Genomic DNA, 112,116 nt, shown 5'->3' on the forward strand with positions numbered 1-112,116 from the left:
AGTCGACAACGTCATCGCCGCCGGCGCCGACTGGGTCCATTTCGACGTGATGGACAACCATTACGTGCCCAACCTGACCATCGGCCCGATGGTCTGCCAGGCGCTGCGCAAGCACGGCGTGACCGCGCCGATCGACGTGCACCTGATGGTCGAACCGGTGGACCGCATCGTGCCGGACTTCGCCGAAGCCGGCGCCAGCCTCATCAGCTTCCATCCGGAGGCCTCGAAGCACGTCCACCGCACCATCCAGCTGATCAAGTCGCACGGCTGCAAGGCCGGCCTGGTGCTGAACCCGGGCACGCCGGTGGAAGTGCTGGACTGGGTGCTGGAAGACCTGGACCTGGTGCTGCTGATGTCGGTCAACCCCGGCTTCGGCGGCCAGGCCTTCATTCCCTCCACGCTGGACAAGCTGCGCGCGGTGCGGGCGATGATCGACAAGCGCGGCAAGCCGGTGATCCTGGAAGTCGATGGCGGCGTGAAGGCCGACAACATCGGGCAGATCGCCGCGGCCGGCGCCGATGCCTTCGTCGCCGGCTCGGCCATCTTCAACGCCCCGGACTACGCACAGGTGATCGCGCAGATGCGCGGCAACGTCGCCGCGGCGCGGGGCTGAGGCAAGCAGGCCTCTCCCTCTGCGGCTGGGCATGACATGAGGCTTTGCCTCCAGGGCCGGCGCTTCGCAGCCTTCTGTCGGGGGACGATATTGGCGTGCCTCATCTGGAGCGGAAACTCGCAAGCCCAGCCAGACCCGGTATCGGTGGTCGAAACCCTCTGCGCCAAGCGTGTGGTCGCCTTGGGAGAACTCCCCAGCCATGGCGAGGCATCGGCATTCCGGTTCAAGGCCGAGGTGGTGCGGAGGCTGGTCGATCAGTGCGGGTTCGATGCTGTCCTGTTTGAAGCGCCGATCTACGATTTCCTGGGCTTTGAGCATGGCTTGGAAGAGGGAGCCGCCGGGCAGCGGCAACTGGACAATGCGATCGGCCGGTTCTGGTGGGTGCAGGAACTTGCCGACTGGCGTCGATGGTTGATGGTCTCCTCGATGCAGCGCCGGCTTTTGGTCGGCGGCCTGGACGATCAGGTCAGTGCGACAAGCGTTTATGCAATGACGGTGCTTCCGGCGCTGGTAGGGCGTCGATTGCCGGGTGACGAGGGCATGGCATGTAAAAATGCCGTGGAAAGAAATCTGCTCTGGAGCTATGACGACAGCGTCCCCTATGACGCTGCGGAACAGCGGTTGCTGGACGATTGCGCGCGGCACGCGCGGCACGCGCGGGATTCCGTGGTTCGGTCTTTGAGTGAAAACGAACCGCATATGCTTGGGAATCTAGCCACCTATCATCATCGGACCGCTGGAGGAGCATCCGTTGTCCCGCGCGACGATGTGATGTATCGGAATGTGCTCTGGTACCTGGAGCGGCTACCCGGGGATGCGCGGATCGTCATCTGGACCGCAAACGTGCATGCTGCCCGCAAGAGCGTTCCGGAGCGGGCGTCGTCGATGGGCGCGTTGCTGGCAGAGCGGTTCGGTGGCGATTTCGCCGCCATTGGTGGAACCGCACTGGATGGTTGGTCGCGGATGGCTGGAGGACCTGTGCGGCGGTTGGCACCAGTTCCCTTCATTGCATTGGAAAGAGAAGCGTCCGCAGCTGCCGGTCCGGTGGACTATCTGGACGGCACACGCTTGAGTGCGATGGGGCGGGTCGCGTCACGGTTGTTCGGGGAATTCCGCGTCGAGAACTGGGGTGACTATTTCGACGGCGTATTCATCGTCCGTGACGAGAAAGGTCCGACGCCAGGCTGGGAGTAACAGGGGACAGCCCGGTGCGGTGTTGGCAGAATGCGGCGTTCCCTGCTGAGCGAGGTTGAGATGCCAGAGTTGAACATCCGTCCAGCCGTCGCCGATGACGCCGGCCTGATCCTGCATTTCATCCGCGAACTGGCGATCTACGAAAGAGCCGAATCGTCGGTGCAGACCGACGAGGCCGGCATCCGCGCCAGCCTGTTCGGCGCCGGTGCCAAGGCGCAGGCGCTGGTCTGCGAGCGCGACGGCAAGGCCATCGGTTACGCGGTGTATTTCTACAACTACTCCACCTGGCTGGGCCGCAACGGCATCTACCTGGAAGACCTGTACGTCAGCCCGGAACATCGCGGATGCGGCGCGGGCAAGGCGCTGCTGCAGCACATCGCGCGGTTGGCGGTGGCGCAGGGCTGCGGCCGTTTCGAATGGTCGGTGCTGGACTGGAACACGCCGGCGATCGATTTCTACCGCGCCGCCGGCGCGCTGCCGCAGGACGAGTGGACCGTGTACCGGCTGCAGGGCGATGCCCTGCGGCGGTTCGCCGAAGGCTGAAACACGCGGACTCCGGGCGCTGCACGGAACACCACCGCCTCGTAGAGCGGGGCAAGGCCCCGCTGAAGCTTTCCCGGTGAAGCCCCGCCGGGCGCTGCCCGGCGCTACAGAACCTGCCGCCTCGTAGAGCGGGGCAACGCCCCGCTGAAGCTTTCCCGGTGAAGCCCCGCCGGGCGCTGTCCGGCGCTACAGAACCCGCCGCCTTGTAGAGCGGGGCAACGCCCCGCTGAGGCTTTCCCGGCGAAGCCCCGCGGGCGCTGCCGGCGCTACAGAACCCACCGCCTTGTAGAGCGGGGCAAGGCCCCGCTGAAGCTTTCCCGGTGAAGCCCCGCCGGGCGTTGCCCGGCGCTACAGAACCCGCCGCCTTGTAGAGCGGGGCGGCGCCCCGCTGAAGCTTTCCCGGCGAAGCCCCGCCGGGCGCTGCCCGGCGCTACAGAACCCGCTGTCTTGTAGAGCGGGGCAACGCCCCGCTGAAGCCTTCCCGGCGAAGCCCCGCCGCGCGCTGCCCGGCGCTACAGAACCCGCTGTCTTGTAGAGCGGGGCAACGCCCCGCTGAAGCTTTCCCGGTGAAGCCCCGCCGGGCGTTGCCTGGCGCTACAGAACCTGCCGTCTTGTAGAGCGGGGCAAGGCCCACCCTGCGGGGCCTCACAAGCTCCGCCGGACGCAGCTCGTCATGCGCCTCGCGTACTCCGCTTCCGGGAAGTGATGGGAATAAAAAAAAGGCCGTGGCGTCGCCGCCACGGCCGGGGGAATTCGTGGGAGGCTGATCCTGCCTCCATCCATCATCCCTGCTATGGCCTTCCATTCTCCGGACGGGCGATGACGCGACGATGACGGCAGCATTGCCGCTTCGTGGCAGTGGCGGACATTACAGAGCGTTCATGCGTGCGCCACGTTCCCGTTAGCCGGCGTGGCGCAACCTGTCCTCGATGGTTGGAAACACCATCCTCCTGAACCTCCACCCTGCAGCCAGCCCAAAGGATCACGCATATGAAGACCTCCGCCCTTCTCCTCGCCGTCGGCCTGACCCTGGGCGCCGGCACCGCGTTCGCCGCGCAGTCGACCGCCCCGGCCACGCCCGCCACCCCGGCGGCGCCGGCCACGCAGATGGCCCCCGCCGCCAAGATGGCCGCCGCGCCGGCCGCCAAGCACCACGGCAAGAAGCATCACCACCGCGCCGCCACCGCCAAGCCGGCGGTCGCCGCCCCGACCTCGGGTGCGGGCAGCAAGTAAGTTCCTGGCTCGGGATGGCCACGCCGGTCCATGGGCCGGCGTGGCCCGCCTGTGTCCGGTCCGGTCAGCGTGACGGAGGGCAGGGCAATGAACGCGAATATCCGCCGCCTGCATCGGGCGATGGCCTTGGTCCTGCTCGCCGTCCTTGGCGGCGCGATGGCGGGGGGCGCCGTTGCCGGGCCTGTCACGCCGCCGGTTCCCAGTTCCAGTTCTCCCTCTTCAAGGCCGCCGCCCGTGGTGGCGAAGGCGCCGCCACGCTGCCTCAAGCGCAGCGCCTTGGGCAAGTGCGAACGCCGCGCGCCAGCCACCGGCCGCCGCAATCCGCCCGCCGCCCCCGCCGCGACGCATTGAGCCGGACCGCGGGCCTGCCAGCGGCGCCGCCGCCGGCGCTATGCTTCCTCCACCCAGGCCACACCCACGCCTCCATGCGCATACTGGTCGTCGAGGACGATACGCAGATTTCGGCATTCATCGCCAAGGGGCTGCGCGAGGACGGGCACGTCGTCGACTGCGTGGACAACGGCCGCGACGGCCTGTTCATGGCCACGACCGAAGCCTATGCGGCGGTCGTGCTGGACCGCATGCTCCCCGGGCTGGACGGCCTCACCGTGCTGCGCACGCTGCGCGGTGCCGGCAATGCGGTGCCGGTGCTGCTGCTGACCGCGCTGGCCGACGTCGACCACCGCGTCGAAGGCCTGCGCGCCGGCGCCGACGACTATCTGGTCAAGCCCTTCGCCTTCGCCGAGCTCAGCGCCCGGCTTGACGGGTTGTCGCGCCGCAGTCCGGCCGCGTCGCAGGCCGCGCCGTCGACGCGGCTGCAGGTCGCCGACCTGGAACTGGACCTGCTGCGCCGCGCCGCCTCGCGCGGCGGCCGCGCCATCGAACTGCTGCCGCGCGAGTTCATGCTGCTCGAATACCTGATGCGCAACGCCGGCCGCGTGGTCACCCGCACGATGCTGCTGGAGTCGGTGTGGAACTACCACTTCGATCCGCAGACCAATGTGATCGACGTGCACATCAGCCGCCTGCGGCAGAAGATCGACCACGGCTTCGCCACGCCGCTGCTGCACACGGTGCGCGGCGCCGGCTACCGGCTCGGCGATTGATGCGCCTGCTGCGCTCCACCACCTCGCGGCTGGCGCTGGCGGTGTCCATCGCCTTCCTGCTGTCCTTCATCCTGCTCGGCACCGGCATCTACGCGGCGGTGTCGACCCTGCTCGAACGCGATGCGCACGAAGTAGTACGCACCGATGCGGCCGGGCTGCGCGATCTCTACCGTCACGCCGGTTACGCGCGGCTGCGCGAGGAACTGCTGGGGCGCATCCAAACTCCGGACGATCCGGACATGGTCTACCTGCTGCTGGACGCCGACGGCAGGGTCATCGCCGGCACGCTGGCGGCCCTGCCCGGCTGGAGCGCGAGCGCGCATTGGCTGGAGTTCATCGACGAGGAGTCCGACGACGACCCGCGGGTGATCGCGCACCAGCAGCTGCTGGACAACGGTCAATACCTGGTCGCCGGCCTGCGCATGCGCTCGGAAGACGGCTTCCTGCGCCTGATCCTGCACTCGGCACTGGCGGCGCTGCTGGCCGCGGCGGTGATGGGCGCGATGGTCGGGCGCTGGACTTCGCGCTGGGTGGCGCGGCGCCTGGGCAGCCTGGACCGCACCGCCGAGCGCGTGGCCGCCGGCGAAATGGACCTGCGCGTGCACAGCGACGGCAGCGGCGATGCGTTCGACCGCGTCGCGCTGCGCTTCAATGGCATGCTGGACCGGATCCAGGCGCTGCTCGACGCGGTCCGCCATGCCACCGACCACATCGCGCACGACCTGCGCACCCCGCTGAGCCGCCTGCGCACGCGGCTGGAATCGATGCGCGACGTACCGGCCATCGCCGGCTCGCCGGCGGCGCTGGCCGAACTGGAGGCGGGGCTGGCGGAAACCGATGGCCTGCTGCAGTCCTTCTCCGCGCTGCTGCGCCTGTCGCGGATCGAGGCGCAGCCGGCGACCGCCGGCGATGCCTCCGTCGTGGATCTGGACCGGTTGATCGACGATGTGGTCGAGCTCTACCAGCCGGTCGCCGCCCAGCGCGGCATGCGGCTGCGCGTCCTGGGCGAACCGCTGCAGGTGATGGGCGATCCGGACCAGTTGTTCCAGGTGCTGGTGAACCTGCTCGACAACGCGCTCAAGTACGGGCCGGCCGGTGGTACCGTCACCATCGCCATGGCCGCGGCGGGCGAGCAGGCCGAACTGAGCATCCGCGATGAAGGCCCCGGCATCCCCGAGGGCGACCGTCAGCGCGTGTTCGATCGGTTCCAGCGCCTGCAGGCCGACCGCGGCCAGCCCGGCACCGGGCTGGGCTTGAGTCTGGTGCGCGCCATCGTCGCCCGCCACCGCGGCACCATCGTCCTGTCCGACGGCGACGCCGGTCCCGATGGCAATCCGGGGCTGTGCGTGACCCTCCACCTGCCGCGGCGGCATCCACCTGCCATGGATTGAGGTGGGCGACAACCGCGGCATGGCCGCCCGAAAGCACCATGGGACGGGCGTGAACAGTTGCCCCTGCAAGTGTTCCGTGGCGGTGCCGCGGCACCCGCGGCCGCCCATTTGCGGTACAGTTGCGCGGTGTCCAATCTGACGACCAAGCGTTCCCTTTCTTCCGCTCGCCGCTGGTGGCGATGGTGGCCCGTTGCCGTCGTCCGTACCGCCACCACCGATTTCCGGAAGGAAGACCGTCTTGATCACGTTCGAGCAGTTCCAGCAGCAGGCCGCTGAAGGCCATACCCCCGGCTCCCGTAATTTCGTTCCCGTCGTCCGCGAAGTGCTGTCCGACCTGGACACGCCGCTCTCGGTCTACCTGAAGCTCGCCGACGGTCCGCATACCTACCTGTTCGAATCGGTCGAGGGCGGTGAACGCTTCGGCCGCTATTCGATCATCGGCCTGCCGGCGCGGCGCATCTACAGCTTCCGTGGGCATACGCTGGAAGTCAGCGAGCTGGGCGAAGTGGTCGAACGCCGCGAAGTGGCCGATCCGCTGGCCGAAGTGGAAGTGCTGCGCAACCAGTATTCGGTGCCGCAGCTGGAGGGCCTGCCGGGCTTCACCGGGGGCCTGGTCGGCTGGTTCGGCTTCGAGTGCATCCAGTACATCGAGCCGCACCTGGGCGCCGGCGACAAGCCCGACGAACTCGGCACGCCGGACATCTACCTGATGCTGTCCGAAGAACTGGCGGTGTTCGACAACCTCAAGGGCCGGCTGTACCTGATCGTGCATGCCGATCCGACCCAGCCGCAGGCCTGGGCGCGCGCCAACCGCCGCCTCGACGAACTGGCGCATCGGCTGCGCCAGGCCGGCGCCGGCTACCCGCAGGCGCAGGTGTCCGACGCCATCGACGAGCAGGATTTCCAGTCCTCCTTCACCCGCGAGCAGTACCACGACGTGGTGCGCAGGGCGCAGGACTACGTGCGCGCCGGCGACATCTTCCAGGTGGTGCCGAGCCAGCGCCTGCGCGTGCCGTTCCGTGCGCGGCCGATCGACGTGTACCGCGCGCTGCGCGCGCTGAATCCGTCGCCATACATGTATTTCATCGACGTCGGCGGCACCCAGGTGGTGGGCTCCTCGCCGGAGATCCTGGCGCGCCTGCGCGACGGCATCGTCACCGTGCGCCCCATCGCCGGCACCCGCCCGCGCGGCGCCACGCCGGAGCTGGACAAGGCGCTGGAAGTCGAGCTGCTGGCCGATCCCAAGGAGCGCGCCGAGCACGTGATGCTGATCGACCTGGGGCGCAACGACGTCGGTCGCGTCGCCGAGCCGGGCACGGTCAAGGTGGGCGAGCAGTTCGTGATCGAGCGCTACAGCCATGTCATGCACATCGTCAGCGAGGTCACCGGCACGCTGAAGGCCGGGCTGAGCTACAGCGACGTGCTGCGCGCCACCTTCCCGGCCGGCACCGTCAGCGGCGCGCCGAAGATCCGCGCGCTGGAGATCATCCGCGAGCTGGAGCCGGTCAAGCGAAACGTGTACTCCGGAGCGGTCGGCTACATCGGCTGGCACGGCGACGCCGACACCGCCATCGCCATCCGCACCGCGGTCATCCAGGACGGCTACCTGTACGTGCAGGCCGGCGGCGGCGTGGTCTACGACTCGGACCCGGATGCGGAGTGGCACGAGACCATGAACAAGGGCCGCGCGCTGTTCCGTGCGGTGGCGCAGGCGGCGAAGGGGCTTTGACCCTTGCCTCAGCGCCGCCGGTTTCCGACGTAAATGCCGTTCCTCTCGCCATGACAAGGAGTGCCGCATGAAGTTTTCCCGCATGTTGCTGTGGTCGGCGTTGCTGGCTGCCGTGGTTCCGCAGGCGTGGGCGCAGGCCAACTCGGTTCCCTCGCAACCGCATCTGCTGGTGAAGGGGGATGCAAGCCGCAAGGTGATGCCGGATCGCTTCGTGGTGAAGGTCGCGCTGGAATCGGTGGACATGCAGACCGATATCGCTCGCCGCAAGGTTCAAGCCAATGCCGAGCGGATCATGGGTTTGTTCGCCAGGCATCGTGCCATCGCGGAGACGGTGCGCATGGATAACCTGAGCATCGAGCCGTCCACACGCTACAAAGACGATGAGGAAGTGTTCGCGGGCACGGCTGTCAGCCGTGACCTGGAAGGCGCCTTCGAGAATCCAGAGCAGTTGCGGGACTTTCTTGCCGAGTTGAAGGCCAGCAAGGAGATTCAGGTGCGCACCGCCACCCCGAAGTACTCGGGTGAGCTACGCCTGCGTGCCGAACTCAAGGCCGAAGCGGCAGCGCAGACGCGCGCGTCGGCCAAGGGGCTGGCGGATGCCTATGGGGCGAAGATTATTGGCCTTTATACGATTTCCGACGTCGCCCCCAGTTTTGCCTATGGCGTGCAGGCCGGCAGCTGGCCAAACGTCAATAGCGGCGGCGATTTCTACGAGCGTGGCGGCTCGCTGGATCGGGTGCAGGTGTCCGGCAGCCGCAACCAGGTTGCGGCTGCATCTGCAGCTGGCGAGCTGCTCACGGCCGCACCCATCACCTACACCGAAAACGTCTACGCCATCTTCCTGATTAGCGACGGAAACTGAACCATGCTGTTGATGATCGACAACTACGACAGCTTCACCTTCAACCTCGTGCAGTACCTGCAGATACTGGGTGCCGAGGTGAAGGTGGTGCGCAACGACGCGCTGAGCGTCGAGCAGATCGCCGCGCTGCAGCCTTCGCACATCGTGGTGTCGCCGGGGCCGAAGACGCCCGACGACGCCGGCGTGTCGCTGGAGGTGATCCGCCGCCTCGGGCCGTCCATCCCGGTCCTCGGCGTATGCCTGGGCCACCAGGGCATCGGCCAGGTCTATGGCGGCCGCGTGATCCGCGCCGGCAACATCATGCACGGCAAGACCTCGCCGATCCGCCATGAAGGCAAGGGCGTGTTCGCCGGCCTGCCGGACCGCTACGAGGCCACCCGCTATCACTCGCTGGTGGTGGACAAGAACGCGCTGCCGGCCGAGCTGGAAATCACCGCCTGGACCGAGAATGCCGATGGTTCGATGGAGGAGATCATGGGCCTGCGCCATCGCGAATACCCGGTGGAAGGCGTGCAGTTCCATCCCGAGTCCATCCTGACCCAGCACGGCCACGCGCTGATGAAGAATTTCCTGGACCGCACGTGCTGATCGAACCGGCGCAACTGCTGCTGTTCATGCTGGCCGGGTGGGTGTTGAACCTGACGCCGGGTCCGGACGTGCTCTACATCGTCAGCCGCTCGCTGCGCGGCGGGCGCCGCACCGGCTTTGCCGCCATCGCCGGTATCAGTGCCGGTTGCCTGGTGCATGTGGCGCTGGCCTCGCTGGGGCTGGGCGTGCTGCTGGCAACCTCGGCCATCTTGTTCACGGTGATCAAGTGGGTCGGCGCGGCCTATCTGCTGTGGGTGGGCGTGCGCCTGCTGCGCAATACCGGCGAGTCGACCCTGCAGGCCGATATCGCCGCCAACAGCGGTAGCGTCGGCTCGTGGTGGCAGGTATTTGCCGGTGGCTTCCTGACCAATGTGCTGAACCCGAAGGTGGTGCTGTTCTTCCTCGCCTTCCTGCCGCAGTTCATCGCCCCGTCGGTGCAGAACAAGGCCTTGGCGTTCGCCTTGCTTGGGCTGGTGTTCACCGTCAACGCGCTGCCGATCAATGCCGCCTATGTGCTGGCCGCCGACCGCGTGCGCAGCAGCCGCTGGGCCGCGCGTGGCATGCAGTGGCTGGACAAGGTGGCCGGCGTGCTGTTCATCGGCTTCGGCCTGCGCCTGGCATTGACCGCAAGGCCGACACCGTGAGCCTGGAAGACTTGCGCCTGTTCGTGGTGATGCTCGGTGGCCGCCATGCGCGCGCCAATACCGAAGTGCATGACGTGGTGTTCGCGGTAGGGCCCGGCATCGAGCAGACCTACCCGCAGCTGCGCCAGCAATGGTTTGGTGAAGCGGCCGGCCTGCACCTGGATTCGTGGATGACGGTGGATGGCGTCGAGGACTGGCAGGTGCGCCTGTCGCCGGACGCGCCCGCCGCGGATGCACCGACGCTGTTCTTCGTCAACCTTGGCGGTTACGTCGATGGCCAGTTCGGCGAGGACCACCGATACCTGCTGGTGGTTGCCGCCAATGCGGTCGAGGCCAAGCGCAAGGCGCTGGCACAGGCCGCCGCGCAGTGGATCAAGCCGCACCGTGATGCCCTGCTGGAAGTAGACAGCTGCTTGCCGGTAGGCCCGATCGGCGGTCTGCACGTGCAGCTGCTGCGCGGGGCGCACGCGGGCATCCACAGCCAAAGCGACTACATCGTTATTTCCTGATTTCTGGAGTTGTCATGACCATCACCGCGCAGGAAGCCCTGCAACGCACCATCGAACACCGCGAGATCTTCTTCGACGAGATGGTCGACCTGATGCGGCAGATCATGCGCGGCGAGGTTTCCCCGACCATGACCGCGGCCATCCTCACCGGTCTGCGGGTGAAGAAGGAAACCGTCGGCGAGATCGCCGGCGCGGCCACGGTGATGCGCGAGTTCGCGTTGCCGGTGGCGGTGGCCGACAAGACCCATCTGGTCGACATCGTCGGCACCGGCGGCGACGGTTCGCACACCTTCAACATCTCCACCTGCTCGATGTTCGTGGTCGCCGCCGCCGGCGCCAAGGTGGCCAAGCACGGCAACCGCAGCGTGTCGTCCAAGTCCGGCAGCGCCGATGCGGTGGAGGCGCTGGGCGCGGTGATCGAGCTCAATCCCGGGCAGGTGGCGCGCGCCATCGAACAGACCGGCATCGGCTTCATGTTCGCGCCGATGCACCACCCGGCGATGAAGGTGGTGGCGCCGGTACGCCGCGAGATGGGCGTGCGCACCATCTTCAACATCCTCGGCCCGCTGACCAATCCGGTCGGCGCGACCAACATCCTGATGGGCGTGTTCCATCCCGACCTGGTCGGCATCCAGGCGCGCGTGCTGCGCGAACTCGGCGCCGAACGCGCGCTGGTGGTGTGGGGCCGCGACAACATGGACGAGATCTCGCTGGGCGCCGGCACCCTGGTCGGCGAGCTGCGCGACGGCAAGGTACGCGAGTACGAGATCCACCCGGAAGACTTCGGCATCGCCATGTCGGCCAGCCGCAATCTCAAGGTCGCCGATCCGGAAGAGTCCATCGCCATGCTGCGCGGCGTGCTCGACAACCAGCCCGGCCCGGCCAACGACATCGTCGCGCTCAACGCCGGCGCCGCGCTGTACGTGGCCGGCGTGGCCGACAGCATCGCCGACGGCCTGGCGCGCGCGCGCCAGGCCATCGCCGACGGCAGCGCCCGCGCGCGCATGGAACAGTACGTCGCCGCCAGCCGCGCGCTGGCCGGCTGACCCTTCCCCGACCATCCGATCCGTCTTACCGCTTCCAGGAAAGCAGAACCATGAGCGACATCCTCAACACCATCCTCGCCCGCAAGACGCAGGAGGTGGCCGAGCGCAGCGCCCGCATGCCGCTGGCCGAGCTGAAGGCGCGCGTGGCCGATGCGTCGCCGGTGCGCGGCTTCGCCAATGCGTTGCAGGCGGCCATCGCCAACGGCGACCCGGCGGTGATCGCCGAGGTCAAGAAGGCCAGCCCGTCCAAGGGCGTGATCCGCGCGGACTTCCGTCCCGCCGAGATTGCGGTGAGCTACGAGTTCGGCGGCGCCAGCTGCCTGTCGGTGCTGACCGACGTGGATTTCTTCCAGGGCGCCGACGCCTACCTGCAGGAGGCCCGCGAGGCCTGCACGTTGCCGGTGCTGCGCAAGGATTTCGTCGTCGACCCTTACCAGGTGGTCGAGGCGCGCGTGCTCGGTGCGGACTGCATCCTGCTGATCGTCTCGGCGCTGGACGACCGCCAGCTGGCCGGGTTGTCCGACCTGGCGATGACGCTGGGCATGGACGTGCTGGTGGAAGTGCACGACATCGACGAACTGGAGCGCGCCATCCAGGTGCCGGTGCCGCTGGTGGGCATCAACAACCGCAACCTGCGCACCTTCGATGTGTCGCTGGAGACCACGCTGTCGATGCGCGATGCGGTGCCGCGCGACCGCCTGCTGGTCACCGAGAGCGGCATCCTCGGCCCGGCCGACGTGAGGACCATGCGCGACGCCGGCATCAATGCCTTCCTTGTCGGCGAGGCCTTCATGCGCGTCGATGAGCCGGGCGAGGGCCTGCGTCAGCTATTCTTCAGCGCATGACCGAGTCCCATCCCGTTCCCCGCGACGACGCGCCGCTGGTCGTCTTCGATTTCGACCACACCCTGTACGACGGCGATTCCGGCAGCCACCTGTTCGCCTGGCTGATCCGGCGCAACCCGCTGCGCATGCTGGCGGCGCTGCTGATCACGCCGCTGTTCGGCCCGCTGGTGGCGCTGCTGCCGACGCGCCGCTTCGGCATTTCCGGTTACGTCTGGATCGCGACTTTCGGCCTGCACCGGGCGAGGGAGTTCAACGGCATCATCGACCAGTATGTGCGCGTGCACGAGCACGACATCCGCGCGCGGCTGCTGCCGCAGGCGCTGGAGGTGTTCGCCGCGCATCGTCGCGCCGGCGACCGGGTGGTGGTCGCCACCGGTGCGCCGCCGGAACTGGCGCGGGCCATCCTCGCCTTCGTGGCGCACCAGGACGTGCCGGTGATCGGCAGCGAAGTAGGGCCGCGCCTGGGCGCGATGGGCGCCACCCGCCACTGCCACAATGAAGAGAAGATGCGCATGCTGCGCGAGCGTGGCTATGGCGACATCGCCATCGCCTATTCGGACAGCGCCGCCGACCTGCCGCTGCTCAAGGCGGCGAAGGCGCCGGTGGTGGTCAACCCCAAGCGTTCGCGCGTGGACTATTTCCGCCGGGTGCTCCCCGCTGGTACGCAGATCCTCAACTGGGGTTGCGCCGACCGCGGCGGCGACAAGGCCTGAATCCCGCTGCGGAGCAGGCCATGTCCGGCGCCGCGGATGCGATCACTCTCGGCCAGCGCCTGTAGGGCGGGGGTGTCGCCCCGCTTTGGCGTTAGCGGCCAGGCTCCGCCGGGCACGGCTCCGCTTTACGGGACGCCGTCGGAATGGCGGTGGTCTCTACTCCCCGCGATCAGGCGATGATCCCTGGAAGACCCCTTCAGCGGGCCAGCCATCCGTGCAGCGCATGCCCGATCTGGAACAGGCTGATCGACAGTACCAGCACGCCCACCGCGATCAGTACCCAGCGCTCCTTGAGGCGCTTGACCAGCAGCGCCGCGACGGGCGCGGCCATCATCCCGCCGACGAGCAGGCCGGCGACGATGCTGGCGTGCTGGATGCCCATCGACAGCAGGAAGGTGGCGGAGATGGCGATGGTGACGACGAACTCGGCGGCATTGACCGTGCCGATGGTGGTGCGCGCCTGGCCACCGCGCGCGAGCAGGGTCGAAGTCGCCACCGGCCCCCAGCCGCCGCCGCCGCTGGCATCGAGCAGGCCGGCGAAGAAGCCGAGCACCGGCACGCGCCGCACTTCGCGGCGGGGCGTGAAGCGGCCCGCCGCGCGCGCCAGGATGAAGATCGCCAGCGCCAGCAGGTACAGATAGATGAAGGGCCGGATGATCTCGCCGGGCAACTGGGTCAGCACATAGGCGCCGAGGGCCCCGCCTACCGCGCCGGGCAACGCCAGGCGCAGGAACAGCCGCCGGTCGACGTTGCCGGCCACCAGATGCGATACGCCGGACGCACCGGTGGTGAACACTTCGGCGGTATGGATGCTGGCGCTCACCGCCGCCGGCGGCAGCCCCATGCTCAACAGCACGGACGAGGACACCAGCCCGAAGGCCATGCCCAGCGCGCCATCGACCAGCTGCGCCCCGATCCCGATCAGGATGAACCAGTAGAACTCGCTTCCAAATTCCATTCGTGGAGCCTGCTGGCTTGGGGCGGATGCGTCAAGCAGATGGGGAGCAGGATGTGGCTGTCCCGCTTTGCGGCTGGTGCAGCCGCGTTTCCGCCGAAGCAGCCCTCTCTGGTAAAGGGGGCGCGCCGGCAGGCGTCGGGATTCGGGTGTTCAGTACGCCGGGGGCCAGAGTCTGCGTTGCAGACTCTGGGGTCGAAAGCGCGTATGCGCGCTTTCAGCGCGTCCCGTACAGCACGATGGTCTTGCCGCGCGCATGCAGGATGCCGTCGGCCTGCAGCTTCTTGAGCACGCGTCCGGCCATTTCGCGCGAGCAGCCGACCAGGCGGGCGATCTCCTGCCGCGACACGCGCAGCTGGGTGCCCTGCGGGTGGCTCATGGACTCAGGCTCGCGGGCCAGGTCGTGCAGGGTGCGCACGATGCGGTCGGTCACGTCCAGGAACGCCAGGCGGCTGGCCTTGCGGCTGGTGTGCAGCAGGCGCCGGGAAATCTGCGAGCCGATGGCGTACAGCAGCTTGGGGGCATCGCTGGACAGCGGGCCCAGGAACAGCTGGTGCAGCCGCTCGTAGCTGATCTCGGCCAGTTCGCAGGGGGTGCGGGTGCGGAGGATGACCTCGCGCTTGTCCGACTCGATGAACAGGCCCATTTCGCCTACGAACTCGCCCGCGCCGAAGTAGCCCAGCACCAGTTCGCGGTCCTCATCCTCTTCGGCGATGATGCTGACCGAGCCGCTGACCACGTAATACATGGTGCCGGCCGGGTCCCCGGGGCGGAACACGTCGGTCCGCGTCGGGTAGCGGCGGCGGTGGCTGTGGGCCAGGAACCGGTCGATGGTGGCGATGTCCAGGGTCAAGGGGCTGGAGGCGAGGCGCACGGCTGGCACGGTATTGGCGATCCCTGGACTCATGATGACGTTCATGTGCGTGTTTTATGAACTTGTCTTAACGGGCAAGCTTAGCGAGGCCGACCATAAGGGGCAAACGCCGGCTGGCCGTGCACGTTTCGCCGGGGGGCGGTTTGCCCCATAATTGCCCCCTTTCCCACCATTCACAGGACCGACCGCCGTGGTCAAGCCGTTGCCTCGCCTGAGGTTGCAGGGTTTCAACAACCTCACCAAGGCGCTGAGCTTCAACATCTATGACGTCTGCTATGCGCGTACCGAAGAGGAGCGCCAGCGTTACATCGAGTACATCGACGAAGAATACAACGCCGATCGCCTCACGCAGATCCTCACCGATGTGGCCGAGATCATCGGCGCCAACATCCTGAACATCGCCCGTCAGGACTACGATCCTCAGGGCGCGTCGGTGACCATCCTCATCTCCGAGGAGCCGGTGATCGACAAGAAGGCCGCCGGCAAGGAACTGATCTCCGACGCCGTGGTCGCGCACATGGACAAGTCGCACATCACCGTGCACACCTACCCGGAGACCCATCCGCAGGAAGGTATCGCCACGTTCCGTGCCGACATCGATGTGGCCACCTGCGGGGTGATCTCGCCGCTGAAGGCGCTGAACTACCTGATCGAGAGTCTGGAATCGGACATCGTGATCATGGACTACCGCGTGCGTGGCTTCACCCGCGACGTGAAGGGCAAGAAGCACTTCATCGACCACAAGATCAACTCGATCCAGAATTTCCTGGCCAAGAACATCAAGTCGCGCTACGAGATGTTCGACGTCAACGTCTACCAGGAAAACATCTTCCACACGAAGATGCACCTGAAGGACTTCGACCTGGACCAGTACCTGTTCGAGGAAAAGGCCAAGAACCTGTCGTTCAAGGAGCGCATGAAGATCGAGGCGCTGCTGCGCCGCGAGATCGAGGAGCTGTTCCACGGCCGCAACCTGGCCGAGTGACGGTTACATGCGGTTCGGGTGCGGATTGCTAGTCTCGCACCCCTGAAACACACGGCGGGACGGCCCGCCCCATGGCGCGATCCATGGACCACAGCCGACGGCGGCCCGGTGCTCACGCACCGGGCCGTTTTTTTTGTCCTGAAACCAAGGAGCAATGCCATGGCCTGGATCTATCTGCTGGTAGCCGGTCTGTTCGAAATCGTCTGGGCGATCGGCCTGAAGTACACCGAGGGCTGGACCCGCCTGTGGCCCAGCCTGGGCACGCTGGCCGCGATGGTGGTCAGCTTCTGGTGCCTGTCGCAGTCGCTGAAGTCGATCCCGATCGGCACCGGCTATGCGATCTGGACCGGGATCGGCGCGGTCGGCGCCGCGGCGCTGGGCATCCTGCTGTTCGGCGACAGCGCTTCCTGGCCGCGGCTGCTGTGCATCGGCCTGATCGTGTCCGGCGTGATCGGGTTGAAGATGGTGTCGTAGTCCTTGGCCGCGTCGCGGCCAGGCCCCCCAGGGTTTGCTTTGCAAGCCTTGGGCCCCGACTCCGGAGCTGCCTATCCCCGCGGCTGTCGCCGCGCCCCCTTAACAAAGAGGGCTCTGCTCCAGAAGGATCGGGAGGAAGAGCAGGGAGAGGTGTCATAGCCGCTAGGCGTAGTCCTGTCCGCGTCGTGGCCAGGAGGCCCCCCAAGGTTTGCGTTGCAAATCTTGGGCTCCGACTCCGGAGCTGCCTATCCACGCGGCTGTCGCCGCGCGCCCCTAACAAAGGGGGCTCTGCTCCAGAAAGATCGGGAGGAGGGACGCGAAGAGGGATCAGAGCCGGTAGGCGATGGTCTTCATGGCCCTGGAGGCCAGGGCCATCACCGCCGGGATCGGCGGCGGCAGGATGCGCGCGCCGGCGTGCTCGGCATGGTCGGCGTGGCGCGCCTCGTCGATCTTCATGACCTTGAGGATCTCGCGGCTGCGCTGGTCGGCTGGCGGGAGTGTTTCCAGGTGTTCGTCCAGGTGGGCCTCGACCTGCCGTTCGGTCTCGACCACGAAGCCCAGGTTCCAGCCATCGCCACGCAGCCCGGCGAGCGTGCCGATGGCGTAACTGCCTGCGTACCAAAGCGGGTTGAACAGGCTGGGGCGGCTGTCCAGTTCGCGCAGGCGGTCGGCGCACCAGCTCAGGTGATCGGTCTCCTCCTGGGCTGCTTCCAGCAGATGCGCGCGGGTGGACGGATCCCGGGCGACGGCCGCCTGGCCGAAGTACAGGCCCTGCGCGCAGACCTCGCCGACATGATTGATGCGCATCAGGCCTGCGGCATGGCGTCTTTCATCGGATTCCAGCACGACATCCGGCGTGTCGCCGGCCGGATTGGGGCGGCTGGCCGGCGGATTGCCGAAGACCGTGTCCAGGGCGCGCTGGGCCTCGGTCAGCAGGCGGTCCAGGGGCGTGAAGGCGCGGTCGGTGATCATGGCATCCTGGCGGAGTGGGGTAGCCGGATTCTCGCCGCTGTCCACGGCACTGCCAAGGCCAGGTGGCCGGCAGGTTGCGCGGGGCCGCCGCGGCCAGTACAATCCCGCCTCTTGTGTTTCACCTTCACAACGCGTGGCAGAGTTCCGGCAATGCATCGCCGCAATGAGCCCGACCTAACCTGAGTTCTTTCATGAGCACTTTCACCGCAAAGAACGAGACCGTCCAGCGCGACTGGTACCTCGTTGATGCCGACGGCAAGACCCTTGGTCGTCTGGCTACCGAACTGGCCCGCCGTCTGCGCGGCAAGCACAAGCCGGTTTACACCCCGCACGTCGATACCGGCGACTATCTGGTCGTCATCAATGCAGAAAAGATTGCCGTCACCGGCAACAAGCTGCAGGACAAGATGTACCACCGCTTCACCGGCTACATCGGCAACCTGAAGAGCGAGAACCTGGCCCAGGCGCTGGAGCGCCATCCGGAGCGCGTGATCGAGACCGCCGTCAAGGGCATGCTGCCGAAGGGCCCGCTGGGCCGCGCCATGTACCGCAAGCTCAAGGTCTACGCCGGCGCCGAGCATCCGCACGCCGCCCAGCAGCCGCAAGTTCTGGATATCTAATCATGGCTATCACGCAAAACTACGGCACTGGCCGCCGCAAGTCCTCCACCGCCCGCGTGTTCCTGCGCAAGGGTTCGGGCAACATCACCGTCAATGGCCGTCCGCTGGACGAGTTCTTCGGCCGTGAGACCGCGCGCATGATCGTGCGCCAGCCGCTCGAGCTGACCAAGAACACCGAAAGCTTCGACGTCATCGTCACCGCCACCGGCGGCGGCACCACCGGCCAGGCCGGTGCGATCCGCCTGGGCATCGCCCGCGCCCTGGTCGAGTACGACGAAGGCCTGAAGTCCGAGCTGCGCAAGGCTGGCTTCATGACCCGCGACGCCCGCGAAGTCGAGCGCAAGAAGGTCGGCCTGCACAAGGCTCGCCGCGCCACCCAGTTCTCCAAGCGCTGATCCATCGCGCCTGGTTCGGGATCCTCCGGGGTCCCGCTGGGAAAGCAAAAGCCCGGCTTCGGCCGGGCTTTTGTCGTTTCGGGTCGGGCGGGGATTTTCGTGCGCGGGTGTTCGTGCAAGTTCCGGTGTGGTGTTCCGCTGGAGGGTGGGCGCCTGCCGATGGCTGGGGGTGTCGCCATGGAGGGGATGGCAAAAAGAAAGGCCTGATCTTTCGATCAGGCCTTTCGTATATGGCAGCCCCGGAAGGATTCGAACCTCCGAATGTCTGAGTCAGAGTCAGATGCCTTACCGCTTGGCGACGGGGCTAGGTAGGTCGGGATTATCGCATGCCTCGGCAGTGGAGGCCATGTCCCCGGAGGGGGATTTGTTTCATCAAAAAAGACCAGATTTTTCAATCTGGTCTTTGGTGTTTGGCAGCCCCGGAAGGATTCGAACCTCCGAATGTCTGAGTCAGAGTCAGATGCCTTACCGCTTGGCGACGGGGCTGTGGCTGTCGAGAGCTGTGCTCCCGCTCCCTTGGTGGCTATGGGTGGACTCGAACCACCGACCCCAGCATTATGAGTGCTGTGCTCTAACCGGCTGAGCTACATAGCCTCAGGGAGCCCGCAATTCTGCGTATCACCGGCTTTCCTGTCAACTCTTTTTTCCGCGCTTGTGGCATTGCGGCGGCCATGGCAGAGTCCAAGCCAGTAGAAATTTTTAGGAGTCCGCATCGTGATCGATCCGGACGGCTATCGACCGAATGTCGGCATCGTGCTGATGCGGGAAGACGGGCAGGTGTTCTGGGCACGACGCGTGCGCCGGGATGGCTGGCAGTTTCCGCAGGGCGGGATGAATTCCGACGAGACGCCGGTCGAGGCCATGTATCGCGAGTTGCAGGAAGAAACCGGCCTGTTGCCTGAACATGTCGAAGTACTCGGGGCGACCCCGGGTTGGCTTCGCTATCGGTTGCCCAGCCGCGCCATCCGCCGTACCGAGAAGCAGGTCTGCATCGGCCAGAAGCAGGTCTGGTTCCTGCTGCGCCTGACCGGCGACGAGACCCACGTGCGCCTGGACCACACCGAGGCTCCGGAATTCGACAATTGGCGCTGGGTGGATTTCTGGTATCCCGTCGAGCATGTGGTCATGTTCAAGCGCGGGGTGTATGCGCGGGCGCTGCGGCATCTGGCGCCATTGGCGCGCGGGATCGCCGGGCAGGGCGTGACGGCGATGCCGAAGAGCGCGCAGGAGGCCTGGATGCCCGGCCATGCGGCAGGCCATGAGCGCCCACGCAAGCGTCCGCGCAAGCGGGGCTATTGGCCGAAGAAGGCACAGGGCGAAGGGCCGATCGCGTAGCCAGCCCTGATCGAGAACGATTCAGCCTCTTGATTGACAATCGTTCTCGTTTCTATTGAAATGGTCACCGGCCACTTCCGGCCGGCCCTGCCGAACGCCTCCGTGTACGTCTGCATCTGCAACGGTGTCACCGATCACCAGATCCGCGAAGCTGCCGACAACGGCGTCAGCTCGGTGGCCGAGCTGACGATGCGTACCGGCTGCGGTTCCAACTGCGGTTCCTGCCTGGAGATGGCGGGCGAGCTTCTGGCCAGGGCCCGCGCGGTGCATGACCTGCCCTTGCCGATGCTCAAGGTGGCTTGAGTCCAGGCAACGCTCTGCACTGCAGCCGGGCTGCGGTGGACGAGGATTGCCCTGGCAGGCCTCGTCGAGCGCTCCGCGGTTTTTCCGCGCATCGATGCGGACTCTGGCAGAGTGCTGCGTGCTGGCGTTCCGGGCATTGCTTCCACAGACAGACGTATTTCCCGCTCTTGCGGATCGAGGGAGTGCCCCGTGTCCTCGTACCCGGATGTCCCTGGCCTGCGGAGAGCCGCGGTCTTCCCATGGGGCTGACTGGATCAATGCGTACGATTCGCGTTCCTTCATTCCAGCGCGCCTGACGGTACAGTGCGCGCGTTCAACGCGTGCAGGAGCATCCACATGAAAGGCGACGCCAAGGTCATCGAATTCCTCAACAAGGTGCTCTACAACGAGCTGACCGCGATCAACCAGTACTTCCTGCACGCCAAGATGCTGAAGAACTGGGGCCTGAAGGAACTGGCCGAACACGAGTACAAGGAATCCATCGACGAGATGAAGCATGCGGACGCCTTGTCCGACCGCATCCTGTTCCTTGAGGGGCTGCCGAACTTCCAGGCGCTGGGCAAGCTGCGCATCGGCGAGAGCCCGGTCGAGATCCTGCGCTGCGATCTGGCGCTGGAGACTTCGGCGGTGGCGGTGCTGCGCGAGGCGGTGGCCTACGCGGAGGGCATCGGCGATTACGTCAGCCGCGAGTTGTTCGTGAAGATCCTCGACTCGGAGGAAGAGCATATCGACTGGCTGGAGACGCAGCTCGATCTGATCGAGCGCATCGGCGAGCCGAACTACCTGCTGACCAAGCTCGACGACTGAGCAGCCACTCCGGCGCCATGCAGGGCGCCGCCAAACCCATGGCCGTGCCGGGCGCACGGAATCCAAAGCAGGCCGCCGGAACAGCGGCCTGCTTCGTATCGATCCGTTGAAGCTTCGCCTGCGCGCGACCGGCCGCGCTGCGGGGCCGCGGTCTCTTCCCGCAGGTGTTTGCCTTCATGGCGAACGCGAAGAACCGAGGACGTTCAGGCCCGCATCGCCTGCGCGCTGCGCATGTCCGATTGATAGCCGATCAATGCCAATCGCGCGCGGGCGAACTCGGCGATGATCAGCGCGACCATCACCGCGGGGCGCTCGATCCTGCCGGCACGGGCGGCCAGTTCGACGCGGCGTGCCGCGGCCGACAGGGCAAGGGCGCCGACGTTGGCGCTGGCCGATTTGAGGCTGTGCGCCAGTTCGCGAAGCTGCTCCAGGTCGGGTACGACGGCGGCCTCCTGCAGCTGGCGCACGAGCGGGGTGGTGTCATCGAGGAATACGTCGATGATGGTCCCCGTTTCCGCGCCTGCGATCTCGCGCAGTTCGTCCAGCACCTCGCGGTCGAGTACCGGTACAGAGGTGGTCTGCGCCGCCGACGCCGGCGCTTCCTCGACCGCGACGGGCTCCGCTGGCCGGCTTTCGACCACGTTGTCGAAAGCCGGCCTGCACCAGCGCAGCAGGCAGGCCTGCAGGCCCTCGCGCGAAATGGGCTTGGAGAGGTAATCGTCCATCCCCGCGTCCAGGCAGCGCTGGCGGTCGCCGGCCATGGCGTTGGCGGTCATGGCGATGATCGGCAGGCGCGCGGCGTCCGTGGCCGCTTCGTGTTCGCGCCAGTGGCGGGTGGCGGCGTAACCGTCCAGGACCGGCATCTGGCAGTCCATCAATACCGCCTGGTAAGAGGCGGCGTGCAGCTTGTCCAGCGCGAGCTGGCCGTTGATGGCGGTGTCCACCTCGCAACCGATGACGGCAAGCAGCTTCTGCGCGACCAGCAGGTTGACGGGGTTGTCTTCGACCAGCAGCACCCGCGCACCGGCCAGGCCGGCATCCTTGTCCTGCAGCGTCTGGGGAGGCGGCGCCTGCATGGCCGCGACCGGTGGGAGCTGGCCGGCAGGAGGTGTCGCGATGACCGGCTCGGAGAGTGCCGCGCGCAGCGCCGCATCCGATGCCTGCCGCGACACCACGCGCGGGCTGTCGTGCAGTTCGGTGGGCAGTGGCGCATCGCCGTGCAGCCAGACCAGGCGGTGGTCGCCGCCCGCGCGCTGCAGCGCCGCCACGCCAAGGCGCAGCGACGGCAGATCGCCGACGACTGCATGCCAGTGCTGCGGCGTGCCGGCCGAGCGCAGCAGGTCCAGTGCCTCCTGCACGGTATCCACGCTCCGCACTTCGAATCCCCAGTTTGGCAGGACGAGTTCCAGGCGCTGGCGCAGGCGCGCATCGGTGGAGACCAGCAGCACGCGCGGCTGGATGCCGTGCGCCGGCGCACGCAGGTCGCCGATCACCTTCAGCAGCGGAATCTCGAACCAGAAGGTCGAGCCCTGGCCGGGGATGGAGTCCAGCCCGATCCGGCCGTGCATCAGGTCGATGATGCGTTTGCAGATGGCCAGGCCCAGGCCCGTACCGCCGTAAAGCCGAGTGGTGGAGGCATCGGCCTGGGTGAAGGCGCTGAACAGGCGCTCCTGCTGGTCGGCGTCGATGCCGATGCCGGTGTCGCGGACCTCGAAGCGCAGCAGATGCTGCGCGTTGGTCTCGCCCATACGCCGCACATGCACCTGGATGCCGCCGCGCTCGGTGAACTTGATCGCGTTGACCATCAGGTTGCTGAGGATCTGCCGCAGGCGCACCGGGTCGCCGCGCACCGCCAGGCGCACGGCCGGGTCCAGCACCAGGTCGATGCGCAGCCCCTTGTGCTGGGCCGAGCGCTGCATCAACTGCAGCAGCGAATCGAGCAGCTCGCGCAGGTTGAAGGTGGTGATTTCCAGCTCCAGCCGCTGCGCTTCGAGCTTGGAGTAATCGAGGATGTCGTCGACGATGCGGAACAGCGCCCGCGAGCTCTCGCTGGCGGTGTTGAGCATCTCGCGCTGCTCCGCCGCCAGCGGCCCCTGCGCGACCATTTCCAGCATCGGGATGATGCCGTTGAGCGGGGTGCGGATCTCATGGCTCATGGTGGCCAGGAATTCGCCCTTGGCCAGCATCGCCGCCTCGGCGTCCTGCTTGGCCTGCAGCATCTGCTGCTCGAGCTGGACATGGCGCTGCTGTTCCTGGCGCAGGCGCTGCAGTTCGCGCTCGTTGTCGCGGGAGCGCTGCGCGAATGCTTCGGACGTATCGGCCAGCGCGCGCGCGGCGAGCGCCGCCAGCAGCGCGCACAGGCAGGCGAGCGCGGCCAGGGCCGTGGCGATCGGCTGCGCGGGCACCGGCGGCGGAAGCCATGGCGCCGCGCCGGCGGCCACCGCGAGCATCGCGGCGGCCATGGCCCAGCGGTTCGCCGCCTGCATGTCAGAGCACCGTGTTCTGGAAGTCGAAGTCCAGCTCGCTGCCGACCGACTGCACCACGTTGCCCTGGATGAAGTCGATGCCGCTCATCCACATCGCGGCGGCGGCCTGCGGGTCCTCGATCTGCTGGCCGATGATCTGCAGCCCGGCGCGGTGCGCGGCGTCGATCGCCCCGCGCAGTTCGTCGCGCAGCTTCTGGCTGCCGTGGCTGCCGGCGAAGCGCCCGGCCATGCGCACGAAACCCAGCGGCAGCTGGGTCATCAGCGCGTTGGCTTCGTCGCCGGGTTCGAACTGGCTCAGGCAGAACTGCACGCCTGCCGGCATGAGCTTCTCGCAGAACTGCTGCAGGGTCACCGCATGCACCAGCGCGTCTGCCAGGCGCACGTCGATCACCAGCGCGCTGCCGGCGATCTGCCGGTCGGCGATTGCCTTGAGCAGCCAGTCGGCGAACGCCTCGCGGGCGAGGGTGCGCAGCGACTGGGACACGAACAGGCGCATCGGCGGCACGGCATGCTGGTAACGGTGCAGCAGGCCCAGCGCATGGTCGAGCACCTGCTGGTCGAGATCAGCGATGCGCCCGGCCGCCTCCGCGGCCGGGATCACCTGGCCGGCCGAGAGCAGGGTGCCGTCGTTGCGGCGCAGGCGCAGCAGGACCTGGTACTGCGCGGTATCGCTGCCGGCGACTGCCACGATCGGCTGGTAGGCCAGTTCGATCTGGCCCTCCAGCAGGGCGAGGTGTTCCTGTGCGGCGGCATCGGTGCTGCCCTGGTAGGCGGCCACGCCGTCGGTGACCAGGCGCGCCTGCAGGGCGGCGCGCTCGACCGCCTCCAGCGCGACGCCGGCGTCCTCGAAGCCCTGCGACAGGTGGGCATGGCCGATGGCGCAGCGCAGGTGCAGCGATTCTTCCTCGCGCACCAGGAAGGGATGCGCGGACAACGCCTGGCGCACGGAACGGGCCAGCGCATCGGCTGCGTCCTCATCCATGCCGCGGGCCAGCAGCAGGAAGCTGTTGTCGTTCAGCCGCGCCAGCAGGTGCGGGCGACCGGCTTCGGCCAGGCGCCGGCCAGCCTGCATCATCAGGCGTTCGAAGGCGGCATAGCCATAACGTTCGCGCAGGCTGAGCGCGCTGGCGATCTCGATGAACATCAGGCCACCGGGCTCGGCCGCGGCCAGCGCCGCGTCCAGCTGCAGCATCAGGTTGTGCCGAGTAGGCAGGCCGGTCTCGGGATTGTTCAGCGCCGGGCCGGCGGCCGCGCCCTGCGATTGCTGGCGCGAGCGGCGGATGCGGTTGGCCACCGCGGCGACCAGGTGGCGCGGGCGGATGGGCTTGGTCAGGAAGTCGTCGGCGCCGCTGTCGAGCACTTCGAACTGGCGCTCGGGGTCGGGGTCGCCGGTCAGGAACACGATCGGCAGCAGCTGCTGGTGCGGATTCTGGCGGATCAGTGCGGTCAGGCGCATGCCGTCCAGCCCTGGCATGTGCAGGTCCATCAGGATCAGGTCGGGGCGGTGCTCGGCGATGGCCTGCTGCACGCCTTCGGCCTCCATCTGCACGATGGCCTGCATGCCGGCGCCATGCAGCACGCTCTGCGCGAACAAGGCCTGCGAGCGGTCGTCCTCGACGATCAGCACGCGATAGGGGGTCTCGGCGGCGGCCGGGTCCTGGTCCGGCGCGGCAGCCGGGCTGGCGGGCGCCGCGGCGATATGCGCCCGGACCGCTTCGGCCGGCGGCGCGTTCTCCACGCTCCAGCGCTGCCAGTAGTCCGCGGGCGGAACCTCCGCGCGCGACAGGCGGGCGGAGGAAGTGGGTGTGTCGTTGCTTGCCATCGGTGCTCCCCGTATGCCGTGGATTATGCGGTCAAGGGGCCGGCGGCAGCGAATGGTCCCTTGCCATCGCCGATGTCCGGGCCGGCGCGGGGGGCGCGGCGAACAGGCGCTTCATCCCGCGCCAGAGCGCGCGCCAGACCAGCCACACGGTCAGGGCGCCGAGCAGGCTCGCGCCCAGCACGAAAACCAGCGCCAGCCAGGGATGGGCCAGCGCCAGGGCGAGGCCGGCGATCACCACGCCATCTTCGGCCACCGATGCCGCCCAGTTGCTGGCCGGTTCCGGCGAGGTGTTCAGCAGCGCGCGGGTGCCTGCCTTCAGCCCATGGCTGGCCAGCGCCACACCGGCACCTGCGGCGAGCGCGCCGGTACCGAGCTGCCCGTCCTGCGAAAAGGTCGCCGCCGCCAGGAAGGCGCCGGCGGGTACCCGGGCCAGGGTCTGCAGCAGATCCCAGATCGAATCCACGCCGGGGATCTTGTCGGCGAAGAACTCGGTGGCCGCCAGCGCGGCCGACGTGCCCAGCACCCACCACGACTGCGTGGCCTGCAGCGCCGGCGGCAGATCGACCCAGCCCAGCAGGCCGGCCAGGCCGACGCCGAACACGGTCAGGTACACGCGGATGCCGGCCAGCCAGGCCAGCAGGATGCCGATGACGAAAACGTGGGCTTCGGCCATGGTCGCGGACTCCCGCGGGAACTGTGAGCAGGATCGCAACTATCGATCATGCCCCCGGCGATTGCCAGTTCCCGCCGGGCCGCGACGGGAGTCGTTTACACTGCCCAGCCGTTTCAACCGGAGCGAAGGTGCCGCTTCGCGCAGGATCCGGCACCGGTATGTATCGCCATGAGCAACCGATCTCCGTCGCGTTTCCATATCACCCTGCGGGGGACGCCGCAGCGACCGGCCTGGACACGGCTGGCCATCCTCGCCGCCACCTGGCTGTTGTCGCTGCTGCTGGCCGGCTGGCTGGCCGCCCGCTTCGCCTCGCCGGACGCCGGCGGATTGCGCGAGCGTCTGCGCCAGAGCGAGCGCACCGCCGCCGCCCAGCGCGCCGATATCGAGGAGCTGCGGCAGAGGCAGGCCACGCTGGAAGCGTCGGACAAGATCAGCCGCGCGGCCAACACCGAGGTGCAGGCATCGCTGGCCGAGCGCGACGAGGAAATCGCCGGGCTGCGCGCCGACGTGGCGTTCTACGAGCGCCTGGTGGGCGCGACCAGCCAGCGCAAGGGGCTGAACGCGCATTCGGTGGAGTTCTCCACCGAAGCCGCCGGCACCTGGCATTACAGCGTGGTGCTGACCCAGAACCTGAACCGGGGGGCGATCAGCCAGGGACAGATGCGGTTCTCGGTGGAAGGGGTGAAGGACGGCAAGCTGGCGACGGTGACCTGGGATGAACTGCACCAGCGCAGGGAGGTGCCCGGGCAGGCCTATTCGTTCCGGTATTTCCAGCGCCTGGACGGCAGCGTGATGCTGCCCAAGGATTTCACACCGCAGCGTGTGCGAGTCTCGCTGGCCGGGTCCGGGGGGAGCGCGACACAGACATTCGATTGGAAACTCGCCGGCAGCGGCAGAGGGGAGTAGTCATGTTCAAGAGCAAGTCCAGCCGCGACAGCCACCTGGTGGTGGATGCCCTGATCGGGCCGCAGGTGGTGATCCGGGGCGACGTGGTGTTCAGCGGGGGCCTGTATGTGGAAGGGCGCATCGAGGGCCGGGTGATCGCCGAGGAGGGCGCCAAGGCGGTGCTGACCCTGGCCGAACAGGGGCATATCGACGGCGAGGTGCGCGCGTCGGTGGTGGTGCTCAGCGGGCGCATGGACGGCGACGTCCACGCGGGCGAACGCATCGAACTGACCCCGACCGCGCGGGTCAACGGCAATGTCCACTACCAGGTGGTGGAAATGGGCGCCGGCGCGCAGCTCAACGGCCGCCTGGTGCATGCGGCGGCGATGGCCGCGCTGCCTTCGCCCGAAGCGGTGGCGATGCAGGAGAAGGCTGAAGCGGCGGAGGCTTGAATCGGCGCGCGGCCGTCCCCATGCTGGGCGCATGAGTACGCTCGTTTCCCTGCCCGGCGCAACGGCCGCCCCCGATTACCAGTCCCTCGATCGCCCGCTGAACTTCACCGCGGCCGCCGCGGCCAAGGTGAGCGAGCTGATCCGCGACGAGGGCAACGACGCCCTGGCGCTGCGGGTCTACATCCAGGGTGGCGGCTGCTCGGGTTTCCAGTACGGCTTCGAGTTCGACGAGAACCGCGCCGAGGACGACCTGGCGGTGGTCACCGATGGCGTGACCCTGCTGGTGGACCCGTTGAGCCTGCAGTACCTGATGGGCGCCGAGGTGGATTACACCGAAAGCCTGACCGGCGCCCAGTTCGTGATCCGCAACCCCAACGCCCGCACCACCTGCGGCTGCGGCAGCAGTTTCGCCGTCTGAGCGGCGCGCGCCCGCGCCGCGCCGTGCCACGGATGCGCCGGCGCCCCCGCGAATGCGTGGAACTTCTCGCCACGGTGGTTTGCCGGTAGGCTCCCGGGGATGCCTGCTCCCGATTCTTCCCTCCACGGACACGCCTTCGCCGGCGCCGCGCTGGACCGCGCCGATGCGCTGCGCGACGACGCCGACGCCCTGGCCCGGTTGTGGCCCGATGCCCGCGTACTGGTGCTCGACGCCGACGGCACGGCTTTCGCCGATGCGGATGGCCAGCCTTTCCTGACCAGCGGCCGCGAGCTCGGTGGCGGGCCTGGCGCGGCCATCTTCCTAGGCCTGCAGCAGGAGCGGGCGTGGTTCGTGGTCGAGGCGGCCATGGTCTCGGCGCAGGCGCCGGGGCGCATCGATCTGCGCCGCGCCGCCGCCGAGTGGCCGGCCGAGACATCGGGGGTGTTCTGCTACGCGCGCGGCATGTCGTACTGGCATTCGCGCAATCGTTTCTGCGGCGTCTGCGGCGCCGCCATCGTTTTCGGGCGGGGCGGCTTCATCGGCCGCTGCGGGCAGTGTGGCACCGAGCACTATCCGCGCGTGGACCCGGCGGTCATCGTCGCGGTCGAGCATGACGGTCGCCTGCTGCTGGGGCGCCAGTCCAGCTGGGCGCCGCGCCGCTGGTCGGTGCTGGCCGGGTTCGTCGAGCCGGGCGAGACCTTCGAGCAGACCGTGGTGCGCGAGGTGTTCGAGGAGACCCGGGTGCGGTTGATCCAGGCCGACTACCTCTGCACCCAGCCGTGGCCCTTCCCGGGCGCGCTGATGGTTGGCTTCCGCGCCACCGCGCATGGCGACGTGCCGCAGGTGAATGGCGAACTGGAAGACGCGCGCTGGTTCGACGTCGAGGAGATCGGCGCCGCGCTGCGCCGCGAACAGGCCGACGACGGCCTGGGCATCCTGCTGTCGCCGCGCATCTCGATCGCGCGCACGCTGATCGAGGACTGGTACCGGCGCCGGCAGGCATGAAGCCGGCACCTGGCCGCCGCGGGCATCGACATGCGCGGCCATGGCGGGGCCTACAATCGGGACCCGGAGGAATCGCATGTTCACGACCCTGGTAGCAGTGATCGCGGCGCTGGTCCTGGGCCACCTGGCGCCCGGGCCGATGGCGGCCCTGCGCGACTGGCGCTGGTTCGGGCGCTGGCTGGGCTGGCTGCAGGTGCGCGAGGGGGGCGGCAATGCCGGCCGCTTCGGCCTGCTGCTGGCGGTCGTACCCTGCGTGTTGGTGGTGGCGGTCGTGCAATGGTTGCTGGCCGGGCGCCTGTACGGACTGCCGGCGCTGCTGTTCGGCATCGCGGTGCTGGCACTGTGCTGGGGGCCGCGCGACCTGGACCGCGATGTCGAGGCGGTCATCGATGCCGAGGATGCGGCCGCCCATGACGCGGCCATCGCCCAGCTCCAGTCCGCCGGCGGCAGCCTGCGCGAGGATGCGCCGACGCTGGTCGATGCGACCATCTACAACGCGCTGCGGCGCTGGTTCGCGCCCCTGTTATGGTTCCTGCTGCTGGGTCCGCTGGGCGCGGTGCTGTACCGGCTGCTGGCGCAGTCGATCCACGGGCCGATCGCGGCCGCGGTGGCCGCCGAAGCCCGCGACATGGGCGCCTGGGCGCTGGCCCTGCTGGAGTGGCCGGTCGCCCAGCTGATGACGCTGTCGATGGCGCTGGTCGGCAATTTCGACACCGTGTTCTCGGCGTGGCGCCGCGCTGGCGGCAACCGCTGGTCGCTTGACCTGGGATTCCTCGGCGAGGCCGCGCGCGCCGGCGTCGGCATGGAACTGGCCGAGGACGCGGCCGATGCGCGCGAAGCCGGGCTGGTACCGCATGCGGAACGCCATCCCGAACTGCGCGACGCGATGAGCATGGTCTGGCGCATGCTGCTGCTGTGGATGGCGCTGCTGGCGCTGCTGATCATCGCCGGCTGGGTGGGATGAGCGCGACTCCGTAGGCGCCTGGCATGCCCGGCGCGGGGCCTCATCGCCAAGAGAGCTTCATGCAGGGGCGGGCCCCGTGTCCACGAGGGTGATCTGCGCCACGCAGGCAAGTGACGCGCAGGGAGCATGGCGCGCGTGGGGGCGCAGCAGAGGCGGTTTTTCAGCCCGGTGCGAGCAGCGTGAACGGATACCAGGGCAGGTTGCGGGCGATCCGCGCCACGCAGAGAGGGAGGCGTGCATGGCGCATGGCGCGCCGCCGCGCGTGGGATTGCCACCTTAGGGGCGGCTTTTTCAGCCCGGTGCGAGCAGCGTGAACGGATACCAGGGCAGGTTGCGGGCGATCCGCGCCCCGCAGAGAGGGAGGCGTGCATGGCGCATGGCGCGCCGCCGCGCGTGGGATTGCCACCGCAGGGGCGGTTTTTCAGCCCGGTGCGAGCAGCGTGAACGGATACCAGGGCAGGTTGCGGGCGATCCGCGCCACGCGAAGAGGGAGGCGTGCATGGCGCATGGCGCGCCGCCGCGCGTGGGATTGTCGCCGCAGGGGTGGCTTTTCAGCCCGGTGCCAGCAAGGTAAACGGATACCAAGGCAGGTTGCGGGCGATCCAATAAAGGGGCAGCACCACCAGCCACAGCTTCGGCTCCATCACCACCTTCATCAGCGGCTGCAGCCAGCGCGGGTCCCAGCCGGCGGACCAGAGCGCCATCAGCGGGACCAGGGCGAGCGCCGTCAGGCCCAGCGGATTCATCGAGAACGCGCGCAGCAGGTCGCCATGGACCAGCGCATGCAGTGCGCGCGTCAGCCCGCAGCCGATGCAGTAGTACCCGGTGAACGCCAGGAACATGCAGGGCGGGAAAGGGTTGCCTTCGACATTCGGGTCGAAGGTCCACAACAGCCAGATACCGACGGGGATCGCCAGTGCGATCCCCGCCAGCGCGAACCTGTGGCGGGTTCCGAGCAGGAGCGCCACGGTTTACTGGTATTGCTGCAGCATTTGCAGGTAGGCCGCACTGCCGCCCATGGCGAAGTAGATGACGTTGAACAGCAGGCCGACGATGGCCAGCGCGGTGGCCACCCAGCACCAGGTCTTGGCATTGTTGGAGGCGCGGCGCGCGCCATCGATGTCGCCCTGGTTCAGCAGCGTGTTCACCTTGCTGGAGAAGACGATGGCGACGATGCCCACCAGGCCCAGCGGGCAGCACAGGCAGGTGGCGAGGACCGTGGCGATGATCGACCACGCCAGGTAGTTGGGGATGCTGCCGGTGGGATTGACGGTATTCATTGCTTCTCCGGTGGGGTTGCGGGAAATCAGCGTGACTTGCAGGCGTTCGCCGCGGTCAGCGACGAGAGGATCATGGCCGCGATCCAGCACAGCGGCCAGGTGATGAAGCCGATGAAAACGAAGCACAGCAGGACGTTGACGGCGGTCAGGGCCCAGTAGCCGAACATGATGATCAGACCGGTGCCGACATTGCCGGCGTATATGTGGCCGATGCCGAAGGTCTGCAGGAACAGTCCCGGCAGCACTTCCAGCAGGGCCGCCACGCCGCCGGACTTCTGCGGGTGGTAGTAGTGGTGCACCTGCTGCGGCGCTGGAACGGCGGGCGGTGGCGGTGGGATGTCCATGTTTCCTCGGTATCGGCGGGTGCCGCGCGTTCCCTGCAGCCGCATTGGAGTGGTTAGCGTAGCGATTTGCCCCACAGGCGGTAAAGCCGGTCAGGCGTGGTCGCCGCGCAGCGCCCTTACCCGGGCCTCCAGCGCCGCCGCGTCGGTGGCGGCGCCATCGACCGCGGGGCCGGCGGCCACCTCGATGTGCGCGCGGAAGCGGCGCGGTACCCGCATCCGCCCCAGCCGGCTGTCGCGGCGGCTCCACATGCTGCTCCACATGCCCTTGAGCGCCAGCGGCACCACCGGCACCGGGCGCCGGGCGAGGATCTTCTCCACGCCCGAGCGGAACGGCGTGATCTCACCGTCGCGGGTCAGCGCGCCTTCTGGAAAGATGCATACCAGCTCGCCTTCCGCCAGCGCGGCGTCGATGGCGTCGAACGCGCGCTGCATCAGCTCGGCGTCCTCCTTCGGGCTGGCGATGGGGATCGCCTTTGCGGTGCGGAAGATCCAGCGCATCACCGGGATGTTGAAGATTTTGTAGTACATGACGAAGCGCACCGGGCGCGGCACCACCGCCGAGAGGATCAGCGCGTCCATGTAGCTGACGTGGTTGCAGACGAGCAGCGCGGCGCCCTCGTCGGGCACGTGCTGTTCGATGCCGGCCGGGCGCAGGCGGTACAGCGTGCGCACCATCACCCAGCTCAGGAAGCGCATCAGGAACTCGGGCACGATGCTGAAGATGTACGCGGCCACCAGCACGTTGGCGATGGCCAGCGCCAGGAACAGCTGCGGCACGCTCCAGTCCAGCAGGCTCTGGGTGAGCAGGCCGGCCATCGCCGCCAGCACGATGAAGCCGGAGTTCTGGATGTTCAGCGCGGCGAACACGCGCGACATCTCCGATTTCGGCGTGCGGCTCTGGATGAGCGCGAACAGCGGCACCACGAACAGGCCGGTGAACAGGCCGATGCCGAGCAGGTCGACGACGATGCGCACGCTGCCGGGCTGGCGCAGGAAGCCGGCCACGTCCAGCCCGCTCGCCGCCACCGCGCCGGTGCGGGCGAAGTACAGGTCGAACAGGAACGCGCTCATGCCGAATGCGCCCAGCGGCACCAGGCCGATCTCGACGATGCGCCCGGACAGCTTCTCGCACAGCAGCGAACCGCTGCCGGTGCCCACCGAGAACAGCGCCAGCGCGAAGATGTACAGGGTCGAGCCGCCGCCCAGGTTGACCTCGGCGTAGGCCGGCAGCTGCGAGGTCAGGATGGTGCCGACGAACCAGAACCAGGACACGCCCAGCACCGCGTTGCGCACCGCCTTCTGCTTTTTGGCCATGCGCAGCACGGCCAGCGATTCGGACAGCGGGTTCCAGTTGATCTTCAGGTCCGGCGCGCCGGCATCCACCTTCGGGATCAGCCGCGCTGCGGTGTTGCCGGCCACCGCCAGCGCGATCACCGCCACCGCCGCCACGACCGGACCGTGGCTGCCGGCCAGGGTGAAGATCAATCCGCCGGCGATCATGCCGCCGAGGATGGAGAGGGAGGTGCCCATCTCGACCAGGCCGTTGCCGCCGGTCAGTTCCTCCGGCTTGAGGATGGAGGGCAGCACCGAATATTTCACCGGCCCGAACAGGGTGGACTGCAGGCCGGTGCAGAACAGCGCCACCAACAGCACCGGCATGCTCTGGGTGAGGAAGCCCAGCGCGGCCAGCGACATGATCGCGATCTCCATCGTGGTGGTGACGACGATCAGCCGCTGTTTTTCGAGCTTTTCGGCGAACTGGCCGGCCAGCGCCGAGAACAGGAAGTAGGGCAGGATGAAGATCGCCGGGGCGAGCATGGCGTAGATGCTGCGCTCCTTCGTGCTCACGCCGAGGAAGAACAGCAGGCCGATGATGGCCTGGCGGTACACGTTGTCGTTGAAGGCGCCCAGCGCCTGGACGACGAAGAACGGCAGGAAGCGGCGCTGTCCGAGCAGCGCGAACTGGTTATGGCCGGCCACGTGGGTTCCTTGGTTTGCGGCGCACCTTAGCAGGTTCGATGGAGGCCCCGTGCGTGGTGGCGGCCGGCAGCAGGTCGAGCAGCGCACGCGCGGCGGGCGTGGGATCGGCGCGCCACGCCACGCAGGTGCGGAAACGGAACGGCTCGGCCAGCGGGCGCACATCGACGCCCTGCATGCGCGCGGCCATGCTGTCCGGGATCGCCGCCACCGCGAGCCCGGCGGCCACCAGTTGCCGCAGCAGTTCGCCATGGCTGACTTCGTACTGCAGCTGCGGCGCTACGCCGCGTTCGAGCAGGGCGTCGTCCATCATCCGCCGCACGCCGGCGCCGGGCACCAGCGCGGCCAGCGGGACGCCGTCCAGCGCCTGCAGCGGCACGCGCCGCAGCGCCGCCAGCGCGTGTCCGGGCGGCAGCAGCAGCGACAGGCCTTCCTCGTCCAGCAGGTGGTGCTGCGCCGGCAGCGGCACCTGCGGGCCGACGCCCACCAGCGCCACGTCCAGCCGGCCCTCGGCCAGCTCGGCCAGCAGTTCCTCGCTCATGCCCACGCGCAGGTGCACGTCCACCGCCGGATGGGTGCGGCGGAAGGTGGCGAGCAGGGCGGGCACGTCGACCACGGTGAGCGCGGTGATCTGGCCGATGCGGATGCGGCCGCGCACCGTGCCCAGCGCCAGCGCCATTTCCTCCTGCAGGCGGGCGGCGGCCTGCAGGGTCAGCCGCGCATTGCGCAGGAATACCTCGCCGGCCGCGGTGGGGCGCACCTGCCGGTGGCCGCGCTCGAACAGGCGCGCGCCGAAGGCCTCCTCCAGCCGCGCCACCTGGTGGCTCAGGGCCGATTGCACGGTATGGCAACGCGCGGCGGCGGCGGTGAAGCCGCCTTCCTCGGCCACGGCGACGGCGAATTCCAGCTGGCGCAGGGTGAACATGCCATCACTCAAGCAGATGGCATCGATGAAGACAATGCATTTGTGTCATTGAAGGCGGGCGCACAGACTTGGCGCCCGCTCCTCCTGCCAGACACCGCGATGCCCGCCGATTCCGCCCACGCCAAGGTTCTCTCCCCGTCGCGGGTATTGCTGCTGGCTGCCGCCACCGGCCTGATCGTGGCCAGCAATTACTACGCCCAGCCGCTGCTGCAACTGCTGGGCGAGGCGTTCGGGCTGGGTGCCGGCCAGGTCGGCTGGGTGGTGACCGTGGCTCAGTTGTCCTATGCCGCCGGCCTGCTGCTGATCGTGCCGTTGGGCGACCGCCTGGAGCGGCGCCGGCTGATCGTGGCGCTGTTCGTGCTGGCCGCGGCGGGGCTGGCGGTCAGCGCCAGCGCCGGCCATTTCGCGCAGCTGCTGGCGGGCACCGCGCTGAGCGGAGTGTCTGCGGTGGCCGCGCAGGTGATCATTCCGCATGCGGCGACGCTGGCCGCGCCGGAGCGGCGCGGACGCGTGGTCGGCACGATCATGGCCGGCCTGCTGCTGGGCATCCTGCTCGCGCGCACGGCGTCGGGCGTGCTGGCCGGCATCGGCTCCTGGCATACCGTGTACTGGGTGGCGGCCGTGGCGCTGCTGCTCATGGCGGTGGCGCTGGCCCGCGCGCTGCCGGCCTACCGGCCCCGCGCGACGCTGTCGTATCCGCGCCTGATCGCCTCGGTGCTGGCACTGTTGCGCGACGAGCCGGTGCTGCGCCGGCGCGCCCTGCTCGGCGCCCTGCTGTTTGCCGGCTTCAGCGTGTTCTGGACGCCGCTGGCGTTCCTGCTGTCCGGCCCGGCCTATGGCTACTCCATCGCCACCATCGGCCTGTTCGGGCTGGTCGGCGCCGCCGGTGCGCTGGCCGCCAGCCGTGCCGGCCGGCTGAGCGACCGCGGGCTTGGCCGCCAGGTGACCGTCGGCGGACTGCTCCTGTTGCTGTTGTCGTGGCTGGTGCTGCTGCTGGCGCCGGTTTCGCTGGCCGCGCTGGTGGTGGGCGTGCTGGCGCTGGACGTGGCGGTGCAGGCAGTGCACATCGACAACCAGAGCACGATCTACCGGCTCGACGAAGGCGCCCGCAGCCGCATCACCGCGGCCTACATGACCTGCTACTTCATCGGCGGTGCGGCGGGTTCGGCACTGGGCACGCAGGCCTGGACCCGGTCTGGCTGGACCGGCGTGTGCACGGTGGGCATCGCCCTGGCGGTGGTGGCGCTGCTGGCGACGCCGCGCGCGCCGGCGCGACGCTAGGCGGCGGGCACCGCGGCCTGGGCCGGCCCGCCCACCGCTTCGTCGGCAGCGGCGCGCAGGCGCGGCAGCAGGCGCAGGATCAGCGCCAGCTGGGTGCGCACCAGCCGCGACTTGTCGTCGATGTCCTCGGGCAACTGCTCCAGCGCGTCGGCCAGTGCGATCTCGTCGACCTCGGCCGCAGGCGCGCTCCGCCGCTCCGCCAGCGCCGTGGACAGGCCGGCCAGCGCCTGCTGCAGGCATTGCCACGCATGCGCGACCCGCGGATCGTCGCTCACCGCCGCCTGCGCGCGGTGCGCGCCAAGCGCGGACAGGTAGCCGAGCAGGGTGTTGGACAGGGCGAGGAAGCGGAAGCCCGCATCCAGGTTGCCGCGCGCATAGCCCGGTTCGCGCAGCATGTTGGACAGCGCCACCGACAGCGCGACGTCGGCGTTGTGCATGTCGCGGCGGGCGATGCGGTAGGGCAGGTCGTCGCGCATGCCGCTGCGGTACTGGCCCAGCACCTCGTCCAGGTAGCGCGTGCTGGTAGCGACCACCTGCGCCATCACCCGGTGCAGGCGCCGCCCCTGCCAGTCGGGCAGGATCAGCAGCGAGGCGGCCGCGGCGATCGCGCAGCCGATCAGCGTGTCCAGCAGCCGCGGCCAGATCAGCACGAAGCCGTCGCCGAGCAGGTTGAAGCACAGCAGCGCCATCGTGGTGATCGCGGCGGTGGCGATCACGTAGCGGTCGGTGCGGGTGACGAAGAACAGCAGCGCGGCGGCGAGCGCCAGCAGCAGCTGCAGCGTGGTGCCGGGGAACAGCTGCATCAGCGCCCAGGTCGCGCCCAGGCCGAACAGGGTGCCGCCGATGCGCTGCACCAGCCGCAGCCGCGTGGCGCCGAAGTTCGGCCGGCACACGAACACGACGGTGAGCAGGATCCAGTAGCCGTTGCTCGGGTGCACCAGCTTGAGCACGGCATAGCCGATGATCAGCGCCACGGCGATGCGCACGCCGTGGCGGAACAGCAGCGAGCCGGGCGTCAGCGCCTGGCGCAGGCGCGTGGCCATCTCGCGCAGCGTGTGCGGCGAGGAATCGCGCAGGCGGGTGTCGATGCCTTCCAGCGGCGTGTCGGCCAGCGAGGCCTCGGACAGCTGCCGGGCGATGCTGGACAGGTTGGCCGCCAGCAGCTGCAGCGAGCCGAGCAGCCGCTGCCAGTGCGGATTGTGCTGGTCGCGCAGGTACTGCAGCGAATGCTCCAGGTCCTGCCCGGCCTGGCGGTTGCGCTCGCCGTAGTCGAACGGCTGGCGCAGGCGGATCGCCTCGCCCAGCGTCATGCAGGCGCCGCCCTGCAGCGACAGCAGCCGCCGGCAGCGGTACAGCACGTCGCTGTGGAAGAAGGCCTCGCTCAGCGCCTCGTAGGGATAGTGCGAGGAACTGGCGCGCTCGTGGAAATCCTGCGCCATGTAGTACAGGCGGAAGTACAGGCCGGACTGCACGCCGGGGCGCCCGGAACGGCCGAAGCGGCTGAGGATCGCTGCCTTGGCGGCATTGAGCGCTTCGACCACGCGCACGTTCTGCTCGGCCAGCGCCAGCCGCCGCGCCTCCAGGTCGCCATGCCGCACCGGTTCGAACAGGTCGGCCTTGAGCTGCAGGTAGCGCCCGAGTTCGCCGAACAGGCGCGCCAGCCGTTCGCGCACCGGCCGGTTGGCGAACATCACCGTCCACAGGATCGACAGCGCGCCATACCAGGCCGCGCCGGCGAGCATCTGCGCCACGTCGCGCCACGCCGCGTCGGTCCCGGCGTCGCGGTGCTGGTCCATGGCGATCATGGTGTAGATCGCCAGCGTCACCGTGGCCTGGCCGATGGACGCATAGCGCTCGCCCAGCGCGCCGAGCAGGGTCGAAGCGAAGGCGGCCAGCGCCAGCGCCGCGACGAAGGGCAAGGGCCAGTTGAACAGGTGGATGACCGCAGCGGCCGCGGCGACGAAACACAGCAGCGACAGCAGCACCGACTTGCTGCGGCCCCAGCCGTTGTCGTCGGTCTCGGCCACGGCACTGGCGATGGTGCCCAGGAACAGCGAGGGCAGCGGCTGCAGGTCGCCGCGGTACCAGCACACCGCCATCAGCGTGGACAGCGCGATGAACACGCGCAGCCCATAGCTGGCTTTCTCGTGGGCCCATAGCTGGTTCAACAGGCGTTCGGTGGGGCGCATGCCGGTGCTGCGGATCGCGGAGCGGGAGCGTGCCAGCTTGCAGTGCCTGCCGATGCGGGGCAAGGCGGCCGATGGGCGCGGCTCGATTCCTGCCCGTGGGGAAGCCCGTGATGCGGCGTCTGCCGCGGGTCTTCCGGCGAAGATGCAGGCGGGGCGTGATCCGTTCTACAGCGGTGGGTCGTTGACCTGGCGCATGAAATCGATGAACACCCGCAGCTTGGGAGCGAGCTGTTCGCGCGAAGGGTAGTACAGATGGAAGCCGGGAAACGGAGGTTGCCAGGCGTCGAGTAGGCGTAGCAGCCGCCCCGCGGCAAGGTCGTCCGCCGCGGCGGCCTCGAATACCTGCGCCAGCCCAAGCCCGGCGATGGCCATGCGCCGGCCCAGCCCGCTGTCGTTGAAGATCGGTCCGCCGTCGACCTCGACGCTGAAATCCTGGCCGTCGCGGGCGAACTCCCAGGGCATCAGCCGGCCGTCGCTGCGGCGATAGCGGATGCAGGTGTGCCCGGCCAGGGCTTCGGGTGTGGGCGGTGGCGGATGCCTGCGCAGGTAGGCGGGAGACGCGACCACCACCAGCCGCTGCGGCGGCCCCAGCGGGGCGGCGACCATGCCGTCGGCCAGCGATTCGCCCAGGCGGATGCCGGCGTCGAAGCCCTCGGCCACCAGGTCGGTCAGTGCCGCCTGCACCGCCAGTTCCACCTCGATATGCGGATGGCGTGCGCAGAAGGCGGGCAGGTGCGGCAGCACCAGTTGCTCGGCCGCGATCCGCGGCGCGGTGATGCGCAGGCGTCCGGCCGGCACGTCGCGGCTTTCCTCCAGCGCCTGCAGGGCCCCGCCGATGCGCGCCAGGGCCGGCGCGGCCTCGCGCAGCAGGCGTTCGCCCGGCTCGGTCAGGCCGACCCGGCGCGTGGTCCGGTGCAGCAGGCGCACGCCCAGCCGCCGTTCCAGGCTGCGCACCGACTGCGGCAGCGCCGAAGGCGACATGCCCAGTTCGATCGCCGCGCGGCTGAAGCTGGCGTGGCGCGCCACGCAGGCGAAAGCGGCCAGCGCCGGCAGTGTTGCAGGGTCGATTGTGAAGTCAGGCTTCATTGATGGTGCAGATTATCCGGATTTATCGCGGGAAGCCTGGCCCCTACAGTGGCCTTCCCCCATCCGGAGCATCGCAATGCAGACCCGCACCCTCGGCCGCAACGGCCCTGTCGTTTCCGCGCTCGGCCTCGGCTGCATGGGCATGAGCGCGTTCTATGGCGGCCGTGGCGACGATGCCGCCGCCATCGCCGTGATCCACCGCGCGCTGGAGCGCGGCGTCACCCTGCTAGACACGGCCGACATGTACGGCCCGCATACCAACGAGGTGCTGGTCGGGCGCGCCATCGCCGGCCGCCGCGACCAGGTGTTCCTCGCCACCAAGTTCGGCATCCGCCTGGATCCGTCCGATCCGCAGGCGCGCGGCGTCGATGGACGGCCCGAGTACGTGCAGGCCGCCTGCGAGGCCAGCCTGAAGCGGCTGGGCGTGGACCACATCGACCTGTATTACCAGCACCGGGTCGATCCGCAGGTGCCCATCGAGGAAACGGTGGGCGCCATGGCGCGGCTGGTCGAGCAGGGCAAGGTGCGTTACCTCGGTCTTTCGGAGGCGGCGCCTGAGACGATCCGCCGCGCGCACGCGGTGCACCCGATCACCGCACTGCAGACCGAGTACTCGCTGTGGTCGCGCGAGCCGGAAGAGAACGGCGTACTGGCCACGGTGCGCGAACTGGGCATCGGCTTCGTGCCGTATTCGCCGCTGGGTCGCGGCTTCCTGACCGGCGCCATCCGCACGCCGGAGGATTTCGACGCCGACGACTACCGCCGCCATTCGCCGCGCTTCCAGGGCGACAATTTCGCCCGCAACCTGGCGCTGGTGGAACAGGTGCGCGCCATCGCCGCCGCCAAGGGCGTCAGTGCCGGGCAGCTGGCGCTGGCCTGGGTGCTGGCGCGCGGCGAGGACCTGGTGCCGATCCCCGGTACCAAGCGCCTGGCCTATCTGGAGGAAAACCTCGGCGCGCTGGACGTGGCGCTGGATGCCGGCGACCTGGCGCGGATCGATGCGGTGTTCCCGGTCGCCGCCGCGGCCGGCGCGCGCTACCCGGCGGCGAGCATCGGCAGCGTGCATCGATAGAACCGAGCCAAGCTTTAAATGTAGAGCCGAGCCATGCTCGGCTGGGGCTTTCCCGATAAGGCCCCTGCCGAGCATGGCTCGGCACTACGCTCCCTCCCTTGCGCCGCAGGCGTAGGGGAGGGGTGGGGGTTGGCTGTTGCTGCTTTGCCGGTAAAGCCCCTTGCCGAGCATGGCTCGGCACTACAGTGCTTACTGCTGTTCGCGGGCGATGGCGCGCCAGCCGATGTCGCTGCGGTGGAATTCGTTGGCCCAGTGGATCTTCGCCACACCGGCATAGGCGCGCTGCTGCGCATCGCCGACGCTGTCGCCCAGCGCGGCCACGCAGAGCACGCGGCCACCGGCGCTGACCACGTTGCCGTCGGCATCCAGCGCGGTGCCGGCATGGAACACCTTGGCACTGGCCGGCACATCGCCCAGGCCGCTGATCACATCACCGGTGATCGGTGTTTCCGGGTAGGGCCTGGCGGCCAGTACGACACCGAGCGACGGGCGCGGGTCCCACTGCGCCTCCACGCCGGCCAGCGCGCCATCAATGGCGGCTTCGACCAGATCCACCAGATCCGACTGCAGGCGCAGCATCACCGGCTGGGTTTCCGGGTCGCCGAAACGCACATTGAACTCGATCACCTTGGGCGCGCCGCTGGCATCGATCATCAGGCCGGCATAGAGGAAGCCGGTGAACGGCACGCCGTCGGCGATCATGCCTGCCACGGTCGGCTCCACCACCTCGCGCATCACCCGGGCATGCACGTCCGGGGTCACCACCGGTGCCGGCGAATAAGCGCCCATGCCGCCGGTATTGGGGCCGGTATCGCCGTCACCCACGCGCTTGTGGTCCTGGCTGGTGGCCATCGGCAATGCGATGCGGCCGTCGACCATCGAGATGAAGCTGGCTTCCTCGCCTTCGAGGAACTCCTCGATCACCACGCGTGCGCCGGCATCGCCAAAGGCATTGCCGCTGAGCATGTCGTGCACGGCGGCCTCGGCTTCTGCCATCGTCATCGCCACGATCACGCCCTTGCCGGCGGCAAGACCGTCGGCCTTGATCACGATGGGCGCGCCCTTCTCATGCAGATAGGCCAGCGCTGCGTCCACTTCCGTATGCACGGCGTAGTACGCGGTGGGAATGCCGTGGCGGGCAAGGAAATCCTTGGCGAAGGCCTTGCTGCCTTCCAGCTGCGCGGCGGCAGCGGTCGGCCCGAAGATGCGCAGGCCTGCCTCGCGGAAACGGTCGACCACACCCAGCACCAGCGGCACTTCCGGGCCTACCACGGTCAGGCCCACGGCCTCGTCCTGCGCCAGCTTCAGCAGGCCCTCGATGTCGGTGACCTTGATCGCGACATTGCGGCACTTGCCTTCGGTGGCGGTGCCGGCATTGCCGGGGGCGACGATCACCTCGCTAACGCGCGCGGACTGGGCCAGCTTCCAGGCCAGGGCATGTTCGCGGCCGCCGGAGCCGATGACGAGGATCTTCATGGGGAATGGTTCCTTTGGGGCGCTCAAGGGGAATGGCAGTCGGACGCTTTCAGCGTGGTCTCGAAGAACAACGCGCCATCGGCATCGACGAAGCGACGGCGTACACCACCGCCGGCGGCATAGACCTGCGCCAGCGCCTGGTCCGTGCACAGCTCGGCCATCGCGCCCTGTTCATCCCGGCGCAGCGCCTCGAACAGGTCGGGCTTGGCCTTGGCCATGGCCACGGTGGCGTCGGAGAAGCGGATCACCAGCACCAGGTCGTCGCCATGGCGGTGCACCGAATCGACGATGAGCCCGTCGCGGTAGGGCGTGGGCAACTGCTTGCCAAGCGCGGCGATGGCCTGCCGCTGGGCGTTGGTGAGGTTCGAATCGGCGCAGGCCGTGAGCATCGTTGCCGATGCGGAAAAGGCCGCGAGAGCGAATGCATTACGAAGGTGGGCCATGGCAACGTTCACGCCGTCAGGTCTCGTCGGGACGTGCCTGCCACAGCGTGGAATGCTCGTCTACGCGCTCGGCCTCGGGGCGGCCATTGGAATAGTAGTAGAGAGCCAATGAGCGTCGGGTTGTTCCTTCGGGGCAGGCAAGCGGATCGGGCATGCCATGGAAAGAATCGTGCGTGGTGGAGAAAATCACGCAGCGGTTGGCAACGGGGGCGATGCTCTGCACGCGCGCTGTCATTTCGCGATCCCACAATTCCAGATTGCCGCCCCAGTCCGGGTTCCACTCCGGGTTGAGGTAGATCAGAAGGTTCAACCTGCGATCCAGATTGAAGGCTGGCAGCTTGTTGAAATCCGCATGAACCCTCAGTACCGCTCCCGGCAGGTACTGGTGAAGGCCGCCACCCGTCATGTGCGCGTCCGGGATCAGGTCGCTTATTCCGGTTACCTGTTCCAGGTAGCGGAGGAACGGAGACGAATGCAGTTCATGCACGAGCGCGCGCAATGTCCTGCCGAAGAGAAGCTCGTTGCTGTAGCCAAGTTTCAGCTTTTGCGCCACCCGCCCTTGGGCATCCAGCGCATCGGCACGCCGCCAGTCGTCGATGGCATGGGGGTGCGGAAATTCCCGGACTGCCTCGGCCAAGGCGGATTCCGTGAGCAGCCCATCAATGACGATATGGGGGAATGGCTTCGCATTGGCGTATGCCACTGCATCGGTGGCCACTCTTGATTTCAGGTGTTCCAGCTTGGTCAGCAGCATTGATCGTGAGTCCCCTCAGTGGCGGAAGTGGCGCACGCCGGTGAACACCATGGCGATGCCGTGCTCGTCGGCCGCGGCGATCACTTCGGCGTCGCGCATCGAGCCGCCCGGCTGGATCACCGCGGTGATGCCGGCTTCGGCGGCGGCGTCCAGGCCGTCGCGGAACGGGAAGAACGCGTCGGAGGCCATCACCGAACCCGGCACGACCAGTCCGGCATCGGCGGCCTTGATGCCGGCGATGCGCGCCGAATACACGCGGCTCATCTGGCCGGCGCCGACGCCGATGGTGCGCTCGTCCTTGGCGTAGACGATCGCGTTGGACTTGACGTACTTGGCCACGCGCCAGGCGAACAGCAGGTCGCGCAGTTCGGCCGTGGACGGCGCGCGCTGCGTCACCGTCTTCAGCTCGTCGATGGTCATGCCGCGGTTGTCGGCGCTCTGGATCAGCAGGCCCGAACCGATGCGCTTGGTGTCGTAGTTGTTGCGCGCGTCGCCGGCCGGGATGCGCAGCACGCGCACGTTGGCCTTCTTCGTCGCATATTCCAGCGCGGCAGGCTCGTAGTCCGGGGCGATCAGCACTTCGACGAACTGGCGGTCGAGGATGGCCTTGGCGGTGGCCGCGTCCAGCGTGCGGTTGAAGGCGAGGATGCCGCCGAAGGCGCTGGTCGGGTCGGTGTTGTAGGCCATTTCATAGGCGGCGCCGACATCGGCGGCCACGGCCACGCCGCACGGGTTGGCGTGCTTGACGATGACGCAGGCCGGCACCTCGAACTGGCGCACGCATTCCCAGGCGGCGTCGGCATCGGCCAGGTTGTTGTAGCTCAGCTCCTTGCCCTGCAGCTGCACGAAGGTGGCCAGGGTGCCCGGCACCGGGTACAGGTCGCGGTAGAACACGCCGCTCTGGTGCGGGTTCTCGCCGTAACGCAGGTCCATGACCTTGATGAAGGAGGAGTTCATCTGCGCCGGGTATTCATTGCGCACCGGCACCGCGGCGCTGGTGTCGGTCACGGCGGACAGGTAGTTGCTGATCGCCGCGTCGTACTGGGCAACGCGGTTGAACGCGGCCACCGACAGTTCGAAACGCTTGGCGGCCGAGAGCTGGCCGTCGTTGGCGGCCAGTTCGGCCAGCAGCGCGTCGTACTGGTCCGGGCTGGTGGCCACGGCGACGCGGCCGAAGTTCTTGGCCGCGCTGCGCAGCATCGCCGGGCCGCCGATGTCGATGTTCTCCACCGCGTCGGCCAGGCTGCAGTCGGCCCTGGCGGTGACCGATTCGAACGGGTACAGGTTCAGCACCAGCAGGTCGATCGGGGCGATGCCGTGCTCGGCCATCACCGCATCGTCGGTGCCGGCGCGGCCGAGCAGGCCGCCGTGCACCATCGGGTGCAGGGTCTTGACCCGGCCGTCCATCATTTCCGGGAAGCCGGTGACATCGGACACGTCCTTGACCGGCAGGCCGGCCTCGCGGATCGCCTTGGCGGTGCCGCCGGTGGACAGCAGTTCGACGTTGCGCGCGGCCAGCGCACGGGCCAGATCGATCAGGCCGGTCTTGTCGGAAACGGACAGCAGGGCCCGGCGTACGGGCAGCAGATCAGCGGACATGGGGTGGGGAGGGAAGCGGAAGCGGGCCGGTATTGTAGCCGCGCGTTCACCTCCATGCCCCCGGCGGGCGGCGCATGCCCGCGGGGCGGGACTCAGGCCAGCCCGTATTCCTTGAGCTTCTTGCGCAGGGTGGCGCGGTGGATGCCGAGCAGGGCCGCGGCGCGGCTCTGGTTGCCCTCGCAATGGTTGAGCACTTCCACGAACAGCGGGATTTCCATCTCGCGCAGCACGATCTCGTAGACATCGTCGGCGTCGCAGCCGTCCAGATCGCGCAGGTAGCGCCGCACGGACTGGGCGACGTGTTCGCGCAGCGGCGGCTTCGGAGCGCCACGACTGCTGTCAGGACGGGGTGGGGCAGCGTTCAAGGGGATTCCCGGATTCAGCGGAGCCGGCGCGGCGCGCCCGGCATGGGGAGGGGAGTCTAGCGCGTGGGCGAGGGGGCTGCCATGCCGGACGGCCCCGTCAGCGGAACTCGAAGGTGTAAGCCACGGTGGCCGCCGAGGGCTCGCGCAGCTGGAAGGAGACCTGCGCGCTCTGGCCTGGCTCCAGCCGCTGCGCGGGGTCATGCGCGGCGCCCAGGTAGTCGTGCGGTTGCAGCAGCCGGCGCCCGATCACGCGGCCATCGGCATCGGACAGCGACAGCGACAGCGCCGGCCAGGCCTGCGCCCAGCGCGCGTCGTTGCGGAAGCTGGCCTGGACCTGCAGCACGCCCTGGCGCCCTGCCAGCGGCCTGACTTCGCGCTGCAGCATGGTATAGGCCTCGGGCTGGTGCCAGGCCGGCAGGGTGCAGCGCAGGACCGCGCACAGTCCGCTCACGACCGGACGCCAGCCGGCACGGGCCGCCAGCGTGGCGCGGTCGGCGATCACCACCTGGACGGCGAGCAGCAGGGTCAGGGCGGCCAGCAGCAGCCACTGCCAGCGCGGGGGGCGGCGGGCGGCAATCGAGCCTGTGGGCGCGTGCCGCAGGAAGCTCGGTGCGACGCTTCCTGCATGCGTCGGAGGGTCCTCGTCCTGCTCCATGCGCCTGTCGTCGCCGACGCTGTCCTGGATTTCGTCCTGCGCCGCGACCCTGGGCGGCGCTTCCTGTTCCGCAGTGCCGGCATTGGCTTCCGCCGCCGGCACCGCGGATCGGGGCATCGGCCCGCTCTGCAGCAGCGTGGCCAACGAAGGACGGGGCGGCGTGGTTTCTTCGCTCATGGCGGGGCGGCTGGGGACGCTGCGGTCATTCAAGCACGGCGCACGCCGGTGATGCGCATCCAGTCTTCGTCCTGCACGGCTTGCAGCTGCTCGAACCAGGGGGAGTAGCGCTCCAGCAGTTCGCCTTCCTGGCCATGCAGGATGCCGGACAGGGCGATGCGGCCGCCCGGCGCGACGCGCGCGGCCAGCAGTTCGGCCAGTGCGTCCAGCGCCGAGGCCAGGATGTTGGCGACCACCACCGGATAGGTCGCCACCGGCTCGTCCCCGGGCAGGTAGGCGGCGATATGCACGCCATTGCGTTCGCCGTTGTCGGCGGTGGCGGTCAGTGCCTGCGGGTCGTTGTCCACGCCCACCGCGGCGGCGGCACCGAGCTTGAGCGCGGCCAGGGCCAGGATGCCCGAGCCGCAGCCGAAATCGAGAACGGTGCGGCCGGCCAGTTCGCCATCGGCGGCCAGCTGGTCCAGCCAGCGCAGGCACAGCGCGGTGGTCGGGTGGGTGCCCGAGCCGAATGCCAGGCCCGGGTCCAGGCGCACGATGGCGGCCTCCGCGCCCTGCGCCGCCTCAGGCAGTTCGTGGTTCCACGGCACGATCCAGGTGCGCTGGCCGAACTGCATGGGCTGGAACTGGTCCAGCCAGGCGCGTTCCCAGTCCTCGTCGGCGACCTGGCGGAAACCCGCCGTGCTCCAGTCCAGGCCGGCGTCGAAGGACTCCAGCGCGGCCAGCAGCGCCAGCGCATTGGTCTCGACCGGGAACAGGGCGGTCAGCACCAGCTCGTTCCACAGCGGCGTCTGCCCCACGCCCGGCTCCAGGATCGCGCGCTCGTTGCTGGTGTCGGCATCGGCGTCGAGCATCGTCACCGCCAGCGCGCCGACATCGTCGAGTGCGTTCTCGTAGCGGGGCTGGGTGGCTTCGGTGCAGCGCAGGGTGAGTTCGAGGAAGGGCATGGGTGTGACGGCGACAGCGGAATGGAAGCGGGCATCCTAGACGAGGCGGCCGCCGAATGCGCGCGACGCCCTGCCTGGGGAAAGCCTGGAAGCGGCTTCAGCAGCGAGGGAGCTTTCCCGGAAATTCGTGGGCAAGCCTGATCGCGGCTGGAATCGCTCCTGCGGGTATTGCCGGAAACGGAAGAAGGCGGGTTGCCCCGCCTTCTTGCATCACCGCATCGATTGCGCCGCTCAGGTCAGCGCGATCGACTGGTTCTTGCGCTCGGCCAGGCGCTTTTCCAGGTAGTGGATGTTCTGCCCACCGGCCTGGAAGCCCTTGTCACGCATGATCCGCTGCTGCAGGGCGACGTTGGTCTTGATGCCGTCCACGACCATCTCGCTCAGCGCCACCCGCATGCGGGCGATGGCGGTGTCGCGGTCCGGGCCGTGCACGATCAGCTTGCCGATCATCGAGTCGTAGTTGGCCGGCACGCGGTAGCCGCCGTAGATGTGCGTGTCCACGCGCACGCCCGGGCCGCCCGGCGGGTAGAAGCCGGTGATGGTGCCGGGGCACGGGAAGAAGGTCTCCGGGTCCTCGGCGTTGATGCGGCACTCGATGGCATGGCCGTTGATCTTGATGTCGCTCTGCTTGATCGACAGCTTGTGCCCGGCGGCGATCTTCAGCTGCTCGGCGACCAGGTCGATGCCGGTGATCATCTCGGTCACCGGATGCTCCACCTGGATGCGGGTGTTCATCTCGATGAAGTAGAAGCGGCCGTTCTCGAACAGGAACTCGAAGGTGCCGGCGCCGCGGTAGCCGATGCGGATGCAGGCCTCCACGCAGACCTTGCCGATCTCCTCGCGCAGCTCCGGAGTGATGCCCGGCGCCGGCGCTTCCTCCACCACCTTCTGGTGGCGGCGCTGCATCGAGCAGTCGCGTTCGCCCAGGTGGATGGCGTTGCCCTGGCCGTCGGCCAGTACCTGGATCTCCACGTGGCGCGGGTTCTCCAGGAATTTCTCCATGTAGACCATGTCGTTGCCGAACGCGGCCTTGGCTTCCTGCTTGGTGGTGGCGATGGCGTTGACCAGCGCGCCCTCGGTGTGGACCACGCGCATGCCGCGGCCGCCACCGCCGCCGGCTGCCTTGACGATGACCGGGTAGCCGATCTCGCGGGCGATCTTGACGTTGGTGGCCGCATCGTCGCCGAGCGGGCCGCCCGAGCCGGGCACGCACGGCACGCCGGCGGCCTTCATCGCGCGGATCGCCTCCACCTTGTCGCCCATCAGGCGGATGGTGTCGGCCTTCGGACCGATGAAGATGAAGCCGGACTGCTCCACGCGCTCGGCGAAATCGGCGTTCTCGGAGAGGAAGCCGTAGCCGGGGTGGATGGCCTGGGCGTCGGTGACCTCGGCCGCGGCGATCAGCGCCGGGATGTTGAGGTAGCTCTCCGACGACGGCGCCGGGCCGATGCAGACCGACTCGTCGGCCATGGCCACGTGCTTGAGGTTGCGGTCGACGGTGGAATGCACCGCGACCGTGCGGATGCCCAGGGTGTGGCACGCGCGCAGGATGCGCAGCGCGATCTCACCCCGATTGGCGATTACGACCTTGTCGAGCATGGCCGGCGCCTCAGGCGATCACGAACAGCGGCTGGTCGAACTCCACCGGATTGCCGCTTTCGCCGAGGATGGCGACCACGGTGCCGGACACTTCGGCCTCGATCGGGTTGAACATCTTCATCGCCTCGATGATCGCCAGGGTCTCGCCGGCCTTGACCTGCTGGCCGACGTTGACGAAAGGCGGCTTGTCCGGCGACGGCGACGCATAGTAGGTGCCGACCATCGGCGCGCGCTGCACGTGGCCGTCGGGCAGGGCATTGCCCGGCTTGGCGGTGCCGCCGGTGGAGGCCTCGGTCGGCGAGCTCATCGGCATGGCCGGGGCGGCGGCCACCGGCGCGGCGACCTGGACCGGGGCGGCGACCATCGGCGCCGGCACGTAGCCGCCGACCGGGGTGCGCGACAGGCGCACGGATTCCTCGCCTTCCTTGATCTCGATCTCGGCCAGGTTCGACTCTTCCAGCAGGTCGATCAGCTTCTTGATTTTGCGCAGGTCCATAGGATGCCTCTTGGGTGTTGTCGGCCGCGGAGCGCCAGCGCGCCGCCGCCGGGGAATGGGGGTCAGAGCCGCTGCAGGGCGGCGTCCATGGCGTAACGGTAGCTGTCCGCGCCGAAGCCGCAGATGACGCCGGCCGCCTTGTCGCTGAAATAGCTGTGCTGGCGGAACGGTTCGCGGGTGTGGGGGTTGGACAGGTGGATTTCGATGAATGGCAGGGCCACGGCCGCCAGCGCGTCGCGCAGCGCCACCGAGGTATGGGTGAAGGCGGCCGGATTGATCAGGATGAAGGCGGTGCCGTCGCCGCGCGCGGCCTGTACCCGGTCCACCAGTACATGCTCGGCGTTGGACTGCAGGCTCTCCACCGCGTGCCCGGCCGACCCGGCCTGCCGCGCCAGCGCCGCATCGATATCGGCCAGCGTGGTGTGCCCGTAGACCTCCGGCTCGCGCGTGCCGAGCAGGTTCAGGTTGGGGCCGTGGAGGACCAGCAGTTTCGCCATGTGCCTGCGGTGGACGGGAAAGGGCGGCAGTGTGAGCGAACCGGGGAATGCTGTCCAGTTCGGCGAAATTGGCGGCGTTTTAATCGAATGTTTGAAATTATCCGACGCGGCGGCGATGCGGTTGCCGCCGGCCCGGAATGCTGGCGGCGGGCCATCAATGCGGGGCTCAGGCCCTGTATATCGATGCAGGATCGCCGCAGATCAATGCAGGTCGGCCGGGTCGGAGGGGCCTGCAGTGCTTTCCGCCCAGGACTCGATCTCGCCGGCCTTGAACGGCCCCAACTTCTGTTTGACGATCCGTCCCCGTGCATCCACCAGCACGCTGTAGGGCAGCAGCCCCTGGACGTTGCCCAGCTTCGCGCCGGCGTCGCCGGGGCCGGGGGTGTCCAGCAGGATCGGATAGTAGACCGGCACGTTGCCGAGGAAATCCAGCACGGCCTCGTGCGTATCCAGCGCCACGCCCACGACCTGCGGGCCGTTGTCGGCATGGTCGGCGGCGAAGCGTGCCAGTTCCGGCATTTCCTCGATGCAGGGGGCGCACCAGCTCGCCCAGACGTTGATCAGCAGTGGCCGGCCGAGGAAGCGGTCGGGGAACACCACCGGCATGCCGTCCAGGTCGGGCAGGGTGAAGGCGGGCAGCGGGTCGCCCGGCTTGGGCGGGGGCGGTGCCGGGGCTGCCGTGGCCGGCATCGTCGAGGGTTCGGTCATCGCCGGCACGACGGGGCCGGCCGGATGGCTCAGCCAGGCGCCGGCGGCCAGCCCGGCCGCCGCGGCGATGCCCACCGCCCACCACAGCGCGGTACGCATCTCAGCGGGCCGCGCGCAGCAGCGCGTCCTCGACGATGGACTGGGTCAGCACGGTCGGCAGCACCCGCGGCGGCGCGCCTGGCCCGTACACCACATAAAGCGGTACGCCCACGGCCTTGTGCTGCTCCAGGAAGGCGCTGATCTGCGGATCGACATTGGTCCAGTCGCCGTGCATGTACACCGCATCCACCCGCTTGAGGGTGTCGCGGAATGCGTCGCTGCCCAGCACGTTGCGTTCGTTGGCCTTGCAGGTCACGCACCAGTCGGCGGTCATGTTGACGAAAACCACGCGGTTGTCCGCACGCAGGCGGTCCAGCATTTCCGGCGAGTACGCGACCGTGCCTTCGCTGGCCGCACGCGCCGGCGGCTCCATGCGGGTCACGCCCCATACCGGGACCAGCGCCAGCAGGGCCAGCAGGGCGCCCAGCGCCATGCCGGCGCGGCGGCTGTGCCAGCGGCTGCGCTCGAACCACCACAGCCCCAGCGCCAGCAGCGCGGCGCCGGCCAGCAGCAGCGCCATCGCGTCGATGCCGCGCTGCTTGCCCAGCACCCACAGCAGCCAGATCGCGGTCAGGTACATCGGGAACGCCAGTACCTGCTTGAAGGTTTCCATCCAAGCACCCGGCCGCGGCAGGCGCCGCGCCAGCGCCGGCACGAAGCCGACCAGCAGGAACGGCAGCGCCAGGCCCAGCCCCAGCGCCAGGAACACCAGCATCGCCATCGCCGCCGGCGCGGTGAAGGCATAGCCAAGCGCAGGCCCCATGAAGGGCGCGATGCAGGGGCTGGCGATCACACAGGCCAGCACACCGGTGAAGAAGTCGCCGGCCGCGCCCTTGCGACTGGCCAGCGACTGGCCGATGCCGCCCAGGTTGCCGCCCAGCGTGAACACGCCCGACAGGCTCAGGCCGACCACGAACATCAGGTAGACCAGTGCGGCGATGAACCACGGATGCTGCAGCTGGAAGCCCCAGCCGGCGGCCTGGCCGGCCGCGCGCAGCGCCAGCACCAGCGCGCCGATGGCGGTGAATGCGACCAGCACGCCGAGCGTGTACCACAGCGCATGGCGACGGGCGTGCTGGCGGCTTTCGCCGCTCTGTGCCAGCCCCAGCACCTTCAGCGACAGCACCGGCAGCACGCACGGCATCAGGTTGAGGACCAGTCCGCCGGCCAGCGCCAACAGCAGGATCCAGGCCAGCGAATCGCCCTCGCCGGTGCTCGCCGGCGGCTGGCTGCGGCCGGCGTTGTCGGCCGAAGCGTCGGGCGTGGCCGAGGGGGCGCCCTCGCCACTGTCGTTGGGGCGGACCACCAGCGGCTGCGGCGCGGGCGGGTCGAGCGGATCGACGACCGGGAGGTCGGCGGACCTGCGGCCACTGGGCAGCGGCGGGATCACCAGCGGGGTGACCGCGGCCTCGCTGCTGGGCGAGACCTTGCCGGCCGGCAGCGACAGCCTGACCCGCCGGGTCATCGGCGGATAGCAGATGCCATCGGTCTGGCAGCCCTGGAACGTGGCCACCAGCGTCGCCGGGCTGGCATCGGTGCGTTCGCGCCGCAGCGGCAGGGGGACGTCGACCTGGTCGAAGTACACCACCACGTTGCCGAAATGCTCGTCGCGGTGCGACTTCCCGGCCGGCCACTGCGGCTTGCCGGTACGGATGCCGGCCGCGCCTTCCAGCGCCAGCGAGGTGCGGTCGCGGTACAGGTAATAACCCGGCGCGGGCGTGAAACGCAGCAGCAGGCGGTTGCCGTCATCGACGATCGCCTCGAAGCCGAAGGCCTGTTCCGACGGCAGTGGCAGGTTCTGCGTCGCGGCGCTGCCGGGCAGCTTCAGCCCGCCGGCGTCGTTGCGCGCCAGCGGGTTGAACAGCGGTGCGCTGCCCGTCGCCGCCGTCGCGGCGGCGCCGTCTGGCAGTCTTACCTCGATGGTGCGTTTCTGCGGCGGATAGCACACGCCCGCGTCGGCGCAGCCCTGGTAGCGGACCTCCAGCGTCACCGTCGCGGCTCCGGTCTCGGCGCTGCCGGGCAGGATGGCCTTCAGCTGCTGGTGGTAGGTCTCGACATCGCCGAAGAATTCGTCGTGCTTTTTCTCGCCGGCAGGCATCTGCAGCGCGCCGGCGCTGAATCCCGGGCCGGCCTTGACGCTGGTGCGGTGGCGATAGAGGTAGTAACCCGGGGCGATGTCCCAGCGCAGTTCGATGCGGTCGCGGGCGCTGGCCTCGGCATGGAGGGCGAACGCCTGGTCGACCGGCAGCAGGTCCTTTTCGCTGACGGCCAGGGCGGGCAGGGCGCAGAGGGAGAGCAGGCACAAGGCGGTGAAACGGCGCAACAGCATCTTCAAGTCAGGTGTCCTCGCGGGTCTGGGCCCGGATCCAGTCCAGGTAGGCCGGCAGGCCGGCGCTGGGGGAAACCGCCAGTATCTCCGGCAATTCGTACGGGTGGTGCTGCAGGAGTGCCGCCGTCAGCGCTTCCAGGCGGCCGGCGGTGGTCTTGATCAGCAGCTGGAATTCCTCCGCCTGCTCGACCTGTCCCTGCCAGCGATACACAGACTGCATCGGCGGCAACAAGTTCACGCAGGCCGCCAGGCGCCGCTCGACCAGCAGCCGGGCAAGCGCTTGGGCCGTGGCGGCATCGGGGCAGGTGCAGAAGACCAGGCGGGCGTCGCGGGCGTCCATGCCGGAATTTTCGCAGAAATCAAAGGGAGGCTTTCCCATATTCCATTTGGTTGTTTGACATCGTTGTCAAACCTTGACAACGATCCGCTCCTGAGTATGGCGGTCGTGAATGATTTGTGATGAAATTCACGCATGCGACTTGCGCGCGTTTGCAGATCGTCAAGGGGGAATGCTGTGGGCCGACGTACACACCAGGGCTTCACGCTCATCGAAATCATGATCGTGGTGGCCATTCTCGCCATTCTTGCGGCCATCGCGCTGCCTGCGTATGGCAAGCACGTCCTGGTCGGAAAGACCCGTACGGCTCAGGCGGACCTGCGCGCGCTGTCCGCGGCGCTGGAGAACCACCGGCAACGGACCCTGTCCTATCCGAGCGCGACCCCGGCCAGCGTGGCCGATGTCAAGTCGGCATTCCCGGCCTGGAGCCCGGCGGCCAAATCGGTCGATTTCGGCTTTTCGGCCAACTCCAGCGGTTCCGGCTACACCCTCACCGCTACCGGCGCGGGCAAGCTCAGCGGCTGCACCCTGACCCTGAAGCAGGATGGCGCGACCACGAATTCGGGCTGTCCGGTGGACTGGTGATGAAGCGCGCTGCCGGCTTCACCCTGATCGAATTGATGGTCACCCTCGCGGTGATGGCGGTGCTGGCCGCGGCCGGCACGCCGTTCGCCCTGTCGTGGATGGACAGCAACCGGCAGATGCAGGCCCGCAACCTGATGTGGGAGGGCATCTCCCAGGCGCGGGCCGTGGCCCTGCGCAATCCAGGCGGGGCGTTGCAGGGGGGCGTGTCCGCCAAGCTGCAGCGCAGCGGCAACACGCTGACGGTGCTCGGCGCCGGCAGCACCGTGGTGCTGTGGACCGGCGAACTGCCCGCCGGCGCCACGACCCAACTGGCCAATGCGGCGGGCAGCGCGTCCGGCGATCTTTCCTGCGTTGCCTTCGACAACCGCGGGCAGCGAGTGATCGCCGGCCCGGACTGCATCATCGCCTCCGACAGGACCCGCGTCGCGGTCGGTTTCAGCAGCCAGGAAGTCCTTCATGTCGACCTGCTTTGATTCCCTTCGCCGCCGCCAGCGCGGCGACATCCTGCTCGAGGCGCTGGTCGGCGTGCTGATCACCAGCGTGATCGGCGCGGGACTGGCGCATGTCGTTGGCCGGGTGTTGAGCAGCCAGCGCGATGCCAAGGTCGAGAACATGGTCGTCGAACAGCTGCGCGGCCAGTTGCATGCCGACGGCGTCGGCCTGTGCGACCGCAGTGTCAGGGTCAAGCTGCCTGATGGCGACAAGACGGTCAGCGTGGCGTGCGAGAGCGCCGCGGCGAACGTAACGGTGTCCGGGATCACGCGTCCGGTCGACGCCCCCGCGCGCGTCGATCTGAAGGTGTCCGCCCGCGACATGGGGGTCGAGGGCGCCGACCTGCAGCTGTCGTCGAGGCAATGACGATGATCGCCACACGCCGGCGCCAGCGTGGCCAGAGCCTGATCAGCATGATGATCGGCCTGGTGATCTCGCTGATCACCATCGCCGCGATGCTGACCCTGTACAAGACGATGGTCGGCGTCTCCAACGAAGCGTCGGTCGCAGCACGCCGCGATGGGCAGATGGCGGCCGGCCTGCTGGCGGCGCAGATGGAACTGCAGTCGGCGGGGTTCGGCGTGGATTCGACCGTGCCACTTGATGAGCGGCTGTACATTTCCAATAGCGGCAAGCAGGTGGCATGGCTCTACAACGATGGCAGCCGCCGCTGTGCCGGCCTGTGGGTCGACGGCAACGGCCTGTATCGATTGCCGCCCAAGGCCGGTTGCGCCAGTGCCAGTGGCGCTACGTGGAGCGCCAGCGAACGTATCCCCATGGCACTGATGCCCACCGCCGCCGATGGCAGCCTGATCACGTTCAGTGGCGAGCAGGGCGGCGCCTCGGTGGCTGGTTACGCCTTCAGTCGCGAAGAAGCGAGCCGAGCCTGCCTGCCCTACATGCAGCAGGATCTTTCTGGCACGCCAGCGTCCACCGCGCAGTGGGTGGCGCTGACGAATGCGACAGGTACCGAACGGCTTTTCTCGATCTGCCTGCCCAACCTGACCGTGGTCTCCGCGTCTCCGCCGGCCGTCTGATGCTGCAAGGAACCCGCACATGAAAAGGAATCGCAAGCATCCGTCCGTACCGCCGCGCCGCCAGCGCGGCGTCGCGACCCTGCTGATCGTGCTGGTGGTCGGCCTGGCCGTCTCGGTCACCGTGGCCGCTACCGTCTACTCGCTGCGCGGCACCCAGACCAAGCAGCTGACCACCCACTCGGCCACGGCCGCGCAGGCGGCGGCATGGCGTGGCGTGGAGGCGCTTCGCCTGTACCTGCTGCAGTTGGACAAAGCTCAGTTGGCCGGCCTGGGCGGCCCGGTGACCGGGATGGGCGCCCTGGGCGTCAAGTCGGCTTCCGTCGTGAATGTCGCTGCCAGCGGGGTCGACAGATACCAGGTCAAGGCCAGCGTCACCGGTGAGGCGGGCGTCGGCAGCGCGCTGACCACCGCCACCGTGGAGGTGATCTACGACGTGGGTCCGGGAGCGGGCGGTCCTGGTACGCCGCCGGTGTGCGCGTCGATGCCGGTGGCGCCGATGGTGTTCAACGGCAATCTCGACTACACCGGTGGTGGTCTGGACGTGGTCAACGCTGTCGATTACGAGAACATCGTGGTGGGCGGCAATCTGACCATCAGCAGCGGTTCCGCGGCCAAGGTGTCCGGTTGCACGAAGGGCGATGTCAGCCTGAGCGGTGGTGGTTTGAAAGAGAACGGCCACCTGTATTCGGAAGGCGGCATTACGATCAAGAGCATGACGCCGCCCAATGGCACCACGCTGTGGGGGCAGCAGATCTCGCTGGACGGTTCCAGTTCCGGCGCGCGTTTCGTCGCACTCAAGGCGGGCGCGTACTCGGTGAGCCTGAATGCCGGCGGCAAGACGGTGGGAAGCGCGTACGTCGGCGGTTCGCTGATTCCGTCCACGGTCAGTGGCGGCATCCCCTGGGTGAACGGCACCGTGCTGCCATCCGTAGCGGCGGCCAGTCCGGTCCTGGTGACCCTGGACGGTGGCAGTACGTTCCTGCTGGATCTGAAGCGGATCACGGTGGATTCCACCACTGGGGTGGTGACTGGCGCCACGGCTGCTTCCGAGCGTCTCGGTGGCAATGCCGCCATGCCGGACAGCTTCACGTTCCGCTCGACCGCCATCCATGGTGGCGACGTGACCACACAGGGGCTGGCGCGTACGAATCTGATCTGGGGGCATCGCGTCAGCCTGGGATTGAATGGCGGGAGCCTGACTGGCGGCATCGACGTCGGACAACTCTATGTCAATGGCAACCTCGAAGTGGGTACCGGCAAGATCGACGCCCTGGTGGGTGGTGGCGATGTATGGGCACGCGGTGCTGGGCGCAGCAACAAGGGGGCGTATTCGAACTTCCCCCAGATCGGTTCCGGAAATGTGGCGGGGCAGGTTTCCTATGGAAGCGCGAAAACGGCATTGCCCGCTGGAGAAGAGACCGCTGCGATGGGCATCAAGGCCGGGCAGTCGGGCACAAGTCCCGGCCTGCCGGGCGTGCCGTACTGCGACGCACGCGTGAAGGCTGTCGATGCCGACAATTACAAGAGCGCGGCCAACTACGTATTCGAATCGATCAACGGCGTGCCGCAGTTGACCATCCAGAACGTCAAGCGCGCGGACGGCACCGCCATCGATGGCGTATATCCGTTGAGGAGTCCGACGACCTCGCAGCTGGCGATCCTGCAGGAGCTGATGACCTGCAACAACACCAATGACAAGGGGTGCCGGAACATCCTCCAGGCGGATGGAAGCTGGCTGCTCAATGGCGTCGGAAAAATGCCGGCGGGTGTCCTGTGGTTCGATGCTTCCCTGAAAGTGGATGGAACCAGCACGAACCTGCTCAACAGCATCATCGTCAAGGGCAAAAGCTGCGAGTCCAGCGCGCTGGACTGCAAGGGCAACATCAACCTCACCAATTCGGGCCACAGGGATCTGATCGCTCCGAATTTCGCGGGCGCGACTGCCGTCTGCGGCGCCGCTTTCTACCCGGTCAACCTGTGTGCGAGCCGCAATGCGTTCGTGACCTGGCAGGATGCGGACAAGAAGGTCTATACCGGCCTGCCCATTGCCAATAGCGCCGTCGTCGCCGAGGGCGATGCGACGATTTCGGGCTGGAAGATCGACGGCAGCGTGCTGCTGGGCAGGACGCTGTCCACCAGTGGCGCCAAGGTGACCATCCGCGGCAGCCTCACGGTGGGCAGCAACCGGCGCTCGGATACCACCATCTCCGCCGGCGGTATCGTCGTCGACGTACCAACCGGCGATGGCAGCCTGAGTGTCGTACCGGTCTGCAGCGCCGGTACCGAATCCACGCCAGCCGCCCCGGCCAGCGCCTCCGTGCTCTGGTCCCGCTATCTCTGATAGCCGGCAGGGAGGATGTCCCGGGCCCGGCAGGCGCCTGTCGGTCTGCCCTGCGGATCCGCGGGCAGCGGCGGCCTTCCGGAGATAGGGTGGACGCGCGGCATCGATGACTGTGAGGCCCCTCCCCGGCAATGTCGGGGCGCTTGGTGGTGCCGGTGCGAGGACGTCCGGCCTACGGGCTGGGCGGAAACGAAGTTCCGGCCAGCCCCTTGAAAGCCCTCCGGCGGTCCCCATCTCCCAGCCAAGCCCGTTCTACGGGCGTTTTTACGCGTGGTGCCGCCGCTGCCGCAAGGCAGGGGTGGTGGCCGCCGGACTTTCCAGACCAATCAACAACTTAAGAGGTCTCACATGAGCATCAAGCCGCTGCACGACCGCGTCGTGGTCAAGCCCATCGAAGCCGAGGAAGTCTCTGCCGGTGGCATCCTGATCCCCGATTCGGCCAAGGAAAAGTCCACCAAGGGTGAAGTCGTGGCCGTCGGCCCCGGCAAGCCGCTGGACAATGGCAGCGTCCGCGCTTCAGCGCTGAAGGTCGGCGACAAGGTCATCTACGGCCAGTACGCCGGTTCGACCTACAAGGCCGACGGCGTCGAGTACAAGGTGCTGCGCGAGGACGACGTGCTCGCCGTCATCGGCTGAGCCGCGTTCCCGAACGACTCGCAAGACCCCTTACAACCCTGATCCACTGAGGTATAGCAATGGCTGCCAAGGATATCCGTTTCGGTGAAGACGCCCGTTCGCGCATGGTGCGCGGCGTCAACATTCTCGCCAATGCCGTCAAGGCCACCCTGGGCCCGAAGGGCCGCAACGTCGTGCTTGAGAAGAGCTTCGGCGCCCCGACCATCACCAAGGACGGCGTGTCCGTCGCCAAGGAAATCGAACTGGCTGACAAGTTCGAGAACATGGGCGCGCAGATGGTGAAGGAAGTCGCTTCGCGCACCAATGACGACGCTGGCGACGGCACCACCACCGCCACCGTGCTGGCCCAGGCCCTGATCCGCGAAGGCGCCAAGGCCGTTGCCGCCGGCATGAACCCGATGGACCTCAAGCGCGGTATCGACAAGGCCGTCGTGGCCGCCGTCGCCGAGCTGAAGAACATCTCCAAGCCCACCGCCGACGACAAGGCCATCGCCCAGGTCGGCACCATCTCGGCCAACTCGGACGAGTCGATCGGCCAGATCATCGCCAACGCGATGAAGGAAGTCGGCAAGGAAGGCGTGATCACCGTCGAGGAAGGCTCGGGCCTGGACAACGAGCTGGACGTGGTCAAGGGCATGCAGTTCGACCGCGGCTACCTGTCGCCGTACTTCATCAACAACCAGCAGGCGCAGTCGGCCGACCTGGACGACCCGTTCATCCTGCTGCACGACAAGAAGATCTCCAACGTCCGCGACCTGCTGCCGGTGCTGGAAGGCGTCGCCAAGGCCGGCAAGCCGCTGCTGATCGTGGCCGAGGACATCGAAGGCGAAGCGCTGGCGACCCTGGTGGTCAACACCATCCGCGGCATCGTCAAGGTCGTGGCCGTCAAGGCGCCGGGCTTCGGCGACCGCCGCAAGGCGATGCTGGAAGACATGGCCATCCTGACCGGCGGCACCGTGATCTCCGAGGAAGTGGGCCTGTCGCTGGAAAAGGCCACCATCAAGGACCTGGGCCGCGCCAAGAAGGTGCAGGTCTCCAAGGAGAACACCACGATCATCGACGGCATGGGCGAGAAGGCCAACGTCGAAGGCCGCGTGGCCCAGATCAAGACCCAGATCCAGGACACCTCGTCGGACTACGACCGCGAGAAGCTGCAGGAGCGCGTGGCCAAGCTGGCCGGCGGCGTTGCGGTGATCAAGGTCGGCGCTTCGACCGAAATCGAAATGAAGGAAAAGAAGGATCGCGTCGACGACGCCCTGCACGCCACCCGTGCGGCCGTCGAAGAAGGCGTGGTTCCGGGCGGCGGCGTGGCCCTGGTCCGTGCGGTCACCGCGCTGGCCGGCCTGAAGGGCGTCAACGAAGACCAGAACCACGGCATCCAGATCGCCCTGCGCGCCATGGAAGCCCCGCTGCGCGAGATCGTCGCCAACGCCGGTGAAGAGCCGTCGGTCATCATCAACAAGGTCAAGGAAGGTACCGGCAGCTTCGGCTACAACGCCGCCACCGGCGAATTCGGCGACATGCTGCAGTTCGGCATCCTGGACCCGACCAAGGTGACCCGTTCGGCGCTGCAGAACGCCGCTTCGATCGCCGGCCTGATGATCACTACCGAAGCGATGGTGGCCGAGGCCCCGAAGAAGGACGAGCCGGCCGGCGCTGCCGGTGGCATGGGCGGCATGGGTGGCATGGGCGGCATGGACTTCTAAGTCCGCCGCAGCCTCACCGCTGCCTGTTGCATGCAGAAACCCCGCCGCGAGGCGGGGTTTCTGTTTTTTCAGCATGCCGTTGCGCGTGGATCAGCGTGGCAGGTGCTGGCGCACCCATTGCACGATGGTGGCGGCCGGCATGGCGCCGGACTGGCGCGCGAGCTCGCGACCGCCCTGCAGCAGCACCATCGTCGGGATGCTGCGGATGCCGAAGCGCGTGGCCAGGGCCGGTTCGGCCTCGGTATCGAGCTTGCCCAGGCGCACCTGCGGCTCCAGCTGTGCGGCTGCCTTGGCGAACTCCGGGGCCATCTGCCGGCAGGGGCCGCACCAGGCCGCCCAGAAATCGATCAGCAGCGGCAGCTGCGAGCGCTGCGCATGCGCGTCGAACGCGGCGGCGTCGAGCGCGACCGGCGCGGCGGCGAACAGCAGCCGATGGCAGCGCCCGCAGGCGGGCGACTGGCCCAGCCGCGCGGCCGGCACCCGGTTGATGGCGTTGCAGTGCGGACAGGCGATCTGCAGCAGGTCGTCGGTGTTCATTCTGGCTCTCGCACGGATGCTGGCGGTGGCGATGTGGACAAGTATCGCGCGGCGGCAGTGAATCCCGGTTGCGGCTGAAACTGTCGCATCGCACAAAAAACCGTGTTATCAATGCAACCCATGAACGCAGCCCGCGCCCGCTTTTACTTTTGGTACTACTTTCCGAAGCCGCTGGCGGAGGAAGGACTGCGCTCACCCTGAAGAAACTTCAGACGCATTCCCGAAAAGCCGCCAGCGAACCTGGCGGCTTTTTTAATGCCGCCATCGCCGGGGCTATCCCCACACGAAACGACCCGGAGAACTCCACATGCCCCCCCATACCGACGACCTTCGCATCCGCAGGCTCGACCCGCTGACCCCGCCGGCCCACCTGATCTCGCTGCTGCCCTGCGACGAGCAGGCCTCGCAGACGGTGGCCGATGCGCGCGCCGCGCTGCACCGCATCCTGCACGGCCAGGAAGACCGCCTGGCCGTGGTGGTCGGCCCCTGCTCGATCCACGATCCGGCGGCGGCGATGGACTATGCCCAGCGCCTGCGCCCGCTGCGCGACGCGCTCGGCGGGGAACTCGAGATCGTCATGCGCGTGTACTTCGAGAAGCCGCGCACCACGGTGGGCTGGAAGGGGCTGATCAACGATCCTGACCTGGATGGCAGTTTCAACATCAACAAGGGCCTGCGCGTGGCGCGCGGGCTGCTGCGCGACATCAACAAACTGGGCCTGCCGGCGGGCGTGGAATTCCTCGACGTGATCTCGCCGCAGTACATCGCCGACCTGGTGGCGTGGGGCGCGATCGGCGCACGCACCACCGAGAGCCAGGTGCATCGCGAGCTGGCCTCGGGGCTGTCGTGCCCGGTGGGCTTCAAGAACGGCACCACCGGCGATGTGAAGATCGCTGCCGACGCGGTGGGCGCGGCCTCGCATCCGCACCATTTCCTGTCAGTCACGAAGGAGGGCGGCACCGCCATCGTCGCCACCCGCGGCAACCCGGATTGCCACGTCATCCTGCGCGGCGGCAAGCTGCCCAACTTCGACGCGGCCAGCGTGCAGGCGGCCAGCGAGGTGCTGGGCAAGGCGCAGTTGCCGGCGCGGCTGATGATCGACGCCAGCCACGCCAACAGCAGCAAGAAGCCGGAGAACCAGCCGCAGGTGATCGACGACATCGCCGGCCAGCTGGAAGCGGGCGAATCGCGCGTGGTCGGGGTGATGATCGAGAGCCACCTCGTCGCCGGCCGCCAGGACCTGGTCGAAGGCCAGCCGCTGGTCTATGGCCAGAGCATCACCGATGGCTGCATCGATTGGGACAGCACCGTGCAGGTGCTCGAACGCCTGGCCGAAGCGGTGCGCATGCGTCGCCGCGCGCGGCTGGAAGCCGCCGCCTGATCGGATGTGACGCCTGCACTGGCATGCACTGGCCGGTCCACGTTAGCTTACGCGGCGGGAGGCGCGATGCCTCCCGCCTGCTGTCTGGAGAGGCGTGCGCGTCCCGCCCGGCAGGAAGCCGATGACTCACCGTACAAGGGAGAAGGAAGTGATGCGTACCCTCAGTTGCGCCGTCGCCATGGCATTGATGCTGGTGCCGGGGCTGGCGATGGCCAGGAAGCAGGTCCAGGACTCGGGCAGCGGTTGCCTGCAGAATCTTTCGGTGACCGGTGGCTTCACCACCGGCAAGCAGTTCCTGGCATCGACCGACCATGAAGGCGTGGGTTACGCCGAAGCATTCCGCAAGACCGTCGCCGCGATCGAGGCCGAGGGCATGGTGTCGATCTCGCCGAACGAGCGCACCGGCTACATCGCCGCCGAGAACCCGGTGCGCGGTGGTGGCGGTTCGACCGTGCCGCTGCGCACCACCGTGCGCCGCCAGGACGACGGCAGCATCCGCGTGGAAGTGCGTTTCAGCATCAAGGGCGGGCAGATGACCTCGAACAAGGCGGTAGGCGAGGGCATGTGCAAGATCGCCGACGCCGCCAGCCTGTAAACCGCGAACGGTCGTAGCGTGGCTGCCGGCGCCTGGTTCCTGTACCTGCTCGAATGCAGCGGCGGCAGCTATTACGCCGGCATCACCACCGACGTTCAGGCCCGTTTCCAGGCCCATGCGGCGGGCAAGGGCGCGCGCTATACGCGCGCGCACCCGCCGCTGCGCATCCTCGGCGTGCGTGAGTACGCCGACCGCGCCGCCGCGTCGCGCGCCGAGTGGCAGCTGAAGCGGCAACCCCGCGACCGCAAGCTGGCCTGGCTGGAACACGGCGGCCAATGAGGTAGATTCGGGTCATGGCCGCGGCGGCTGCGCGGCCCAGCGGCCCGGTTTCCGGGCCTCCGGCCGGGGTGGGACGGCAGCGGCAAGCCGGCCGTCGCGCACCGGCAACCTCAGCAGCGGGGAAACGCGATGAAGGGTTGGTTCGAGTTGCACCGGAGCAGTGACGGGCAGTTCTATTTCGTGCTCAAGGCAGGCAATGCCGAGGTCATCCTGACCAGCGAGCGCTATACCACGCGGGCGGCGGCCGATAACGGCATCGCCTCGGTACGGACCAACAGTCCCGACGATGCGCGCTACGAGCGCAAGACGGCCAGCGACGGCCGCCATCACTTCAATCTCAAGGCGGCCAACCACCAGGTGATCGGCAGCAGCCAGCTGTATGCCTCGCAGGCCGGGCGCGAGGCCGGCATCGCCAGCGTCAAGGCCAACGGCCCGACCCAGGCGCTCAGGGACAAGACCGCCGACTGAGCAGCGCACGCCTGAAAACGCATGAAGCCCGGGAGTCCCGGGCTTCATGCATCGTGGCGGCGGAAAGCCTCAGGCCTTCATCGTGCCGGTGTCCAGCCAGCGCTGGTGCCAGGACAGCGCCTCGGGCAGCAGGTGCGGGGTGTGCTTGCCGTAGCTGTCGCGGCAGGCGCGCTCGAAGTAGTCGCTGAGCTGGTCGCGGAAATCCGGATGCACGCAGTTGTCGATCAGCGTGCGTGCGCGTGCGCGCGGCGGCAGGCCGCGCAGGTCGGCCAGGCCCTGTTCGGTGACCACCACCGCCACGTCGTGCTCGGTATGGTCGACATGGCTGACCATCGGCACGATCGAGGAGATGGTGCCGTTCTTGGCGGTGGACGGGCTCAGGAAGATCGACAGGAAGCCGTTGCGGGCGAAGTCGCCTGAGCCGCCGATGCCGTTCATGATGCTGCTGCCCATGACATGGGTGGAGTTGATGTTGCCGTAGATATCAGCCTCGATCATGCCGTTCATGCCGATGCAGCCCAGCCGGCGCACCAGTTCCGGGTGGTTGGAGACTTCCTGCGAACGCATGATGATGCGCTGCCGGTAGAAGTCGATGTCGCGCATGAATTCCTCGCTGGCCGCCGGGCTCAGCGCGAAGCCGGTGCAGGAGGCGTAGCGCAGCACGCCGCTGCGCAGCAGGTCGAGCATGCCGTCCTGGATCACCTCGGTGAAGGCCTCCAGGTCGCGGAAACCACTGCTGGCCAGCCCCGCCAGCACCGCGTTGGGAATATTGCCCACGCCCGACTGCAGCGGCAGCAGGTTGGCCGGCAGGCGGCCGCGCGCCACTTCATGCTTGAGGAATTCGATCAGGTGCCCGGCGATGCGCTGGCTGTCGGCATCGGGCGGGTTGAACGGGCTGTTGCGGTCCGGCGCGTCGGTGAGCACCACGGCGGCGATCTTGTCCGGATCGCAGCGCAGCGTGGTCTGGCCGATGCGGTCGTCGCCGCGCACCAGCGGGATCGGCTTGCGGTGCGGCGGCAGCGCGGTGCCGTAGTAGACGTCGTGCATGCCGTCGATGCCCAGCGGCTGCCACTGGTTGACCTCGATGATCACCTTCTTGGCCAGGTCCAGCCAGGTCTTGTTGTTGCCCACCGAGGTGGAGGGCACCAGCGCGCCGTCGGCATGGATGGCCGAGACCTCGATCACCGCGGTGTCGATCTCGTTGTAGAAACCGAACCACACGTGCTGGGCGACATGCGAGAGGTGGATGTCCAGGTAGTCCAGCTTGCCGGCGTTGATGCGCTTGCGCGCGTCCGGGTCGCTCTGGAACGGCATGCGCATGGCGATGCCGTCGACCTTGGCCAGCGCGCCGTCCAGCTCCGGCGCAGTGGAGGCGCCGGTGAGCAGGTTGATGCGGAACTCCTCGCCGCGCTCATGCGCCTGCTCGATGCGGCGGGCCAGGTACTGCGGCACCGCCTTGGGGTAGCCCGAACCGGTGAAGCCGCTCATGGCGACGGTCTCGCCCGGCTGGATCAGCGTGGCGGCTTGCTCGGCGGAGACGACCCGCTCGCGCAGGCGCGGGTCCAGGATGCGTTCGACAGACATGGAGACGACGGTTGCTCGTGGGAATGGCCGATTATCCCGGATGACGGCCGGGGAGGGTGTTCTACCTTCGTGGGATGGCAATATCCGGCCCGGATCTTCTGGACCGGCGGCTGCCGTCTGGCGTCTGCCGTCCATGGCCGATGCCCTTCGGGCCATCGCGGCGCGATGTCAAAAAACGCTCCTGGCGCTTTTTTTGCACTGCAGCGTGCAACTTGCCCGCCGACCCCGCAGGATCGCCCTGCATCCCGACGTGGGGGAGGGAGCAAAGCCCGCTGGCAGTTCGCTGCCAGCGGGCTTTTTATTTGGCCGTTCCGCGTCATCGCGGAACAGGCCGTGCGGCCCGATGGAAGGCACCGCGGGGATGCGTGGCCTCCGCCCCCGGCAGTTGCGCTGCGCCGGAGAGCTCGCCTGCCGCCCGCAGTGGCCCTTGCAGCATGGGGTTGTCTGCACATTCCGCTCCCGGCGTGCGGGCACGCGTGCAGACGAGCGGACTACGCGGATCATCCTGGTGAGGGCGGCTCCCTCGCGGCCGTCGCCTTGCGTCGCGCGGTGGCGATGCCGCAGGCCATCGCAACGTCCTGTCCCGGTATCGGATCGGTGGTTGACCAGCGCCGTGCCGGCATCGCCGATGGCTCCGATATGTTCCTCGACATGCATCGCGCGCCCGCGCAGCCGGACCGCGCCGATGCGGGGTGGGCGAAGGCGCGGCGCGGGCAGTCCTTCAAGCACTGCGCGTCGCAGCCACGGCGGCTGTGCAGACGGCTGAACGCAGGCGTCGTGAAGGCGTTGTGAAAAATCTCCGCAGTGAACCGGTGAATGGCTGGGCCATGTCACGTATCGATACAAATCGACACAAAAATCCCGAAGGTGAATGTGGACGGTTTTGCAAGTGCTGCATTAAGTTGTCGTTAGCCGATGGTTCAGGGTTTGTTGTGTTTCCAGCAAGGTCTGCAAGCGGCTGACGGTTTTGTCATGTGGTCTATCTCGAATTCAAAGAGGGGAAGCACAGAAATGAATCGCAAGTCGAAAGTCATACGACGCAGTGCACTGAGCCTGGCGCTGGGGTTGTGCGTCGCCGGCGGTGTGCAAGCGCAGAGCACCACCGGCACCATCTACGGCAGTGCCCCTGCCGGCCACACGATCGTCGTTTCCGGCGAAAACGGCGTCACCCGCACGGTTTCGGTGGACGCCGCAGGTAAGTACAACCTCAGTGCATTGCCCGGCGGCAACTACACCGTCATCGTGAAGGACAGCAACGGCAACACCCTGGGTCAGCGCGGCGTGACGGTGCTGATCGGGTCCGGCGCGAACGTCTCGTTCGGCAGCGACGCGGCCACGCTGGAGACGGTCAACGTCACCGCTGCCAGTGCGCCGAAGATCGACGTCACCCAGACCGACACCCGCACCGTCATCACCGCTGAACAGCTGGCACGCCTGCCGATCGCACGTTCGGTGGAAGCCATTGCCCTGCTGGCGCCGGGCGCCGCAGCCGGCAACGGCCGCTACTTCGGCAACGCGGTGTCCTTCGGCGGTTCGTCGGTGGCGGAAAATGCCTACTACATCAACGGCTTCTTCATCGGCAACCCGATGACCAACGTTGGCGGCTACAGCCTGCCGTGGGGCGCCATCGCCCAGCAGCAGACGCTGACCGGCGGCTACGGCGCGCAGTACGGGCGTTCGGCTGGCGGCGTCATCAGCCAGGTCGGCGCCAGCGGCGGCAACGATGTCCACTTCGGCGCCCAGATCGCGATCCGGCCCAAGGCCTGGCGCAGCGACTACCCGGACCGCAACTACCCGGACATGGACTTCTCGGGGGTCAATTCCAATCCCAATCTGCCCCAGGCGTGCGGTTCCGCTGGCGACCAGCAGTGCCAGTACCACTGGGCCGATCCCAGCATCGCCGGCACGCTGGCCAGCCGCAAGAATGGCGACTTCGAGCGCTCCGATACGGTGTACAGCACCTACGTCAGCGGCCCGCTGGTCAAGGACAGGCTGTTCGGCTTCGCGGCTGCCGAATCGACCCTGACCGATACCGGGCAGGGTACCGGTCCGCAGGCGGCGGAAGGAACCTGGGACAAGAGCCATACCAACGATTGGAAGCTCTACGTCAACCTGGACTGGAACATCACCGACGACCACCTGCTCGAGTACACCTACATGGGGCAGCGGACCCGTGACGGCAGGAATGTCTACGACTACGACTTCGCCAACAATTCCGTCGGCGAGCAGCGTCCGGACCTGCAGCAGGCCGTGGCCCCGGATTCGCTGAAGTTCAACATGTCGGTGCTCAAGTACACCGGCTATCTCAACGACAACCTCACCCTTGAGGCCACCTACGGTCGCAGCCGCCAGCGCTACCGTTCCATCTCGCCGGCCGCCATGGCGGGCATCCCGTCGATCACCACCGCGCTGACCGGTCAGAACCCGGCCATCACCGGCGGCAAGCCCATCACCGGCCAGGCCGGCTCCTACACCGTCCAGGGCGTGGACGCCGTCGACGACAGCTCCGGCCTGCGCGCCGACCTGCAATGGGTGGTGGGCAAGCACACGCTGACCTTCGGCGTGGACAACATGAAGTTCGAGGCCGAGAACGAAGGCCAGCACCAGCTGGCGGACGACTGGCGCTACAGCCGTTCGGGCAACAACTACTACGTGCGCAAGTTCGTGTATGACAACAACACGAACATGTCGCTGAAGCAGAATGCCTACTACCTGGAAGACAACTGGCAGATCAGCGACAACTTCCTGCTCTCGCTGGGCCTGCGCAACGACAAGTTCACCAACTACAACGGCGCCGGCCAGGCCTACGTGGAAAGCGGCGACCAGTGGGCGCCGCGCATCGGCTTTGCCTGGGACGTGTTCGGCGACTCCAGCCTGAAGGTGTTCGGCAACGCGGGCCGCTACTTCCTGGCCCTGCCCAACGCGGTGGCCGTGCGCGGCGCGGGCTCCTCGACCTACACCATCGACTACTACCGCTATACCGGCATCGACCCGGTGACGGGCGTGCCGACCGGGCTGACCCAGTACAACCACCTGGTCGCCAATGGCGAGAATGGTTCGCCGGTGGATCCCAAGACGGTGACCGCCACCGATCTGAAGAGCATGTACCAGGACGAGTTCGTGCTGGGTTTCGAGAAGACCCTCGGCGAGAAGTGGACCTACGGCGCCAAGGCGGTCTACCGCGACCTGAAGCAGGCCGTGGACGATATCTGCGATCCGTATCGCCTGGGTGACAAGGCTGGCATGACCTTCACCTCGGACTCGAACTTCGGCTACTTCTACGAGGACGACAACGACGGCTCCCTGTGGGCCAGCCCGTATTGCCACCTGGCCAATCCGAGCGGCAACACGTTCACGTTCGCGGGAATCTCCGAGGATCCCAACTCGCCGTATGGCTATTCGCAGAACGGCCAGTACAGGCAGGTCAAGATGAGTGCGGCCGACTGGGGCTGGCCGTCGCCGATGAAGCGCACCTACAAGGCCGTCGAGCTGTACCTGGAGCATCCGTTCGACGGCAAGTGGGAAGGCCGCATCGACTACGTGTACAGCAAGCTGCAGGGCAACACCGAAGGTCCGGCGAACTCGGATACCGGCCAGGGCTCGGATTCGCACGACAACGGCGTGTCGACTTCGCAGAACTGGGACGTGGCCGAGATCATGGCGTACGCCGATGGCTACCTGGCCAACGACCACCGCCACCAGATCAAGCTGCATGGCAGCTATGCGATCAACGACCAGTGGTCGGTCAGCGCCAACGGCCGCATCATGTCCGGCTCGCCGCTCAGCTGCTTCGGCTATTACAACCCCGACGGCAGCCTCGACGAGGCGTCGGATGATGCCGATCCGGTGGGCTACCGCTCGTCCTACCACACCTGTTTCGGCCAGCCGTATCCGCCGGGTTCCAAGTTCATGCCGTGGACCCACCAGTGGGATTTCGGCGTGACCTGGAAGCCCAGCGTATTCGAGGGCAAGATGGCGTTGAATCTGAGCCTGTTCAATGCGTTCAATTCGCAGACACCGACGTCCTTCGAGACCACCGCAATGGCCGACAACGGTGGCAGCCCGGCGCTTTCGTACACGGTGAACAATACCTATGGGTACATCCGGTCCTTCCAGACCCCGCGCTACATGATGTTCACCTTGTCCTACGATTACTGATCCAGCAATCGCTACCGCAAGGCTATGGCCGGCCCCGTGAGGGGCCGGCCTTTTGTTCCGCATCCCCGGGGCGCGCGGCTGCGCAGCGTGCCGGCGTTGGATTGCCGCATCCGGCCGGTCCGCAGCGCTGCGCTTGCCGCCTCGTCCCTGACATGATGCCCGCGACCGTCGAGGACGCCTGATGAACGAACTGGAAAAACTGTATGCCGATGCCGCCGCGGCGATGAACCGTGCGCAATGGCAACCTGCGCGCGAGTTGAGCGCGCGCCTGGTGCAGGCGAGGCCCGGCGACGCGAACGTGCATTTCATCGCCGGCGTGGCGGCGTCGCGGCTGCGCCAGAGCGGGCCGGCCATCGATCATCTGCGGCGGGCGACGGCCCTGGATCCGGCGCGTGCGGAACATTGGCTGGAGCTGGCGCGCGCCTTCCTCGACGGCTGGCTTGTCCGCGAAGCGGTAGCCGCCGCCGACAAGGCGTATGCATTGGGGTCCGCCGAGGCGATGGTATGGGCAAGGCTGGGCACGATCTACGGTCGCGCCCATGTGCAGGAGAAGTCGGCGGCTGCATTCGCCCGCGCCGTCGAGCTGGCGCCTGGATCGGCGGGTTACCGCTTCAATCTGGTGGTCGCGCTGATGGCCGTTGGCGACCTTGAGGGAGCCGAACGCCAATGCCTGGAATGCCTGCGCCTGAATCCCGGCTTCTGGAGGGCGTGGTTGATGCTCGCGCAGCTGTGTCGCCCGACGCCGCAGGACAATCATGTCGCGCTCATGCGCAAGCTGCTGTCCGTGCACCAGGCCGATGACGAAGCGGCGATGTTCCTGCACCTGGCGCTGGCCCGGGAGCTGGAGGGACTGGCCGAGTACCAGCCGGCGTTCGAACACCTGGCCGAGGGCAAGCGCAGGGGAAGGCTCGGCCGCCGCTATTCGTTCGAGCGCGACAGGCAGCTTTTCGATGCGTTGATGGAAATGCCGCTGCCGCCCCAGGATGAAGTGGCAGGCGACCCGTCCGTCGCGCCGGTTTTTGTCATGGGCATGCCGCGCAGCGGCACCACTCTTGTCGAGCGCATCCTGTCCTGCCATCCCCAGGTGCATTCTGCGGGCGAGCTGGAGAATTTCCCCCTGATGGTCAAACGCGCCAGCGGGAGCGCCACGCCTGCCCTGACCGACACGGACACCTTGCATCGCTCCTGCAGGCTGGACTGGGCGCAGTTGGGCAGGGAGTACATCGAAGGGACGCGCACCCTGACCGGCGGCAAACCGCGCTTCGTCGACAAGCTGCCGCACAACTTCCTCTATGCCGGCCACATCGCGCGGGCGCTGCCGAACGCGAGCATCGTCTGCCTGCGCCGGGGCGCCATGGATACCTGCCTGGGCAATTTCCGCCAGTTGTTCTCGCTGGCCTCCCCGTATTACGACTATTCATTCGATCTGCTCGATACCGGTCGCTACTACCTGTTGTTCGACCGGCTGATGCGGCATTGGGAGCGGACGATGCCCGGCCGCATCCTGCAGATCGATTACGAAGACCTGGTGGACAACCAGGAAGCGGTCACCCGGCGCTTGCTGGCGCATTGCGGCCTGTCCTGGGACGAGGCCTGCCTGCGCTTCCAGGACAATGCATCCCCGGTGTCCACCGCCAGCGCGGTACAGGTGCGGTCCCCGATGTTCCGTTCGTCGCTGCAGCGCTGGAAGCGCTATGAGGCGCAGCTCGGTCCGTTACGTGCCCTGCTGGAGGCGGGAGGCATCAAGATCGACGCCTGAGATGCCCGCCGATTCCACGCATCCCGGCTGCGATGCCAGAATCCGCGGATGACGATTCCGCCCGCTGATCTGCCCGATACCCTTGCCCCGCTGCTCGACCGCGCCATCGCCCGCCTGAAGCTGGCCGCGCCGGATCCTTCGCAATGGCCGCAGTCGCCCGGTTTCGAAGCCGGCCTGCGCCGTCTGGCGCTGGCCAGCGATTTCGCCATCGATACCCTGTGCCGGCAGCCCGGGCTGCTGGCGTCGCTGGCGCAGGGCGACCCCTTGCCGCCTCCGGTCCTGGACCCGCTGCACCCCAGCGCCTGGCCCGCGCAGTTGCGCCGCTACCGCGCCGCCGCGTCCACGCGGCTGGTCTGGCGCGACGTCAATGGCCTGGACGACGTGGATGCCACCCTGCTCGGCGCCACGCGGCTGGCCGAGGACTGCCTGCAGCTGGCGCTGGCCGCGCTGGAGCAGGAGTTCGCCCAGCGCCATGGCGTGGTGCGCGCCGAGGACGGCAGCGTGCAGCGGCTGGTGGTGTTCGGTCTGGGCAAGCTGGGCGGCGGCGAGCTGAACTTCTCTTCCGACATCGACCTGGTCTACGCCTATCCGCAGGCCGGCGAATCCGACGGCGCACGGTCGCTGGCGGCCGAGGAATACTTCGCCCGGCTCGGCCAGCGCCTGGCGCGGCTGCTGGACGAGACCACCGCCGATGGCTTCTGCCACCGCGTCGACCTGCGTCTGCGCCCGTTCGGCAGCGCCGGGCGGGTGGCGCTGTCCTTCGCCGGCATGGACCAGTACTTCCAGCGCGAGGGCCGCGACTGGGAGCGCTATGCCTGGATCAAGGCGCGCACGGTGGCCGGCGACATCGCCGCCGGCGAGGCCTGGCTGGAAACGCTGCGGCCGTTCGTCTACCGCCGCTACCTGGACTACACCGCGCTGGATGGCCTGCGCGAGATGAAGGCGGCCATCACCGCCGAGGTCGCGCGCAGCGACCGCTTCGACGACATCAAGCGCGGGCCCGGCGGCATCCGCGAGATCGAGTTCCTCGCCCAGGCGCTGCAGCTGATCCGCGGCGGCCGCGAGCCGGCGCTGCGCGAGCGGCGCCTGCTGCCGGCGCTGCGGGCGCTGGTGGAGTCCGGGCAGATGGATGCGGGCGATGGCGCCACGCTGGTCGAGGCGTACCGGTTCCTGCGCCGGCTGGAGAACCGCCTGCAGATGCTGCGCGACGCACAGACCCATCGCCTGCCGGCCGATGTGGACGACCGCGAGCGCATCGCGCTGGGCCTGGGGTACGCCGGCTGGGACGCCCTGCTGGCCGCGCTGGACGAACAGCGCCAGCGCGTGGGTACCGAGTTCGCCGCGCTGCTCGCGCCGCGCCGCGGCCAGGCTGCGCCGGATGCCCTGTCCAGCTACTGGCGCGTGCTGCCCGACGGCGGCGATGCCGTGGTACTGGCCGAAGCCGGTTTCGCCGACGCCAATGGTGCAGATCAGTCGCTGCGCGAGTTCGCGCAGTCGCTGGGCGTGAAATCGCTGTCCGATGCCGCGCGCGCGCGCCTGGACCGCGTGTTGCCGGCGCTGCTGCATGCCGCCACCCGCTCGCCGCAGCCCGATGCCGCGTTGCGCCGCGTGCTCGGCCTGCTGCAGGCGATCCTGCGCCGCACCAGCTATCTGGCGCTGCTGGACGAACAGCCCAGCGCGCTGACCCGGCTGGTCAACGTGCTGGCGCGCAGCGCGCTGCTGTCCGAGCGGCTGGTGGCGTTCCCGCTACTGTTGGACGAACTGCTGGATACACGCGTGGCCGGCCCGTTGCCGGACGCGCAGGAAATGCGCGATGCCTGCGCCACGGCGCTGGCGATCGACGATCCCGAAGCGGCGCTGCGTGCGCTCAACGAAGTGCGGCTGGCGCTGAGCTTCCGCATGGCGCTGGCCTTCCACGATGGCCGCCAGCGCGCGGTGGATTGCACGCGGCAGCTGGCGCAGCTGGCCGACGCCGTGGTGGACACCGTGCTGGCGATGGTGCGCGCCGACCTGGCGGCCGCGCACGGACAGGTGCCGGGCGGGCGCTTCGCCATCATCGGCTACGGCAGCCTGGGCGGGCTGGAACTGGGCTTCGGCTCGGACCTGGACCTGGTGTTCCTGTACGACCACCCGCGCGAGGCCGAGGAAAGCGACGGCCCGCGCCCACTGGAAAGCAGCCGCTGGTTCGCGCGGCTGGCGCAGAAGGTGATGGCCTTGTTGTCGGCGGTCACTGCCGCCGGGCGCCTGTACGACATCGATGTGCGCCTGCGCCCGGATGGCGGCAAGGGCGCGCTGGTGTCCTCGCTGGCCAGCTATACCGAATACCAGCGCGAGCGCGCCTGGACCTGGGAGCACCAGGCGCTGGTGCGCGCCCGCGGCGTCGCCGGGGACGCCGGCCTGCTTGCCGGTTTCGAGCAGGTGCGCGGCGCCACGCTGGGGCGCACGCGCGACGCGGACACCCTGTTCGGCGACGTACTGAAGATGCGTGCGCGGATGCGCGCCGAACTGGATCGCAGCGATGCGGCGCGGCTGGACCTGAAGCAGGGCGCCGGTGGGCTGGTGGACCTGGAATTCCTGCTGCAGACCGGCGTACTGGCCGGTGCGGCACGCGATCCGGCGCTGTGCGGGCCGCGCGAAACGCCGTGCCTGATCGATGCCCTCGCCGCCAGCAACTGGCTGTCGGCCGAAACCGCCCGTGTCCTGCACGACGCCCACGCCACCCTGCTCGATGCCGGCCTGTCCTGCACGCTGGACCGGCGTCCGCGCATCACCGTGCCCACGCCGGAAATCGAAACCGCCTGCGCGGCGATCACTGCCGCGGCGGTCGTGCAGGGGCTGCCGTTCGAGCCGGGCGCGCGTTGAGCCGCCAGCCCAGGCCTGTGGTGATGCAAGGCGGATGCAGGAGCGCACTTCAGTGCGCGATGAGGCTTTCCCGGTGAAGCTCCGCGCGCACTGAAGTGCGTTCCTGCAGGAAGGCGCAGGGCCGTAGCTTCCACTGCGCGCTCAAACAGTGCCGGGCAACAGTCGGCGCCCACTACAAAACCCGCAAACCCACGACGGCGAAGCGGTTCGTTTCAGCGCTGGCTTGATGGTCAGGAGCGCCCTGCGCGCTCCTGCAGACAGGTGTTGAACCAGGGGCGCCGCGCTTACATCCGCGCCGGCGCCATCTTCCACAACAGGGCGCGGAACGGCACCAGCAGGCACAGGCCGATGCCCAGCTTCACGCCCCAGTCGCCGACCGCCCAGCTTACCCACGGCAGCGACGAGCCGGCGAAGGCGATCGACCAGAAAATCGCCGTATCCAGCGTCGCGCTGCAGGTGGTGGCCACCGAGGGCGCGCGCCACCAGTTGCCGCTGCGCAGCCGGTCGAACACGGTGATGTCCAGCAGCTGCGCGCAGATGAAGGCCATGCACGAAGCGATCGCGATGCGCGGGGTGGCGACCCACACCGACAGCACCACCGCCACCGCGAAACCGGCCCAGGCCACGCGCCGCGCGGCCTGCGGGCCGAAGCGGCGGTTGATCAGATTGCTGACCAGGAACGCGACCGGATAGCTGAAGGCGCCCCAGGTCAGCCAGTCGTTGATCGGGTACTGCACCAGTACGTTCGAGCCGAGCACCACCGTGCCCATGGCCAGCACGGCCAGCAGCAGCGACAGGGGAGTGAGCGGGGCGAAGCGGATCGATGGATGCTGGGACATGGCGGACGACGGGCGGCAGCGCCCGGGGCGCAGCGATGACGGAAAGGAAGGCGGCCAGGCCGGAACCGGCAGGCGCGAGGGCGGCCATTGTAAACGCGATGCCTGTACGGCCCTTCACCGCGCGGCACCTGGCATGTCAGCCCTCGGCCCGGTGCCGGCACTGGGGCGGGTATGTCTGGAGAAGGGCATTTCTTGAGCGTGTCTGCGATTTGGTTGTGCCGGGCCCAGTGGGAGCGGAGGCCGCGGATATCTTTCGATGGTCGGCCGGAATGTAATGACGGGCACGTCCGCGCCTACGGAAGCCATCGTTCCGGATGGATCGTGAAAACGCGCCGCGCAGAGCGTCGTACCGTTCCGAAAGGTGAGGCGCCTGTAGCGCCGGGCAACGCCCGGCGGGGCTTGGCTGGTAATGTCCCAGCGGGGCGTTGCCCTGCTCTACAAGGTGGCGATGGTCTGTAGCGCTGGGCAACGCCCGGCTGGGCTTGCCCGGTAATACCCCAGCGGTGCGTTGCCCCGCTCTACAAGATGGCGATGGTCTGTAGCGCCGGGCAACGCCCGGCGGGGCTTGGCTGGTAATGCCCCAGCGGGGCTTTGCCCCGCTCTACAAGTAGCGCGGTGGTCTGTAGCGCCGGGCAACGCCCGGCGGGGCCTGGCTGGTGATGCCCCAGCGGGGCGTTGCCCCGCTCTACAAGGTGGCGCTGGTCTGTAGCGCCGGGCAACGCCCGGCGGGGCCTGGCCGGTAATGCCCCAGCGGGGCGTTGCCCCGCTCTACAAGATGGCGATGGTCTGTAGCGCCGGGCAACGCCCGGCGGGGCTTTCGCGGGTAATGCCCAGTGGGGCGAGGGTGCCCGGGGGCGGCTTACCGGGAGAGCCGCCTGCAGGAGGCGCCTTGCATCTACAGGCCCAGCCGCGCCTTCACCTCGGCGGCGATGCGCGGGGTCTCGCGCAGCGGTTCGATGTCCTGTTGCCGGTCGGCCTCCAGTGCGTCCAGCCCGTCCAGCAGGCGTCCGCGTTCGCGCAGGGCGCGCTGGAAGCGCTGCATGCGCGCCTGCGCGCGCTGGCCGAGCAGCACGCCTACCGGCACGCGGGTGGCGCAGGCCTCGGACAGCAGGTTCACCGAATCCGGCGTACACAGCACGCGGTCGGCCCAGCCCAGCAGCCCGGCGTAGGGGTTGCTGCCGTCGCCGCCATCGCTCCAGATCACACCGGGCACGTCGTCGAAGGCGCGCAGCAGCGCCTGCGTCACCGCACGCGGGGTACGCCGCGAGGTGGTGGCCAGCACGCTGCCGCCCTCGGCGCGGATGCGCGTGGCCAGTTCGGCCAGCAGCGGCACGATGTCCTTCTGCTGCCAGTTGGCATGGTCGGTCGGGCCGCCGACCAGCAGCGCGGTGCGCGGGCCGGGCAGCCGCTCGAAGCTGGCGAACGCGGCGCGGCCGCAGGCCAGCCAGTCGTCGGTCACCGGGTTCAGGCTGCCCAGTAGGGTCAGCACGTTGCCGCCACGCAGGTGGTCGTGCTCGGGCACCACCACCAGGTCCCAGTGGCGGGCGCCGATGCGCGGGTCGAGGATCTGTACGGTGCGCGTACCCTGCCGGCCCAGCACGCGCAGCGCGCCTGCGGCCTGGCGGCCACAGCCGATCGCCAGCGCGGGCGCCGGCCCGGTAGCCAGGCGTTCGAAGGCCTCGCCGAAACCGCGCACGGCCCCGGGCAGGGCGCGCGGCGCCAGCCAGCGCCAGGGGGCGTGCGGCTCCAGTTGCAGCCGCTGCTGCCCGCCCAGGCGCAGCGCCGATGCCAACGCCACGGCCTGGCGCACGTTGCCGGCGCGGCCGTCGGTGATCGTCCAGGGGAGCGTCGATCGTTTCGCGTATGGCATTAATTCGTTTCAGTGAGGCCTGGTGTTGCAACAGTCGCGACGCCCTACACTGCGCCCTCTGCTGCGGTGGCATTGTCCGGGGCTTTCCCGCACAAGGCCACGACCGTAGCCAATCCATCACGGAGTTTCCATGTCTGACGTTCTTGCCGACGCCGCGCTCGACCAGCTGTTCCGCACCGCACGCACCCAGAATGCCTTCCAGGACCGCCCGGTCGAGGACAGCCAGCTGCGCGCGCTGTACGAGCTGCTGAAGTGGGGCCCGACCGCGGCCAACTCCACGCCGGCGCGCTTCGTGTTCGTGAAATCGGCCGAGGCCAAGCAGAAGCTCGCCCCGGCGCTGTCCGAGGGCAACCTGGCCAAGACGATGGCCGCGCCGGTCACGGTGATCGTCGGCTACGACGAGGATTTCCACGAAAAGCTGCCGTACCTGTTCCCGCACACCGACGCCAAGTCCTGGTTCGATGGCCCGCGCGAAGGCCGCCACGAGGCCGCTTTCCGCAACGGCACGCTGCAGGGCGCCTACCTGATGATGGCCGCGCGCGCGCTGGGGCTGGAGGCTGGCCCGATGTCCGGTTTCGACCCGGCCAAGGTCGATGAAGCCTTCTTCGCCGGCACCGCCATCAAGTCCAATTTCCTCGTCAACCTCGGCTATGGCGATCCGGCCGGCGTGTTCCCGCGCCTGCCGCGCCTGCCGTTCGACGAAGCCGCGCGCATCGCCTGACCGCTGTTCCCACCCGGCGCCCGTTCTCCCCGGGGCACCGTTAAGCTGAAAACGCTCCAGCTCTCTCATCCGCATCCACAGGAGACACCCATGTCCACCGTCACCAAGCTGCTGCTCCCGCTGGCCCTGGCCGCCGCCATCAGCGCCTGCTCCAAGCCGGCCGATACCGTCGCCCCGGCCGACACCGCCGCCGCCGCTCCGGCCGAAGTGGCTGCCCCGGCCGCCCCGGAAGTGGCGCCCATCGAAGTCGCCTCCGGCACCTACAAGCTCGACCCGAGCCACACCGACGTGCTGGTGCAGTGGAGCCACATGGGCTTCTCCAACCCGAGCGCGCACTTCGGCCAGGCCGACGGCACCCTGGTCTACGACGCCGCCGACGTCACCAAGTCCAGCGTGGACGTGACCCTGCCGCTGTCGGGCCTGAACAGCTTCACCGCCAAGTTCGACGAACACCTGAAGAGCGCCGATTTCTTCGACGCCGCCAAGTTCCCGACCGCCACCTTCAAGAGCACCAAGGTCGAAGCGGCCGGCGCCAACAAGCTGACCGTCACCGGCGACCTGACCGTCAAGGGCACCACCAAGCCGGTCACCCTGGACGTGACCATCAACGGTGCCGGCGAGCACCCGATGATGAAGGTGCCGTCGGTGGGCTTCGACGCCACCACCACGCTCAAGCGCAGCGATTTCGGCGTGGGCGCCTACGCCCCGGCGGTGAGCGACGAGGTCAAGGTGCGCATCACCACCGAAGCCTCGATCCCGAAGGCCGAGTAATTCCGGCGCCGGGCGCGTCGCCCGGACCCAACAAGCGAGGGCCCGCCATCGGCGGGCCTTCTGCTTTTCAGGGCGGTCGCGGAGCGGGGTCGCTTCGCAGACCGGCGTCGCCGGATCAGCGCAGCGCCTGCAGCCACGCCGCGACGGCTTCGCTCGGCGACTGCTTCGCCTTCACCGCCAGTCCGCTGGCCTGCATGAAGGTCTGCGCGACCTGCGCCAGCCGCTGGCGTGCGATCAGCATCACCTGCTTTGCCGCCGCCTGCTGCTTGCGCAGCTGCACGATATGGATCGACGGCCGCCCGGCCGGCGCGTATTTCTGGTCGCGGCGCAGCACATCGGCCACCTGCGCGACCTCATGCTCGGCCTGCAGCAGCTGCTGCTGCGCCTGTACCAGCGCACGCAGCGGCTCGCGCAGCGCCTGCGGACGCTCGAAGCCCGCCAGCAGCGCATCGCAGCGGCCGTCGTCGGCCACGCGTTCGCGCAGGGTTTCCATTGCCGCCATCGTCAGCTTGCCCACGTTGCCGCCTGTTCCATCATGACCGGGGGCGCGATTGTCGCATCGCCCATGCGCGAAGGCCCGCCATGAGCGGGCCTTGCGTCGTTGCTTCCGCAGCGGAGTGGCTTATTCGCAGCGCACCGCGGTGATGATGTTGTGCGCGTCGAGGAACACGCGCAGGCGGTCCTGGCGGATGTCGCGCGAGACCACGGTGGCCGGGCCGATCGGATTGAGCAGGCCGGCGCCACTTTCCTGCTTCAGGCGGCGGATGTTCGCCTCGTCGCCGGGCTGGCCGACCGCCCACTGCGACTGCGAGGCATCGCAGCTGCCGTCGCCGGATACGGTGGGACCAGGCGTGGTCAGGCACCCGCCCAGGCCGGCAGCGAGCAGCACGGCGGCAACGGGAAGGCGAAGAGGGCGCAAGAAATGGGGCGTCATGGCATGGGACCGGATGAACCGCCGGAAGCATAGCAGCCGGGGCCGGGCTTGCCGCATGGGTGACGGGGGTCACGCTGCGCGCCTGGAACGGCCGGTTTTCATCATCGCTGGCCGGTGGAGGTTGCTAGGCTTGCCCGGATCCACCACCCGCAACCGCACCGACAAGGAGTTCCATCTCATGAAGAATCCGGGGAAATCCATCATCGCCGCCTGCATCGCCCTGGTCGTGGGCGGCCTGGCGCTGGGCCAGGAGGCCGATGCCTGCACCCGTTTCGTCTACCACGGCGCCGACGGCCAGGTCATCACCGGCCGCTCGATGGACTACAAGGTCGACACCGATACCCACCTGTGGATTTTCCCGCGTGGCATGAAGCGCAACGGCGAGGCCGGGCCGCGCTCGCTGGAATGGACCTCGCGCTACGGCAGCGTGATCGCCGGCGCCTACGACTTCTCCACCACCGACGGCATGAACGAGGCCGGGCTGGTGGCCAACATCCTGTGGCTGGCCGAATCGGAGTATCCCGAGCGCGACAGCGGCAAGCCGGGCCTGAGCATCGCCGCCTGGGCGCAGTACATGCTCGACAGCTTCGCCAGCGTGGACGAAGCGGTGAAGGCACTGTCCAGCGAACCGTTCACCCTGGTCACCGACAGCGCGCCGGGCGAGCAGCGCCTGGCCACGCTGCACCTGTCCCTGTCCGACGCCAGCGGCGACAGCGCCATCATCGAGTACATCAAGGGCCGGCAGGTCATCCACCACAGCCGCGACTACCAGGTGATGACCAATTCGCCGGTGTTCGAGGAGCAGCTGGCGCTGGACAAGTACTGGCAGGCGATCGGCGGCACGGTGATGCTGCCGGGCACCAACCGCGCCGCCGACCGTTTCGCGCGGGCCTCGTTCTACGTCAACGCACTGCCCAGGTCCGAGGACCCGGTCGAAGCCATCGCCTCGGCCTTCAGCGTGATCCGCAACGTGTCGGTGCCCTACGGCATCACCACGCCCGACCAGCCCAACATCGCCTCCACGCGCTGGCGCACCGTGGCCGACCACAAGCGCCGCCTGTACTTCTTCGAATCGGCGCTGGCGCCAAATGTGTTCTGGGTGGACCTGAAGAAGATCGATTTCTCCGCGCAGAGCGGCAAGACCCGGCGCCTGGACCTGGGCCGCTTCCAGCGCACCATCCATTCGGGCGAGGCCAGCGCGCAGTTCAAGGAAACCGCGCCCTTCCGCTTCCTCGGCATCTGATGCCGGCGGCGTGGAAGCCGCTTGCGGTTTCCACGCCCATCGCGCGATGCGCACAATGCGCACGCCACCGGTCGCGGTGGCGGAACACCTGGAGAGACACCCACCATGCTGCAACTGTTTTCCCGGCACGCCGCCCCGCGCACGCACGCGCTGGCGCTCTGCACCCTGGCCGGCCTGAGCGCCGCTGCAACCGTCCATGCCCAGGACGTGGGCGCCGATGCCTGGCGCTTCCAGGTCACCCCCTATGTCTGGATGACCGGCCTCGATGGCCAGGTGCGTCCGTTCCAGGGCGCGCCTTCGGTGCACGTCGACCGTCGGTTCTCGGACCTGCTCAGCGACCTGGACGCCGCCGCGTTCGTGACCGGCACCGCACGCAGGGACCGGTTCGTGCTGCAGGCCGATTTCAGCCACGCGGCGGTCTCCAGCAAGGGCACGCTACCCATCGGCCTGCCGGCGCAGGCCAAGGTGCGGCAGACCTCGCTGACCCTGACCGGCGGCTACAACTGGGCGCCCAGCGAGACCGCCAGCGTCGACCTGATGGGCGGCCTGCGCAGCTGGGACATCAAGGCCACGGCCGAGGTGCCGGGGCTGGCCCGGGCGGATTCCAACTCCTCCTTCGTCGATCCGATCCTCGCCGCGCGCTGGCGGCAGTCGCTGGCGCCGCGCTGGTCGAGCCTGGTCTACGCCGATACCGGCGGCTTCGGCGTGGGCTCGCGCTCCACCTGGCAGCTGCTGGGCGCGGTGAACTACGCCGCGCGCGAGGACCTGCATGTCTCGCTTGGCTACCGCCACCTGAGCGTGGACTACCGCGACGATGGCCGCAGGCTGGATTTCAGCCAGAGCGGGCCGATGCTGGGCGTTACCTGGCTGTTCGGCAAGGGCCGGGCCGCGCTGTAAGGAGCGGGGCGGTCGCGCCGCAGGGCGCGCTGCCTTTCCCCGGCCAACCCGCCGGGCCCGCGGGTCTGCCCCCGCATCCGTGAGAGTGGGGCAGGCGGGGCGCGCTGGTCGTTGCGGCGTGCGTGGAGCGCCCGCGTAACGGCGGCGGTTTACTCCGCCTCGTCCGGATGCGCCTTCCAGTAACCGGTGGCGCGGATCCAGTCCTTGGGCACCTGCAGGTGGCCTTCGACGAACTTGCGCATCATCCGCGCGCGGCGCGATTCCAGCGCGATCCAGTAATACGCATCGCCGTCGGGCGCCTCGAAATCCACCAGCGCATCCTCCAGCAGGGTGCTGCTGGCCGCGTCGAAGCCGTTGCGCTCCAGCCACGACACCCGCACCTGCGCGGCGCTGGGCAGCGGCTGGCGGTCGCCTTCCTCGGGAATCTCGATCAGCACCTCGGCCTGCGCGTGTTCCGGCAGCTCGGCCAGGCGTCGCGCGATGGCCGGCAGCGCGGTCTCGTCGCCGATCAGCACGTAGGCATCGTAATCGTCGGCCACCAGGTGCGAGCCGCGCGGCCCGGCCACCACCAGCGCATCGCCCACCTGCGCGTTGGCCGCCCAGGTCGAGGCCACGCCATGGCCGTGCAGCACGAAGTCCAGCACCAGCTCGCCGGCGTCGGCGTCATGGTGGCGCGGGGTGTAGTCGCGGGCGGGCGAGGGCGCCTGCCCTTCCGGGTAGCGCGGGCCCGAAGCGGTCAGCTCCGGCAGCACGAACACGCCCTCGGCATTGGGGAAGAACAGCTTGACGTGGTCGTCCGGCGCCGGGCTTTCAAACTCGGCCAGTTCGTCGCCGCCGACCACGATGCGCTGCATGTTCGGGGTCAGGCGCTCGCTGTGCAGTACCTGCAGCTGGCGGAAGCGCGGGGTAAGGCGAAGGGTGCGGTTTTCGTGCAATGACATGGAAGTACCTGGGGTCAGTGGGCGCGGGGGCGCCGGGGGTGACCTGGCTGGAGGCGTCTGGCTGGGTCGTGGGGAAAGGGGTCAGGCGTCGGTGCCGCCCTGGCGCACCAGCGCGGCGGCCTGGTCCAGCAGCGCGGCAATGCGTTCGGTGTCGGCGTCCTCCCAGCGGCCGTTGCGCAGCACCAGTGCCTGCTTGAGCCGGTGCATGGCCTCGCGCACTGCCGGCGGCTGGTTGGCCCGGGCGATCACCCGCGCGCTGTGGCGGGCGCGCAGCTGCGCCGCTTCCACCTCGGCCTCGCGCAGCTTCAGCTGCGCCTGCCCGATCGCGGTGATGCGGTAGCGCTTGCGGCCGCCGTCCTCCTCGGCGGCCACCCAGCGCTGCTTCTCGAAATCGGCCAGCAGCGGGTACACCGAGCCGGCGCTGGGCGTGTACACGCGCATGAACATGTCGCTGACCAGCTGGATCAGCTCGTAGCCATGGCGCGGCGCCTGCGCCAGCAGCGACAGCAGCAGCAGGCGCAGGTCGCCGCGGCCGAGCGGGCGCGCGGCGGGGCGTTGGCGAGAGGGTGGCGGGAGTGCGGGCGTCATGTTTTCGATATATCGAATTTGCGCAAAACGATATATCGAAAACGGCGCGCATGCAAACCCGGCGGGAAACGACAGTCAGGCAGCTGTCATCGCCCTGACCCACCGCGATGCCAGCGTTGCCGCGTGGCAGGCGATGTTCTGTAGCGCCGGGCAACGCCCGGCGGGGGCTTTCGCTGGTAATGCCCCAGCGGGGCGTCGCCCCGCTCTACAGGGAACACGGTGTTCTGTAGCGCCGGGCAACACCCGGCGGGGCTTACCCGGTGAAGCTCCAGTGTCGCGTTGCCCCGCTCTACAGGGAACACGGTGTTCTGTAGCGCCGGGCATCGCCCGGCGGGGCCTTCGCAGGTAATGCCCCAGCGGGGCGTTGCCCCGCTCTACAGGGAACGCGGTGTTCTGTAGCGCCGGGCACCGCCCGGCGGGGCTTTCGCAGGTAATGCCCCAGCGGGGCGTTGCCCCGTTCTACAGGTGGGGGCGGAACGCAGGCGGGCAGGGCGTCGTGCCTGTCCGCCGCTGTCCCGCCGGCGGCCATCTGCCTGTCGCTTCCTGTCCGCCAGACACCGCGATCCGCAAGGCCATACGCAGCCGTAGCCAGCTTTGAGGGCGGGCGGGTGCGCTACACTTTGCGGTTCAAAACTACTGAACAAGCGCGCGCGTGCGTGCCGTAACTGGGAGCGCCAATGAACTGGTTGAATGAAGTGCTGAACAACGACCCGAACCCCCTGGAAACCCAGGAGTGGATCGAGTCGTTGAAGGCCGTTATCGATGTCGAGGGCCCCGAGCGCGCGCATCAGTTGCTGGAAGGCATGGTTGAGCTGACCCGTCGTTCGGGCGCGTTCCTGCCGTTCTCCCCCACCACCGAATACGTCAACACCATCGAGCCGCAGCTGGAGGCCAAGAGCCCCGGCAACGCCGAGCTGGAATGGCGCATCCGCTCCATCATCCGCTGGAACGCGATGGCCACCGTAGTGCGCGCCAACCGCAAGCCGGGCGACCTGGGCGGCCACATCGCCTCCTTCGCCTCCGGCGCCACGCTCTACGACGTGGGCTTCAACCACTTCTGGCGCGCCCCCAGCGACAGCCACCCGGGCGACCTGCTGTTCATCCAGGGCCACAGCGCCCCGGGCATCTACTCGCGCGCCTTCCTGGAAGGCCGCATCGACGAGCAGCAGCTGGACAAGTTCCGCATGGAAGTGGACGGCGGCGGCCTGTCGTCCTACCCGCACCCGTGGCTGATGCCGGACTTCTGGCAGACCCCCACCGTGTCCATGGGCCTGGGCCCGCTGGCGGCCATCTACCAGGCGCAGTTCATGCGCTACCTGGAAAACCGCGGCCTGATCGAGAAGTCCGACCGCAAGGTGTGGTGCTTCATCGGCGACGGCGAGAGCGACGAGCCGGAAACCCTCGGCGCCATTGCCCTGGCCGGCCGCGAAGGCCTGGACAACCTGATCTTCGTGGTCAACTGCAACCTGCAGCGCCTGGACGGCCCGGTGCGCGGCAACGGCAAGATCATCCAGGAACTGGAAGGCGTGTTCCGCGGCGGCGGCTGGAACGTCATCAAGCTGCTGTGGGGCTCCTACTGGGATCCGCTTCTGGCCAAGGACACCAACGGCGTCCTCAAGAAGCTGATGATGGAAACCGTCGACGGCGAATACCAGAACTGCAAGGCCTTCGGCGGCGCGTACACGCGCGAGCATTTCTTCGGCAAGTACCCGGAAACCGCCGCCATGGTGGCCAGCCTGTCCGACGACGACATCTGGCGCCTGAACCGCGGCGGCCATGACCCGCACAAGGTGTACGCCGCCTACCACCAGGCCGTGAACACCAAGGGCATGCCCACCGTCATCCTGGCCAAGACGGTCAAGGGCTACGGCATGGGCAGCGCCGGCGAGGCGCTCAACCCCACCCACCAGACCAAGAAGCTGGACGACGAAGCGGTGCGCCACTTCCGCGACCGCTTCAACATCCCGGTCACCGACGAACAGCTCAAGGACGGCCAGGTGCCGTTCTACCACCCCGGCCCGGATTCGCCGGAAGTGCAGTACCTGCAGGAGCGCCGCGCCTCGCTCGGCGGCTACCTGCCGCAGCGCCGCCAGAAGGCCGACAAATCCTTCAACGCGCCCAAGCTGGAAACCTACGAGCGCCTGCTCAAGGATTCCGGCGAGCGCAGCTACTCCACCACCATGGCCTTCGTGCAGACGCTGAACATCAGCCTGCGCGACAAGGAACTGGGCCCGCGCCTGGTGCCCATCGTCGCCGACGAAGCCCGCACCTTCGGCATGGAAGGCCTGTTCCGCCAGATCGGCATCTACGCCCCGTACGGCCAGAAGTACAAGCCGGTCGACGCCGACCAGCTCATGTACTACCGCGAAGACCAGAGCGGCCAGGTGCTGCAGCAGGGCATCAGCGAGCCGGGCGCCATCGCCTCGTGGATGGCCGCCGGCACCAGCTACTCGGTCAGCAACGTGCCGATGCTGCCGTTCTACATCTACTACTCGATGTTCGGCTTCCAGCGCGTGGGCGACCTGGCCTGGCAGGCGGCGGACATGCGTACCCGCGGCTTCCTGCTCGGCGGCACCGCCGGCCGCACCACCCTCAACGGCGAAGGCCTGCAGCACGAGGACGGCTTCAGCCACATGGTGGCCGGCGGCATTCCGAATGTGCGCAGCTACGATCCCACCTTCGGCTACGAGGTCACCGTGATCCTCCAGCATGGCACCAAGGCCATGATGGAAGACCAGATCGACGAGTACTACTACATCACCCTGATGAACGAAAACTACACCCACCCGGCCATGCCGGAAGGTGCAGCCGACGGCATCATCAAGGGCATGTACCTGCTCACCGACGCCGGCAAGCCGAAGAAGGGCGAACTGCGCGTGCAGCTGCTGGGCAGCGGCACCATCCTGCGCGAAGCCATCGCCGCGGCCGAACTGCTGGACAAGGACTTCGGCGTCACCGCCGACATCTGGTCCTGCCCCAGCTTCAACGAGCTGCGCCGCGACGGCTTCGACGCCGAGCGCTGGAACCGTCTCCACCCGGAAGCCGAACAGCGCAAGCCCTACGTCACCCAGCTGCTGGAAGGCCGCCAGGGCCCGGCCATCGCCGCAACGGACTACGTGCGCGCCTACAGCGACCAGGTCCGCGCCTTCGTGCCGATGACCTACTCGGTACTGGGCACGGACGGCTTCGGCCGCTCCGACACCCGCGCCAACCTGCGCCGCTTCTTCGAAGTGGACCGCTACTACATCGCCCACGCCGCCATCGCGGCGCTGGCGAAGGACGGCAAGATGACCGCGAAGGACGTGGCCCGGGCGATCAAGCAGTACAACATTGATCCGGAGAAGGCGAATCCTGTAGGGGTTTGACTAGCTATCATTAAATGCTAAAAAGGCGACCAACAGGTCGCCTTTTTTTTAAACTTTTTCACGACAAGGAGCAGAAGTGCAAATTTCTCAGTCAGAAAAGGAAAAATTCATTGCGGATCTCGATGAGGATGGTTTTCGAGAGCTTGTGGTGAGAAGGCTATTTAAATCTCTTGGATATAAGGATGGTCGCGACACGTGCGGTCCCGAAGAGTTCGGGAAGGATGCAATATTTGTTGATGTGGATCGGCTTGGGGTGGAGAATTTCATAGCCGTCCAGACTAAGCGTGGAAATGTAAATCTGTCGGGTGATCCTAATAATAATCTTCATTCATTGGTGGCCCAAGTACGAACCGCTTTGAACCATCCTCATGCGTGTACGCTCACTAAAAAGAAGGCATTGCCTCAGGTAGTGTATGTCGCAGCCTCTGGGCGAATAAATCAAGCGGCGCGAACATTCATCGCTGAGCAAGTGAGTGAGCCACGACTTAGATTTTTAGATCGCGATGACCTGATCTCAAAAATAGATGAAAGCTGTCCAGAGGTTTGGAGTAATATCGTTGCGGATGTTTCTCCTTATCTGAAGGCTCTCGCAGATAAGGTTGAAGATCTCAGTATACTGTCTGATAGTAATCCTATTCACTCTACGCTTGGTGCTTTCGCGGCTGCGTCTGATCAGCGGTTTGTCGATGTGCGATTGGGTTACCACAGTGCCAAAGTTGTTAGGCGATCGGGGAGTGTAGATCGCGACTTAAACTATGAAGAGATCTCAGGGACATCCCTCTTGACTAGCGGGGTTGTCAGAGCTTTCTTAGTGGGTGACGCAGGATCAGGTAAGACAACTCTTTTAATTCGGCTTGCATACTTGATCGCCAAGCGCTCGGTTGTTTCATCTGGAAACTACAGGGTTCCGATTTTTGTAAGGGCTCATGAATTGGCTGACGTTGTCGGTCAAAGTGTTTATGGAGTACTCGAGCGCATTGTTCTTAAGATTCAAGATATTGCCTCAAGTCCATTCTCAGTTAGTGATTTAGATGAGGGCAGGTTGGTCCTTCTGGTAGATGGTCTTGATGAATTGTCTGAAAGCAATGACAGGCAAAATGTCGTTGATTTCATTAGGATATTTATGGATCAGTATCCTAAATGTTCATTTGTCCTTGGTAGTAGGCCGTATGGATCAATTTCCAAGCTGGAAGGTCTTGATGTTTTTAAGAGGTATCGAATATCTCCTCTAAACATGCAAGATGCTTCAAAGATGCTGAATGGAATTAATGGTAGCGGTGTGGCTAATGCAGAGTGGCGCAAGGAGCTTTTGCGGAAGCTTGATGCGGTACATGGAATTGATCTTAACCCGCTATTGGTTACTGTATTTGCGATATCATCGGGAAATGAGAAAAGAGATATTCCTGCGAATATAACGGAGCTCTTTGCCAAGTTCTCGGAGCTTATGCTTGGTAGATGGGATGAGAAGAAGGGGATGGCTCAGCAATACCAGTCAAAAGTAAAAGATCACCTTCTTTCATTGTTTGCTTATAGGCTTCAGGTTGTTGGATTAAATCACTTCTCTAAGGTCGAGTTTATTGATTTTGCGAGAGAGCAGCTCATTTCTATGAATTTGGAGCCAGATCTTGATGTTATGGTTTCTGAGATACTGGATAGGTCGGGGCTTATTAGGGGGGATGACGATGAGCTTGAATTCAAGCACCACCTCCTTCAGGAGTATTTTGCATCCAAGGGAATTCCTGATGTATCCAAGATAAAGGATTTGGTTAATAACGAGTGGTGGAGAAATTCAATTGTTTTCTATTTTGGTGCTCAGCCATCTGCAGTCAGTGATTTGTTGGATGTAGCAACTTCACCATTGACGATTCCTGAAGAAAGCTACATGGCAATTGGGCTTGCTCTCCAAGCCTGTTATTTGTCAAAGCTGGATGAGCGGATCGAAGTGTGGAAATGGGTTGTTGAAGCCGCATCCGGAGCCACTAGAAAGTTTTTGGATGAAAGTAAAGATTATCCTGTGACTAGCTTCCTCGGTGCTTATCTTGAGGCAAGGGATAGCGTGGCTCTTGGTGGCATAGAGAAGGTTGGTTATCGAGTGCGTGACTGGATTGTTAACGCGGAAGGAAGTTCTGAGCTTCGACGGTTCTGGTATGTAACGGCTCTAATTGAGTTGGGAGAATTTGAATCTATTCAAGAGATTCAAGATTCTCTTCCATTTGAAGATGAGATGTTGGCTACAGCAGTTCATTTTGGTTGCTATTTTTCTACTGAAGTTAGATCCATTCCCGCTGGGCAGAAAGTTAGGGCGGCGGCCATCTGTAAGCAGCTTGATCCAAAAGTCGCCCGACTCAGGGTTAAAATTATTGAGGAGTTGAAGGGGCAGCTTTTGGAGTTTCAGAGGTCGGGGGTAGTGGCATTGGATGCCGTAGATCCAGTATGAGAAGGCTGCAATAGAAAAGTCGGGTTGAGGTGGACAGTGGACGGCGTAGACTTGAACTAAAGGGGGTAGGTTCAATTGTCGGGTTTCGCCTCATTGTTTGAGGTTTCGGCGGTCGGGGGCTGGGTGAATGCCCACGAAGTGGCAGGATTTTTTGCCTCGGCTGGCATACGGAAAGCCTCATGTCCCAGCACGCGTTAATGCTGGAGGTAGCCGCGGATTTCGGCAGGCTTGGCTTCGTCGATCATGGTGTGGTGTGCGGCACGTTTGTCGGTGTCGACACCGAGTGGACTATGGGTCAACTTAACTTATCCGCAGGTGTAGTGAACTTGGGTGGGGCAGCTATTTCCGGTCTGACTTTCCTGTTTGATCGATAGGCTTGCTTCGGGTTGTGCAAAAGTTGGTTGCTTGTCAGATTCCAGGAAGTAGTGGAGTAGGAACACATTGCGTATTTGCTGATCTGCTTGGATCATGGTTGACATTGCTTTAAAGCATCAGCACTCTCACCACCAAGGAGCGTCGAAACTCCTCACGTAGCGGTACCCACCTCCGTCAAACCGGTGGGTTTTTTGTGCCCAATTCTGCGGGTGCAAGCCGACGCGATGCCTGCGTCGGGAGGGCGGCTAATACAACACCCTTCGGGGAAATACGCCCGCCGTCTACGTGCGGTTTCGAACCTCCCGACATCCCGTCGCCTTCGGGCGGCGGTACTTGGCGTATTCCAGGAGGGCGTTGCCATGTACCCCGCACCATCCCCGCCGGCCCCCGTGTCGGGCTACCTGTTGCCCGAGGGCGCGCACGCGCTGCTGCTTGAAGTGGACGACGTCATGCAGCGGCTGGCCGCACTGGCGGCCACCGAGCAGGGCAACCACGATCTCACCGCGCACCTGCTGTGCCAGCCCGGCGTGCTCGCGCAATGCCTGCGCAGCCTGTCCCTACGCATCAACGTCGCCCTGCGCGAGTGCAGCTGTTTGGCCCAATCCACCTGCGACGCGCAGGAGGCTCCATGAGCCGCCGCCGCGCTTCCGGTGCATCAGCTGGCAGGCAGTCGGTCCGTTACTCGTGGCAAGCAACCGCACAAGCGCTCCTCGACGCCTTGCCGCCTCTGCCACCACCGGACCTCCAACCCGATCCACTACCTACCCGCCCCGGCAGCCTGAGCGCACCCCGCCGCCCACGCCGGCCCCGGCAATGCACGGTCAGCTACACCCATTACGCCGGCGCCTACGGCCACAGCGGCGATCAGGCTGTGCCCCATCTGCGGCTCAGCGGCCTGTGGCTGGAGCAGCTTGGCTTTGCCATCGGCGCCAAGCTGCGCATCACCGCGCAGGAGGGGCGCTTGGTGATCGAGTCGCAGGTGTGAGCGCGCGAATCCGCATCCCGCTCAGGGCAGTACGTAAAGCCTCTGCGCTGGGTAGTCGGCCACCAGCCGCAGGCGGCCGAATGCGGAGCCGCCGATGGCACCTTCGACCGGGGCGTCGGTCATCGACGACATGTATTCGGTGAAGTTGCGGTCCGGCCGGGCAGCGAACCAGGCCGGGCCGGTGTCCTTGCCGGCAATGCGCACGTTGGGTACCTGGATCATCGGCATGCCGTGGTCGCCCTTGATGGCGACAGGCCAGTCCGGATGCGCGTCGCGCCACTTGCGGTATTGGCGGGCAGTGATGAAGCTGCCCGCCACGCGCGTGCCCTCGGCCTGGCCCAGCGCCTTTGCGCCATCGGGGCCCAGGGTTATCTGCGCACCGGTATCGAACAGCATGTCCAGCTGTTCCCCATCGATCTCGATCTGCACGCGCGGCCAATACATGTTGCGCTCCGGCAACATGGTCATCGGCGTGCTGGGGGTTCCCTCCGGCGCGGACCAGCCCTGCAGCACGTGGAGCGAACGCGCGGGGTAATCGAATTCCCAGACCCGCCAGGCGAACCAGCGGCTGCCAAGAAATCCTTCATCCAGCATGGGGCCTTCGCCGAAGCCTTCCGCTGGGACAACCGCCAGCTGGCCTTGCATGAACTGGTCCCGTTCGGGAGAGGGAATGGAGGCGTCGGGCACGAACGCCGGCCACCGCACGGTCTTGATGGGCAACTGTCCCGGCTCTTCCACATCCGTCCCGGCGGCCAGGCCCAGGCGCTGCATGACATCCTCGCGGATGGCGTTCAGCCCGCCGCCGCTGTCGGTATAGAAAAGCACCGTGGTGCCATCGGCGAGCCGCGGCGCGACGAAGATGCGGTTGTTCTCGAACCGCGTGGGCAGCAGCGTGCGCACCTGTGCCTGCTGCGCGGCGGCCTGCGGGGCGTCGGACGCCAGGGCCAGCGGCGCGGTGGCGATCAATATTGCGGCGGCAAGCGCGATGGAGCGCAGTGGCGGCGTCATGCGATCAGCTTCCCTGTCAGCGTCGGATGCCCGATCGTGGCAAACGCGTTTTGCCCTGTCCAAGGTCGAATGTCATGGGTCGACGGGGGCAATGCGGCAGCCGGGCGGCGCGGCTATCAGGCTTTGAATCGTTCCCGGCGGTGCCGCTGAAGGTAGATGGGGTGCGGCCGCCATGCGGGTAGTGACAGGCGCGCGATATGTTCTCAGCAGTTGCAGCGGGCGCCATATGTCGACCCGGCCAATGCACCGTCAGTTACATCTATACGCCGGCGCTTATGACCACTGCGGCGACCCGGCCGTTCCGCATCTGCGCCTGAGCGGCCTGTGGCTGGAGCAGCTTGGCTTTGCTTTCGGTGCCAAGCTGCGGATTACTGCGCATGGGTGGCCTCTACCGATTGAAACCATATAGGTGGAGAAGCGAGTCGCGGAGAGAGGAAAAGTAGCGTGGATACTATTCCTCTCCAGTGCAGGTCTAAGGTAGTTGCGGGCGCTAGAAAATACTGTCGGTTCGATAGCGATAGCTGATCGGCTCTAGGTGTTCGTTCTCGACTTTCCAGGGGATCTTTGCGGCCACCACTCCATCCGACGCATGAGGGCCAGCATCGCCTCTGGATAGCTGGATGCTGTGCACGACAATGAGGCCATTGTTGGGGTGCTTCTCCCAATGAAGGTTCACCTCATTCTTGGTGAGCACAATGTCCCCAACATGGCCGGTCGTTCCTTTAACTTCAATGTAGAGAGTTTCGTCTGAGCGCGTGGCTTTGAAGTCATAGGGGTGCTTAGCACTCGTATCTTCCACTGCGTATCCAAGCTGCCTTAGATGCTCTTCAGCCAGCCGCATGGCTCGCAGTTCCACGGCACGGCGCTCTGGCTGAGTAAGTCCAAAGCCTTGAGCTGTGCTGCGATTCCGGCCCTCCGTGGAGTCCTCCGTAGCACTTAGTACAGCGATAACATCCAGTGATGTTTCACCGGTACGCGCCTGTAGGTCCTCATTGGAGTAGATAGAGCTGAGCATATGCGCCATGCTCCGCATGTCCTCGCGGATCTGGTCCTCGGGGGGTATAGCGTCAACTGGGTAGAAGTACGCAGCTGCCGACGTAAGCTCGTATGCCTGAGCTAGCTTTCCCAGCCCAAGAGATATTCGCTTTGTAAGTCGAGGATCGCTTTGCAGCTGCGGTGAAATGATCGCGCGAGCCCATCCCATCAAACGCTGTGTGTCCTGAAGCGAGCGGTTCTGAAAGCTCCCATCGTTGTTCTCAGTGGAGGCATGGGCGAGGGTTAAGTAGGCACCACTCCCATCCTCGCGAAAGAGCACCACAACGTACCAGCCACGAGTAGCGCTGGGGGAGCGCTTGGCAGATGCAAAGCGAACCCAAGGAACTCTCGATTTCCTTCCTATGCCGTCTTTGCCTTCGATTAGCAGGTCGGCAGGCCGTACTTCTAGGATTGCGGCGAGGTTAATTGCCTCAGATCGTATGAAATATGCGGCATTCTCCCGTACCAACCGTCCTCTCAGAGCCATTTCGTCAGTAGCTTCTGAGCTGTATACGGCCTGCAACTGCAGGATCTCTTTTAGAACTTCCCTGATTGCCAAGCTCTACCCCTTCAATGCAAGTCACGACAGCATAGTTAAATCGGAAGTTGAAGTCCGCGTCGAGATCATCCGCTGCAGATACCTAGGGGTATGTACGACCAGCTCATGGGAGCCCAGGTCAAATTTGGATGATGCACCTCCAGCCTTCAATGGAATTCCGTATCAGTTGCAGCGGGCGCCATACGCCGGCCGGTTTCCGCTGGCGATAGCTTCGACCTCGCTGGCATAGCGGCCTTGCTTGGTGGCGCCGTAGTAGCGCGTGCCGGGGCAGTGATAGACGTGCGAGCCGGTGTTGATCCAGACGCGTGTGGCGGCTGCCGGAGCAGCGTTCCTGGCCGGCGGCGTCAGCTGTTGAATGACTTGCTGTCGGCCGGCTGCGGCCTCGTCGCGCGAGCAGGTGCGGCCATAGGCGGCGCGATACCCGTGCTGCGCGGCTTCGCGTTCTGACATGAAGCGGCCGCGTTTGGTGGTGCCGTAGTACTGCCCGCCGGGGCAGTGGTAGACGCCCGAGCTGGTGTTCACCCATACGTCGGCGGCGGCCGCCGGCAGTGCCCAGGCCAGCAGGAGCAGCAAGGCCAGCAATGGAGCAAGTCGTGATGTGGGGCGGTTCGTGGTGTCGGGCATGTCCTTGCCTGTCATCGCGAAGGGGTGGCTGGATGTCTGAAGCGCGGTTTGCGGCTACTCGCCGTCCTGTGTATTGGCCTCGGCCAGGAGCAGTTCGTAGGCCTGCACCCGGACGCGAAGGTGGATCAAGTACCAGGAAAGCGCATAGGCGACGAGGATCCAGAGCGCGAGCGCGCCTTGCACGAAGGTGATGTTGGCAAATGCATTCCAGTTGTCCCAGCGCCAGTCCTTGAACTGCAGGTACAGCGCCACGAGCAGGGGCAGCACCCCCAGCCGGTCCATTCCACCGGTGAACAGGCCCAGACGCTCATGCATCGTGGTGCGCCGGTCGCGGATGTAGCGCAGGCGCAGGCGGCGCTGCTCCAGCGGAAAGGCACGTACCTGCTGGACCAGCTGCTGGTACCGGATATACCCCTTCTCGATGTGCTGCGCATGTTCCCTGCGAGCGTCCCGGAACTGGCGCCAATCCCGGCGTATCTGCAGGCATAGGGTTGTGCCAAGTCCCAATACTTCCAGCGCAAGGCCAGACAGTGCACTGATTGCAGCTGCCTTACCGGACAGAACACTGCCCAGCAACATGCCCAGCCCGGCGCCGATGATGCCAACGATCAGCGACCAGCGTTCCCATGGGCCGGCTTTGGTGCCGCCTGTTCGTGCGAGGTAGTCATCCAACGCCGCATTGAGCGCGGGGAAGCTGAGTTCTTGCAGGGCTGCTCCCGCGTCGGCGGGAGGCGCCGCCGTCGTGGCGGGCGCATTGCTTGCTGTTGGGGCGGGAACGGTATCCATACGATTCCTAGGGCATAGGCTGCCGCGACACCATGCCCGATTGCTACTGGTGGGTCGAGGTCTGCGCCAAGACTGGATCCTCGCCGGCGGTTGCCTATGCGGTTGCCTATGCGGCTGCCTCGGGTGGGCCGTTGCGGTTTGGGCGCGAACTTGTTTTTTAAGCTTCCCGGTCAATCAACTCGGGATATGGCGCCTTGTAAGGGTATGTTTCGCAAGGAGTAAGCGGAGAGGCGCGCGGGTAGCTTCTTTCCGGTTCTGATGCAGAAAACATGCGGAGCTGCCTTCCTGGGGGCGCCCCCCCCTGTTTCCCACCCGGTCGACGCGCGGCGGTGTGACGACGCGCACCCGATTGATGCCCGAGGTGCGCACGTAGCCATTCTGGGAACCCGACTCTGACCTTGGCTTCCCGATGAATGTTCAAAGAGCGCCTGAGCATGCCGATGGCGATTGCGACACTGCACGCAGTGCAGCCGCCAACATGGCGCGTGGCGCGTGAGCGGATACGTTCACTCTGCCCGCGGCTTTGGCTGCTAGAGGCGATCGACGAGTATCACCGGGGCCACCACGCAGACGAGGATCTGCAGCGCCAGATAACCGAAGAAGGCGCCGATGCTGCCGAAGAAGGCCGCCACGATGGCGGTGACTATGCTGAAGATGATGCCGACGCCGATGCGGAACAGGGTCAGCCAGCCGCTGCCGCCGCTCTTGCGGCCGCCATGTTCGGCGCGCAGGACGGCGATGGTAAAGAGGATTGAAACCAGCACCATGATCCGTGCCGGGTTCACCAGCAGCCAAGCCCAGATTTCCTGCATATCGCCCTCCGGAAGAGGGCGATATTGCAGCAAGTCGCGTGGCGGTGGGCAAGCCGCAGCGCTGGATTGCGGCTTCGCGGATCAGGCGGCTTTTGCCGCCTTCTTCCACGTCCGCAATCCTCCAGCGGCCAGCGCCACGAACACCAGGTACAGCGCCGCGGTGGCGTGCAGTGATTTCACCGCGTACATGCCCACGTAGACCACGTCCACCACGATCCACAGCCACCACGCGGCGGCGTGGCGGCGTGCTTGCCACCACTGGGCCACCAGGCTGAGCGCGGCGAGCAGGGCGTCCAGCCAAGGCAGGGCGGCGTCGGTCCAGGTGTGCATGGCCGCACCCAGGGCGAGGCCGAAGGCCACGCCCATGGCCAGATCGCGCGCGCCGGCGTCGGTCGCCAGCGGCACGATGGCGACGCGGCCGTCGGGCTTGTCCTGGCGGTGCCAGTTGGCCCAGCCGTAGGCCAGGAACGCGGCGAAGGCGCCCTGCAGCAGCATGTCCGAGTACAGCCGCGCCTCGAAGAACACCAGCGCGTAGAGGCCGACGGAGAGCAGCCCCACCGGCCAGGCGAGCATGCGCCGCTGCGCCATCAGCCAGACGCCCAGGGCGCTGGCGATGACGGCCGACCATTCCAGGATCGCCGGGTTCATAGCGCGACGGTGACCGTCAGCCGCGCCTGGCGCGGCGCGCCGGGGAACAGGTAATAGTCGCCGGAGCTGCTGCCGGTGTCGCGCCAGTAGAAGCGGTTGAACAGGTTGTCCACCGACAGGTTCCAGTCCAGCGCATGCCCCCGCAGTTCATGCCGGAAACGCAGGCCGGCATCCACCACGCTGTAGCCGGGCGCACGTACGCGGCCGTCGGCGGTGGCGACGTTGGAGGAGGCGTAGCGCCAGCCACCGGTGAGGCCCAGCCCGGCGACGAACGGCAACGCGTAGTCGGCGTGCACGCTGGCGCGGGTGGTCGGCACGTTGATCAGCGGGTGGCCTTCGTAGGCCGGCGTGCCGGTATTGCGCGCGCGCGCCTGCAGCACGCTGGCGCTGGCGGTGAGCTGCAGGTTGTCGCTCACGCGCCCGCGTGCGCTCAATTCCAGGCCGGTGTGGGTCTGCTGGCCCTGCTGCACGAAGGTGTAGCCGTAGTCGCTGTCGTCCGGCTTTGCGTACTGGAACGGCCGGCTGATGCGGAACAGCGCCGCACCCAACGTCAGCGCATCGGACGGTGCGTATTTGGCGCCGACCTCGACCTGGCGCGACAGCACCGACGGCAGGAAGTTGCCGTCATTGCTGGTCCAGAATGGGGCCTCCTGGCCGAGCGCGATGCCGCGCACGTAGCTGGCGTACAGGTTGAGCTGCGCGTTGGCGCTCCAGATCAGCGCTGTCTGCGGCAGGAAGTGCGACACGCGGCTCTCGCGCTCGAGGTCGCCGCGCTTGTCCCAGGCGCGCTCGTCCAGGCGCACGAAACGGCCGCCGGCCAACCACTGCCAGTCGTTGGCGAAGCTCACCCGATCCAGCACGAACAGCGCCTTCTGGCGGCTGTCCAGGCGGCGCACGGACGGGCCGGGCTCGCGCGGCGAGGGCTCGAACTGCGGCACTTCGCGGTCGTGGATGTTGCCGGTGCCGACGTACTCGTTGACGTTGCGGCGCTTGTCCACGCTGCGGCGGAAGTAATCCGCGCCGACCATCAGCTGGTGTTCCACCGCGCCGGTGGCGAAGCGGCCGCGCAGTTCGGCGCGCAGCTGCTGGTTGCGGCGGGTGTCGTCCGGGCTGCGGTAGTCGTAGATGTCGTAGTCGCCATTGGGCGCGAAGTAGTTGCCCGGCACGCTGCCGTCGGCGCATTCGGCGGCGTAGTAGCAACCATAGGCGAAGGCGACGTTGTCGTCGATCACCGAGCGGCTGTGGCTGGCCGACACGCGCGACTGCCACGCCGGGCTGAAATCGTAGGTGTGCAGCGCGGTGAGGTTGGTGCTGTCGATGCCCACCGGCTTCTGCCAGTGCTGGTAGCCGAGCATCTGCTTGCGGTCCACGCGGCGCGGCAATGCGCTGGCGCCCAGCAGTTGGTAGCCCGAGGCCGAGCGCTGCGCGCTGGTCTGGTAGTTGGCGTCCACTTCGAGCTTGCCGCGCTCGCCGATCAGCCAGTCGGTGGCCAGTGCGTAGAAGTTGCGGCGGCCATCGGCATGGTCGATGTACGAGCTGCTGTCGTCCCATGCGGCGTTGAAGCGCACGCCGAAGCGCGGCGTCAGCCAGTGGCCGACATCGATGGCGGCATAGCGCGAACCTTCCGCGTCGGTGCCGAGGGTGACGGTGCGCACTTCGGCCGGGCGCTTGCCGACGTAGTTGATGACGCCGCCCGGGGCGATCACGCCGGCGGCCAGGCCGGCTTCGCCCTTGAGGATTTCCACCTGCTGCACGTTCTCCAGTGCCAGGCGTTGCTCGCCGGCGATGGTCAGGCTGTTGAAGCGGTAGCCGGTGGCGGTATCCAGCGCGAAGCCGCGGATGGCGATGTTCTGGTAGTAGCCCACCGGCGCGTAGCTGTCGCCCAGCGAGGCGTCATTCGTGGCCAGTTCGGACAGCGTGCGCACGACGCGCTGGTCGAGCAGGCCGCGGTCCAGCACGCTGATCGAGGCCGGGGTGTTCTTCCAGTCGCCGGCGCCGAAGCTGTTGGACTGGGTGTCCTTGGCGCCGGGCTGCCTGGCCTGCACGCGCACGGTGGACAGCTCGGTGGGCGAGCGGTCGGCAGCGGTTTCCAGGGGGCTGGCGTGCAGCGGCAGGGCCGCGCCCAGCGCGGCGGTCAACAGCGAGATTCGGTGGCAGCGGTTCATTCGTTTCGTCATCAGCCGTGGGGGGAGACGAAGCGAAGGCGCGCACGCGCGACCGGCCACGAAGGCGGTGTGCCTGCTGCTCAAAGCTCCCTACGCCGGTGCAAACCGGATCAGGTTCCAAGGGACTCTCTCAGCCTGGACAAACCCAGGCACCCCCGCTTCAGGGGCGCATTGAACCACAAATGCCGTGCTTTGGCTTGCCGGCGGATTCAGGCGGCGGCGTGCAGCGCGGCCAGCAGCGCCTGGCCTTCGGCGCTGCGGAACCATTGCGCATGGCCGAGCAGGAACGGTTGCCAGGCCACGTCCGCGTTGGCAGTGGAGCCGGTGATGCCTTCGAAGTACTCCACTTCGGAAAGCGCGAAGTCCAGGTGCACCACCGGCAGCAGGTCAGCCAGCAGGTGCACGCGCGCGGGCGACAGCGGCAGTACCTGCCGGTAGCCGTCGAGCAGGGCCAGGGCGATGTCGATGCGCACGGCCTCCGCACCGCGTTCCAGTTCCAGCCAGGCGACCGCGTTGCGTTCGATGGCGGTGGCCAGGTCGAACAACGCGCTGGTGGGCGAGGCCAGGCCGAAGTCGAGCACCGTGCTCACCGCGCCATCGCGCCACAGCAGGTTGGAGACGTGCCAGTCGTTGTGCGCCCACAGCCGTGGTTCGGCCCGCAGGCGTTCGGGCAGGCCCGCGTGCCATGGCAGCACGGTGCGGCGCAGCTGTTCTTCCCACGGAATGCGTGCCAGGTAGCGCGCAAGCCCGGGGCGGTTGCCCAGGTCGGCCTTGAGCGCGGCGATGGGGTCGTGGCTGCGGATCAGGTCGTCGCGCGCCACCAGCAGGTGGGTACCGCGCTGTGGTGCGTGGTAGCTGGCGGCGGCCTGGTGCAGGCGCGCCAGCATGCGCCCGGCATCGCGTGCCTGGGCGACGTCGGTCAGCGGCGTCCACGACGCCGCGTCGCGGTACAGGTCCTCGCCGATGCCGAGCGTGTGCAGCTCATAGGTCCAGCCTTCGTGCTCGACCGCGGTGAAGCCATCGCGATCGCGCAGCACCTGCACCACCGGCACGCCGGCGGCGGCCAGGTGCGCGATGAAGCGGTGTTCCTCGCCCAGCGTGGCCGCGTCGCGCACGCTGTGGTGGTGGCGCTTGACGAACAGGCGCCCCGCCGCGCCCTCGACGATGGCCGCCGCCGACATCGGCCGCGGGCTGTGCCACAGCGCGGTGTCCGCGCCTTCCAGCTGCGAGAAGCGCCCGCGCAGCCATGCGATCTCGCGCCCGCTGATGGCGGGCCAGTCGGCGGGTACTTCGTCGTTGGCCAGGCCCTGGACGCGGTGGGAGGAAGCGGTCATGGACGGAAGAGCGGGGAATGCGCGGGCGATGCGGGGGCGACAGGGTAGCGCGCGGGGCGGCGTCGGGCGCGATGGCGCGCGGAACGTGCCTGTGCGTGGCGGAGGGGTTTGGGCTAGGGAAACTGCGCCATTCGATGTGGCGGTCTGACGCAAGCGGCTGTAGGAAAACTACGCGTCGCCGTGTCAGTGATCAGCTTTTGCGCTGCTTGCCGCGCCGGAAATTCTTGATCATCTCCGCCAGTTCATCGTCCTCGGCGAAGAAGTAGGCCACCGGCACGTCGAAGACATCGGCGATGCGCTGCAGGATCTGCAGATCGGGCTGGTGCACGCCGGTTTCATAGCGGTTGATGCGGGTGCTGGCGACGAAATCGTCCAGTCCGGCCTTGATGCCGAGATTGCGCTGCGAAATGCCATAGGTCTCCCGCGCTTCGCGCAGACGCACGCTGTAGACGGGGAGCTCTTTTTTCTCAGACAAGGCCGTGCGTGTCCCGGGCTTCGGTGGACAGAAGCTTCCGGAAGGGCGCTTGACACCGATACTACGTTAAACGTAGTGTGCGCACCGGGTTAATAAGTGAACGCATCGCGTGCATAAGCTCCAGCCCGTCGAGGGGAGCGCGAGAGCGGCAAGGCAGGGCGGCGGCGCCGGGGTATCGCACAGGCCGCGCCCGGACGGGGCATCGGCAACACCACAGGGAATCGCCAGCACGGCTGATGGGCTCCGTTGCCATGGAGCGCCGTCGCCCGCGGCCGGCCCCGTGTGCCCGGCGCCTCGTCCATGCCGGACCGCAAGACCGATTACCGACCATGGAAACCAGAGGACGCAGCATGAAGACCAGCGCTTTACGCAACGCCATTTCCATCGCCCTGTTCGCCACCCTTTCCGGCAATGCCGGCATCGCCCTGGCCCGGGAACCCACACCGGAAGCGACCCGCGCGGATGCGGAACAGGAGGACGGGGCAGGGCAGGGCACTACCGCCGCTTCCAGCCCATCGAAGCCGGCATCGCGCAAGGAAGCGACGGCGACCGAACTCGAAACGGTGACCGTCACCGGCACCCGCATCCGTGGCGGCACGACGCCATCGCCGGTGATCGCCATCGGCAGCGAGCAGATCCGGCAGGAGGGTTTCGCCGATCTGGGTGCGGTCATCCGCAGCGTGCCGCAGAACTTCAGGGGTGGGCAGAACCCGGGTGTCATCGGTGCCGCGGCGGGTGTCGGCAACCAGGACCTTACCGGAGGCGCCTCGCTGAACCTGCGCGGTCTGGGGGCGGATGCCTCACTGACGCTGCTCAATGGCCGCCGGCTGGCGTACGACGGCTTCTCGCAGGCGGTGGACATAAGCGCCATCCCGGTGGAAGCGGTCGAGCGCCTGGAGATCGTTCCCGACGGTGCGTCCGCGATCTACGGCTCCGACGCCGTCGGCGGCGTGGCAAACGTGATCCTGAAGCGCGATTTCGATGGGGTGGCACTAGGCGTGCGCCATGGAGGCGCGACGGATGGCGGGCTGGGGACGCGCGAGTACAGCGCCATTGCCGGCGCACAGTGGGCAAGCGGGGGATTGATCGCCACTTTCAAGGACACGGCTTCCGACCCCCTCTATGCCCGGCAGCGCAGCTATACCCGCCATCTGGTCGAACCCTACACGATCCACGGTGGCAGCAATGCGCGCAGCGGGCTGCTGAGCATCCATCAGGCAGTGGCCGAGGTGGCCGAACTACGGCTCGATGCGCTGCGGACCAAGCGCGACATGGAGCGGTACGTGAGCCAGGGAGCGGCCTACTACCGCTATACCCCCGACACTTCGATCACTCTCGTGTCGCCCAGCATCGTCTTTTTCGTGGGCAGCGACTGGTCCCTCACCCTGGGGGGCACCCACGGCACGGACGAGAACATCGACGAGCGCTACCTGGTATCCGCAGCGGGAAGCCGCCTGGTCACGCAGACCTGTCACTGCAACCGGAGCCGCTCCTACGAGATCGGCGCGGAAGGGCCGGTGTTCGCGACCGGAGGAGGGGAGGCGCGTCTCGCGGTCGGCGCCGGTTCGCGCGAAGACGCGTTCAACTACCGGCCGCGTGTTGCAGGTACCTCCTATGGCGGCGAGGAACGCGCCCGATCGGCCTACGCCGAGCTCAGTCTTCCAGTCGTCGCGCCATCGATGGGCATGGACGGCATCCGCCGGTTGGAGTTCAGCGCGGCGTTGCGCGGCGAGGACTACGCCAGCTTCGGTGCCGTGACCACGCCGAAACTCGGCGTCATCTACGACCCGAACGCCCACCTTACTTTCAAGGCGTCATGGGGCCGTTCGTTCAAGGCGCCGACATTGCTGCAGCGCTATCAGGACCGGATGGCGTACCTGTGGAGCGCATCGGCAGTGGGAGCGGTTGGAACCCCAGCTGACGCGACCGTGCTGATGTCCTATGGCGGGAACGCCGACCTGCAGCCCGAGCGTGCGCGTACCTGGAGCGCATCGCTGGCCGTGCATCCACAGGCGCTGCCGGGGCTGGAGGCCGAAGTGACCTGGTTCGACATCGACTATGCCGACCGCGTGGTGGAACCGGTCAGCTATCCGCAGGCGCTGTCCAATCCGGCCTATGCGGAGTTCGTGGACCGCGCGCCGACGCCCGAGCAGGTGGCGCGCCTGTTGGCTGCCTACAACAGCGCTTTCTACAACCTGACGGGGGCGCCCTACGACCCGGCCAAGGTGGTGGCGATCATCCGCGACCAGTATGTCAATGCAGCACGACAGCGCATCCGGGGCGTCGATCTTTCCACCTCCTATCGGTTCGATCTTGAACGCGGCCAGTTGGCGATCCGCGGGTCGTCCAGTTGGCTCGACAGCACGCAGCGGACCAGCGCCGGCCAGCCGGTGAACGCGCTGGCCGGAACGGTGGCCAACCCGGCGCGGTTCAACGGCCGTATCGGAGCGGTGTGGATGTCGGGCGGGCTTACCGCCTCCGCCTTTGCCAATCACGCCAGTGGTGTGACCAGCCGCCGTGGCACGGTGTCGAGCAAGGGAGCATCGTTCACCACCTTGGATACCAACCTGGGCTACGAGATCGCCGCGCAAGGGCGCGTTTTCCCGGCCATGTCGTTCGACCTTTCGGTGCAGAACCTGCTGAACCGGGCGCCCCCGCTGTACGCACCTGCGGTGGCGACCTACGTGCCTTACGACGCCACCAACTATTCGGCCATCGGAAGGTTCGTCAGTGCTTCGGTCTCGATGCGCTGGTAGGGGGCGTGCCGTGCAGAGTCGTCCTCTCCAGCCCTGGCGGATCACGCGAGGCATCGGCTCGTGGCTGCTGCTGATGAGCCGCACATCCTCGTTTCCGTGGCGAGTAGCTTCACTTCTGCTGTTGGCCTCCGCCATCGCTGCTCCGGCAGTGTGCGCGGCGACGATCTCGCCGCGCCGGCTTCTGGAAGTGAGCGACCTCGGCAATCCGGTGGTATCGACTGATGGCCGCCAAGTGGCGTTCCGGGTGGAAAAGGCATCGGTCGAGCGCAATATCTACGAAAGCATCTGGTACGTGCAGAACCTGGATGGGCACTCGCCGCCACTGCGGATAGGTGAAGGCGGCGAGCCGCTGCGTGAGTATGCGACCGGAATGGTGCTGCCATCGCCAGCGGTCTGGTCAACGGATGGACGTTGGATCTACTACCGGGCCAGGTTCGATGGCCGCGTCTCCGTCTGGCGCGCGGCAACGGATGGCTCGCAGGCGAGGGAAGTGGTGAAGGACGCTGCGGACGTGCGTGACTTCGTGCTCGGAAAGGAGGGAAAGACCCTGCTCTACAGTGTCGGCGCCACGCGCGATGCGGTGCTCGCTGCCGAGCGGAGCGAGTACGAGCAGGGAGTGCGCATCGACGAATCGGTGATGCTTGCCGGTGGCCTGTATCGTTCGGGCAGGATCGATGGGCGGCCGGCGACACAACGGTTCCTGGGTGATTGGTTCTCGACGGGGCCATTGCTGGCCAGGGTGCCGGACCGTTGGAAAATCGTCGACGTGTCCACCACGGCGACGCGGGACGCCTCGGCGTCGGAAGTGCCTTCGGTAGCGCCGACCGCGGTCGATCTGCCCTGGATCCTGCCGGCACCGACGAAGCTTGTTCCCCATCCACGCGACACGCGCACGGCCCTCGTACTGCCTGCACAGGACACCGAGCCCGGCATGCTGCAGCCGCTGACCTCCACCCTGGCCGTGCTGTCCGACAAGCGGTCGCCAGGGCTGGTGCGTTGCATCGATGCGCGATGCCGGCATCAGACCATCGGTGATCTGCAATGGCGGGCGGAAAGCGACGAGGTCCTGTTCACCACCACCGACTACGAGAGGGCGCGCGCGCAGTCCATCTACCGTTGGAATGTGGTCACGGGCACGGTCCAGGCCATCGTGCTGTCGGATGGCCTGGTGAGCGGCAGTCAGCGGCACTGGGACGTCCCCTGCGCGGTATCGGCAAGCACTCTGGTATGCATCGCCGCCGAGGCGGATCGCCCACCCAGGCTGGAAGCGATTGATATCGACTCCGGGGCACGCCGGATACTGTTCGAACCGAACAAGGGGTTGGAAGCGGATATGGCCGCCACGGCACCGGCGAGGATGATCCGCTGGCAGGACGCGCAGGGCCGCGAATTCACGGGCCAGTTCTTCGAAGCGAAATCCAGCGGTCACCCACCGCCTTTGTTCGTCACGTTCTACACCTGCCAAGGGTTCCTGCGCGGCGGGCTGGGCGACGAATGGCCCCTGGCGTCGCTGGCGGAGCAGGGCATCTCCGCCCTGTGCATCAATGCGTTGCCCGGCTTCCGCCTCGACTATGTCGATCGCCACGACCAGGGGCGGGCCGCGGTGGAAAGCGTGGTCGCCCTGCTCGCGGCAGACGGAACGGTCGATCCTGGGCGCGTTGGCATGGGCGGGCTCAGCTTCGGCAGCGAAGTGACGCTATGGACGCTAATGCATTCGGATGTGGTCAAGGCCGCTTCCGTCGGCAGCATTTCTCCGACGCCGAGCTACTACCTGCTCAACAGCCTGCGCGAGGCGTTCCGTACGAATCTGCGACTGATGTGGCAGCTTGGCGCGCCCGATGAAACGCCCGGAAGATGGAGGGAGATATCGCCTGCGTTCCAACTCGACCGGATCCGCGCGCCCATCCTGTTCCAGCTGCCGGAACAGGAATACCGGATGCTGCTGGACTATGCGTTGCCGATGTTGCGCAGGAACCAGGGCGACCTCTATGTCTTCCCGGAAGAAGCGCATATCAAGTTCCAGCCGCGGCACAAGCTGGCTGCCTACGAACGAAATCTGGACTGGTTTCGTTACTGGTTGCAGGCATACGAGGATGCGGATCCTGCCAAGGCTGGGCAGTACCGCATCTGGCGTCAGATGCATCCGCAGGGCTCGGGGTCGATGGATCGTGGACGCATCCACGAAGAGAACTAGGCTTGCTGGCGGGCCCAGTTCTCTGCTGCGCACAGGTCGAAGATGCGCAGGAACGAGAGGTCGCGTGGCGCCAGCTCGCGGTCAAGGAAGTCTGCGAGTGCGCGGCAATCCAGCAGATCGTGGGCGGCGAGCTGTCCCTCCCCAAGGAATCGGCGCATTCCGTGCTTGTTGCGTGTATAGACCGCTGCCATGTAACCGGTGTACGAACCCTTGCTGCGCCGTTCGAGAATTCCCCGCGGCAGCCGGTCGGCGAAGGCATCGCGGGCGACCGCACGGTTGCGACCGCCGTCGATCCACATCCACGTAGGTACACGCAGGCAGGCTTCCATGACGGGTTGGGTCAACAGCGGAAAGTGCATGGAACGCCCCGCGCTGCGCGGAGCCGTATCCCGGAACAGCTGGGTGCCGACGAGATCCTGGATCTTCTCGCGGTCGCCCGGCAATGCACCGGCGGGCATGTCCAGCCAAGGGTGGTGATCGGGCGTATCGGGTGTATGGGTTGGGGAAAGAAACCGGCTGTCCTTCCTCCACGTGCCTGATGGCGGGTTGTGGAGCTTGCGCAGCGTCAGTCTCATCGCTTTCCAGAATGTGCATTGGTGGAGGGTCGAGAGGTCGCGAACGGCGGTAAGACCAGCCACCGGCCCGTTCTCGCGGAAGGCATCGGCCGCAGGTGCCGCCGTTTTCAGATAGCAGAAGACGGTGTCGCCGCCACCGCCGGACAGGTAGCTGTCCGCATCGCAGCCCGTGCCGGCGTCCTCCCATGCATCGTTCACTGCGTTCTGCAGGATGCCCATCGCCGGCACAACCGCCGACGGGGACAGGGGAAAATCGAAGCGGACATTCTCGAAGCCGACTTTCTGGGTGGCGAGACTGCATCCCAGCGCATCCGTGACCAGCCGCGCGTAGGGACGTTCGTCCGTGCCCGTCACCGGCATGACCAGCGTGCAGAAGGTGGCGCGCGCGGCATCTCCCGCAAGGCACGCGGCAACGATGGAAGAGTCCAGTCCGCCGGACAGTTCCACCACCAGCCTGCGATCGGACGCCGATAGTGCGGCAACCGCGGCGGAGACCGCGGTGCGCACATCGGCGATCGCCGCGTCACGATCCACATGCCGAACGCCTTTGGATACCAGGTTCCAGGGCGACCAGGCCGCATGGGCGGAAACCTCGTCGCCATGACAGACGAGCGTGCTGCCGGGAAGAAGTTCGCGGACATGCTTCAGGGTGGTGCGGCCCGTCCGCAGATAGGGAAACGCCAGACCATGCGCCATGGCCTGCCAGTCCACCTCCTTGCGGTGGATGCCAAGGTGGGTTGCAAGGACGATGTCGGAGGTCGCGAATCCACTACCTCCCTCGAACCGATGGACGCACGGGACAGCGCCGGAGGGATCGCGCAACAGCCGCACCATGTGCCCCTCGTCGTTGTCGGCCATGTGTACCGCGAGATACTCACCCCACGTATCACTCAAGAGGCGATGCTCGCATTCATCCGCTGTCCCATTGAAGCCGGATGCATCGACGACCGCATTGCCCTGGCGGTCGAAAATCCGGCCGATGAGCACCCCGCCGCTTGGCAGCCGAAGCAGAGGTGTGGCGGCGGAGACAAAAAGCCGTGCGTGACGGCTATGCAGTTCGCTTCGCAATCCCTGTGCATGCAGGGCTGGTTCCAGCCATTCGGAGTCGGTGAATTCTTCGCCAAGCAGGAGGATGTACTTGCGTTCCATCATATGATCCTGATCGGGGTATGTGCGCAGGCATCGGACAATGTTTCGTTCAGCACGACGCCATCGGCCTGCAGCCAGCAGTGGGCCGCGAAGGGTGCCAGGGTCACGCCGAAGACGATCCGCGCCGGCAGCCGCCGTCGTGACAGGAAGCGGAGCAGGGCCAGCGAATCCAGCAGGCAGCACGGCTCGATCGGCACGTAGCGGCGTGCACATATGAACTGCATGGCAGCCTCCCGCACAACGTCAATGACCTCGGCAGGGGATGCGCGCGGCAGGACGCGGGTTTTCCTGTGGGCGACGCTGTCCTCGATGACTGCCTTGAACGGCTGGCGCCGTAACCGGTGCCTTGTCCACCAGAGGGTCACTGCGACCTCGACCAGTGCGCCGGGTCGTGGAGGGCGGTGCATCGCCAAAGATGATTCGATGGCACTGGCGGTTGGATCGGGCAGGTCTGGCATACCACTCTGCCTGCAGGACGCCCGGGCAATCACGATGCCGTTGTCCTCCAGTTCCCTGCCGTGCTGCCGGGGCATTACCCCGGTCGCCAGAAAGCGGCGCATGACCGACTCCAGTGGAGAGGACAATCTGAAATACCGATCGAGCGCGAAATCGAGGAAGACCAGGCGGTCATCGATCTCGCAGCAGGAAAGGTCCTGGTTGATCAGCCAGCGCATTCTTTGCTCCAGCCGGGACGCGCACAGTACGTGCGCGTCCCGGATCACTCACTCTTCGGAGATACCCGGAATCATCGGAAGGCCCGGGCCGGTCGGCTCACCGGGTCCGGCGCTGCCCTGGGTCTCCACGCTGGCGACTCCGAGCACGATCACGTCTTCGACCGGGTTGCTGCGGTCGTTTTCATTCGCGTTCATCTCTGCCTCTCCTGCGGTTGCGTCATGGCGGTTTCCATGACGTACCCAGCGTAGGAGGCGGAAGAATTTATTTTCAAATAATTAAGACGTTGCAAAACGATGATTATCCGGCGATGGGAACGCCATCATGGAATGCCGGATTCAGGTGCGATGCGGAGGCGGTACTTCGCCGAAGAGCGATAGGTCGGGGTGATCGTTCTTGCGTATTCGATGGAAGATTCTGTCCGCGCTTACTGGAGGTGATCGCGGTGGTCGACCAGCATGGCCACGATCCGCGGGACGAGCTGCTTGCGCCGCGCGTGATACGCGCGCAGGCCGGCCTTCAGCGCCGGCATGTTCCGCCTCCGCCAGAGTTCTTCCAGTTCCACCAGTTCCTCGTGGGCATGTTCGATCAGGCCGCGCTTGGCCCGCCGCACCGGGGCCAGTCTGTCGTTGGCCTGCCTCACCGCCCGGTGCAGCGAGCGGTGCGCCGTCGCTTCGGCGATGGCATCGAACAGCTGCCAGGTCATCTTCACCACGTCGTCGCCGCCGGTGATGCCGTCCCGTGCGGGGCGGCCGCCCATGTCGCAGGCCATCAGCAGCAGCCGTTCCATCCAGTCGTAGAGGTCGTGCAGGCCGACTTCGGTGAGCAGCGGGACATGCAGCCCGTTGCGGGCGTGGTCGTCGATCAGGCCTTCGCCGACCAGGCGGTAGAGGGCGGAACGCACGGGCGTGGCGCTGGTGTTGAATTCCACGGCCAGCATGCCCGGGTCGATCCGTTGTCCGGGCAGGTAGCGTCCCGATTGCAGCGCCCGCCGGACCTGTCGATAGAGCTGCGTGCTCTTGGAGTGGATCACGCTCATGGCGGAACTCCTTGCCTGCGTATGGCGTCCTTTTCCAGGGTGATAGTACAAGAACTGCCCGTGCCCACCGCAGGTCGCCATGCCATCGTCGCTTCTGTCCGGACTGCTATGCTCCGCCAATTGACCAAGGGGGTATTGAAGGCATGGCGTCGAGTCTTTTTCCGGCAATGAAGTGGGGCGGGGCATACGCATGAACGCACAGGCCACGCCTCCTCCCGCGCGGGGTTCATGGTGGAAGCCGCTGCTGATCCTGTTCGGGGTATTGCTGCTGCTGATCATGCTGGGGATCGCAGGGGTGCTGGGACTCGGCTGGTTCGGCTGGAAGGCGCTGAAGAACCGGATCGGCGACGTCCAGGCACTGAGCCAGCCGCGGCAAGCGCCATCGCATCCGCTGTCGGCGGACCAGCAGGCCATCCTCGACATGATCCTGGAACGCGGCGATTCCGAGCTGGGCGCTGGCGCGGACGCGGACAGCCTGGAGAAGCTGCTGGCCGGCTATTACCAGCGCTCCATGAACGAACATGCCAATGGCGGCCAGGGCACCGGCGACATGGGCGCCACGCAGAGGACGCTGGCCGCGGTCCTGGCAGCGCTGGAGGAAAGCCGGCGCAATGGCGGCGATGCTCCGGAAATATCGCCCGAACTGTCCATCGTGCTCGAGGCGCTGGCGGCCCACTACGATCATGGGCAGAACACGAAGGACGAGGTGGTTCCCCTGCTGACGGAAGATCGCCCGCTGACGGCGGAAGAGCGTGAGCTGGTCGATACGATCGTGGAAGTGGAGGCGCGCAACCGGGCCCGCTGAGCGGCCGCGCGGGCGCTGCGCCGGCAGCGCTGCCGGCAGTTCCGACGGCCGGCGCCACACGCAGGCGGCGCGCGCTCCATGGCGCCGGCAACTGGCATCATGCGCGCATGCCGTTGACCCTCGATCAACTCCGCCGCTACGCCGTCGCCCGCTCGCTGTTCAAGCCGACGACGCTGCTGCGGGCGATCGGAAAGCTGGGCTTCGTCCAGGCCGATCCCATCCGCGCGCCGGCACGCGCGCAGGATCTGACCCTGCGCCATCGCGTCGCCGGCTATCGCGCCGGCGAGCTCGAGCGGCGCTACCCGCGCCTGCCGCTGGAAGAGGATTTCTTCGTCAACTACGGTTTCCTGCCACGCGAGCGGCAGGCGCTGATGCATCCGCGGCAGGCGCGCGTGGCGTGGACGCCGGCGCGCTGGAAGCAGGCGCATGCGGTGCGTGGATTCATCGCCGAGCGCGGCGTGGCGCACCCGCGCGAGGTCGACGCGCATTTCGCCCATGGCAAGACCACCAACTGGTTCGGCGGCTCCTCCAACGCGAGCACGCAGTTGCTGGACGGCATGCACTACCGCGGCCTGCTGCGGGTCGCGCGGCGCGAGGGCGGTACCCGCGTATACGCCGTGCGCGAGGACGCCACGCCGGTGGGGGAGCAGGAGATCGAGGGGCGCCTGGACGCGCTGGTCGACCTGATCGTGGGCAAGTACGCACCGCTGCCGGCCGCAAGCCTCGCGCAGCTGGTCGGCTACCTGGGCAATGGCGTGCCGCAGTGGAAGGACGCCTGCAGGCCGGCGCTGCAACGTGCGCGGCAGCGGCTGCACTGCGCGCGCGTGGACGGCGTGGATTGGCTGTGGCCGGCGGACGAACGCGCGGACAGCCGGCGCTGGAAGCCCGCCGAACAGGTACGCCTGCTGACGCCGTTCGATCCGGTGGTGTGGGACCGCCGCCGCTTCGAACTGTTGTGGGGCTGGAGCTACCGCTTCGAGGCCTACACGCCGGCCGCCAAGCGCAGGCTCGGCTATTACGCGCTGCCATTGCTGTGGCGCGAGCACGTGATCGGATGGGGCAACCTGTCGGTCAAGGACGGCGTGCTGGACGCGCAGCTGCGCTATGTCGCCGGCCGGCCGCCGAAGGAGGCTGCATTCCGCATCGCCCTTGAGGAAGAACTCGAGCGGATGCGCGTGTTCCTGGGTGTCGAGGGCTGAAGGGAGGCTTGTCGCTGTCGTGGTCATGCCTGCGCCTGCGCGCATCACGCGCCGGGACGCCGCCCCGATCAACGCCGACGCGGGGGTGCGCCTGCGGCAGGTGCGGCCGGGGAGACGGACGATCACCCGCAACCAGAACCGGCGCATGACCAGGCCGGTGCAACGGCAGCTGCGCCCCGATATCGAGGAGCAGCGAAAAACCCATCCTGCGCGGCAGGCGAAACGCCCGGCCGTCGCGCGCCCGGGGCTGGGTCCGCTGCTCCATGGGTCCACTTCGATGCTGGCCCGGCAGGCGCCGCGACACCCGCTTGTGCGCACTCGACGCGGCCGCCGTTCTTGCCTATGGTCGGCGCTTCGCCAATCGCGGGGAACGGGAATGCGCGTCGGGTATCTGCTGGGGATGTGGCTGGTCGTGGGCAGTCTGCAGGCGGCCGAGCCGGTGGCAACGGTACGGGTGGCTTTCGACCGCGCCGGCATCACCGCCACCGAGGCGCATGGCATGGCCGATATCGGCGCCGGGCGCAAGCTGGGCGCGGACGATCCGGTGCGGATTGCTTCCATTTCCAAAATGGTCGCCGCGCTGGGCGTGATGCGCATGGTCGAGGCCGGGCAGCTGGACCTGGACGCGGATGTCTCGCGCTGGCTCGGCTGGCCGCTGCGCCACCCGCAGTTCCCCGACACACCGATCACCCTGCGCCTGCTGCTCTCGCACCGCGCCGGCCTCACTGACGCGGCCGGCTACTACGCCGTGCCGCTGGGCGGGCAGCTGCGCGAGGTGCTGGACGACCCGCGCGCCTGGGACAAGGCGCACGCGCCGGGTACGTTCTTCCGTTACGCCAACATCGATTTCCCGCTCATCGCCTCGGTGATGGAGAAGGCCAGCGGCGAGCGCTTCGACCGGCTGATGCAGCGCCTGGTGCTGAAGCCGCTCGGCATTGCCGCCTGCTACAACTGGGACAGCTGCGACGATGCGACCGTGGCGCGCGCGGTGGTGTTGTACGACGAAGCCCACCAGCCGGTGCGCGACGACAACCGCGGCCGTCGTCCCGATTGCCCGGTGGTGGCCGCCACCGACGGCAGCTGCGACCTCGGCCGCTGGCGCGCCGGCGACAACGGCGCGCTGTTCGCACCGCAGGGCGGCCTGCGCATTTCCGCCAATGGCCTGGCGAAGATCGGGCGCCTGCTGCTGGGCGAGGGCGAAGTGGATGGCGTGCGCCTGCTGCGCGCCGAATCCGTGCGCGAACTGGCGCGTCCGCAGTGGACCTGGGCGCCGGGCGCCGGCATGACTTCGGAAGAAGACGACAGCGGGCAGGGCGGCGACGGCTTCTTCTGCCGGTACGGGCTGGCGGTGCAGACCCTGGCCACGTCGGTGAAAGGCTGCCGCGACGATCCGTTCGGCGACGGCGTGGCGCGCTTCGGCCATTCCGGTTCGGCCTATGGCCTGTTGTCGGGGCTGTGGGTCGACCCGGCCAGCGGCACTGGCGTGGCCTATTTCGCCACCGGCCTGCCGGAAGCACGCAAGGGCGAGCGCTCGGCGTTTTCCGCCACCGAGGAACACCTGGCCAGGCCCTGATGCGCGGATAGCGGGTGCGCTGCATGGACCGGTGCGGCGCGATGCTGTTCCGCCATCGTGCGGCCCCGGGCGTTCCCCGGGCCGGCCCGGGACAGGGGAGTCCCGCGTAGATCTTGCGGATCAGGCCGCCCCGCTGCCGGGCGCATGGCCGACCAGCTGGCTGATGCCGCCCACGGCCCGTTAAACCCAGATCGCCAGTACCGCCCCATGGATGCGCGGGCCGGCGTCGCCGGTCAGGCCGGTTCGTGGCCATTGCGAGGTCTTCGCCTGTGATGGCGGGAGGGTGCCGCCGATGCCCACGGCCAGGGCGTTGGTTTGCCGGCATGCAGGGCGTTCCGTCGCCCTCGATGCCGGGGCCGGCGGCCTGGACGCCAGCCGGCGCCGGGTGTTCTGAATGTCCCTACTGTGCTTGACACAGTAGGTGGCTGCTAATACTGTGCGCGAAACAGTAATGGGTGACGCATGGTAGAGCGTGACAACTCCGGCCTGACCGAGCTGCGGCGCGGCGTGCTGGTGCTGGCGGTGCTTTCGCGCCTGCAGGTGCCGCAGTACGGCTATTCGCTCAAGCAGGCCCTGGCCGAGGGCGGCATGCCGGTGGAGGAGGGCACGCTGTACCCGTTGCTGCGGCGGCTGGAATCGCAGGGGCTGCTGGCCAGCGAATGGGACACGACCAGCGCGCCGCCGCGCCGCTACTACCGGCTGAATGCCGAGGGCGAGCGCGTGTTCGCGTTGTTGGGCGAGGCCTGGCGCGACCAGGTCCGGGTGATGAATGACTTTCTGGACGAGGAACCGGCTGATGAACGTGGATGAAGTCGTGGAGTCCTATGTGCGCGATGTCGCCGGCTGCCTGCCGCGCGCGCGCCGCAACGATGTGGCATTCGAACTGCGCGCGCTGCTGGACGAGGAACTGGCCGCGCGCGCCCGGGCCGCCGGGCGTGCGCCGGACAAGGCCATGGCCATGGCGCTGCTGCGCGAATTCGGGCGCCCGTCCGAGGCTGCGCAGCGCTACCACGACCGGCCGGCATTGATCGATGCCGCCGACACCCATCATTTCCTGATCTGGGCGGTGGGCGGCGCGGTGGTGTTCGCCGTGCATGGGCAGGTCACCCCGGAGCCTTTCAATCTGGATGCGGCGCTCCTGCAGTGGCTTGGTGCGCTGCTGCTGTTCTTCGCGCTGGCCGGCTGGTTGCGCCGGCGCAGTCCCGGCCGCTTCGCCTGGAAGCCCGGCCATGGCCCGGACTGGATGCCGCGCACGTTGTCGGCGTTTTCGCTGGCGGCACTGCTGGCGTTCCCGGTCTTCATGTATGCCGCGCCGGTGACTTTCGCGCGCCTGCTCATGCCATCGGCGGTGCCGGTGGACGGCCTTGCGCTGACGGACGCATTCGCCGGCAGCTGGCAGCGTGGGCTGACCATGGCGCTGCTGCTGGTGCTGGCGTTGCAGGAGGCCATCACCCTGGTGCTGGGCGCCCGCCGCTGGTGGCTGCGCCGCGCCGGCGTCGTCCTGGACCTGGCGCTGGCGGTGATGTTCTTCGCGCATGCCTCGCCCATGCATCGGCCCGGCGATGGCGCGTCGTTCGCGGTATTCGAATCGGCGCACGCCAACGCGGTCGCCGCGCCGGTGTTCATGGCGGTGGGCGGAATGATGCTGCTGTTCGGCCTGTACTACGCCTGGCGCAACTGGGTCGAGATCCGGCCCGGCCCGGCGCCGCTGGCCGGGGCGCCGGCCTGAGCCATTCAGAGGCCGGTATCGCCGTGCCTGCGCTGCCGACGCAGCGCGGTGCGCATCAGGCGCTGGAAGGTGGGGCACTGCAGGTGATCGGCGTGGCGGCAGCGGGCGGCGTGGCGCAGGCCATCGCGCAGGGCCTGCAGGCGGGCGATGCGGCGCTCCAGCTGGTCGGCCCGGTGCAACAGCTGCGGGCGGTCGATGGCCGGAGCGTTGCCGTCGCCGAGCATGGCGCCGATCTCCTCCAGCGAGAAGCCCGCCGCGCGCCCCAGCGCGATCAGCGACAGGCGCTGCATCACCGACGCCGCGTAGACGCGGCGCAGGCCATTGCGCCCGATCGGCCGGATCAGGCCGCGGGTTTCGTAATAGCGCAGCGTGGAAGCGGCGACACCGCTCTGCCGCACCACCTGCCCGATCTCCATCTCCTGCACGCTTGACCTCAAGTCGGCTTCAACGCCGAGACTGATGGAAACAGGTTTCCAGACGGGCGGGAAGAGCGATGGACGGGGGTGGAATCATCATGCGG

109 protein-coding genes, 3 tRNA genes, 1 pseudogene and 1 riboswitch (2 of these 114 only partly in view) are annotated in these 112,116 nt (G+C 67.3%); of the genes and pseudogenes, 62 read left to right on the forward strand and 51 right to left on the reverse strand.

The features are described from left to right. The 15 genes from rpe to ABB22_RS10510 form a co-directional block, all read left to right on the forward strand. Window positions 1-613, forward strand: partial view of a ribulose-phosphate 3-epimerase gene (rpe, locus tag ABB22_RS10445; RefSeq protein ID WP_055766391.1) — the 3' portion only. It extends 62 nt beyond the left edge of the window; only the last 613 of its 675 coding nucleotides appear in the window; its start codon lies beyond the left edge, outside the window; its stop codon occupies window positions 611-613. 144 nt (window positions 614-757) lie between these two features. Then, complete coding sequence (locus tag ABB22_RS10450; protein ID WP_161809363.1) at window positions 758-1,807, forward strand: erythromycin esterase family protein; 1,050 nt, start codon at window positions 758-760, stop codon at window positions 1,805-1,807. Between the two features lie 60 nt (window positions 1,808-1,867). Continuing rightward, on the forward strand, window positions 1,868-2,350 hold the full coding sequence (locus ABB22_RS10455; protein WP_055767372.1) for a GNAT family N-acetyltransferase: 483 nt from the start codon (window positions 1,868-1,870) through the stop codon (window positions 2,348-2,350). 990 nt (window positions 2,351-3,340) lie between these two features. After that, the gene (locus ABB22_RS10460) at window positions 3,341-3,583 is read left to right on the forward strand and encodes a hypothetical protein (RefSeq protein WP_152984122.1); all 243 of its coding nucleotides are present in this window, start codon (window positions 3,341-3,343) and stop codon (window positions 3,581-3,583) included. A gap of 87 nt (window positions 3,584-3,670) precedes the next feature. After that, entirely contained in the window at window positions 3,671-3,934 is a 264-nt protein-coding gene (locus ABB22_RS18185; RefSeq protein ID WP_152984123.1) for a hypothetical protein, read from the forward strand. Window positions 3,935-4,008: 74 nt separating this feature from the next. Beyond that, window positions 4,009-4,689 carry a winged helix-turn-helix domain-containing protein gene (locus ABB22_RS10465; protein ID WP_055766385.1) on the forward strand — a complete coding sequence of 227 codons (681 nt, stop codon included), beginning with the start codon at window positions 4,009-4,011 and terminating at the stop codon, window positions 4,687-4,689. Further along, entirely contained in the window at window positions 4,689-6,080 is a 1,392-nt protein-coding gene (locus ABB22_RS10470; protein ID WP_152984124.1) for a sensor histidine kinase, read from the forward strand. The genes ABB22_RS10465 and ABB22_RS10470 overlap by 1 nt, the downstream gene beginning before the upstream one ends. A 238-nt stretch (window positions 6,081-6,318) precedes the next feature. Further along, entirely contained in the window at window positions 6,319-7,809 is a 1,491-nt protein-coding gene (gene trpE, locus ABB22_RS10475) for an anthranilate synthase component I (protein ID WP_055766379.1), read from the forward strand. 67 nt (window positions 7,810-7,876) lie between these two features. Continuing rightward, window positions 7,877-8,671, forward strand: coding sequence for an SIMPL domain-containing protein (locus ABB22_RS10480; protein ID WP_055766375.1), 795 nt, complete (start codon window positions 7,877-7,879; stop codon window positions 8,669-8,671). Between the two features lie 3 nt (window positions 8,672-8,674). Then, the gene (locus tag ABB22_RS10485) at window positions 8,675-9,259 is read left to right on the forward strand and encodes an anthranilate synthase component II (RefSeq protein WP_055766372.1); all 585 of its coding nucleotides are present in this window, start codon (window positions 8,675-8,677) and stop codon (window positions 9,257-9,259) included. Further along, window positions 9,253-9,903 (forward strand): LysE family translocator, encoded by a 651-nt coding sequence (locus ABB22_RS10490; protein ID WP_200911347.1) that lies wholly within the window; start codon window positions 9,253-9,255, stop codon window positions 9,901-9,903. Before ABB22_RS10485 ends, ABB22_RS10490 begins: the two co-directional genes overlap by 7 nt. Beyond that, the gene (locus ABB22_RS10495) at window positions 9,900-10,412 is read left to right on the forward strand and encodes a DUF1543 domain-containing protein (protein ID WP_235504257.1); all 513 of its coding nucleotides are present in this window, start codon (window positions 9,900-9,902) and stop codon (window positions 10,410-10,412) included. Before ABB22_RS10490 ends, ABB22_RS10495 begins: the two co-directional genes overlap by 4 nt. A gap of 14 nt (window positions 10,413-10,426) precedes the next feature. Further along, a complete protein-coding gene (gene trpD / locus ABB22_RS10500; protein WP_055766370.1) occupies window positions 10,427-11,458 on the forward strand; it encodes an anthranilate phosphoribosyltransferase in 1,032 nt (343 codons plus the stop codon). Between the two features lie 50 nt (window positions 11,459-11,508). Beyond that, the gene (gene trpC, locus ABB22_RS10505) at window positions 11,509-12,303 is read left to right on the forward strand and encodes an indole-3-glycerol phosphate synthase TrpC (RefSeq protein ID WP_055766367.1); all 795 of its coding nucleotides are present in this window, start codon (window positions 11,509-11,511) and stop codon (window positions 12,301-12,303) included. After that, window positions 12,300-13,016: a haloacid dehalogenase-like hydrolase gene (locus ABB22_RS10510; RefSeq protein ID WP_055766364.1), complete on the forward strand. Its 717-nt coding sequence runs from the start codon at window positions 12,300-12,302 to the stop codon at window positions 13,014-13,016. Before trpC ends, ABB22_RS10510 begins: the two co-directional genes overlap by 4 nt. Before the next feature lie 196 nt (window positions 13,017-13,212). Here the strand turns inward: ABB22_RS10510 and ABB22_RS10515 are convergent, their stop codons facing one another. Together ABB22_RS10515 and crp are read right to left on the reverse strand one after the other, a co-directional pair. After that, window positions 13,213-13,974, reverse strand: a complete 762-nt coding sequence (locus tag ABB22_RS10515) for a sulfite exporter TauE/SafE family protein (RefSeq protein ID WP_055766361.1) — start codon at window positions 13,972-13,974, stop codon at window positions 13,213-13,215. A 214-nt stretch (window positions 13,975-14,188) separates the two neighbouring features. After that, complete coding sequence (gene crp, locus ABB22_RS10520; protein WP_055767360.1) at window positions 14,189-14,878, reverse strand: cAMP-activated global transcriptional regulator CRP; 690 nt, start codon at window positions 14,876-14,878, stop codon at window positions 14,189-14,191. A 157-nt stretch (window positions 14,879-15,035) separates the two neighbouring features. Here crp and speD point away from each other — a divergent pair, with 157 nt between their 5' ends. Both speD and sugE read left to right on the forward strand, forming a co-directional pair. Next, entirely contained in the window at window positions 15,036-15,830 is a 795-nt protein-coding gene (gene speD, locus ABB22_RS10525) for an adenosylmethionine decarboxylase (protein ID WP_054667806.1), read from the forward strand. Between the two features lie 159 nt (window positions 15,831-15,989). After that, a complete protein-coding gene (sugE, locus tag ABB22_RS10530) occupies window positions 15,990-16,304 on the forward strand; it encodes a quaternary ammonium compound efflux SMR transporter SugE (RefSeq protein ID WP_055766358.1) in 315 nt (104 codons plus the stop codon). A 327-nt stretch (window positions 16,305-16,631) separates the two neighbouring features. On the opposite strand, the gene coq7 is transcribed toward sugE, so the two are convergent. Continuing rightward, window positions 16,632-17,276, reverse strand: coding sequence for a 2-polyprenyl-3-methyl-6-methoxy-1,4-benzoquinone monooxygenase (coq7, locus tag ABB22_RS10535; RefSeq protein ID WP_055766355.1), 645 nt, complete (start codon window positions 17,274-17,276; stop codon window positions 16,632-16,634). 191 nt (window positions 17,277-17,467) lie between these two features. Here coq7 and rplM point away from each other — a divergent pair, with 191 nt between their 5' ends. Next, on the forward strand, window positions 17,468-17,896 hold the full coding sequence (gene rplM, locus ABB22_RS10540; protein ID WP_055766352.1) for a 50S ribosomal protein L13: 429 nt from the start codon (window positions 17,468-17,470) through the stop codon (window positions 17,894-17,896). 2 nt (window positions 17,897-17,898) lie between these two features. Continuing rightward, complete coding sequence (gene rpsI, locus ABB22_RS10545) at window positions 17,899-18,291, forward strand: 30S ribosomal protein S9 (RefSeq protein WP_054667799.1); 393 nt, start codon at window positions 17,899-17,901, stop codon at window positions 18,289-18,291. A gap of 231 nt (window positions 18,292-18,522) precedes the next feature. On the opposite strand, the gene ABB22_RS10550 is transcribed toward rpsI, so the two are convergent. From ABB22_RS10550 to ABB22_RS10560, 3 genes are all read right to left on the reverse strand, one after another. Beyond that, window positions 18,523-18,597: transfer RNA gene (locus ABB22_RS10550), tRNA-Gln, on the reverse strand. A gap of 105 nt (window positions 18,598-18,702) precedes the next feature. Further along, window positions 18,703-18,777 (reverse strand) — tRNA-Gln (locus ABB22_RS10555). A gap of 31 nt (window positions 18,778-18,808) precedes the next feature. Beyond that, window positions 18,809-18,885, reverse strand: a tRNA-Met gene (locus ABB22_RS10560). Between the two features lie 120 nt (window positions 18,886-19,005). Here ABB22_RS10560 and ABB22_RS10565 point away from each other — a divergent pair. The 3 genes from ABB22_RS10565 to bfr all read left to right on the forward strand — a co-directional run bounded on the left by ABB22_RS10565 (window position 19,006) and on the right by bfr (window position 20,736). Beyond that, window positions 19,006-19,626, forward strand: a complete 621-nt coding sequence (locus tag ABB22_RS10565; protein WP_055766348.1) for an RNA pyrophosphohydrolase — start codon at window positions 19,006-19,008, stop codon at window positions 19,624-19,626. A gap of 102 nt (window positions 19,627-19,728) precedes the next feature. Then, window positions 19,729-19,929 (forward strand): (2Fe-2S)-binding protein, encoded by a 201-nt coding sequence (locus tag ABB22_RS10570; protein ID WP_055767357.1) that lies wholly within the window; start codon window positions 19,729-19,731, stop codon window positions 19,927-19,929. Between the two features lie 336 nt (window positions 19,930-20,265). Next, the gene (gene bfr / locus ABB22_RS10575; RefSeq protein WP_055766345.1) at window positions 20,266-20,736 is read left to right on the forward strand and encodes a bacterioferritin; all 471 of its coding nucleotides are present in this window, start codon (window positions 20,266-20,268) and stop codon (window positions 20,734-20,736) included. Window positions 20,737-20,939: 203 nt separating this feature from the next. Here the strand turns inward: bfr and ABB22_RS10580 are convergent, their stop codons facing one another. From ABB22_RS10580 to ABB22_RS10590, 3 genes are read right to left on the reverse strand one after another with little or no spacing between them, the layout of a single operon-like run. Continuing rightward, on the reverse strand, window positions 20,940-23,222 hold the full coding sequence (locus tag ABB22_RS10580; RefSeq protein ID WP_082592168.1) for a hybrid sensor histidine kinase/response regulator: 2,283 nt from the start codon (window positions 23,220-23,222) through the stop codon (window positions 20,940-20,942). 1 nt (window position 23,223) lies between these two features. Then, a complete protein-coding gene (locus ABB22_RS10585; protein ID WP_055766339.1) occupies window positions 23,224-25,044 on the reverse strand; it encodes an EAL domain-containing protein in 1,821 nt (606 codons plus the stop codon). Window positions 25,045-25,075: 31 nt separating this feature from the next. After that, window positions 25,076-25,717: a DUF4126 domain-containing protein gene (locus tag ABB22_RS10590; RefSeq protein WP_055766336.1), complete on the reverse strand. Its 642-nt coding sequence runs from the start codon at window positions 25,715-25,717 to the stop codon at window positions 25,076-25,078. A 168-nt stretch (window positions 25,718-25,885) separates the two neighbouring features. On the opposite strand from ABB22_RS10590, the gene ABB22_RS10595 reads away from it, so the two are divergent. The 5 genes from ABB22_RS10595 (at window position 25,886) to ampE (ending at window position 29,441) form a co-directional block, all read left to right on the forward strand. Further along, window positions 25,886-26,623: a DUF6776 family protein gene (locus tag ABB22_RS10595; protein ID WP_152984125.1), complete on the forward strand. Its 738-nt coding sequence runs from the start codon at window positions 25,886-25,888 to the stop codon at window positions 26,621-26,623. Window positions 26,624-26,625: 2 nt separating this feature from the next. Then, window positions 26,626-27,054, forward strand: coding sequence for a bactofilin family protein (locus ABB22_RS10600; protein ID WP_055766332.1), 429 nt, complete (start codon window positions 26,626-26,628; stop codon window positions 27,052-27,054). Window positions 27,055-27,085: 31 nt separating this feature from the next. After that, window positions 27,086-27,472 carry an iron-sulfur cluster insertion protein ErpA gene (gene erpA, locus ABB22_RS10605; protein ID WP_055766328.1) on the forward strand — a complete coding sequence of 129 codons (387 nt, stop codon included), beginning with the start codon at window positions 27,086-27,088 and terminating at the stop codon, window positions 27,470-27,472. A 99-nt stretch (window positions 27,473-27,571) separates the two neighbouring features. Next, window positions 27,572-28,477, forward strand: coding sequence for an NAD(+) diphosphatase (nudC, locus tag ABB22_RS10610; RefSeq protein WP_055766325.1), 906 nt, complete (start codon window positions 27,572-27,574; stop codon window positions 28,475-28,477). Between the two features lie 76 nt (window positions 28,478-28,553). After that, a complete protein-coding gene (gene ampE / locus ABB22_RS10615) occupies window positions 28,554-29,441 on the forward strand; it encodes a regulatory signaling modulator protein AmpE (RefSeq protein WP_055766322.1) in 888 nt (295 codons plus the stop codon). 551 nt (window positions 29,442-29,992) lie between these two features. Here the strand turns inward: ampE and ABB22_RS10620 are convergent. The 5 genes from ABB22_RS10620 to ABB22_RS10640 all read right to left on the reverse strand — a co-directional run bounded on the left by ABB22_RS10620 (window position 29,993) and on the right by ABB22_RS10640 (window position 33,967). After that, complete coding sequence (locus tag ABB22_RS10620) at window positions 29,993-30,400, reverse strand: DUF2752 domain-containing protein (RefSeq protein WP_055767351.1); 408 nt, start codon at window positions 30,398-30,400, stop codon at window positions 29,993-29,995. 12 nt (window positions 30,401-30,412) lie between these two features. Continuing rightward, window positions 30,413-30,721: a CD225/dispanin family protein gene (locus ABB22_RS10625; RefSeq protein ID WP_055766319.1), complete on the reverse strand. Its 309-nt coding sequence runs from the start codon at window positions 30,719-30,721 to the stop codon at window positions 30,413-30,415. 26 nt (window positions 30,722-30,747) lie between these two features. Continuing rightward, on the reverse strand, window positions 30,748-31,065 hold the full coding sequence (locus ABB22_RS10630; RefSeq protein ID WP_152984126.1) for a hypothetical protein: 318 nt from the start codon (window positions 31,063-31,065) through the stop codon (window positions 30,748-30,750). Between the two features lie 90 nt (window positions 31,066-31,155). Further along, complete coding sequence (locus ABB22_RS10635) at window positions 31,156-33,045, reverse strand: MFS transporter (protein WP_055766312.1); 1,890 nt, start codon at window positions 33,043-33,045, stop codon at window positions 31,156-31,158. Further along, entirely contained in the window at window positions 33,032-33,967 is a 936-nt protein-coding gene (locus ABB22_RS10640; protein WP_055766309.1) for a LysR family transcriptional regulator, read from the reverse strand. Before ABB22_RS10640 ends, ABB22_RS10635 begins: the two co-directional genes overlap by 14 nt. Before the next feature lie 99 nt (window positions 33,968-34,066). Here ABB22_RS10640 and ABB22_RS10645 point away from each other — a divergent pair, with 99 nt between their 5' ends. Further along, on the forward strand, window positions 34,067-35,248 hold the full coding sequence (locus ABB22_RS10645) for an MFS transporter (protein WP_055766306.1): 1,182 nt from the start codon (window positions 34,067-34,069) through the stop codon (window positions 35,246-35,248). Here ABB22_RS10645 and yccS read toward each other — a convergent pair. Next, entirely contained in the window at window positions 35,245-37,437 is a 2,193-nt protein-coding gene (yccS, locus tag ABB22_RS10650) for a YccS family putative transporter (RefSeq protein ID WP_055767349.1), read from the reverse strand. The two genes, ABB22_RS10645 and yccS, sit on opposite strands and share 4 nt — an antisense overlap. 165 nt (window positions 37,438-37,602) lie before the next feature. Further along, entirely contained in the window at window positions 37,603-38,523 is a 921-nt protein-coding gene (locus tag ABB22_RS10655; protein WP_200911346.1) for a LysR family transcriptional regulator, read from the reverse strand. A gap of 76 nt (window positions 38,524-38,599) precedes the next feature. Here ABB22_RS10655 and ABB22_RS10660 point away from each other — a divergent pair, with 76 nt between their 5' ends. Then, entirely contained in the window at window positions 38,600-39,595 is a 996-nt protein-coding gene (locus ABB22_RS10660; protein WP_055766303.1) for an aldo/keto reductase, read from the forward strand. Window positions 39,596-39,784: 189 nt separating this feature from the next. On the opposite strand, the gene purD is transcribed toward ABB22_RS10660, so the two are convergent. The 13 genes from purD to cutA all read right to left on the reverse strand — a co-directional run bounded on the left by purD (window position 39,785) and on the right by cutA (window position 52,076). Further along, window positions 39,785-41,071, reverse strand: coding sequence for a phosphoribosylamine--glycine ligase (gene purD / locus ABB22_RS10665; protein WP_055766299.1), 1,287 nt, complete (start codon window positions 41,069-41,071; stop codon window positions 39,785-39,787). A 23-nt stretch (window positions 41,072-41,094) separates the two neighbouring features. Beyond that, entirely contained in the window at window positions 41,095-41,460 is a 366-nt protein-coding gene (locus ABB22_RS10670) for a hypothetical protein (RefSeq protein WP_055766296.1), read from the reverse strand. Window positions 41,461-41,530: 70 nt separating this feature from the next. After that, a complete protein-coding gene (locus tag ABB22_RS10675) occupies window positions 41,531-42,268 on the reverse strand; it encodes a 2OG-Fe(II) oxygenase (protein WP_055766293.1) in 738 nt (245 codons plus the stop codon). Window positions 42,269-42,283: 15 nt separating this feature from the next. Continuing rightward, window positions 42,284-43,867, reverse strand: a complete 1,584-nt coding sequence (purH, locus tag ABB22_RS10680) for a bifunctional phosphoribosylaminoimidazolecarboxamide formyltransferase/IMP cyclohydrolase (protein ID WP_055766290.1) — start codon at window positions 43,865-43,867, stop codon at window positions 42,284-42,286. A gap of 92 nt (window positions 43,868-43,959) precedes the next feature. Then, window positions 43,960-44,232 (reverse strand): DNA-binding transcriptional regulator Fis, encoded by a 273-nt coding sequence (gene fis / locus ABB22_RS10685; RefSeq protein ID WP_055766287.1) that lies wholly within the window; start codon window positions 44,230-44,232, stop codon window positions 43,960-43,962. A gap of 97 nt (window positions 44,233-44,329) precedes the next feature. Then, window positions 44,330-45,064: a DUF3426 domain-containing protein gene (locus ABB22_RS10690; RefSeq protein WP_055766284.1), complete on the reverse strand. Its 735-nt coding sequence runs from the start codon at window positions 45,062-45,064 to the stop codon at window positions 44,330-44,332. Window positions 45,065-45,093: 29 nt separating this feature from the next. Beyond that, window positions 45,094-46,008 carry a 50S ribosomal protein L11 methyltransferase gene (prmA, locus tag ABB22_RS10695; RefSeq protein ID WP_055766280.1) on the reverse strand — a complete coding sequence of 305 codons (915 nt, stop codon included), beginning with the start codon at window positions 46,006-46,008 and terminating at the stop codon, window positions 45,094-45,096. Window positions 46,009-46,239: 231 nt separating this feature from the next. Beyond that, window positions 46,240-47,607, reverse strand: a complete 1,368-nt coding sequence (gene accC / locus ABB22_RS10700) for an acetyl-CoA carboxylase biotin carboxylase subunit (protein ID WP_055766277.1) — start codon at window positions 47,605-47,607, stop codon at window positions 46,240-46,242. 10 nt (window positions 47,608-47,617) lie between these two features. Next, on the reverse strand, window positions 47,618-48,103 hold the full coding sequence (accB, locus tag ABB22_RS10705) for an acetyl-CoA carboxylase biotin carboxyl carrier protein (protein ID WP_055766274.1): 486 nt from the start codon (window positions 48,101-48,103) through the stop codon (window positions 47,618-47,620). Between the two features lie 62 nt (window positions 48,104-48,165). Further along, the gene (gene aroQ, locus ABB22_RS10710; protein WP_055766271.1) at window positions 48,166-48,600 is read right to left on the reverse strand and encodes a type II 3-dehydroquinate dehydratase; all 435 of its coding nucleotides are present in this window, start codon (window positions 48,598-48,600) and stop codon (window positions 48,166-48,168) included. 201 nt (window positions 48,601-48,801) lie between these two features. Next, complete coding sequence (locus ABB22_RS10715) at window positions 48,802-49,407, reverse strand: TlpA disulfide reductase family protein (RefSeq protein WP_055766268.1); 606 nt, start codon at window positions 49,405-49,407, stop codon at window positions 48,802-48,804. A 1-nt stretch (window position 49,408) separates the two neighbouring features. After that, window positions 49,409-51,736 carry a protein-disulfide reductase DsbD family protein gene (locus ABB22_RS10720; RefSeq protein WP_055767343.1) on the reverse strand — a complete coding sequence of 776 codons (2,328 nt, stop codon included), beginning with the start codon at window positions 51,734-51,736 and terminating at the stop codon, window positions 49,409-49,411. A gap of 7 nt (window positions 51,737-51,743) precedes the next feature. Further along, window positions 51,744-52,076: a divalent-cation tolerance protein CutA gene (gene cutA, locus ABB22_RS10725; protein WP_055766265.1), complete on the reverse strand. Its 333-nt coding sequence runs from the start codon at window positions 52,074-52,076 to the stop codon at window positions 51,744-51,746. A gap of 174 nt (window positions 52,077-52,250) precedes the next feature. On the opposite strand from cutA, the gene ABB22_RS18745 reads away from it, so the two are divergent. From ABB22_RS18745 to groL, 7 genes are all read left to right on the forward strand, one after another. Next, window positions 52,251-52,658 carry a type IV pilin protein gene (locus ABB22_RS18745; protein ID WP_057505208.1) on the forward strand — a complete coding sequence of 136 codons (408 nt, stop codon included), beginning with the start codon at window positions 52,251-52,253 and terminating at the stop codon, window positions 52,656-52,658. Further along, window positions 52,658-53,131 (forward strand): pilus assembly FimT family protein, encoded by a 474-nt coding sequence (locus ABB22_RS10735; protein WP_055766259.1) that lies wholly within the window; start codon window positions 52,658-52,660, stop codon window positions 53,129-53,131. Before ABB22_RS18745 ends, ABB22_RS10735 begins: the two co-directional genes overlap by 1 nt. Then, window positions 53,115-53,516: a type II secretion system protein gene (locus ABB22_RS10740; RefSeq protein ID WP_055766256.1), complete on the forward strand. Its 402-nt coding sequence runs from the start codon at window positions 53,115-53,117 to the stop codon at window positions 53,514-53,516. The genes ABB22_RS10735 and ABB22_RS10740 overlap by 17 nt, the downstream gene beginning before the upstream one ends. Before the next feature lie 2 nt (window positions 53,517-53,518). Next, window positions 53,519-54,187, forward strand: a complete 669-nt coding sequence (locus ABB22_RS10745) for a PilW family protein (protein WP_055766254.1) — start codon at window positions 53,519-53,521, stop codon at window positions 54,185-54,187. 19 nt (window positions 54,188-54,206) lie between these two features. After that, window positions 54,207-56,528, forward strand: coding sequence for a hypothetical protein (locus ABB22_RS10750; RefSeq protein WP_055766250.1), 2,322 nt, complete (start codon window positions 54,207-54,209; stop codon window positions 56,526-56,528). 348 nt (window positions 56,529-56,876) lie between these two features. Further along, complete coding sequence (locus tag ABB22_RS10755; protein ID WP_055766247.1) at window positions 56,877-57,164, forward strand: co-chaperone GroES; 288 nt, start codon at window positions 56,877-56,879, stop codon at window positions 57,162-57,164. 59 nt (window positions 57,165-57,223) lie between these two features. Beyond that, on the forward strand, window positions 57,224-58,870 hold the full coding sequence (groL, locus tag ABB22_RS10760; protein WP_055766244.1) for a chaperonin GroEL: 1,647 nt from the start codon (window positions 57,224-57,226) through the stop codon (window positions 58,868-58,870). Between the two features lie 90 nt (window positions 58,871-58,960). Here the strand turns inward: groL and trxC are convergent, their stop codons facing one another. Next, entirely contained in the window at window positions 58,961-59,407 is a 447-nt protein-coding gene (gene trxC / locus ABB22_RS10765) for a thioredoxin TrxC (RefSeq protein ID WP_055766241.1), read from the reverse strand. A 307-nt stretch (window positions 59,408-59,714) separates the two neighbouring features. Here trxC and ABB22_RS10770 point away from each other — a divergent pair, with 307 nt between their 5' ends. From ABB22_RS10770 to ABB22_RS10785, 4 genes are all read left to right on the forward strand, one after another. Then, the gene (locus tag ABB22_RS10770) at window positions 59,715-60,788 is read left to right on the forward strand and encodes a 3-deoxy-7-phosphoheptulonate synthase (protein ID WP_055766238.1); all 1,074 of its coding nucleotides are present in this window, start codon (window positions 59,715-59,717) and stop codon (window positions 60,786-60,788) included. Between the two features lie 151 nt (window positions 60,789-60,939). Next, entirely contained in the window at window positions 60,940-61,383 is a 444-nt protein-coding gene (locus tag ABB22_RS10775; protein ID WP_152984128.1) for a hypothetical protein, read from the forward strand. Window positions 61,384-61,401: 18 nt separating this feature from the next. Continuing rightward, entirely contained in the window at window positions 61,402-61,662 is a 261-nt protein-coding gene (locus ABB22_RS10780) for a GIY-YIG nuclease family protein (RefSeq protein WP_055766232.1), read from the forward strand. Window positions 61,663-61,791: 129 nt separating this feature from the next. Continuing rightward, the gene (locus ABB22_RS10785; protein ID WP_055766227.1) at window positions 61,792-62,130 is read left to right on the forward strand and encodes a YegP family protein; all 339 of its coding nucleotides are present in this window, start codon (window positions 61,792-61,794) and stop codon (window positions 62,128-62,130) included. Between the two features lie 69 nt (window positions 62,131-62,199). Here the strand turns inward: ABB22_RS10785 and scpC are convergent, their stop codons facing one another. Continuing rightward, the gene (scpC, locus tag ABB22_RS10790) at window positions 62,200-63,714 is read right to left on the reverse strand and encodes a succinyl-CoA:acetate CoA-transferase ScpC (protein WP_055766224.1); all 1,515 of its coding nucleotides are present in this window, start codon (window positions 63,712-63,714) and stop codon (window positions 62,200-62,202) included. A 555-nt stretch (window positions 63,715-64,269) separates the two neighbouring features. Between scpC and ABB22_RS10795 the strand changes: the two genes are divergently transcribed. From ABB22_RS10795 to glnE, 4 genes are all read left to right on the forward strand, one after another. Beyond that, a complete protein-coding gene (locus ABB22_RS10795; protein ID WP_152984129.1) occupies window positions 64,270-64,506 on the forward strand; it encodes a hypothetical protein in 237 nt (78 codons plus the stop codon). A gap of 219 nt (window positions 64,507-64,725) precedes the next feature. Then, the gene (locus ABB22_RS10800) at window positions 64,726-67,872 is read left to right on the forward strand and encodes a TonB-dependent receptor (protein ID WP_055766218.1); all 3,147 of its coding nucleotides are present in this window, start codon (window positions 64,726-64,728) and stop codon (window positions 67,870-67,872) included. 181 nt (window positions 67,873-68,053) lie between these two features. Then, window positions 68,054-69,631, forward strand: a complete 1,578-nt coding sequence (locus tag ABB22_RS10805; protein ID WP_055766216.1) for a tetratricopeptide repeat-containing sulfotransferase family protein — start codon at window positions 68,054-68,056, stop codon at window positions 69,629-69,631. Window positions 69,632-69,679: 48 nt separating this feature from the next. Next, window positions 69,680-72,493 (forward strand): bifunctional [glutamate--ammonia ligase]-adenylyl-L-tyrosine phosphorylase/[glutamate--ammonia-ligase] adenylyltransferase, encoded by a 2,814-nt coding sequence (glnE, locus tag ABB22_RS10810; protein ID WP_055766213.1) that lies wholly within the window; start codon window positions 69,680-69,682, stop codon window positions 72,491-72,493. 284 nt (window positions 72,494-72,777) lie between these two features. On the opposite strand, the gene ABB22_RS10815 is transcribed toward glnE, so the two are convergent. Further along, entirely contained in the window at window positions 72,778-73,332 is a 555-nt protein-coding gene (locus tag ABB22_RS10815) for a queuosine precursor transporter (protein ID WP_055766211.1), read from the reverse strand. A gap of 895 nt (window positions 73,333-74,227) precedes the next feature. After that, window positions 74,228-75,202: a mitochondrial fission ELM1 family protein gene (locus ABB22_RS10820; protein WP_055766208.1), complete on the reverse strand. Its 975-nt coding sequence runs from the start codon at window positions 75,200-75,202 to the stop codon at window positions 74,228-74,230. A 130-nt stretch (window positions 75,203-75,332) separates the two neighbouring features. Here ABB22_RS10820 and ABB22_RS10825 point away from each other — a divergent pair, with 130 nt between their 5' ends. Together ABB22_RS10825 and ABB22_RS10830 are read left to right on the forward strand one after the other, a co-directional pair. Continuing rightward, a complete protein-coding gene (locus ABB22_RS10825; protein ID WP_055766205.1) occupies window positions 75,333-75,923 on the forward strand; it encodes a malonic semialdehyde reductase in 591 nt (196 codons plus the stop codon). A 90-nt stretch (window positions 75,924-76,013) separates the two neighbouring features. Continuing rightward, complete coding sequence (locus tag ABB22_RS10830; RefSeq protein WP_082443513.1) at window positions 76,014-76,694, forward strand: YceI family protein; 681 nt, start codon at window positions 76,014-76,016, stop codon at window positions 76,692-76,694. Between the two features lie 115 nt (window positions 76,695-76,809). Here the strand turns inward: ABB22_RS10830 and ABB22_RS10835 are convergent, their stop codons facing one another. Then, a complete protein-coding gene (locus tag ABB22_RS10835; protein ID WP_055766202.1) occupies window positions 76,810-77,211 on the reverse strand; it encodes a hypothetical protein in 402 nt (133 codons plus the stop codon). 105 nt (window positions 77,212-77,316) lie between these two features. Then, window positions 77,317-77,628, reverse strand: a complete 312-nt coding sequence (locus ABB22_RS10840) for an I78 family peptidase inhibitor (protein WP_055766199.1) — start codon at window positions 77,626-77,628, stop codon at window positions 77,317-77,319. 178 nt (window positions 77,629-77,806) lie between these two features. Between ABB22_RS10840 and ABB22_RS10845 the strand changes: the two genes are divergently transcribed. Both ABB22_RS10845 and ABB22_RS10850 read left to right on the forward strand, forming a co-directional pair. Continuing rightward, the gene (locus tag ABB22_RS10845) at window positions 77,807-78,871 is read left to right on the forward strand and encodes a linear amide C-N hydrolase (RefSeq protein WP_055767337.1); all 1,065 of its coding nucleotides are present in this window, start codon (window positions 77,807-77,809) and stop codon (window positions 78,869-78,871) included. 105 nt (window positions 78,872-78,976) lie between these two features. Beyond that, window positions 78,977-79,768 carry a hypothetical protein gene (locus tag ABB22_RS10850; protein WP_055766196.1) on the forward strand — a complete coding sequence of 264 codons (792 nt, stop codon included), beginning with the start codon at window positions 78,977-78,979 and terminating at the stop codon, window positions 79,766-79,768. Window positions 79,769-79,917: 149 nt separating this feature from the next. Here ABB22_RS10850 and ABB22_RS10855 read toward each other — a convergent pair whose 3' ends face one another. Both ABB22_RS10855 and ABB22_RS10860 read right to left on the reverse strand, forming a co-directional pair. Continuing rightward, window positions 79,918-80,709, reverse strand: coding sequence for a siderophore-interacting protein (locus ABB22_RS10855; protein WP_055766193.1), 792 nt, complete (start codon window positions 80,707-80,709; stop codon window positions 79,918-79,920). Window positions 80,710-80,790: 81 nt separating this feature from the next. Next, window positions 80,791-81,297, reverse strand: coding sequence for a PadR family transcriptional regulator (locus ABB22_RS10860; RefSeq protein WP_055766191.1), 507 nt, complete (start codon window positions 81,295-81,297; stop codon window positions 80,791-80,793). 677 nt (window positions 81,298-81,974) lie between these two features. Between ABB22_RS10860 and aceE the strand changes: the two genes are divergently transcribed. The 5 genes from aceE (at window position 81,975) to ABB22_RS17815 (ending at window position 88,459) form a co-directional block, all read left to right on the forward strand. Continuing rightward, on the forward strand, window positions 81,975-84,662 hold the full coding sequence (gene aceE, locus ABB22_RS10865; RefSeq protein WP_055766188.1) for a pyruvate dehydrogenase (acetyl-transferring), homodimeric type: 2,688 nt from the start codon (window positions 81,975-81,977) through the stop codon (window positions 84,660-84,662). Window positions 84,663-84,738: 76 nt separating this feature from the next. Beyond that, a complete protein-coding gene (locus ABB22_RS17805; protein ID WP_082592169.1) occupies window positions 84,739-87,099 on the forward strand; it encodes an NACHT domain-containing protein in 2,361 nt (786 codons plus the stop codon). A gap of 179 nt (window positions 87,100-87,278) precedes the next feature. Further along, a complete protein-coding gene (locus ABB22_RS18190) occupies window positions 87,279-87,473 on the forward strand; it encodes a hypothetical protein (RefSeq protein WP_152984131.1) in 195 nt (64 codons plus the stop codon). Window positions 87,474-87,833: 360 nt separating this feature from the next. Continuing rightward, window positions 87,834-88,106, forward strand: coding sequence for an XAC0095 family protein (locus tag ABB22_RS10870; protein ID WP_055766186.1), 273 nt, complete (start codon window positions 87,834-87,836; stop codon window positions 88,104-88,106). Beyond that, a complete protein-coding gene (locus tag ABB22_RS17815) occupies window positions 88,103-88,459 on the forward strand; it encodes a SymE family type I addiction module toxin (protein WP_082443512.1) in 357 nt (118 codons plus the stop codon). Before ABB22_RS10870 ends, ABB22_RS17815 begins: the two co-directional genes overlap by 4 nt. 21 nt (window positions 88,460-88,480) lie before the next feature. On the opposite strand, the gene ABB22_RS10875 is transcribed toward ABB22_RS17815, so the two are convergent. After that, the gene (locus ABB22_RS10875; protein WP_055766183.1) at window positions 88,481-89,467 is read right to left on the reverse strand and encodes a pepsin/retropepsin-like aspartic protease family protein; all 987 of its coding nucleotides are present in this window, start codon (window positions 89,465-89,467) and stop codon (window positions 88,481-88,483) included. Window positions 89,468-89,697: 230 nt separating this feature from the next. Between ABB22_RS10875 and ABB22_RS17820 the strand changes: the two are divergent. After that, window positions 89,698-89,876, forward strand: a pseudogene (locus tag ABB22_RS17820) (SymE family type I addiction module toxin); the annotation flags it as partial. A gap of 81 nt (window positions 89,877-89,957) precedes the next feature. Here ABB22_RS17820 and ABB22_RS18900 read toward each other — a convergent pair. The 8 genes from ABB22_RS18900 to ABB22_RS10910 form a co-directional block, all read right to left on the reverse strand. Then, window positions 89,958-90,989: an MrcB family domain-containing protein gene (locus ABB22_RS18900; RefSeq protein WP_082443511.1), complete on the reverse strand. Its 1,032-nt coding sequence runs from the start codon at window positions 90,987-90,989 to the stop codon at window positions 89,958-89,960. Between the two features lie 234 nt (window positions 90,990-91,223). Then, a complete protein-coding gene (locus ABB22_RS18755) occupies window positions 91,224-91,685 on the reverse strand; it encodes a hypothetical protein (protein ID WP_152984132.1) in 462 nt (153 codons plus the stop codon). Window positions 91,686-91,739: 54 nt separating this feature from the next. Further along, entirely contained in the window at window positions 91,740-92,471 is a 732-nt protein-coding gene (locus ABB22_RS10885; protein ID WP_082443510.1) for a hypothetical protein, read from the reverse strand. A 530-nt stretch (window positions 92,472-93,001) separates the two neighbouring features. Next, a complete protein-coding gene (locus tag ABB22_RS10890; RefSeq protein ID WP_055766174.1) occupies window positions 93,002-93,283 on the reverse strand; it encodes a hypothetical protein in 282 nt (93 codons plus the stop codon). Window positions 93,284-93,364: 81 nt separating this feature from the next. After that, window positions 93,365-93,931 carry a nicotinamide riboside transporter PnuC gene (gene pnuC, locus ABB22_RS10895; RefSeq protein WP_200911345.1) on the reverse strand — a complete coding sequence of 189 codons (567 nt, stop codon included), beginning with the start codon at window positions 93,929-93,931 and terminating at the stop codon, window positions 93,365-93,367. After that, window positions 93,928-96,096: a TonB-dependent siderophore receptor gene (locus ABB22_RS10900; protein ID WP_055766171.1), complete on the reverse strand. Its 2,169-nt coding sequence runs from the start codon at window positions 96,094-96,096 to the stop codon at window positions 93,928-93,930. Before ABB22_RS10900 ends, pnuC begins: the two co-directional genes overlap by 4 nt. A gap of 70 nt (window positions 96,097-96,166) precedes the next feature. Beyond that, window positions 96,167-96,263: riboswitch (TPP riboswitch) on the reverse strand. A 42-nt stretch (window positions 96,264-96,305) separates the two neighbouring features. Next, window positions 96,306-97,430: a phosphotransferase enzyme family protein gene (locus ABB22_RS10905; protein ID WP_055766168.1), complete on the reverse strand. Its 1,125-nt coding sequence runs from the start codon at window positions 97,428-97,430 to the stop codon at window positions 96,306-96,308. A gap of 190 nt (window positions 97,431-97,620) precedes the next feature. Next, window positions 97,621-97,905: a helix-turn-helix domain-containing protein gene (locus ABB22_RS10910; protein WP_055766165.1), complete on the reverse strand. Its 285-nt coding sequence runs from the start codon at window positions 97,903-97,905 to the stop codon at window positions 97,621-97,623. A gap of 350 nt (window positions 97,906-98,255) precedes the next feature. Here ABB22_RS10910 and ABB22_RS10915 point away from each other — a divergent pair, with 350 nt between their 5' ends. Both ABB22_RS10915 and ABB22_RS10920 read left to right on the forward strand, forming a co-directional pair. After that, complete coding sequence (locus tag ABB22_RS10915; protein WP_055766162.1) at window positions 98,256-100,661, forward strand: TonB-dependent receptor plug domain-containing protein; 2,406 nt, start codon at window positions 98,256-98,258, stop codon at window positions 100,659-100,661. Between the two features lie 73 nt (window positions 100,662-100,734). Then, window positions 100,735-102,855, forward strand: coding sequence for an Atxe2 family lasso peptide isopeptidase (locus ABB22_RS10920; protein WP_082443509.1), 2,121 nt, complete (start codon window positions 100,735-100,737; stop codon window positions 102,853-102,855). Here the strand turns inward: ABB22_RS10920 and ABB22_RS10925 are convergent. The 4 genes from ABB22_RS10925 to ABB22_RS10935 all read right to left on the reverse strand — a co-directional run bounded on the left by ABB22_RS10925 (window position 102,852) and on the right by ABB22_RS10935 (window position 106,290). Next, on the reverse strand, window positions 102,852-104,579 hold the full coding sequence (locus tag ABB22_RS10925) for an asparagine synthase-related protein (RefSeq protein WP_055767329.1): 1,728 nt from the start codon (window positions 104,577-104,579) through the stop codon (window positions 102,852-102,854). The genes ABB22_RS10920 and ABB22_RS10925 overlap by 4 nt on opposite strands. Then, a complete protein-coding gene (locus tag ABB22_RS10930; RefSeq protein ID WP_152984133.1) occupies window positions 104,579-105,253 on the reverse strand; it encodes a lasso peptide biosynthesis B2 protein in 675 nt (224 codons plus the stop codon). Before ABB22_RS10930 ends, ABB22_RS10925 begins: the two co-directional genes overlap by 1 nt. Before the next feature lie 48 nt (window positions 105,254-105,301). After that, entirely contained in the window at window positions 105,302-105,448 is a 147-nt protein-coding gene (locus tag ABB22_RS18195) for a benenodin family lasso peptide (RefSeq protein WP_152984134.1), read from the reverse strand. Window positions 105,449-105,678: 230 nt separating this feature from the next. Continuing rightward, window positions 105,679-106,290, reverse strand: coding sequence for a GntR family transcriptional regulator (locus ABB22_RS10935; protein WP_200911344.1), 612 nt, complete (start codon window positions 106,288-106,290; stop codon window positions 105,679-105,681). A 190-nt stretch (window positions 106,291-106,480) separates the two neighbouring features. Between ABB22_RS10935 and ABB22_RS10940 the strand changes: the two genes are divergently transcribed. The 5 genes from ABB22_RS10940 to ABB22_RS10960 all read left to right on the forward strand — a co-directional run bounded on the left by ABB22_RS10940 (window position 106,481) and on the right by ABB22_RS10960 (window position 111,596). Continuing rightward, window positions 106,481-107,095 carry a hypothetical protein gene (locus tag ABB22_RS10940; RefSeq protein ID WP_055766155.1) on the forward strand — a complete coding sequence of 205 codons (615 nt, stop codon included), beginning with the start codon at window positions 106,481-106,483 and terminating at the stop codon, window positions 107,093-107,095. 107 nt (window positions 107,096-107,202) lie between these two features. Then, a complete protein-coding gene (locus ABB22_RS10945) occupies window positions 107,203-108,294 on the forward strand; it encodes a DNA glycosylase AlkZ-like family protein (RefSeq protein ID WP_055766153.1) in 1,092 nt (363 codons plus the stop codon). 376 nt (window positions 108,295-108,670) lie between these two features. After that, a complete protein-coding gene (locus ABB22_RS10950; RefSeq protein WP_055766150.1) occupies window positions 108,671-109,867 on the forward strand; it encodes a serine hydrolase domain-containing protein in 1,197 nt (398 codons plus the stop codon). 462 nt (window positions 109,868-110,329) lie between these two features. After that, complete coding sequence (locus ABB22_RS10955) at window positions 110,330-110,677, forward strand: PadR family transcriptional regulator (RefSeq protein WP_055766146.1); 348 nt, start codon at window positions 110,330-110,332, stop codon at window positions 110,675-110,677. Next, window positions 110,664-111,596: a hypothetical protein gene (locus tag ABB22_RS10960; RefSeq protein WP_055766143.1), complete on the forward strand. Its 933-nt coding sequence runs from the start codon at window positions 110,664-110,666 to the stop codon at window positions 111,594-111,596. Before ABB22_RS10955 ends, ABB22_RS10960 begins: the two co-directional genes overlap by 14 nt. A gap of 5 nt (window positions 111,597-111,601) precedes the next feature. On the opposite strand, the gene ABB22_RS10965 is transcribed toward ABB22_RS10960, so the two are convergent. Continuing rightward, on the reverse strand, window positions 111,602-112,033 hold the full coding sequence (locus tag ABB22_RS10965) for a helix-turn-helix domain-containing protein (RefSeq protein ID WP_327083305.1): 432 nt from the start codon (window positions 112,031-112,033) through the stop codon (window positions 111,602-111,604). Window positions 112,034-112,110: 77 nt separating this feature from the next. Between ABB22_RS10965 and ABB22_RS10970 the strand changes: the two genes are divergently transcribed. Then, on the forward strand, window positions 112,111-112,116 hold the beginning of the coding sequence (locus ABB22_RS10970) for a DUF2938 domain-containing protein (RefSeq protein ID WP_235504253.1). The gene runs 468 nt beyond the window's last position; 6 of the gene's 474 nt are visible here — the first part of the coding sequence; it begins with the start codon at window positions 112,111-112,113; the stop codon falls past the right edge of the window.

Origin of the sequence: Stenotrophomonas nitritireducens, from assembly GCF_001431425.1 — a bacterium.
Lineage (GTDB): Bacteria > Pseudomonadota > Gammaproteobacteria > Xanthomonadales > Xanthomonadaceae > Stenotrophomonas > Stenotrophomonas nitritireducens.

Bases quoted from the DNA above. Each gene is read 5' to 3' on its own strand.
- ABB22_RS10455 (WP_055767372.1), top strand. From the start codon at position 1,868: ATGCCAGAGTTGAACATCCGTCCAGCCGTCGCCGATGACGCCGGCCTG.
- ABB22_RS10460 (WP_152984122.1), top strand. From the start codon at position 3,341: ATGAAGACCTCCGCCCTTCTCCTCGCCGTCGGCCTGACCCTGGGCGCC.
- ABB22_RS18185 (WP_152984123.1), top strand. From the start codon at position 3,671: ATGAACGCGAATATCCGCCGCCTGCATCGGGCGATGGCCTTGGTCCTG.
- ABB22_RS10465 (WP_055766385.1), top strand. From the start codon at position 4,009: ATGCGCATACTGGTCGTCGAGGACGATACGCAGATTTCGGCATTCATC.
- ABB22_RS10470 (WP_152984124.1), top strand. From the start codon at position 4,689: ATGCGCCTGCTGCGCTCCACCACCTCGCGGCTGGCGCTGGCGGTGTCC.
- ABB22_RS10480 (WP_055766375.1), top strand. From the start codon at position 7,877: ATGAAGTTTTCCCGCATGTTGCTGTGGTCGGCGTTGCTGGCTGCCGTG.
- ABB22_RS10485 (WP_055766372.1), top strand. From the start codon at position 8,675: ATGCTGTTGATGATCGACAACTACGACAGCTTCACCTTCAACCTCGTG.
- trpD (WP_055766370.1), top strand. From the start codon at position 10,427: ATGACCATCACCGCGCAGGAAGCCCTGCAACGCACCATCGAACACCGC.
- trpC (WP_055766367.1), top strand. From the start codon at position 11,509: ATGAGCGACATCCTCAACACCATCCTCGCCCGCAAGACGCAGGAGGTG.
- ABB22_RS10510 (WP_055766364.1), top strand. From the start codon at position 12,300: ATGACCGAGTCCCATCCCGTTCCCCGCGACGACGCGCCGCTGGTCGTC.
- ABB22_RS10515 (WP_055766361.1), bottom strand. From the start codon at position 13,974: ATGGAATTTGGAAGCGAGTTCTACTGGTTCATCCTGATCGGGATCGGG.
- crp (WP_055767360.1), bottom strand. From the start codon at position 14,878: ATGAGTCCAGGGATCGCCAATACCGTGCCAGCCGTGCGCCTCGCCTCC.
- sugE (WP_055766358.1), top strand. From the start codon at position 15,990: ATGGCCTGGATCTATCTGCTGGTAGCCGGTCTGTTCGAAATCGTCTGG.
- coq7 (WP_055766355.1), bottom strand. From the start codon at position 17,276: ATGATCACCGACCGCGCCTTCACGCCCCTGGACCGCCTGCTGACCGAG.
- rplM (WP_055766352.1), top strand. From the start codon at position 17,468: ATGAGCACTTTCACCGCAAAGAACGAGACCGTCCAGCGCGACTGGTAC.
- rpsI (WP_054667799.1), top strand. From the start codon at position 17,899: ATGGCTATCACGCAAAACTACGGCACTGGCCGCCGCAAGTCCTCCACC.
- bfr (WP_055766345.1), top strand. From the start codon at position 20,266: ATGAAAGGCGACGCCAAGGTCATCGAATTCCTCAACAAGGTGCTCTAC.
- ABB22_RS10580 (WP_082592168.1), bottom strand. From the start codon at position 23,222: ATGCAGGCGGCGAACCGCTGGGCCATGGCCGCCGCGATGCTCGCGGTG.
- ABB22_RS10585 (WP_055766339.1), bottom strand. From the start codon at position 25,044: ATGGCAAGCAACGACACACCCACTTCCTCCGCCCGCCTGTCGCGCGCG.
- ABB22_RS10590 (WP_055766336.1), bottom strand. From the start codon at position 25,717: ATGGCCGAAGCCCACGTTTTCGTCATCGGCATCCTGCTGGCCTGGCTG.
- ABB22_RS10595 (WP_152984125.1), top strand. From the start codon at position 25,886: ATGAGCAACCGATCTCCGTCGCGTTTCCATATCACCCTGCGGGGGACG.
- ABB22_RS10600 (WP_055766332.1), top strand. From the start codon at position 26,626: ATGTTCAAGAGCAAGTCCAGCCGCGACAGCCACCTGGTGGTGGATGCC.
- erpA (WP_055766328.1), top strand. From the start codon at position 27,086: ATGAGTACGCTCGTTTCCCTGCCCGGCGCAACGGCCGCCCCCGATTAC.
- nudC (WP_055766325.1), top strand. From the start codon at position 27,572: ATGCCTGCTCCCGATTCTTCCCTCCACGGACACGCCTTCGCCGGCGCC.
- ampE (WP_055766322.1), top strand. From the start codon at position 28,554: ATGTTCACGACCCTGGTAGCAGTGATCGCGGCGCTGGTCCTGGGCCAC.
- ABB22_RS10625 (WP_055766319.1), bottom strand. From the start codon at position 30,721: ATGAATACCGTCAATCCCACCGGCAGCATCCCCAACTACCTGGCGTGG.
- ABB22_RS10630 (WP_152984126.1), bottom strand. From the start codon at position 31,065: ATGGACATCCCACCGCCACCGCCCGCCGTTCCAGCGCCGCAGCAGGTG.
- ABB22_RS10640 (WP_055766309.1), bottom strand. From the start codon at position 33,967: ATGTTCACCCTGCGCCAGCTGGAATTCGCCGTCGCCGTGGCCGAGGAA.
- ABB22_RS10645 (WP_055766306.1), top strand. From the start codon at position 34,067: ATGCCCGCCGATTCCGCCCACGCCAAGGTTCTCTCCCCGTCGCGGGTA.
- yccS (WP_055767349.1), bottom strand. From the start codon at position 37,437: ATGCGCCCCACCGAACGCCTGTTGAACCAGCTATGGGCCCACGAGAAA.
- ABB22_RS10655 (WP_200911346.1), bottom strand. From the start codon at position 38,523: ATGAAGCCTGACTTCACAATCGACCCTGCAACACTGCCGGCGCTGGCC.
- ABB22_RS10660 (WP_055766303.1), top strand. From the start codon at position 38,600: ATGCAGACCCGCACCCTCGGCCGCAACGGCCCTGTCGTTTCCGCGCTC.
- purD (WP_055766299.1), bottom strand. From the start codon at position 41,071: ATGAAGATCCTCGTCATCGGCTCCGGCGGCCGCGAACATGCCCTGGCC.
- ABB22_RS10670 (WP_055766296.1), bottom strand. From the start codon at position 41,460: ATGCTCACGGCCTGCGCCGATTCGAACCTCACCAACGCCCAGCGGCAG.
- ABB22_RS10675 (WP_055766293.1), bottom strand. From the start codon at position 42,268: ATGCTGCTGACCAAGCTGGAACACCTGAAATCAAGAGTGGCCACCGAT.
- purH (WP_055766290.1), bottom strand. From the start codon at position 43,867: ATGTCCGCTGATCTGCTGCCCGTACGCCGGGCCCTGCTGTCCGTTTCC.
- ABB22_RS10690 (WP_055766284.1), bottom strand. From the start codon at position 45,064: ATGAGCGAAGAAACCACGCCGCCCCGTCCTTCGTTGGCCACGCTGCTG.
- prmA (WP_055766280.1), bottom strand. From the start codon at position 46,008: ATGCCCTTCCTCGAACTCACCCTGCGCTGCACCGAAGCCACCCAGCCC.
- accC (WP_055766277.1), bottom strand. From the start codon at position 47,607: ATGCTCGACAAGGTCGTAATCGCCAATCGGGGTGAGATCGCGCTGCGC.
- accB (WP_055766274.1), bottom strand. From the start codon at position 48,103: ATGGACCTGCGCAAAATCAAGAAGCTGATCGACCTGCTGGAAGAGTCG.
- aroQ (WP_055766271.1), bottom strand. From the start codon at position 48,600: ATGGCGAAACTGCTGGTCCTCCACGGCCCCAACCTGAACCTGCTCGGC.
- ABB22_RS10715 (WP_055766268.1), bottom strand. From the start codon at position 49,407: ATGCGTACCGCGCTGTGGTGGGCGGTGGGCATCGCCGCGGCGGCCGGG.
- ABB22_RS10720 (WP_055767343.1), bottom strand. From the start codon at position 51,736: ATGCTGTTGCGCCGTTTCACCGCCTTGTGCCTGCTCTCCCTCTGCGCC.
- cutA (WP_055766265.1), bottom strand. From the start codon at position 52,076: ATGGACGCCCGCGACGCCCGCCTGGTCTTCTGCACCTGCCCCGATGCC.
- ABB22_RS10735 (WP_055766259.1), top strand. From the start codon at position 52,658: ATGAAGCGCGCTGCCGGCTTCACCCTGATCGAATTGATGGTCACCCTC.
- ABB22_RS10740 (WP_055766256.1), top strand. From the start codon at position 53,115: ATGTCGACCTGCTTTGATTCCCTTCGCCGCCGCCAGCGCGGCGACATC.
- ABB22_RS10745 (WP_055766254.1), top strand. From the start codon at position 53,519: ATGATCGCCACACGCCGGCGCCAGCGTGGCCAGAGCCTGATCAGCATG.
- ABB22_RS10750 (WP_055766250.1), top strand. From the start codon at position 54,207: ATGAAAAGGAATCGCAAGCATCCGTCCGTACCGCCGCGCCGCCAGCGC.
- ABB22_RS10755 (WP_055766247.1), top strand. From the start codon at position 56,877: ATGAGCATCAAGCCGCTGCACGACCGCGTCGTGGTCAAGCCCATCGAA.
- groL (WP_055766244.1), top strand. From the start codon at position 57,224: ATGGCTGCCAAGGATATCCGTTTCGGTGAAGACGCCCGTTCGCGCATG.
- trxC (WP_055766241.1), bottom strand. From the start codon at position 59,407: ATGAACACCGACGACCTGCTGCAGATCGCCTGTCCGCACTGCAACGCC.
- ABB22_RS10770 (WP_055766238.1), top strand. From the start codon at position 59,715: ATGCCCCCCCATACCGACGACCTTCGCATCCGCAGGCTCGACCCGCTG.
- ABB22_RS10775 (WP_152984128.1), top strand. From the start codon at position 60,940: ATGCGTACCCTCAGTTGCGCCGTCGCCATGGCATTGATGCTGGTGCCG.
- ABB22_RS10785 (WP_055766227.1), top strand. From the start codon at position 61,792: ATGAAGGGTTGGTTCGAGTTGCACCGGAGCAGTGACGGGCAGTTCTAT.
- scpC (WP_055766224.1), bottom strand. From the start codon at position 63,714: ATGTCTGTCGAACGCATCCTGGACCCGCGCCTGCGCGAGCGGGTCGTC.
- ABB22_RS10795 (WP_152984129.1), top strand. From the start codon at position 64,270: ATGCCGCAGGCCATCGCAACGTCCTGTCCCGGTATCGGATCGGTGGTT.
- ABB22_RS10800 (WP_055766218.1), top strand. From the start codon at position 64,726: ATGAATCGCAAGTCGAAAGTCATACGACGCAGTGCACTGAGCCTGGCG.
- ABB22_RS10805 (WP_055766216.1), top strand. From the start codon at position 68,054: ATGAACGAACTGGAAAAACTGTATGCCGATGCCGCCGCGGCGATGAAC.
- glnE (WP_055766213.1), top strand. From the start codon at position 69,680: ATGACGATTCCGCCCGCTGATCTGCCCGATACCCTTGCCCCGCTGCTC.
- ABB22_RS10815 (WP_055766211.1), bottom strand. From the start codon at position 73,332: ATGTCCCAGCATCCATCGATCCGCTTCGCCCCGCTCACTCCCCTGTCG.
- ABB22_RS10820 (WP_055766208.1), bottom strand. From the start codon at position 75,202: ATGCCATACGCGAAACGATCGACGCTCCCCTGGACGATCACCGACGGC.
- ABB22_RS10825 (WP_055766205.1), top strand. From the start codon at position 75,333: ATGTCTGACGTTCTTGCCGACGCCGCGCTCGACCAGCTGTTCCGCACC.
- ABB22_RS10830 (WP_082443513.1), top strand. From the start codon at position 76,014: ATGTCCACCGTCACCAAGCTGCTGCTCCCGCTGGCCCTGGCCGCCGCC.
- ABB22_RS10840 (WP_055766199.1), bottom strand. From the start codon at position 77,628: ATGACGCCCCATTTCTTGCGCCCTCTTCGCCTTCCCGTTGCCGCCGTG.
- ABB22_RS10845 (WP_055767337.1), top strand. From the start codon at position 77,807: ATGAAGAATCCGGGGAAATCCATCATCGCCGCCTGCATCGCCCTGGTC.
- ABB22_RS10850 (WP_055766196.1), top strand. From the start codon at position 78,977: ATGCTGCAACTGTTTTCCCGGCACGCCGCCCCGCGCACGCACGCGCTG.
- ABB22_RS10855 (WP_055766193.1), bottom strand. From the start codon at position 80,709: ATGTCATTGCACGAAAACCGCACCCTTCGCCTTACCCCGCGCTTCCGC.
- ABB22_RS10860 (WP_055766191.1), bottom strand. From the start codon at position 81,297: ATGACGCCCGCACTCCCGCCACCCTCTCGCCAACGCCCCGCCGCGCGC.
- aceE (WP_055766188.1), top strand. From the start codon at position 81,975: ATGAACTGGTTGAATGAAGTGCTGAACAACGACCCGAACCCCCTGGAA.
- ABB22_RS18190 (WP_152984131.1), top strand. From the start codon at position 87,279: ATGTCCCAGCACGCGTTAATGCTGGAGGTAGCCGCGGATTTCGGCAGG.
- ABB22_RS10870 (WP_055766186.1), top strand. From the start codon at position 87,834: ATGTACCCCGCACCATCCCCGCCGGCCCCCGTGTCGGGCTACCTGTTG.
- ABB22_RS17815 (WP_082443512.1), top strand. From the start codon at position 88,103: ATGAGCCGCCGCCGCGCTTCCGGTGCATCAGCTGGCAGGCAGTCGGTC.
- ABB22_RS10875 (WP_055766183.1), bottom strand. From the start codon at position 89,467: ATGACGCCGCCACTGCGCTCCATCGCGCTTGCCGCCGCAATATTGATC.
- ABB22_RS18900 (WP_082443511.1), bottom strand. From the start codon at position 90,989: ATGGCTCTGAGAGGACGGTTGGTACGGGAGAATGCCGCATATTTCATA.
- ABB22_RS18755 (WP_152984132.1), bottom strand. From the start codon at position 91,685: ATGCCCGACACCACGAACCGCCCCACATCACGACTTGCTCCATTGCTG.
- ABB22_RS10885 (WP_082443510.1), bottom strand. From the start codon at position 92,471: ATGGATACCGTTCCCGCCCCAACAGCAAGCAATGCGCCCGCCACGACG.
- ABB22_RS10890 (WP_055766174.1), bottom strand. From the start codon at position 93,283: ATGCAGGAAATCTGGGCTTGGCTGCTGGTGAACCCGGCACGGATCATG.
- pnuC (WP_200911345.1), bottom strand. From the start codon at position 93,931: ATGAACCCGGCGATCCTGGAATGGTCGGCCGTCATCGCCAGCGCCCTG.
- ABB22_RS10900 (WP_055766171.1), bottom strand. From the start codon at position 96,096: ATGAACCGCTGCCACCGAATCTCGCTGTTGACCGCCGCGCTGGGCGCG.
- ABB22_RS10905 (WP_055766168.1), bottom strand. From the start codon at position 97,430: ATGACCGCTTCCTCCCACCGCGTCCAGGGCCTGGCCAACGACGAAGTA.
- ABB22_RS10915 (WP_055766162.1), top strand. From the start codon at position 98,256: ATGAAGACCAGCGCTTTACGCAACGCCATTTCCATCGCCCTGTTCGCC.
- ABB22_RS10920 (WP_082443509.1), top strand. From the start codon at position 100,735: ATGAGCCGCACATCCTCGTTTCCGTGGCGAGTAGCTTCACTTCTGCTG.
- ABB22_RS10925 (WP_055767329.1), bottom strand. From the start codon at position 104,579: ATGGAACGCAAGTACATCCTCCTGCTTGGCGAAGAATTCACCGACTCC.
- ABB22_RS10930 (WP_152984133.1), bottom strand. From the start codon at position 105,253: ATGCGCTGGCTGATCAACCAGGACCTTTCCTGCTGCGAGATCGATGAC.
- ABB22_RS18195 (WP_152984134.1), bottom strand. From the start codon at position 105,448: ATGAACGCGAATGAAAACGACCGCAGCAACCCGGTCGAAGACGTGATC.
- ABB22_RS10935 (WP_200911344.1), bottom strand. From the start codon at position 106,290: ATGAGCGTGATCCACTCCAAGAGCACGCAGCTCTATCGACAGGTCCGG.
- ABB22_RS10940 (WP_055766155.1), top strand. From the start codon at position 106,481: ATGAACGCACAGGCCACGCCTCCTCCCGCGCGGGGTTCATGGTGGAAG.
- ABB22_RS10945 (WP_055766153.1), top strand. From the start codon at position 107,203: ATGCCGTTGACCCTCGATCAACTCCGCCGCTACGCCGTCGCCCGCTCG.
- ABB22_RS10950 (WP_055766150.1), top strand. From the start codon at position 108,671: ATGCGCGTCGGGTATCTGCTGGGGATGTGGCTGGTCGTGGGCAGTCTG.
- ABB22_RS10955 (WP_055766146.1), top strand. From the start codon at position 110,330: ATGGTAGAGCGTGACAACTCCGGCCTGACCGAGCTGCGGCGCGGCGTG.
- ABB22_RS10960 (WP_055766143.1), top strand. From the start codon at position 110,664: ATGAACGTGGATGAAGTCGTGGAGTCCTATGTGCGCGATGTCGCCGGC.